This is a genomic window from Fructobacillus sp. ESL1117 (genome assembly GCF_058508565.1).
This window is the reverse complement of sequence record NZ_CP196385.1, coordinates 884,065-997,508: the sequence shown is the minus strand read 5'-3', so window position 1 is coordinate 997,508 and position 113,444 is coordinate 884,065. Positions and strand designations below refer to the sequence as shown.

Sequence of the window (113,444 nt, the reverse complement as noted above, 5' to 3'; positions counted from 1 at the left end):
CGCAGGGGATTGGGGTACTAATTTAACGAGTATTGGTATTGAACATGCTAATGTTAATCTAGCACCTAACTATGACATTGCCCAGGCAACTGTTGAAGCCAGCGCTAAGTTGGTGGCGGACATTGCCAAGCGGTATGGTTTTGGCCAAGTCGTGCCATACAAGAACCTGTTCCCGCATTCGCAATTTGCTAGTACAGCTTGTCCAGGCCAGTTGAAGGGTAAGTTGCAGGAAATTGCTGATCGGGCTAACGCAATTAATAACGGTGGCGGATATGTAGCAACTCAAACGGCGACTTCCGCTCCACAGCCAGCGCAAACGAGTGGACAAACGGCCATTCAAAAGTTCCAAGCAGGCGGTAATCGGTTCGTCTTGCAGGGGTCATTCATCAACGATAATTGCCAGTTGCAATATGGTATCTATCAGGTACGAGCGCAGGAGCTGACAGCCGACCCATTTGCATGGAGAGACAATGGTATCCCGACTAATTTGTTGGACGACTTAGACGACCCCCAAGGCCGTTCGTTCAATGATGGTGGCCGTGTAGCGTTTAAGAAGGAGTATCAACGGGGTACGATTGATAAGTACTCTGAGAACGCCAACGCAGTAGGGATCGACTTCTTAGACGGCAATGGAATTATTTGGTTCGATGCCGACAAATTCTGGAATCATGCTTAAAAAATACCTAATATTTAAAAATAGCAATACCAAGTAATGCTTCTATTTTCAAAAAATAGGTGATTATTAAAAATAGGGCTTTGGCCCTGTACATAAAAAAGTGGGCCAAACAAATTGATAATTAACATTTTTTGGTCAATTTTTAGAGTGAAATGCATTTATATCAATGTTTATAGTAGTGGACCAAGTTAGCACCTTGTAATCAAAGTGCTAACTTTAATTAATAGTATTATAGTGTTTTATAGAGACGTTATTATACAAATATTTGATAATATAGTGTACACTATTGATTGACACTATTTAATAAAAATGTATAATTAATGTCAGTAGAGAGCGACAGTTAATTTAACAGTTATTGTTGAAACTGCCGTGGAAATTGTCTCCTGATATTATTTCAGGGGGCTTTTTTTGTCTAATAAAGACTTTAAAACTATTGATCAACAAGTTTTAATTTTAGAAAGTAGAGGAATGATATTTAATGATGTCGATAAAGCCAAACGATATTTATTGACGAATAATTATTACAATATAATTAATGGGTATAGTAAATACTTTAAAGATAGTGGTACAGACGACCGCTATTTAAATGGAACAAACTTTGATGAAGTTTGTAGGCTATATTTGTTTGATAAAGAAGTAAAAAAAATATTTATGGATTTTTTGTTGATGGCCGAACATCACTTAAAATCAATTGTTTCGTATGAGTTTTCAAAAAAATATCCTGAAGGAAAATACAATTATTTAAACATTAATTGTTATGCACCCGGAAATGAAGTAAGTGTTGTTAAAACAATTAGTAAATTATCTGGAATTATAAATTATCAAAAGAACGAAAAAGATGGTAATGCCATAAGATATTATTATCATGAGTATCATAATGTTCCAATATGGGTATTAATTGATTTTGTTGATTTTGGTACACTCTATCATCTAATTAATCAATTTGAAAATGGCCTACAAGAATCAATTGCTAATGATTTGAATAGTTTTTTACAAGAGAATATTGGAACAAATGATAAACTAAATGTTAATGTAATGTTATCGTTTATAAAAAATATGTCAGAAATAAGAAATATATGCGCACATGGCAAGCGATTATTAGAATTTGAATGTAACTCAAGTACAAAATTATTCAGACCAATTTATGATAGATACACTCTGAATCCAACAACAGAAAGAAAAGATGTTTATTCAACAATGGTTATTATGCAAACATTTTTAAGCCATGAAGAATATAGTCAGCTTCATAATTCTATTAGGAAACGTTTTAGAACACTTAATAATAATTTAAGTACAATTGATATTAACAAGATAATATTGAGCCTAGGATTTAGTGAAAATTGGCATAATGTTGATAAGTTAACTCAGAATAGTAATGAATGAACACAACAGCTTAATTGCAGGTTTTTTGCGTATAATGCTATAATCTAATAGAAAGCGACTCGGGCTGTACGCAGTGGGTCGCGGAAATTGACGGGGAAAACGCAGACGTTTGCCCGTCTTTTTTTGTGCAAAAATAGCCTAAAACAGTTGACAAACATATATAATAATGATATTATATAAGTATAGAGAAAGGAGGAAAAAGATGAGCGAAAAAAAGCATAAAAAGAAAAAGCCAACCATGCTTGAGATAATTCTTGCAGTAAGTGCGCTACTACAAGCTATTGCTCAACTGATTAGCTCTTTAAAAAAATAAGAAGTAAGGCCCGCAAGGGTCTTCTTCGTGTACGCTCATTTTAACATTTTTATGAAAAATAATAAACCTTCATGGGTAGGATGGACGGCTTTAGTGCTGTCGGTAGTTTCGTTACTAATCGCAATTTATGGTGCAATCAAATGACAGATAAAAAAAAGGGACGACCTAAAATTTATGAAAGTTCAACGACGGCACAAAACGAGGCCAATAAGCGTTGGGCTGAAAAGAACAAGGAACATAAAAAGTATTTAAATTATCGCTCAACATCACGATCGTTCATTCGCAAGTTAGCAACAGAAGACGACCTAAATGAGTTAGAACAACTTATTCATGAAAGGCGAGCCAACACAAGCGTTGATTAACGAATTGTGATTAAGCGTGGGGATAATAATGAGTGAAGAGAGCAATCAAATAGCTAGAGATATTTTCAAGGTGGTGCAACCACTATGGAAGAAACAGCCGAATACACTGTATGAACTGCGTGTAGTAATGCCTAGATTCCAGCATGGTATTAATATATTTTTCGAATGGAATAAGATTGGTATGTCCACCACATCAAGAGCAGTTAAATCATACAAGCCAATTCAAGAGGAAGACGTTCTAGCAGCGCTTGAAATTTTAAAAAAAGAACACAATTTAAATGTAAAATTGTATAACTAGTTTTTATTTAGTGCTACAAAAGTGCTACATATTATTCACAAATGCCTTTACGTCAATATGGTATCATGCACTTCTTCTCCATGAGTACCATCAGGGGACGTCAAGAGGCGTCACAAATCCCAGTCTTAAGCGATTTTGATTTTTTGAGTAATCAAGAGAAGTCAAGAGTAAATTACAAAAATGGTACTTTTTTGGCACAAGAAAAGTACGGCTAAAGGACAAAAAAGCTTACGATTTTAAATCGTAAGCTTTTTATTGAATCTTTATTACGGTTGAAATCCAACATTGTCTTTAACAATCTCGATAATTAAAGCTTTTTCGTCATGTTATACCAAGTCTCACCAGCATGTTGAGAACTAGAAATGCCGTCGACTTGATAACCGTTTCTTTCATAAAATGGAACCAATTTTTCTAAACATGTTAGGGTTATTAACTGTCGTCCTTGTTGCTCAGCAACTATGGCCAACTGTTGCAATAATTGACTTGCAATGCCCATTTTTTGTTTGTCTGGTGATACTACCAAACTAAGAATTGTTTGATAAGGTGCATGCACTGAATTTGGAACTGAAGTTTCAAATAGGTTGTCTGTAATATAACGTTCCGTCGAAGCCGGACCGACAATATAACCTGCAGGATCTTCCTGTTCATCATAGGCAACAATAAAAGTATCTGGGATAACTTTTATTCGTTCTAACATGCTGTTTGCAGTAGCCGCTTCAGCTTCAGAAAACCCTGAATGTTCAATATTCATAATTTTATCTAGATCATTTTTATTTGGTTTACCAAAAGTAATTGCCATACGTAGTCTCCTGTACTGGGCCGTGACATGGATTGTCACTGATTAAGTAGTTTGGTTAAAAAATGTTCGTAAAGGGCCACAACCCGAATTAGAGTAGTGGGCATTTAATATCATCGATTCAATCTTTTTATTGCTGACTGGCAAACCAGTCTTCTTGAAAAATAACGTAGTGGTCGAAGTCGACCCAATTACCAGCATAAAAGACTTCATTTTTTGAAGTGCCTTCTTTAACAAAACCAGCCTTAGTATAGGCCCTTACAGCCCCCGTGTTGAAAGGGAAAACTGACAATTTTATTTTATGCATGTTTAAGTTATTGAAACCATAGTCTAATATCAAGGACAGTGTTTCTTGACCGTATCCTTTAGACCGATCTTCTTCCTTTGGAAAACCAATACCTAGTTCACAAGAATGGTTACGAATACTGATGTTTGATAGACTAACAAACCCAATTAAGCTATCATCATCGACCGTGCGAACAGTAAACTCAACAGTTTCGTTACTTCTAGAAGAATTACGAAAAATCTTTTCCCAATCCTCTGCCGTAAAAGGGTGAATGACGTCATCAGACAGTGGATTAATAAAGTTTTCATCCCATTGCCAGCTGGCGAAGTTATCGCCATCACCCTCATGATAATGTGATAATTTTACATTTTTTCCTATAAACATAATTTTTCCTTTTCAATCTCGTATTGTCGCTATGATAGACAAAAATCGACTCGATGGTTGCCTTTTTTAAATCAGTAAAACCTGACTTTTAAAGTTGCTTTGCTTAATATTACAAACAGTATAACTTAAAACGGATTAGTTTATGTGGGTGGTTGGCATTCAATTTACTGATAGCAAAAAGACGAAAAACAAAATCTATTGTTTTTCGTCTTTTTTTGCTGACAGCCAGTCAACAAAATGTTCATATAAATTCTGGTCACGGTCACGCAGTTGGCCGGTATACATGTCGATCTTATGGTTCAGCAAGTCGAGGTTTTCTTGGTATCGTTGTAATTTGTCTGCTACTTGTTTTCGATGACGTACTAAAATATGTAAAATTTCTTCTTCATAATCGCTACCATACCGCCGCAATTTGACAAAGTGTTTCAAATCCTCGATTGACATATCGGTAGAACGCATGTGTTCAATAAAAAGTAACCAATTGACATCGTCTTCGCTATAAATTCGAATATTAGAAGGGGTCCGATCAGGAACAATCAGTCTCTCTTTTTCATAGTAGCGGAGTGTGTACTCAGTTAAACCGGTTTTTTCCGCAACGGCTTTGATTTTAAAAGTTTGTTTTTTGTTAGCCATGCAAAAATTATAGCACAACCATTGACCTAGAGTTAACTCTAGGGATTAAAATAACCATATCAATAGGAGGACTACTATGAAAGATAAAGTAACAGCAGGTCGTGATCAACTGGGCCAGGTTGCTCCTGATTTTGCCAGATATAATGATGATATTTTATTTGGTGAAGTCTGGGCCGATGATACCTTGAATCCAAAGACGAGAAGTATAGCAACCAATTCGGCTTTGATTTCGATGGGAGCTTTTGAGCAATTACCGTTTCACATGGCGAAAGCCAAAGAAAATGGTGTTAGTGAAGAAGAGATGGCTGCGTTGATTACGCAATTAGCCTTTTATACAGGTTGGCCAAAAGGGTGGTCGGCCTTTAGTATTCTGAAAAATGTATACGGGGGAGAACAATGACAAAATTTAATGAATTGGAAAATGGTGGTATTTTTGGCAAAGGAATCCTAAACCCATATGGGCAATTCTTTATTGGTGATACGTTTTTAAATGGTTTAACCACTAGTCCCGATGAAAAAATTTCAGTTGGGACGGTTACCTTTGAACCTGGGTCACGAAATAACTGGCATATTCACCATGATGGGTATCAAATTTTGCTCGTTACTGACGGAAAAGGCTGGTATCAAGAAGAAGGTCAACCTGCTCAATCTTTGAAACAGGGGGATGTGATTGTGACTAAAGATGGTATTAAACATTGGCATGGAGCGCAGGCGGACTCTTGGTTTGAACACATTGCGATTACGGCTGGAACACCTGAATGGTTGGAGCCTGTTGATGATAAAACATACCAAAATTTATAGGAGAAATTCAGTTGTTAGAAGAAACATATCAATTATCAAATCAAGTAAAGATTCCTAAGATTGCCTTTGGTACTTGGCTACTTGATAATCAAGAAGTTGTTGGAGCAGTTGAGAATGCTATCAAGGTTGGTTATCGCCACATTGATACGGCCTCTGCTTATGGTAATGAAGAGGGCGTTGGTCAGGGGATTCGAAATGCTGGTATCAAGCGTTCAGAAGTATTTGTGACAACGAAATTAGCTGCTGAGGTCAAGGATTATAAAACAGCGAAAGCCGAAATCGATAATGCTTTAAGCAGGCTCAAGGTTGACTATATTGACCTCTTGTTAATTCATTCGCCAAAGCCTTGGGCTGATTATAAGGGGACTGATCATTATTTTGAGGGGAATTTAGCGACATGGCAAGCTATGGAAGAGGCATACGCTGAGGGTAAGGTCAAAGCAATTGGTGTGGCAAACTTTGAACAGGTGGACCTGCAAAATTTAATTAAGAACGGTCACATTACGCCGATGGTGAATCAAGTCTTGGCACATATTGGGCACATGCCACTTGAATTAATCAATTATGCTCAGCAGCATGACATCTTAGTTGAGGCACATTCACCATTCGGTCATGGTGATTTGATGAATAATGTCGAAATTAAGCAACTGGCTAGCAAACTAAATGTTACGGTTCCTCAATTAGCAGTCCGATACCTGTTGGAATTGGGCTTGTTGCCTTTGCCAAAGGCATCGACTGTGGAACATATGAAGATGAACGCTGCCACTGATTTTGTGATTCCAACTGAAATGATGCAGAAATTAACGGAGTTTTCTGGATTGAAATATTCAGACAGCACTTCTGTTTTCCCTGTTTATCAATGATTTTTATGGAGTTGTTGGATAAAGAGTTTCCAAGGGATTAATTAATTTTTGGTATGAACCGGCTGAATGGTTAACATTCAGCTTTTTTCATTCACACATCTTAGCCAATAGCCATTCGCTATCTTGAGTTCCATCTGCCAGAATCTGGTTATCATTCTTGTTTAAGAAAACAAAGTACTCATTTGGCTGGTCATCATTAATGGTGAATTTTAAAGTATCCAGATAAAAGAGTCTTGATTGGTTAAGGTTTCAGATGGATAACTCGGGGCTGGTTTTATTGAATTTCGTTGTTTGTTGTTTTAATCGAATAATTCCAAAGTAAAGATTGCTTGCAAATTTTGTCATGATTTTGTCAATATAAAATTACGTTCGATTACGGCTCCTTTGCACTTTTATACATCAATTTACATTAGAAAAAGATATTGTAGAATAGAAAAAGGTATAAATTAATATCTAAATGTCTAACGTTTGGATGGGTGATGGTAGAAATACTAGAGAGAATTTTTAGCAAAGTCTTTAATTGCTAAAAAAATGTAATCAGCAGATTTAGTATTTTCTTCCATAACTTGAACAACGTGCGCAAAAACACGCTAAGAGCGAGGGAGAAACTATGAATGGATTTTTTGCCATGCTATTTTTCGTGTCCCTGATTTGGCTAATGGTCGAATGGGTGAAAAATAAGCGAGCAGGGTTAAAGTTGCAAAAGCGTGGTAAGCGGCTGCTGGTCGTAACGCTGGCTTTTTTTGTAATTGTTTTGGGAACGGCACCTACCAATCAATCACAGGCTGATGACAAGCAAAAGGTTAAAAAATCAGCTACAACGACATCGCAGTCAAAGAAGAAGTCTTCTATTTCAGGTAGTGCTGTAAGTACTCAAAGTTCGAGTGCCAATGTTGACCACAAACAGCAAACGGCTAGTGGCCTCTTAGCCTTTACCGGTAAGCGGCAAATGGTCATGGGTAACTTAGATCAATTGGGTCGAGCAACTTATTCTCATATTCAATTGCAGGATAAGGATGAACCAAAAGTAAAGCGGGCAGCAAAATTAAAGTACAATCCTGTTGGATGGCATAATTTTAAGTTTTATTATGGTGATGGGACCAAGCAGGCTTGGGTCATGAATCGTGGTCATTTGGTTGGCTACCAATTTAGTGGCTTGAATGATGAGCCTAAGAACTTAGTACCAGAAACGGCTTGGATGAATGCTGGTGATTACCAGGGAATGAACGATAGCAATCAGGATTCGATGCTTTTTTATGAAAAGCGTCTTGATTCTTGGTTGGCTAACCATCCCAATTATTGGCTAGATTATCAAGTAACGCCAATTTACCAGGGGGATGAACTGATTCCCCGTCAGGTCAAGTTGGATTATGTTGGTTTAGACAGCTCGGGTAAGATGCTTGCGATTAAGTTGGGGTCTGATAAAGAATCAACTGATCATAATGGTGTTACCCATGTCGTTTTGGATAATAGCACACCAAATGGGACGATTGATTACGCTAGTGGACGAGCAACAAATACAGTTGCTAAGGCCGGTACGAGTTCTCTAACACAGAAAAGTGAGTCAGATTCCTCAACGACCAAAAAGCAGGAACAGAGTACGGCGGAACCTGCTGTGCAATCCACCCAGCCTGATCAAGGTAATAGTGGTGAATCTGATAGAACAGTTTATGTCACCGGTGGTGGCAAGTCAGACGTATACTGGTATAGTACCGCGTCAATGCCAGCACGCACTAATAAAAACAATATTATTACGATGACCGAAGCTCAGGCGAAAGCACAGGGGAAGCGTGCCTCGTTAAAGTAGTAAGAAAAAATCGGCCAAAATCAAATCCTTTCTTCAACCCTATTCCACCTTGCATGCCTCTCCTTGCTTGCGTACAATGGAGGCTAACAGGAATAGAGAAGGAGAACAACGTAAATGACTATGGGCGCTGCTTTCAAAAGCTTTTGGAAAAACTATTTTAATTTTACTGGAACTGCAACTAGAGCAGAATATTGGTGGATGGTTTTACTTGGATCTATTTTGACAATCCTTTGGATAGTTGCCACCATTTTTTTTGCGGTTGTGGCCGGGCTGTCACCAATTCAGGAAAATCTCAATATCTGGCATTGGTTAATGACTTTATCAGGGGGACTCATCGCCTGGTTAGTTATCTCAGCGTTGATTTTTTTGGCGGTTTTGATTCCTGCTTTATCGTTAGAGGTCCGTCGTATAAGAGATACGGGGTTGAATGCAGTCCTGGTTTGGATTGTTTTTGCCATCGATATCTTGTCTGATGGTTTTGGCTCAAACGGAGCGTTAAACGATATTGTGTCCTTGTTAATCTTGTTGATCATGGTCTTTCCAACCGATAAGTTAGCGAATGTTCGAATGATTGGTAAAAATCAGCGATAAAACAGGCCAACATCAATAAAGACAATTTTGCGAAAGCAATTCAGACTCTGAATTGCTTTTTTAATTGCTAATAAGGTAGAAATGTTAACAAATTTAGACAAATGTCAGGTTTTCTGTTATGGTTGAAATATAAGTACTTTGACATTTCCTGCCGTTGAATCAGCTAGAGTTGCCATCGCGGCGCCCTGGCTGATTTTTTGTTGGAAAAATATAATCGATGAAAGGAAACTGATTAGATGAAATCGTTATCCAAATTTTTACATAAGCTTTTGCACCACCCCAATACTCTTGCTTGGGTTTTTCCAATCGTGATGGTTGCCATCATGTCCACATATAATACTGTTATTCGTTTTGGTTTTTCCGAAAAAAAGTTGGAGCGCGTTTGGCTCATGTACCCTGTTATTGTGGTCTTTATTTATTGCCTGCGCACGTTTGTGACCTTGCCAATTACCATGCGGCTTCATCAGCATTATCCGAAATTTATTAAAAATCATTTATCCGAAAGTTACACGGTGCCATTAACCGTGATGATGCTTAATGTTTCCATCATGATGCTCTGGTTGACTGAAATGTACCATCGTTTGTATCCACAATTCTTGCCTGGTTACTTGATGAATTGGGTGAAAACGTTCTTTGTTGCTGTACCAATCTTCTTCTTGATTGTCCGACCAATCATCTTAGCAATTTTTGATTACCTCAGAAAGCGCTTCCCGGTCGAACCATTAATTGAAAAATTGGAAGATACATTGGAAACGGGTCACCAGGCCTAACAACCAGTGGCAGAACGGGTAAATCATTTTAGAGTAAAAGCAGAACGTTTGTCTTCTTTTGCTCTTTTTGTTTGTTTTTAGGTGGCTAATATAAGAAAAGGCTTAAATTTTTTTCATTATTTTGTTATGTTAGCTAACAAAGTTTGTCAGATTTTAGGACGTTGACCCGTAAGATGGAAATAAGCTTGGTCTACTTATGGTCGACTAGAATAAATGTTGTAAGGAGAAAAACGATGTCAATGATCGAATTCAAAAATGTACAAAAGTACTATGGTGACTTTCATGCCCTTCATGACGTCAATTTAAAAATTGATGCGGGTGAGACTGTTGTCTTAATTGGCCCTTCTGGGTCAGGAAAGTCGACTTTGATTCGAACCGTCAACGGTTTAGAAGAAATCGAAGACGGGCAGTTGATTGTGGATGGTCAAGACCTTCACGACCCCAAAACTGACATTAATAAAATCCGTCGAGATGTCGGAATGGTCTTCCAACACTTTAATTTGTATAACAATAAAACAGCGTTAGAGAACATCATGTTGGCACCGCGTTTAGTTTTGGGTCGGGAAGAAGCCGAAAACAAGCGAATTGCAATGGAGCTGCTCGAAAAAGTTGGTTTGGCTGACAAAGCAAACAACATGCCATCTGCCTTGTCAGGTGGTCAAAAGCAACGGATTGCCATTGCTCGGTCTTTGGCAATGAAGCCAAAGGCGCTCTTGTTCGATGAACCAACCTCTGCATTGGATCCCGAAATGATTGGGGATGTTTTGGATGTTATGCGTGATATCGCTAAAGACTCATCCATGACTTTGTTGGTGGTGACTCACGAAATGGGCTTTGCCAAGGCGGTAGCCGATCGGGTCATCTTTATGGCCGACGGTCGCATTCTGGAAGATAATTCGACAGCTAGTTTCTTTGAAAACCCTCAAGAACCGCGGGCGAAGAAGTTCTTAAGCCAGGTGGAACACCACTAAGAAGACGGGAAAGGGGAATTGCTTTATGGAAAAAGCAAAGAAGCGCCGCTTTGGGTTAATCGCGACCATTATTTTAGCCCTGGCGATTGTTTTCGGTCTATTCTGGGCGCAACAAACAGTGGCTCAGAATGCCAAGCACCAGGATACCCTCACTCGGGTAAAGAAGAGTGGCAAGATTGTCTGGGGAATCAAAGCTGATACTAAGTTGTTTGGTTTGATGGACACAAAGACTGGTCAATCTGAAGGATTCGATGTCGATATGGCCAAGGCCGTCACCAAGCAAATTAGTAAGCAATTGGGCGAAAAGTTGACACCATCCTTTGTGACGGTTTCAACCGCTTCCAAGATTCAATTACTAAAGAATACCAACATCGATGGTGTCTTTGGTGTCATGACGATTACCCCAGAACGGGCAAAAATTGTTGACTTCAGTCAACCATATTTCCCTGCGGGTCAGTCACTTTTGGTTAAGAAAGATTCGGGTATCAAGTCAGTGAATGATTTGAACGATCCAAGTAAGACTGTTTTGGTGGTTGTCGGAACAACCGCTGCACAAAACATTAAGAAGTTTGCACCGAAGGCCAAGACAATTGCCTTGCAGGACTATGCCTCAGCCATGCAGGCATTGAAGGCCGGTCAAGGACAAGCTATATCAACCGATAATGCTATCTTGTACGGTTTGGCTACAGAAAATCCAGACTACCAGGTTGTGGGTGGTACGTTGACTAACGGTCCTTATGGGGCGGCCTTTGATCATGATCAAAAGCCAATGGTTGACCAAGTGAATCAGGCAATCAACACCATGAAGAAAAACGGTGTTTACAATCAATTAATCAAGAAGTGGTTTGGCCAAGTACCCGGTTTGGATTGGCATGATTTGGAGGTGCACGAATGAGCTTGTTTGAACAGAATTTCTCAGTCTTCCTCCAAGGATTTGGTTACACTCTGTTGGCTAGTATCTTTGCCTTGGTGGGATCACTAATTTTGGGAACAATTTTTGCGATTATGCAGGTCATGAATTCAAAAGTTGCCCGTTCAATTGGTAATATCTATGTTCAAGTTTTCCGGAATATTCCCCTGTTGATTATCACGCTCTTCTTTTACTTAGCGGTAGCCAAGGTGATCAAGATGACAGGTTTTACGGCTGGAACAATTGCTTTGACACTGTATACTTCAGCCTTCATTGCTGAATCTGTTCGAGCAGGCATTCTTTCTATTGAAGCCGGTCAAATGGAAGGCGCACGAGCAAATGGGTTAACGTTTGGTCAGGCCATGCGAGTGATTATCTTGCCTCAGGCATTTAAGGTGGCGATTCCTTCATTGGGCAATCAGTTTATTAACCTGGTTAAGAACTCATCGATTCTGGCCTTTGTTGGTGGTTTGGACTTGATGTATCAAGGAAACATCGTGGCAGCAAACTCCTTTGACACTTTTACGACTTACATTATCATTGGACTCTTCTACTTGTTGATTACCTTGCCATTAAGTTACTACATCCAACACCTTGAACATAAATTGAAGAAGAACGCATAAGGAGGCCGCAGAATGTCAGGATTTTTTAGTGCCTTTACAGAGGCAAACCTCGGCTACTTGATGGGCGGTCTAGGAATTACCGTTGGGGTTTCAATCATCTCGGTTATTTTGAGTCTGATTTTTGGTTCCATTATTGGAATTGTTTTCTTTGAAAAGATTCCTTACTTTTCAAGCTTCGTTGGAACAATCAATAATATCGTCCGTAACTTGCCGTTGCTGTTAATCATTTTCTTTACCTACTTTGCCTTGCCACAGTTAGGTCTGCACTTGCCAATTTTTTGGGCAACGGTTGTGGCTATGACTGTTTTCCAGTCAGCCATGCTGGCTGAAATTGTCCGCGGCGGATTGGAAGCTGTTGATATCGGCCAATTTGAGGGGGCACGCGCCAATGGTTTGTCTAACATGCAGACGATGTGGCACATTGTTTTGCCACAAGCCTACAAGAAAATGATTCCACCGATTATCTCGCAACTGATTTCCTTAGTAAAGGATACGAGTTTGGCGTCTGGAATTGTTCTTGCGGAATTGACTTATCGTGGTCAAATTATCTATGCACAAAACACGAATTTCATCGTGCCTGTCTTGGTTGTGATGACCTTGGTTTATTTTTTGTTAAACTACGGTCTGTCATTGATTGCCAAGTGGTTTGATCATAAGTTGGCATAACTGTTTACTTAATACAAATATAGATGAAGAAAAACCGTTCACTTTGCTGAATGGTTTTTTCTTTCGAACAAATTAGGAATCATTAGTTCGGCTACCTGGCAATAAGCTAATAGAAGTTGGTGACTTTCAAGATTTTTAGTCAAAATGCCTAACGTAGAGGGGCTATAAATGGTAAAATGTACGTATTAACCTTAACGCCTTTTCCTGCAGTTAGGAAAGGGCGACTTTTTTGTCGAGGAGAAAAGCGATGTCAATGATTGAATTCAAAGATGTACAAAAGTACTATGGGGATTTTCATGCCTTACATGATGTGAACTTGAAAATTGACGCGGGTGAAACGGTAGTCCTGATTGGCCCATCTGGTTCCGGAAAGTCAACTTTGATTCGCACAATCAACGGTTTGGAAGAAATCGAAGAGGGACAATTGTTGGTTGATGGTTTTGACCTGCATGATCCCAAGACAGATATTAATAAGATTCGTAAGAACGTTGGGATGGTTTTCCAGCACTTTAACCTTTACAATAATCAGACGGTTTTGGAAAATATTATGCTGGCACCGCGCTTGGTTTTGCATCGCGATGAGGCTGAAAATAAGCGAATTGCCATGGAATTGTTGGAACAGGTTGGTTTAGCCGATAAGGCCAATAGCATGCCGGCTGCGTTATCAGGCGGACAGAAGCAACGAGTGGCCATTGCCCGTTCACTAGCAATGAAGCCAAAGGCCTTGCTGTTTGATGAGCCAACTTCTGCTTTGGACCCCGAAATGATTGGGGGTGTACTTGATGTTATGCGCGATATTGCGCGTGATTCGGAGATGACCTTGCTGGTGGTGACTCATGAAATGAATTTTGCCAAGGCAGTTGCTGATCGGGTAATCTTTATGGCTGATGGCCGAATCTTAGAAGATAGTTCAACCGAAGCATTCTTTGAGAACCCGACAGAACCACGGGCCAAGAAGTTCTTGAACCAGGTAGAACATCACTAAAATGGAAGGAAGGGTCTGGCTAAATTGACGTTAGTTAGACAAAGCGTATGGAAAAGATTAGACGACGCCGTTTTGGAATCATTGCCTCGCTGGTTTTGGCTACCCTGATTTTGCTGGGAGCCTTGTGGGCCAGCGTGACGATTGAGAAAAACAAAGCGCACCAAGATACCTTGGCCCGGGTTGAAAAGAAGGGGCAAATAACATGGGGTGTCAAAGCCGATACGAAACTCTTTGGCTTGATGGATACTAAGACTGCCCAACCAGCTGGTTTTGAAATTGACTTGGCCAAGGCGATGACCGCCCAAATTGCTAAACAAACAAATACGAAACTTTCAGCAGCTTTTGTGCCGGTTACTTCTGCTTCACGAATTCAATTGCTGAAAAATACGAATATCGATGGACTGATTTCCACGTTGACGATTACACCGGAAAGAGCAAAAATTGTAGACTTTACGAACGTCTACTTTAACGCCGGTCAATCATTACTGGTTAAAAAAGACTCAGGTATTCAATCTGTTAAGGATATGAACGATCCGAAGTACACCGTTTTAGTTGTCGTCGGAACGACTGCCGCCCAAGAGACGAAAAAGTACGCTCCAAAGGCTAAAATTATTGCCTTGCAGGATTATGCTTCTGCCATGCAGGCCTTGAAATCGGGTCAGGGACAGGCACTTTCAACGGATAATGCCATCCTTTATGGCCTAGCAACCGAAAATCCAGACTACCACCTTGTTGGTGGAATCTTTACGCAGGCACCATATGGAATGGCCTTTGATCATAACCAAAAACCAATGACAAAGCAGGCTAACCGAGCGTTAAAGGTCTTGCAGGAAAATGGTACCTACAACCGTTTGGTTGAAAAGTGGTTCCGTAATGTTCCTGGCTTGGATTGGCATGATTTGGAGGTAAACAAATGAGCCTTTTAAATCAATATTTTTCAGTTTTTGTCCAAGGGTTTGGCCACACACTGTTGGCCAGTATCATTGCCTTAATCGGTTCGCTCATTTTGGGAACCCTCTTTGCCATTATGCAGGTCTCCTCTTCGAAGATTAACCGCGCCATTGGGAATATCTATGTTCAAGTTTTCCGGAATATTCCGCTCTTGATTGTTACGCTCTTCTTGTACTTGGCGGTCGCAAAGGTCATTAAGATGACGGGTTTTGTCGCTGGAACGGTCGGGTTGACGTTGTACACATCCGCTTTTATTGCCGAATCGGTTCGTGCCGGCATTCTGTCCATTGAAGCCGGCCAAATGGAAGGAGCTCGCGCTAACGGGTTGACCTTTAACCAAGCTATGCGGGTGATCATTTTACCCCAGGCCTTTAAGGTGGCGATTCCTTCATTGGGAAATCAGTTGATCAACCTGGTCAAAAATTCTTCCATTTTAGCCTTTGTTGGTGGTTTGGACTTAATGTACCAGGGAAATTTGGTAGCGGCAGCGTCCTTTGATACCTTTATGACCTATATCATTATTGGTGTTTTCTATTTGGTGATTACGATGCCTTTGAGTTACTACGTCCAGCACTTGGAAACCAAGTTGAAGAAGAATGCTTAAGGAGGAAAAGTCCATGTCTGAATTTTTTAACGCTTTTACCTCAGCAAACATGGACTATCTGCTCGGTGGCCTAGCTATTACTGTTGGCGTTTCAGCTCTTTCGGTTGTCTTGAGTCTTCTGTTTGGTTCCATTGTGGGGATTATTCAATTTGAAAAGATTCCATTTTTTTCATTCTTTGTTGGCACGTTGAACAACATTGTCCGCAACTTACCACTGCTGTTAATTATCTTTTTTACTTACTTTGCCTTGCCGCAATTAGGCCTGCACTTGCCAATTTTTTGGGCGACTGTGGCAGCGATGACGTTCTTTGAGTCGGCCATGTTGGCTGAAATTGTGCGTGGTGGCCTGGAAGCAGTTGATCGAGGACAATTTGAGGGTGCTCGAGCAAACGGCTTGTCCAACATGCAGACGCTGGGACATGTTGTTTTGCCGCAGGCCTATAAGAAGATGATTCCACCAATTATTTCGCAGCTGATTTCCTTAGTGAAGGATACGAGTTTGGCATCTGGAATTGTCCTGGCTGAAATGACGTACCGGGGCCAGATCGTTTATGCTCAGAATACAAACTACATTATTCCTGTTCTTGTGGTCTTGACGGTGGTATACTTTTTGCTAAACTATGGTTTGTCATTAATCGCTAAGTACTTTGACAAAAAATTAGCTTAAAACACGACAAGAGGACAATTCTGTATGTTTGATCCAAATAAAAAATCAAAAATTATTGCGATTGTGGCCTCGGCTTTTTTTGCTATGTTGATCACCTTTTCTGTGGTTAATCATATTAAGTCGCCGGCCGTCTTTGCATCGGATGTGAGCTTGGCTGTCCAGAAAAGTATCGCGGGGGACCAGCGAGGCCTAAACAATATGGTTGATGAAGTATGGGCGCAAGCTGCTCGTGATAACTTCGATAATGACTAAAAGCGCTGGTTGTTAGTATCCAAAAAAAGACAGCACCTAATCCATGTGCTACTATCTGATTTGAAAGGTAGTGCTAATCATGATGCCGGTGATGTCTTTTATTTTTGACTAGGATTGTAGTAGTTGTTAATTAGCTATTTTTTATGTTGACAAGCAGGTGAGCTTGTTAGCAATTCAGCCTGCATGGAAGTCCGAAGATACCCAGCCAAGCCTTATGATGCTGATATTTTTGCAATGAATTTAATATAGTTCTTTACTGGTTGGGACTTGATTGGTACCAGTCAATGCTGCTAGATGACCACTGAATTAGCGTTTGTTGAAATAAAAGTAAAATAGTGGTAAAAATGAACTAATGAAAAGCATGATTTTTCCTTGTATATTCCTGCTAAGCGAGTTAAACTCTCCTTTGATTGGTAGAAAAAAAGTTGCGCGACAAAAGTGCTCTTGATGTTGGAAAAACGATTTGAAAACCAAGAAAATAGATTGAAAAATACTTTTATCTAAATTAGATTAGTTCTTTGAGGCACTCAACAGTCATGAAGAAAGTGACCATCAATAGCTGATTTTATAGGAGAGAAGAAATGACTGATTCAGCAAAGAAGCGGTTAAAGTATGGTGGTTTCTTAATCGCCTTAGGCATTGTCTACGGTGATATTGGAACGTCCCCACTATATACCATGAATGCGATTATTGCCGGTAATGCACATACCGATAATATGAAGGACTTGGTAATTGGGTCAATTTCCCTTGTTTTTTGGACTTTGATGTTAATTACGACGATTAAGTATGTCTTAATTGCCTTGCAGGCCGATAACCACGGTGAAGGTGGTATCTTCTCCCTGTATAGTAAAGTCCGCAATCGAAACATGAAGTGGCTCATCATCCCGGCAATGGTCGGTGGGGCGGCTCTTTTGGCCGATGGCGCTTTGACACCAGCGGTGACGGTTACGTCTGCTGTGGAAGGGTTAGAGGGGCAAAAGTTTGGTTCCTTGATCTTTCCAACGGGAATTGATTTCGTTGTGCCGGTGGTGTTGACGATTTTGTTGGTCGTCTTTACCCTCCAACGCAAGGGAACGACCAAGATTGGTCGAATGTTTGGTCCAATGATGCTAATTTGGTTTACCTTTATTGGTTTCTTTGGCCTGTTACAAGTCTTTCAATATCCAGAAATTTTAAAGGCTCTTTCGCCTGTTTATGCTGTACAGACGCTGTTTAGTCCAGATAACCGTCTAGGTATTTTTATTTTAGGAAATATCTTCTTGGCGACGACTGGTGCTGAAGCGCTGTATTCAGATATGGGACATGTAGGGAAGCGCAATATTTATTTAAGTTGGCCATTTGTTTATGTCACACTGGTTTTGAATTATATGGGGCAAGGTGCATGGGTGATTATGCACAATGCAAGTGGTTCAAACTTGAACCTTTTCTTTGATATTCTACCGAACCAGTGGCGGTTGGTCGGCGTTGTCTTGAGTACACTTGCAGCCGTCATTGCTTCGCAGGCTTTGATTACAGGGGCCTTTACTTTGGTATCAGAGGCCATTTCGCTGAAAATTATGCCCCGGTTGCGGATTACTTATCCAAACGACTTCCGCGGTCAAATGTATATCTCAATTGTCAACTGGATGCTCTTTGTTGCCGGCGTAATCGTTGTGGTGCTTTTCCGGACTTCTCATAATATGGAATCAGCCTATGGTTTGGCAATCACGGTTACGATGCTGATGACGACGACGTTGTTGTTCGAGTTTATTCGCTTTAAGACTCGTACAAGCCTGGCTATTTTGTTTGCCGTTCCCTTTGGCTTGCTGGAAACCCTCTTCCTGATTGCCAGTCTGGGTAAGTTCATTCATGGTGGATACTTCACAGTGATTTTGATGCTGCTAATTTTGTCGGTCATGGTTTTCTGGTTCTATGGAAACAAGCGTCGTGAAGCACTGTCTTATAACAATGATTATTTGTCCTTGAAAGACTACCGCCGCCAGTTGATGCAGCTCTCCAACGATTCAGAAGAGCCTTTGATGGCGAAAAACTTAGTTTATATCGTGAACGTTCATGATGATTATCAAATTAAGAAGTCAGTCATCTACTCGCTATTGGGGGCAAGGCCAAAGCGGGCCAAGGTTTACTGGTTTGTCACGATTCGAGAATCCATTAACCCATACGAAAAGAGTTATTCAGTTGATTTGATGGGAAGCCAAAATATGGTTCGAGTTGTTTTAAACCTTGGTTTCAAGGTTGACCCACAAGTTGAATATTACATTCACCAAATTGCCAAGGTTTTGGTGAAGCAGGGTGTTCTTGAGCCACAAAAGATTCGCTATGGGCTCGATAAAAACCGCAGTATTGGTGACTTTAAGTATGTGATTACTAATAACTACTATACTGATTTGAAGGCTGTCTCCAAGATTTCATCATGGGATCGATTCTTAATTGGTGGTCGAATTTGGTTGCAGTCACATTCTGTCCACCTCCGTTATTTTTACCGCTTGCGCTTGAGTGATACGGTTGAAGAGGTTGTTCCGCTCTTTATTGAGCATAAAACCGTTTCGAAACTGCGGCAGTTGGAAGTTAAAAATCAGATGCCCAAGATGGATCGCTGGAACCGCCGAATCGATGATCCAGTGAACCCAGTCGATAGGAAGCGCCGCCAAGATGGGGATGATCACCATCTTGATCGTGGTTCTCACCATCAATAAATGAATTTTAGTAAAAACGCCTAAGCGGCTTCTTCAGAAGTCTACCTTAGGCGTTTTTTGTATGTCGGTAATGAATGTCTGCATTAGATGCTTAATTTCTGTTGCGGTTTTTTGGAAAAAATCAGTGATTTCTTCATCGGAGCCAGTTACCCTGGCAGGGTCTGCTAATGGAAAATGAATTGTTTGGACGGAGTCGGTTGTGATTGGGCAATTATCTCGAGCATCACCGCAAAGGGTCACAATGTAGTCAGATGAATTGAAAAAGTTATCATCGATCGAATCAGAGGTTAGATGAGTGGTATCAAAGCCTTCCTGGTTTAATACCATAATTGTTTGCGGATGGACGCCACGGGGGTTGGTGCCAGCACTTTTGATTGACCAATCTGTTGGTGCATAGTAACGGACGTAAACATCGGCAAACTGGCTTCGTGACGAGTTACCAGTGCATAAAAAGTAAAGCTGAATTGTTTTTCTCCAAATTATAGTATCTAATATTATACAAGATTGGCAATTAAAAAATCCCGTTCAATTAAGCGGGATTTTTCAAAAGTAATCACTTTTCAAAGAGGACGGAGCGAACTCTTTTTAACTCTGTAGGAATCATCTCACAACAGCCACTATCAGGACGGCGGCTGTCGTCCATTTTTGCCATTGTTTCATGAATTACTGTCCACCGATCCCCAAATTTTTTCGGCCGTATCGACAACTAATTTAATCTTGGCCCATTGTTCATCTTCTGTTAGGTGATTTCCTTCTTCAGTGGAAGCAAAACCGCATTGCGTACTCAAAGCCAAATTTTCCAAAGGAACGAATTGGCTAGCTTCCCTGACCCGGTCAATCAAAACTTGAGGGTCTTCTAGTTCAGGTTTTTTGGAGGTTACCAAGCCCAAAACAACTTGCTTGCCGGCAGGAACCTTCGCCAATGGTGCAAAGTCACCAGAACGGTCGTCATCAAATTCCAAGTAGAAGGATTCAACGTTTTCCTTTGTGAAAAGAGTATTGGCAACGGTTGCGTAACCGCCTTTTGCTGCCCATGTAGAAGCATAGTTTCCACGGCAAACGTGTGTGCTGATACGAAGATCTTCAGGCAAGTTTTCCAATGATTGATTATTAATCTTCAAGTATTCTGCTTGGAGTTCATCAACGCCCTTTTGATCGATATTTTGTTCTGCCCAGAAATCAGTATCGGCGAGCATACCCCAAGTACAGTCATCCAACTTAATGTCGCGACAACCAGCTGCATAAAGAGCTAAGTAGAGGTCGTGGTAGGCAGTGGTCAAATCATGGATAAGGTCTTCGTGCTTTGGGTAAAACTTCTTCAAAATAGCAATGTTTTCCTCGCCACGAACTAATTCAGCATAGGCTTGTGCAGGAGATGGGATGCTTTGACGGGGGATAACATCCAAATCTTTGGTAATTTCTTTCAAGTACAAGAAGGCTTTCAAATCAGGATGGTCGTCGGTGAAGCGAATCTTGCCATCAACTTGGGCTGACTCAGCCCGTGTTTCAACATCGTGGAAAAGGTATCCGTGGTCGACATTTGTCTTTTTAATGCCTTCAAAACCCCAGAAGGTATCCAAGTGCCACCAGTGGCGACGGAATTCACCATCTGAAACGTAGTGAAGGCCAGCCTTGACTTCCTTTTCGACTAAATCCTTGATTTCTTCATCTTGAATTTTGGTCAGGTCTGCTTGGCTGATTTTGCCGTCATTTAAGTCTCCTTGAGCCTGCTTCAAGCGCTCTGGGCGGAGGAATGAACCCACGATATCAAAATGAACGGGGGCTTTTGTCAATGTTGCTACTGCTGTTTCTGCCATGTCTGTTCTCCTTTTTCTAGACACTAAAAAGCGCCCCCAGGTTTAGATTTTTAAATCTTAACCTAGAGGCGCATGTGAACGCTGTACCACTCTACTTTGCCGGTCTTATCACCAGCCTTAGTCGATACACCAATGGGGGCTATATCGCAACATGATAACGGTTGTTAACCGTAGCCAGCTTATCACAGAGGACTCACCAAACTATGAACTGCTCCTGGACCATTTTCATCCGTAGCCAAGCCACCGTGTCTCATCAAATCACGGTTTTCTGTAGAATTGCTTGCGAATTACTCATCCAATCACTGCAGTTGTTATCTTGCTTATGAGTATAACATTAAAAAAGTATGAGTCAACAGTGAGTTTAAAATTTATTGTTTTGTGCAAGTTCAAAAGTTTATAATAGGCACCAAGACAAAAAGCCGCGAGAGCTCTTTTGTAATTGACTTTGTTGATCTCGTAAATGGATCTTTTGATTTTTAAGAAGGTCCTCTAATTACTGGAGAAAAAATGAAAAAAATTGCTGTAATTGTCGGAAGTAATCGAACAAAAAGTGTGAGCCGGCGCTTAGCTTACTGGTTGGCTCCCTTGCTAAGTGGTCAAGAGGTGCAGGCTGACGTAATCGACTTAACGACCGTCGCTTTGCCATTTTTGGATGAGCCTGAACTACCATCTGCAGGCCATTATCAAAATCAGTCAACAATTGATTGGTCGAAGCAAATTCAAAGTTATGATGGAGTTGTATTCGTAGCGCCTCAGTATAATTGGGGCTATCCCGCCGTTTTGAAGAATGCCATTGATACGCTCTATGCTGAGTGGCGTGGGTTGCCGGTTGCGACTGTTTTCTTCGGTGGCCATGGTGGCTTCCAGGCTGATTTGGCCTTTTCACTAGTCTTACAGGGCGTGAAGGTTAATCGCTTACCTGTCAACCTTCGATTGAACTTGGCGGTTGGCCAGGTAACGGAAGAAATGACAGCAGCGGAACTAGCAGAGCTCTTGTTACCGTATCAAAGTCAGGTTGCCTTGATGCAGCAGGCCTTCCAAGATTTATGGCAGCACCATGAATAAGCGCTTCTTTGGTTTCAAAGGAGTGGCCATGGTCGGTGTTGATATTGGGACTGTTGGTACCTGCGCTCATTATCACTCAGATGTTGATGTTGCCGGCCTTCTTTGTGCTCGATGCGAGGAATACTTTGCTTGCTACCAGTGCCATGATGCCTTACGAGACCATCCCTTTGCACCGGTGGCAAAGATTTCAGCTGGGCCTGCAGTTCTTTGCGGTCGCTGCGGTCAAGAATTGACCTATCAAGAATATAAGACGGGTGCTTGTCCGAACTGTTTTGCCCTCTTTAACCCACGTTGCGAAATCCACGAAAAGCGGTATTTCTGCTGAGTGGGTTTTTATATTGTTTAGTCTGGACAACGAGTAGGAGCATCGCTATAATCATTGTCAAGTGAAAACGTGAAAAGGGGGGCGTGGGATGGAAGATACATTAACCGCTCAGGCAGGTTGGCGAGATGCCTTGCCAACCGTTTTTGGTTATATCGGCATTAGTATGGCCTTTGGCATCGTGGCCAAGGCGGCGGGGCTGAGCACTTGGCTGATTGTGCTGATTTCAGCACTTGATTACGGTGGCTCGGCTCAGTTCGTTTTAGTCACGATGGTCGGGTCTCACAGTTCGATAGCAGCGATTGTCTTTGCTGTTTTTTTGGTTAATGCGCGGATGATTTTAATGAGCATGACGCTAGCACCCTATTTCAACCGGTATTCGCTTTGGCGTAATATTTGGCTGGGCACCTTTGTCACGGATGAGAGTTTCGCTTTGGGGATGAGTAAGGTTAATGTTAGCCAAAATCGACTTAGCTTTCCTTGGTTGAACACGGTTAACTTAGTTTCGTATGCGAGTTGGCTATTGGGTACTTTTTTGGGTGCTGTTTTGGGCGGCTTGGTAACGGATCCTGGTCGATTTGGCTTAGAATTCGCCATTACAGCAATGTTTATTGGTCTATTAACGGCGCAAATTAGTACGGATAAGACGATTAAATTCGCCTTACAAGTAGTCGTGCTTCTCTTTGTGTTGGTCCTGCTTTACCTGCTTTTGATTTTTGTACCAAAAAACTTGGTTGTCTTGCTAGTAACAATTGGCGGATGCTTATTTGGGATGGTGGTGAAACGTGTCTTTGTCTAACTATATTCTAGTAACGATTATTGCTTGTGGACTGGTGACCTGGGTATCGCGGATATTTCCCTTTATCATGCTGAAAAAGTTTGATTTACCGGAAGGGGTGCTCGCATTTTTGAGTTTTGTCCCAATCACTATTATGGCTGGTCTTTGGTTTGAAAGCCTTTTTGTGCAACACATAGGGCACCTTCCCAGTATTAATTGGCCGAATTTTTGGGCCTCTTTACCAACGCTAGTTACGGCTGTGGCCACGAAGAACCTCTTGATCACGGTAGTGGTTGGTGTAATTTCCTTCGCAGTCATCAACTCTATTGGACTTTAAATTAAAATTTCCTCATAAAACCCTTGACGGCCGTGTTTTGAATGATTATTATTGGCACAACAACAGAAAAGGGGAAATGTCGATGCGAAAAATTGGAATTATTGGAATGGGCCACGTTGGTTCTACGGTGGCCCATGGTTTGATTGCCGAAGGCGTAGCAGATGAGTATGTTTTCATTGATAAAAATGAAAAGAAGGTCCAAGCCGATGCCTTGGATTTTGAAGATGCGAAAACAAACTTGAACAACAGTTTTTCTGTGACTGTCAATGACTATCAAGCATTGGGTGATGCGGATGTCATTATTTCAGCCATTGGTAAGATTGAATTGCAATACGATAACGTCGAACATGATCGCTTTATTGAATTGCCTCACAATGTTGAGCAGGTAAAAGAAGTTTCGGCCAAGTTGAAGGAAACTGATTTTGCCGGGGTTTTGGTAGTAATCACCAATCCTTGTGATGCGATTGCTGCTGTTTATCAGTCAGAGACCGGTTATCCTCAGGAAAAGGTACTTGGAACTGGAACACTTTTGGACACAGCGCGGATGCATCGGGCAGTTGGTTCGGCCTTCAATGTTGATCCACGATCAGTTGCGGGCTATAACCTCGGTGAACATGGAAATTCACAATTTACGGCCTGGTCAACGGTGTCTTTGAGGGGACAACCAATTACCGAATTAGCGGCTGAACAGGGAATCGATTTGGCTGCTATCGAGGAAGACTCTGTGGTTGGTGGTTATACGGTGTTTGATGGCAAGGGCTATACCTCTTACGGGATTGCGACGGCTGCCATTCGCTTGGCTAAGACCGTCATCCAAGATGCAAAAACCGAGATGCCGGTTTCTCACAAGCGTCCAGAATTTGCTTCTTATCTTTCTTATCCTGCAATTGTCGGTCGTCAGGGAGTTGTTTCTTATTCACAATTGGACTTGACGGAAGAAGAATTAGCAAAGTTGCAAAAGTCAGCAGACTCGATTCAAACGCAATTTGAGAAGGTTGTAACACAATAAAAGCGCTTTTATACCAATAATGATTCTAAAAATTAAATAATTTTAATAAAAGGCTTGACTAATTATTAGACGTTACGTATTATAAACGTATGGTAATTAATTGCTCCGTAGTTCAGTTGGTAGAACGCCGCACTGTTAATGCGAGGGTCGCTGGTTCGAGTCCAGCTGGGGCAGTCCTAGCCAAATAAGTGTTGGTTGTCAGTTGACAACCAACACTTTTTTATTTTATAACTTAGAATAGAAGGGGTTGATGAAATTTTTGTTGTGAACTTTTCTTGAAAAGATGATGAACGATAAATTAAAAATGTCTCATAAAACACTTGACTAATGTTTAGACGTTATGTATTATCAATGTATGGTAGTTAATTGCTCCGTAGTTCAGTTGGTAGAACGCCGCACTGTTAATGCGAGGGTCGCTGGTTCGAGTCCAGCTGGGGCAGTAGTGGGTAAAGTAAAAGACGGTGGTTGCTTTCTAGCAACCACCGTCTTTTGGCGTGATTTTGAAAACTGATTTTATAAAGAAGGCCTGCCAGGTTGGGCTTTCCGATACCAATACCAGGTACCATAGAGGGCATTTAATAAGATGATGACTTGCAAAACAAACATGGAGCTTGCATAAGCGTCGTGAATTAAAAAGATGTTGCGGTACCAGACAACGACTTGAATAATGTCAGAGACCAACCAGGCAATCCACTGCGATCGGAACCCGTAAGTCATAAGGATCTGACCAACAATGTTTAATGGGAGGACGGCAGAATCCAGGTAAACTTGCAGGCCATTAAAATGCTTGGAAAAAGTAACGACCGTGATATAGGAAGCAAGTGTGATTAAAGTTGTGATCAGGGCGGTATGCAATGTTAATTGACGGGAAGGAAGTTCCTTTTCGGCACCGCCGCGATAACGAGCCCAGGCCGCAATACCGATGAACTGCATGATAAATGCGAATCCCTGAGAGGTAAAATCACCATAAGTTCTTGAAAAAAGGGCGACAATCATCCATGTTGCTGTACCGATTAATCCCCAGAAGTAATTGCTTTGTTTTCCTTGATCGACTAAGGCCAGGTTGATTAGTGAACTAACTCCGGTTGAGACAGTCAACCAGGCCATTTTATTAAAACTTCCACCAATTAAAAAGGTGGTAACTTGAGCAACAACCATTAATAATAAGAGCACTTTTGTCATCTTACTGAGGTTGAGCAAATCTTGTGTGATTCGTCTGGGTGACATTGTTTCCTTAAAAATGCGCCAGAAGCTCACGTTGTTCTCTACATTCTCCATCATTGTTTTCTCCTTGTTGTTTTTTAGGTGCCGTGACGGAAGCAACGCACCGATTTGTAACCACTCCAGTATACTCCTGAAAAAAGCGAACGTACCAACTGATTTAGTGAAAACGTTCGGTTTAAATGAAGATTAAACCGCTATAGGACGGGGCGGAGATGTGTTTTGCGTGCTATAATTGGTATGTTTGAAGAAACCGTGATTTTTAAATTTAAGGGAGTATCACATCATGTATTTGTTCATCAACATCATCGGTCTTTTGGTGTTTATCGCCTTGGCCGTCTTGTTATCAAAAAACCGGTCCGCTATTAATTGGAAGTCGGTTTCAATCATGGTTGTCACCAACTTGGTGTTAGCTTGGCTTTTGACAGGTTTTCCATTGGGCCGGACCATCGTCAAGGGAGCTGCTTCTGGCTTTGACAGTTTGATTTCTGCTGCCAGTGCCGGAATTGACTTCGCTTTGAAACCAACTGGAATGGCATTGCCAGCAAACTTCGTTGTTTCGGCGTTGTTGCCAATTCTCTTGGTTGTGCCATTGTTCGACATTTTGACCTATGTCGGGGTTTTGCCATTTATTATCAAATGGGTTGGCCGCGGTTTGTCAAAGCTTTCTGGCCAGCCTAAGTTCGAATCATTTTTCTCAGTTGAAATGATGTTCTTGGGAAACACGGAAGCGCTCGCGGTTTCTGGTATCCAATTGAACCAGATGAAGGCTTCTCGTAACTTAACGCTGGCCATGATGTCCATGTCTTGTGTGACGGCTTCAATCCTTGGTTCTTATATGCAAATGATGCCTGCACAGTATATTTTGACTGCTGTGCCAATCAATGTCTTAAACGCTTTGATTGTAACGTCGATTTTGAATCCTGTTGAAGTAACAGAAGCAGAAGATACGATTGCAACGATTGAAGCAGCGGCCCCTGCAGCTGAAACCGCTGAATCTGGTTCACAAGAATTAGCACAAGAAGAAATTGAAAAGGCTGAAAAGCCGGCACGCGAACCGTTCTTCTCATTCTTGGGTGATTCAATTTTGGGCGCCGGTAAGTTGATCTTGATTATCGCTGCTAACGTTATTGCCTTTGTTGCCTTGGCGGCCCTTGTTGACAAGATTTTGGCTTGGGTAAACCCATGGTTGTCGCTGGAGCACATCTTGGGAATTGTCATGTTCCCATTTGCTTGGTTAATGGGCTTTGGCAACCAAACAGCCTTCGATTTGGCACAATTCATGGGAACGAAATTGGTTACCAATGAATTCGTCGTCATGGGTAAGGTAACTGGTGAGATTGCTCATTATGCACCGCACTATAAGGCAGTGTTGACGGTTTTCTTAACGTCATTTGCCAACTTGTCAACTATCGGTATGATTATCGGGGCCTTCAAGGGCTTGGTTAACAAAGAAAAGAACGAAGTGATTGCTAAAAATGTTCTTTACCTGTTGTTGTCTGGAATTTTAGTTTCACTCTTCTCAGCGGCAATGGTTGGACTCTTTGTTTGGTAAAATTTTGTTTCAAGAGCACCCGGAAGGGTGCTTTTTCTTTTGCTGAAAATTGGCTCTTTTCACCAAAGCCTGCTAGAATAAGAATGTGAAGCTAGTTTAGCTAGCCAGAAATTTTCAGACAAATGGCAGACATTTGTTTGATGCTTTAGAAGCAATGTCAAGTACAGAATAACCAAGGACAGGTGAATCATTTCAGCTGTTATATTTCGATTTAATCCAAAAGTGTTTAGATAAAAAAAGCGGATTTTACGAAAAATGGTTACTGGCAAAGGAAGGTTTTATTTATGTTATCTCGTTCTCAACGGCGGAAGACGGATGGTCGTAAGCGTCGATTTTATAAGCAATGGTGGTTTTGGTTAATTCTCGTTTTGATTGTTGGTGGGGTGGCTTTTTACATGATTGGCTCAGCCTCATCTAAGAAATCAAGCGACACACCAACACCAGATATTTCATATTCATCGTCTAAGAAGAAAACTTATGATTTTGATGATTCGTCATCATCAGATTCTGACGATACGGCAACATCTTCAAGCTCAAGTAATAACATTGCAGCCTCGAATGCAGCTGCACAATCCGCTGCTGCTGCAGCACAGTCTTCTTCAGCAGCAAAGGCTGCTCAAGAAGCTGCAGCTGCCCAATCTGCTGCGGATTCATCATCTCGGGCGGCAATGTCCCAATCAATTCTTGATAAACAGCAACAAGCAGCAATACAAAATAGCCAAAATAATCAAAGTACACAAACAAATCAAAACACCAGTACTGACACTAACCAAAATACGACACAAACAAGTCATTAAAATTTTGAACCTGGACGTTCGCCCAGGTTTTTTAGTATAAAATTAGCTTGACTATTTTCATGGTCCTTTGTACACTTAGAAAAGCTAATGAGGAGTACACAAGCGCAGCTATGAGAGACCTAGTGGGTGGTGAAAACTGGGACTGTTAATGTGGAAGGTTGCTTTGGCCTTAAAAATGTTAATGAATGAGTGGCTATCAAATTGTGGATAGCAATTTAGGTGGTACCACGTGTAAGCGTCCTAATCGAAAGATTAGGGCGTTTTTTATTTTCGGACCACAGGCCACATGACTATTAAAGGAGATTTGCTATGCGTGAAGTTGAAATGTCAACCAAGTACGATCCAACAGCCGTTGAGGCTGGGCGTTACCAAGACTGGCTGGATAATGATTTGTTTGCACCGGAAGCAAATCAAGCCATTCAGAGCCAAGAGCCAGAACCATATTCAGTGGTGATTCCACCACCAAACGTCACTGGTAAGTTGCACCTTGGTCATGCCTGGGATACAACTTTGCAGGATATGTTAATCCGGCAAAAGCGGATGCAAGGCTTTGATACTTTGTGGCTACCAGGAATGGATCACGCTGGTATCGCTACCCAAGCTAAGGTTGAACAACGTTTGCGCGAACAAGGTGTGTCACGCTATGATTTGGGTCGGGAAAAATTTGTCGAACAAGTGTGGGACTGGAAAAATGAATATGCTTCAACCATTAAACAGCAATGGGGCAAGATGGGCTTGTCATTGGATTACAGCCGCGAACGGTTTACATTAGATGAAGGGTTAAACCAGGCGGTTAACAAGGTCTTTATCGATTTGTATAATAAGGGCCTGATTTATCGTGGCGAATACATTATTAACTGGGATCCACAGGCCCGAACGGCTTTGTCTGATATTGAAGTCATTTATCAAGATGATGAAGGGGCCTTCTACCATGTGAAGTATCCATTTACAGATGGTACGACCTTGAATGGTAAGGACTACATTGAAATTGCGACAACTCGTCCAGAAACAATGTTTGGTGATGTTGCGGTTGCGGTTCATCCTTCTGATGAACGTTATCAGGACTTGATTGGTAAGACGGTTAAGGTTCCTCTTGTCAATCGCGAAATTCCAATCATCGCCGATGAATATGTTGAAAAAGACTTTGGAACTGGAATGGTTAAGATTACGCCAGCCCATGATCCAAACGATTTTCAAGTCGGCAACCGGCATGATTTGGAACGAATCAATACCATGACAGAAGATGCCCATTTGAACGAAAATGCTGGCAAGTACGTTGGTCTTGATCGTTTCGAAGGTCGCAAGGCCATGGTTGCCGATTTGCAAGAACAAGGGTTCATGCTTGAAGTAGAGCCCCTGGTTCACTCAGTTGGACATTCTGAACGGACAGGTGTTCAAATTGAATCACGACTTTCAACACAGTGGTTCGTTAAAATGGAGCCATTGGCTCAGCAAATTTTGGCCATGCAAGAAAATGCTGATGAAAAGGTGAACTTTGTTCCTGGACGCTTTGAAGACACCTTTACCCGTTGGATGGAAAATATTCGCGACTGGGTGATTTCTCGGCAACTCTGGTGGGGACACCAGATTCCGGCCTGGTACAAGAACAAAGGAACAGACCAGGAAGAAATTTACGTTGGAACAGAGGCACCTGATGATGACTGGGAGCGTGACCCAGATGTCTTGGATACTTGGTTCTCTTCAGCCCTTTGGCCATTTTCAACGATGGGCTGGCCAAACGACTTAGATGGCGATTATGCTAAGTATTACCCAACAAATACCTTGGTAACCGGTTATGATATTATCTTCTTCTGGGTTGCCCGAATGATGTTCCAAGGAAAAGAATTTACTGGAGAACGCCCATTTAAGAACGTCTTGATTCACGGCTTGATTCGTGATGGGGAAGGCCGCAAGATGTCAAAGTCATTGGGGAACGGTGTTGATCCAATGGACGTGATTGAAAAGTATGGTGCCGATGCCCTACGGTGGTTCTTGGCAACTGGTTCAACACCTGGCCAAGATGTCCGCTTTACTTATGAAAAGATGGATGCGGCTTGGAACTTCATTAACAAAATCTGGAACGTTGCCCGCTATGTCATCATGAACCTGGATGATGATACGAAGGCTGAAGTGCCAGCAAAAGATCAACAAACGTTGGCCGACCAGTGGATTTTGGATCGCTTGAACAAAACAATTAAAGAGGTTTCAGAAAACTTTGAAAAGTTTGAGTTTGGTGAAGCTGGCCGCGATTTGTACAACTTCATCTGGTCTGATTTGGCTGATTGGTACGTTGAAATGACCAAGGAATCATTGAATGGTGACGGGGATAAAACGGCCGTTCAACAAACCTTGGCTTACGTCTTGGATCAAACGTTGCGCTTGCTCCAACCAATTATGCCCTTTGTTGCTGAAGCTATTTGGCAAGAAATGCCACAGCAAAAGGGCAAGGATGAACACCTCGGTATTCAAGCCTACCCTGTTTATCAAGAATCTTTGGCAAATCCTGCAGCAGCGGCTTCTTTCAAATCCTTGCAAGATCTAATCGTGGCCGTCCGAAACATTCGTGCCGAAGCAAAGGCGCCAATGTCAAAGCCAATCACCGTGATGATCAAGGTGACCGATCCGGCATTGAAGTCAATTTTTAATGAAAATGCTGACTATATCGATCGCTTTGTGAAGCCAGAATCATTGACGATTGATACCGATGTGACCGTACCACAATTGGCAATGTCACAGGTTATCACTGGTGCAGAAGTTTATGTTCCATTGGCCGGCTTGATCGATATTGAAGCGGAAATCAGCCGCCTAAAAGGTGAAGCTGATAAGTTTCAAAAGGAAGTTACTCGAGCCAATGGTAAGCTTTCAAACGAAAAGTTTGTCAACTCGGCACCCGAAAAGGTTGTTGCGGCTGAACGTGAGAAGCTTGCTGATTGGCAAGAAAAGCTTGCTTCGACTCAAAAGCGCATTGCTGACTTACAAGCACAAGGGTAAAATAACCGAATAGTAATAAAAATCCTCACCTTTGGTGGGGTTTTTATGTTAGGTTAATATGAGCCGTGTAAATTAGTAAGACAATTTACACATTATTGACAAAGTTCTAAGATGGATTGGTTTTATTTATATAGGTAATAATATGTTTGGAAGTAAAATAATTGCCAGTGGTCACTACGTGCCAAAAGATGTTGTGACAAACGACGACTTGGCGAAAGTGATTGATACTTCGGACGAATGGATTGTCAGTCACACCGGAATACAGAAACGCCATGTCTCTTTGCAAGGTGAGAACACATCCGATTTAGCAACGCAGGCAGCTCAACGGGCCTTGGATGAGGCTGGCGTTTCAGCAGAAGAAGTTGATTTTATCATTGTGACCACTTTTACCCCGGATGGTCTGGCACCTTCAACGGCTGCTTTGGTGCAACGCAATTTAGGAGCAAAAAAAGCCTTTGGTTTTGATTTGTCTACTGCTTGTGCCGGCTTTGTGTTTGGCTTGACGACGGCCGATAACTTTATGAAGGCCGGACAGTATCGATATGGCTTGGTGATTGCTGCCGAAGTTAATTCGAAGATGATGGATTTTCGTGATCGAACGAGTACTGTTTTTTTTGGTGATGGTGCTGGAGCTGTTTTGTTAGCTCCGAGCGAACAGGGTGAAGTTTTGGCCACTGATTTGCACACGATAGGGGATGCAGATGTGGTTCATTCCGGTCGGATTGAACCATTAACATCTTTGAGTGCCGATAATTATCCAAAGATTGATGCCTTTTTCCAGGAAGGACGGATGGTTTATCAAGAAGTAACGACTTTGATCCCCAACCATATTGAAAAGTTTTTAGCTAATCAAGGATTAACGATAGATGATGTTGACTACGTGATTTTGCACCAAGCCAACCTACGAATGATTGAAAAAGTGGCTGAAACTTTGGGCCAACCAATGGCAAAGTTTATTACGAACGTTCAACAGTATGGTAATTCGTCTTCGGCAGGGATTGCGATGGCCTTTGACCAATTACGAGAAAGTACGGATTTAGAAAAGAAAAAGGTTTTGCTGACTGGCTTTGGAGCAGGTTTTACCTACGGATCGTTGCTCTACCAAGGTTCTTTGTAATTTAAAAGAGTTAAATGTAATACCTGTGTAACATTATAGAAAGAGACTGGCAATAACCAGTGTCTAAAATGAATATATAGATTAAGCATAAGTTAAGCACTTACTAATCAAACATAAGCAGAAAAAAATGGAGATGTCTCTCATGAAGAATACTATTACCAAAACTATTTTAGCGACGGTGGCTGGTGCAGCTGCGTTTGCAGGTGCCGGAGCAGTTGCTTCAGCCAACGATATTACTGTTAAGGCAGGGGATACCTTGTCACAAATCGCTGCCAACAACAACACGACTGTTGATGACTTGGCTGCTAAGAACAACATTCAAAACGTTAACTTGATTTTTGTTGGTGACGTTATCAAGACTGATGGAACAGCCGCAGCCGCAGCTGACAACACAACTGCTGCAACAACTGCTGCTGCTACTGCTACTGCTTCTGTAGCAACTACTCAGACACAAGCTACTACAACTACAAACACTCAGGCACAAGCTGCTACCACTACTTCATCAACTGATTACAGCACTTACTCAGCTGGTGCCAATGGTTCAGTTCAGACAATCATCAACGCTATGAACGCTAAGCGTGCAGCTGCTGGTTTGGCACCTGTATCATACGATGCTTCATTGGCTGCTCGTGCACAATCACGTGCTGAAAATGCCGTTGCAAATGGTGGTTTGCCAACTGGTCACATGCAACAAGTTGCAGGACCTGAAGTTGTTGCTATCGACTGGGCTCCAAGCCAAGTTGTTGATGCATGGTACAACGAAACTGGTATGATTGCTGCACCAGCTCACCGTAACTGGTTGATGAACGCCAGCTTCACAAAGGTTGGATTTGGCATCGTTGACGGTACTATCGTTGGTATCGCTGGCTAATCTTAATCGATTAATCTTAATTTAAACTAAAACACTTACATTAGTATGTAGGTGTTTTTTTGTTTAAGAAAAAGTTAAATATGGTTAGTAAGTAGACAAATAGCTCCATATTTTATTGATTCAACTACATTTGTGGTAAGATAAGAAAACATGAGGGCGCAGTCAGGAAGCGCGCAAATACGGCGAAAAAATGGAGTGTCGAAGTTCTTATGGCAGATCAAAATAATAATGAATTTTCACGGCAAAGACGGTTTGATGAAGTCCGTCAAACAAAGAAAAAGAAGAGTCGTGTGAAACGTTGGATTTTATATATCCTGCTTGCCATTGTGGTTGGTGTAATCGGTTGGGGTGCTTACCTCTATAGCGAATATAAAGGTTCCATTGATTCAATACAAAAATCGGCTAAAATTTCAAAGACCCGCAATGTCTCAAGTTTGATTGCCCAAGGTAAGTCATTCTCAATTTTGATTTTGGGAACTGATACTGGCGAACTTGATCGTGATCGGACTGGTTTAAGTGATTCAATGATGGTTGCTACCGTTAATCCAACGCAAAATAAGGTCACAATGGTCTCAATTCCACGTGATATTATGACGGCTATTCCTGGTGATGAGGATACCTTCCCACAGAAGTTAAATGCCGCCTATAGTTTGGATGGGGTTGGTGCTTCCATGAAGGCTGTGCAAAATTACTTGAATGTGCCAATTGATACTTATGCGCTAGTTAATATGAAGGGCTTAGAAACCTTAGTTAAGAAGGTTGGCGGTGTTTCAGTTAAATCACCACTCTCCTTCCAATATAGTCAAGCAACGGCTCATGATTATGGCCCAGATTTGTATCGCTTCCACAAAGGTTCGACTTCTTATGAAAAGTCAACGGATAACGGTGTGACTTGGTCAGCAAGTAAGACAGTAATGGATGGTGATGCTGCATTGGCCTTTTCACGGATGCGCTATGATGACCCACAAGGTGATTATGGTCGTCAACAACGCCAGCGCTTAGTATTGGAAGCAATGCTTAAGAAGGCAGTTAACATTAAGACGTTGATTGATCCAAGTTTCGTCAAGGCAATTTCAAAGAATGCTCAGACGGATTTGTCCTTTAACGACATTGTTAAAATTGCCCAGAAGTATCGTGGTGCTGTCGAAAACCAAGTTTCTGATCATTTGCAAGGTCAGGGCGTGATGTACGAAGGTGTTTCTTACCAGATGGTGCCAACCTCCGAGAAACAACGGATAACAAACCTCTTAAGGTCTCAGCTTGGTTTGAAAGCTAAGGAAACTGGTTCTCAGTTTGCTAGTGATGTGCCATCTGATCAGTTGCGTTCGGCGGCCTATGCTTTAGCACAAATTAATGAGAAATTAGTTCAATAAATCTTTGAATCAAACAGTCAGCTCGTGGCGATAAAAACGCCTCGGCTGGCTTTTTTCTTGACGATTATTCGTGTTATACTGAGTAATAATCAAACGATTGGGGTCTGATATGCAAGATAGAAAAATTGCCATTATCGACTTGGGCAGTAATTCGACGCGGTTAGTGATTGAACAATTACATTCAAATGAAAGCTACACGGAGATTTTGCGCGTAAAGGAAGATACAAGACTTTCGCAAAACATGGGGCGGAATCTGATTTTGCAAGAAGAACCAATGGCTCGGACCATTAAGGTTTTGCAGAAGTATCGGCAAAAAATTGAAGATTATCAAGTTAGTGAGGTTTACGCCATCACAACGGCGGCCGTCCGTTCTGCTAAGAATCAAGCAGAATTTTTGGAGCGGGTCAGAGACGAAGCAGAAATTAGCTTCCGAGTCTTGACTGGTCAAGAAGAGGCTCACTACGATTTTCTCGGTGTTCGAGAGGCGTTGCCGGATGTGCTCAATGGTGTCATTTTAGACACTGGTGGTGCATCTGTCGAATTAATCCCCTTTAAAAATGGCCAGGCGTTAGCTGAGGTATCGGTTCCCTTTGGCGCGGTTAACCTTTCGGAGCGCTATCATTTGGCTGACAGGATTGATGAAGCTAATATTGAACAGGCGAACACGGATATTCAGGCCGCTTATCGCCAGTTGGATTTTCTCGATGATTGTCAAAACCTACCGGTTATTCTTTTAGGTGGAGCAAATCGATCCTTAGCAAAAATGGCCGAACAAAAAGAATTGGTGTATCATCCAAAGGCCCTCCACGGTTTTATGATGCCAGCCAACCAGGTTGGCAAAATTTTTCATCAGATTGCTCAGATGTCTCGAGCTGATCGGGAACATCTTGCCGGATTAGAGAAAAATCGGGCCGATATCATCATATCGGGCCTGTTGCCGGTATTGAACTTAATTAGTGTTTTAAATGCACCCCAGGTAATCTTTTCAGAATCTGGTGTTCGCGAAGGACTAATTGAAAGCCTGTTTGAGGAAAAAGAAGAAATCGATGACTAAAAAATTTTACGAATTAACGCCAGAAGAACGACTCGACTTATTGAACTTGCCAGAAGAAATGATGGCGCGGTTCGTAAAAGACCAAGAAGTTGCACACCAGGATTTAGTTGAGAATTATTTGACTGATTTTTCCTTGCCAGAGGGAATGGTCAGGCATTTAGTTTTGGATAACCAGTTTTATCAAGTACCAATGGTCACTGAAGAGCCCTCTGTCATTGCAGCGGCGAATAACGGTGCCCGCCTGTTTAAAATGGGCGGTGGCTTTAAAAGTGCTGGTACCAGCCAGGCAATCCTGGGCGGGCAAATTCTCTTTGAAAACATTGATTTTGAGCAGCTGCAGTCTTTTGTAACGGCTAACAAATACGAAATTTTTCAAGCGGCTGAAGAGGCAAAACCAAGCCTTTATCGTCGTGGTGGTGGTTTAAGGAGCATTAACCTCCGTCATGTTAGTGGTCACCGGGCAAGTCTGGATATTCTAGTTGATACTAGCCAGTCAATGGGGGCAAATGCCGTTAATACCATCTTGGAGAGTATTCGGGCAATTTTTGCGCCCTTTGATGAACAAATTTTAGGAGCAATTTTGACCAATGCGGGTCACCAAAGCGTGGTCAGTGTTACTGGCCGTGTGCCAGTCACAGCCTTGGGAGGCATTGCTGCTGCCCAGCGAATTGTTGACTTAGCTGATTTTGCCAAGGTTGACCCGGACAGGGCTGTAACTGAAAATAAGGGCATTTTTAACGGTCTATCTGCCGTTGTTTTGGCATTGGGAAACGATTGGCGCGCGGTTGAAGCCGCAGGACATGCCTATGCTAGCCGGACAGGACAGTATCAGGCGCTCACTAACTGGCGAGTGAGCGCTGACCACGAATTTTTAGAGGGGGAGTTTTCTCTGCCATTGAATCTTGGTCTTGTTGGTGGCGCCATTGCCGGTCTGACCAAAGCACAGGATAATTTGGCCTTGTTGGGCAACCCAACATTAGATGAAATGAAAAAAATCGTTTTGTCTGTTGGCCTTAGCTCGAACCTGGCTGCCTTAAAGGCAATTGCAGGCGAAGGCATTCAAGCCGGGCACATGCGCATGCAAGCCCGTTTACTGGCCATTTCAGTTGGGGCAACGAAAGAAGAAATTGTGCCATTGGCTAAAAAATTAGCCAAGGCATCAGTAATTAACGAAGAAAATGCAAAAAAATTATTAGGAGAACTGCGTCACCATGAATCCGAAGTTAAATGAGCTCTTAGAGCAGGCCAATCAGATCTATCCTGGTACCGTGATGACCCGAGTTGGGCAGAAACAGGATGGGATGCTTCGTATTGACCGTGCCGAACAGTCTGCTTTGGCAGACCGCCTGTTGATTGAAGTACCCGACCAAACGGAAGCTGATTTTGTCCTAGGTAATGAACTTTTGCAGTTAGTTTTGACTTTGAATGGGATTACGCCACAAATTTATTTTGCTTTGACCTTTAACGATGAGGACCTTGACCAACAGTTAATCACGATTGCAACCCGTTTGCATCGGACTGTTCTGCATGCCATCACTTATCAAGAGTTAGCAAAGCAAGGCTTCTTGACCGCTGACACTGTCGGCGCTTTCCTGGCCGGTGTTCAAGATGAATTGTCGGTCGAAACAGCTAAGGTCGATGGTGAGGACCTTTTCCGCTTGCTAACAGTTTTGGACGCACAAATCTTTTTGGCGGCAGCTGATAGGGTCGGCTTGTCTCCATTGGTAGCGGACGCGCTGGCGACATTAAAAGAGGACTATCCGCGGGCGACTGTACAGGCTGAAAAATTAGCTGCGCCAATTTTGGCGGCTAATTTGAAGGATGCTCGACAAATCCGTAAGCAGATGTTGCGCTTGTTTGCGGGATTAGATGAAAGCTTGACCGAATTCGAGTTACCAACGGTTAACGCCAACCAATACGTAACTTTGACACCAGTTTTGTCGCAACGGCAGTTGGATGGACCGGTTGCCAACCTCTATGAAGTTTTCCATTCTGAAATGACTGATTTCCAAACGAAGGAAACCGCTTTTGTTGGCGTTGGTAAGCAAGACCATCAAAATACTTTTGTGGTGACACCCCCAAAGAATGAGGCTGATCGGCCGAAATTTTTTACTGAACTATACCAAACGTCTGTTAAGGAGTTGTTAACAAAATTGGCCTTGCCATATATTTTGCGTCAGTAACATTGTGATTGAAAGAGGGGAAGACAATGCTTGTTAGCCCAGCAGTTCAAGAAAACTTTGATCAAGCAAAATCGATTGTTTTTATGACCGGAGCAGGTGTTTCGACTCTTTCTGGTATTCCGGATTATCGATCAAAAAATGGTGTTTATCAAGGACTTGACCTTGCGCCGGAATATCTTTTGTCCGACCAAGCTTTTGCTGAAATTCCAGAAATTCAGTACCAGTTTATGCAGGAAAATCTTTATTTTCCAGCTGCCAAGCCAAATGTCATTCATGAAAAGATGGCAGCCTTTACTCAAGCGGGCCGTGGCCGAATTATCACTCAAAATATTGATGATTTGGATGTTGCTGCCGGCGTCAAGCAAGACCGTCTGATTCGATTTCATGGCTCACTCTACAACTTGTATGTTCCCAAAGATGGCGCCAAGGTGACATTAGCCGAATATCAAAAGAGTTTGTATCGGCTATCTGATCATGCAAAAATTAGACCGGATATTACTTTTTATGGAGAGCAACCAAAGTACATTCAAGAAGCGATTTCTTGGGTACAGCAGGCTGATTTGGTTGTGGTTGTTGGGACGTCCTTTCGCGTTTATCCCTTCGCGGGGCTTTTGGCCTACGCTAAGCCAACCGCAAAATTAATGGCGGTTAATCTAACCGCCATCCCGGTACCGGGTCAAGTTGAACAAATTGCGGGGGATGCAGGTCAGTTTTTTGAGGAACTGGTCGTCAAGACCACATCCAAATGAAAGTAAATCAGTTATTTTAAACCTTTGTCTACAAGACGGAGGTTTTTTGTTTGTAATTTATATGAAAAAAGATTAATATGTTTTTCAGGAGGAAGTTTTATGACGAATGATCAAGGCGACAACCGGCAGAATGCCGCTGTTCATGCACCAAGAACACCGAGTCAACAGAAAATACAGGCACATAATCATGGGCATGCCACACCGCAACAGCTATCGCAAAAGCCTTATATTATCGGGATTACCGTTAATCTAGTTTTTGTTTTAAGTGAATTAGTCTTTGCCAAAGTTGCTCATTCAACAGCCTTGTTTGCAGACGCTTTTCATAATCTGTCTGATGTGTTGGCACTTGTCATTGCTTGGTTAGCCGTTCTCGTGTTTGCGATCAAGGCGACTAGAAAGAAGACTTATGGTTGGCATAACGTATCGATTTTAGCTTCAATTTTTAATATGATTTTGTTGCTCTTTGCGCTTGGAACGATTTTTATCGAAGGGGTTCGTGACTTAATTGCGCCAGGACAAGTTCACACAAACGGGACAATTATCACCATTGTGGCAGCAATCGGAATTGTGGTCAATCTAGCAACAGCTCTTTTGTTTAAGGTTTCGAATACACCTGATGAACATGGTCACCAGCATGGTCAGGATTTAAATGCGAAAACGGCCTATCTACACTTGCTTTCGGATGCCGGGGTTTCGCTTGGCGTCATTGTAGCAGGTTGGTTGATTGATTTGACTGGTTGGCAGATGATTGACCCAATTGTATCGCTGATGATTGGCGTGATTATCTTGGCTTCTGCTTGGCCAGTGATGCACGAAACTGTCAATCTAGCGATTAATGCCGTACCGGAGGCGGTTGATGAGTTTGCCATCAGTCAGTATTTGGTCAGCCAAGCGGGAGTGTTGGCGATGCATGACTTGCATATCTGGCCACTTTCGACTACTGAAACGGCGTTAACAGTGCATTTATCCGTCGCTGATAATGTTTTTGATCAGGACCACGGTCAGGAATTTTTAACTCAAGTTGAGGATGATTTGAAAACAGATTTTGCTATCCAACATGTCACGATTCAGTTAGAAGCAGCCGAACATCAAGAAAATTGTAATACGATTTAAAGTCTTGCCAGTAAAAATGGCCAGCAAAAGTTAATTTCAAGGTGAAATTTAATAAAAGAGATAAAGCGCTAAGATGACTGTTGTCATGGCGTTTTTCTTTTGCAGTTTTCATGACTACTGGGCATAAAAATTAGTTTGTCCTTGACCTGAGCCCTCACCAGTGTATGATGAACGAGAACTCAGGAAGACCAATCGGGTTAACTAGCTTTCATAAGACTTCAAGCTTGTACTTGGCGGACGTTATGAAAATTATTTAGCACTTGCATCCTTTTCGGCCACAAAATTGCTGGTCTTTTTTGGCATTTTTAGTGGTACTGAAAAAATGATGATTTTCAAGACAATTTAATTCGTTTGATGACTTCCTGAGGAATCTAATTTTCCAAAGGAGAATCATGATCATGATGGTACAACAAACCACTGATAATCAGCCACATGGCGCATTGCTCACGCAAGGCGGCACTCAGAATAAAAGCCTGGCACAGGTCAACGGGACAATCGTCGTCCCGAAGTCTGGTTCATTCTGGCGCCGCCTCCTTGCATTTTCAGGGCCGGGCGCATTAATCGCTGTCGGCTATATGGACCCTGGCAATTGGGTGACATCCGTTCAGGGAGGGGCATCCTACCACTATCTCTTGATGTCGGTTGTGATGCTATCGGCTGCTATTGGTATGCTGTTACAGTATTTGGCTGGTAAACTAGGGATCGTAACCCAAGAAGACTTAGCCCAGGCAACGGCTAAAAGAACGAAGAAAGCGACACGGTATTTTCTCTGGTTGATCACGGAACTGGCCTTGATTGCAACTGATATTGCCGAAGTGGTCGGTGGGGCAATCGCCCTTAACCTGCTCTTTGGCTGGCCGCTCTTGCTGACCGTTGTCATGACGGCTTTTGATGTCATCTTATTGCTAGGGCTGATGAAGTTCGGCTTTCGTAAAATTGAAGCGATCGTCATGACCCTGATTTTAACAATTTTATTTGTTTGCCTATACTTGGTTTTCTTAGCAAAACCTGATTTGGCAGGTGTATTTGGCGGATTATTACCACAAAAAGAAGTGGTTTCAACCCGGTCAATTCATGGATTATCGAGTCCGCTGTTTTTAGCGGCCGGCATTATTGGTGCCACGGTCACACCGCACAACCTTTACTTGCATTCATCGATTGTTCAAACCCGCCAAGTTGATCAGGAAAAGCCTGCCGAAATCAAAGAGGCTATCAAGTGGATGGCTTGGGATTCAAACGTCCAGCTGACCATAGCCTTGATTGTCAATGCCTTACTCTTAATTGTTGGTGCGGCCCTTTTTTATGGCCACGCCAACCAATTGGCATCATTTAAGGGCATGTACTTGGCCTTAGAAAATCAGCAAATGGCTGGTGCGATTGCCTCACCAGTGCTCTCAACGTTGTTCGCAGTGGCGCTATTGGCATCCGGGCAAAACTCGACTATTACTGGGACTTTGGCCGGTGAAATTATTATGGAGGGTTTCTTACACTTTCAGATTCCGATGTGGTTGCGGCGCGTGATTACCCGTGGCGTCGCTTTAATACCAGTGATTGTCATTGCTGTTTTGTATGGCGGCAATGAACGTGATTTGGATGCTTTGATTACTGGTACGCAAGTTTTCCTTTCTGTTGTTCTACCATTTTCGATGGCACCGTTGCTTTATTTTACTTCCTCCAAGGAAATCATGGGACAGTTTGTGAACAAAAGAAGTGTGACCATCGTTGGCTGGATTTGCTTTATGGTTCTAACAGTGCTCAATATTTGGCTTGTTTTTGAACAAGTAGGTCAGTTTTTTGCTTAAGGAAAATGACAATGATTTCAATTTAATTTAGAATAATTCCTTTTTTTATTGTGAAAAACCAGGGAAAATCAGAAAAAGATTAAGTGAAATTTAAATCATTTATGATTCTTTAAGATTGGTATAGCGGTCTTTTGACTGAAAATGTTACAATTTGTTTGCAACATTACAAAAATATCACTTGACCTTAGAATTGTCAGGTGTAATACTTACTATAGACTTAGGAAGAAGTCATTGAGTTAAGTAGCTTTCATAAGCTTTCAACAACCAAGTTGAATGAAATCCTTTATGAAAATTATTTAGCACTTGAAAAAAATACATGGTGGATTGACCGGTCTGCCTAAATTTCAATGAGATCAGGGTGGAAGACTGCTTTTTTACTTTGGTCGTTTTTTCGAGTGAGAATTTAATTGCTTTGTCCCTAAGGAGAATTCCGAAGGAGAGATATTATGGATAATCCCGTAAAGAAGAGCCATTCCCTTATCGAACACACGGGCGATAAGAGTTTGCAAGAAGTAAACGGCACGATTGAAGTGCCAAAGGGCGCCCCTTTTTGGCGGCGCTTGCTGGCATTCTCAGGGCCTGGTGCCCTGGTTGCCGTGGGTTACATGGATCCAGGTAATTGGGTAACGTCAGTAGCCGGTGGTGCTTCTTACCACTACCTGTTGCTGTCAATTGTTTTGATTTCTTCACTGATTGCGATGCTTTTGCAATACATGGCTGGTAAGTTAGGTATTGTGAAACAAGAAGATTTGGCTCAGGCTACTGGTAACCGAACGAACAAGTTTGGCCGTTACTCACTTTGGGTGATGACGGAGTTAGCCTTGATTGCAACGGACATCGCCGAAGTTGTCGGTGGTGCCATTGCCTTGAACTTGCTCTTTGGCTGGCCACTTCTGATCACGGTGTTCTTGACGGCTCTTGATGTTATCTTGCTGTTGTTGCTGATGAAGTTCGGTTTCCGTAAGATAGAAGCGATTGTGATGACTTTGATTATGACCATCCTGGTTGTTTTCATTTATCTGACAATCTTGTCAAAGCCTGACTGGGCATCATTGTTCTATGGCTATGTGCCACAACCAAAGGTGATTTCACCTGAATCACTGAAGGGACTGCAGAGTCCTTTGATCTTGACCGCTGGTATCATTGGTGCCACGGTCATGCCACACAACTTGTACTTGCACTCATCAATTTCACAAACTCGTAAGGTTGATCATGAAAACCCTGAAGAAGTTCATGATGCTGTCAGGTTGATGACTTGGGATTCAAACATCCAATTGACGTTAGCCTTTGTGGTGAACACTTTGCTTTTGGTTGTTGGTGCCGCCTTGTTCTTCGGACATGCTCAAGAATTGGACTCATTTAAGTCCATGTATAATGCCTTGGGTGACACAAAGATTGCCGGTGCGATTGCCTCACCAATCTTGTCAACGTTGTTTGCCCTGGCCTTGTTGGCTTCCGGACAAAACTCAACAATTACTGGTACTTTGACCGGTGAAATTATCATGGAAGGTTTCTTGCACTTACGTGTGCCAATGTGGCTCCGTCGTGTCATTACCCGTGGAATCGCCTTGGTTCCGGTTTTGGCGATTACCATTATTTACGGTGGTAACGAAGCTCAGTTGGATAACCTGATTACTGCCACACAGGTCTTCTTGTCAATTGCCTTGCCATTCTCAATGGCACCATTAATCTACTTTACTTCTTCAAAGAAGATTATGGGCGAATATGCTAACCGTAAGTGGATTACTTGGACTGGTTGGATTTGTTTTGCTGTCTTGACTGCCATTAATGTTTGGTTGGTTCTTGACCAATTCTTCCCACAATATTTCGGATAAATCAGTAAAGATACCGAAGTTGTAACGATGTTCTAACATTCACTGGAGGCAAATAATGGCTGAATTAAAATTAGATGTAGAACCAAAGCAATTTAAGACAATTCTTGTTGGTGTTGATGAATCAGAGCAAGGCTACCACGCCTTGTCAAACGCAATTCACCAAGCTCGTGAAGATAATTCGCAATTAATTATTGCGACAATTTTGGAAATGGGGGACTTGTCAACGATTTCCGCTTTACACTTAGACTTCATCAAAGAAAAGCGTCAAGAATTGGAAAACAATCTGGTTAAGTACCGTGATTATGCACTTTCACAAGGATTGAAAAACGTGAAAGTTGTCTTTGACGACGGTATCAAGGCTGGTGAAATTTTAAACGATGAAATCGCACCACAGGTTGGGGCTGATTTAATCGTTGTTGGGGCTCACTCACATGAAGGCTTCTTTGAATCAATCGGTTCACAGGCTGCTTACATCGCCCGTAACGCTAAAATTTCTGTTTTGATCGTTAAGGATTAATTTTATCCAAAAACTGGTAGCCAATGGTTATCAGTTTTTTTATGTTCTATACATGAATAAAATTTCATGTTATACTGAATGGGTTAAAAATGAAAACTTATTCATATAAAAGGAGCAGTTGATGATAGCAACGTTAATGACAGGATTTTTTTCATATTTAGGAACAACATCAGATTATTTCGTGATTTTAGTTTTACTATTTGCCACTTTTCGTCAGAAGTCGCAGGTCCGGCCAATTGTTTTGGGTGCCTATCTTGGGAACGCTCTGTTAGTGGGAGTCGCTTTGTTAATTGGTGGTGTACTCAAGCAAATACCGGCCGAATGGCTTTTAGGATTTTTAGGCCTGGTGCCGATTGCGATTGGCTTGAAAAATTATTTCTCAGATGAGGAAGAAGAGGAGGGCGAGGCTTTTGTTACTAAGGTTCAAGAAACACCGCATCAACGAATTATCTTGACAGTGGTTTGGATGACGATTGCTGGCTGTGGTGCTGATAACCTTGCGCTCTATATTCCTTATTTCTTATTAGCTAATTGGTTAGTCTTACCGATTATCTTTTTAATGTTTACAGTCATTTTGACAAGTTGCATTTTCCTGGCTTACCGATTAGCAAAGGTGCAAAAAGTTCAAAATTTCTTCGAATGTTATGGTGATTTTATGCAATTACTGGTCTATGTAGTTTTGGGGATTTACATTTTATTTGATGCTGGAACGGTGACACACTTACTTTCCTTGTTATAATAGGGATATGAAAAAAGATGTCCAACATGAATTAAGTATAATTTTCAAATTGCTGGGGTCGGAAAGGCGCTTAGCAATTCTAGCCCTATTGCGCGAGAAACCTTGTTCGGTTTCTGAAATTGTGGATCAGCTCTCGATGGAGCAGTCTGCCGTTTCCCATCAGCTACAAATGCTTCGAGAGGCACAGGTTGTCACGGTGGAAAAAGTGGGACGTTCTGTCTACTATCAGCTGAATGATTCCCATATTTTAACCTTGCTCAATAATGCCGAGCATCATGTGGACCACGTTTTGCGGGAAATGAGCCACGCTGAAGCGGTGGCTGAAGAGCAAGCCGCAGCCAAGAAAAACCACAAATAAAAATGATAAAAATATATTTTTTTGTTGACAGTTTTATCTGCCGTTGATATACTAATATAGTTGTGAAATACAGCAATGCCCTTGTGGCGGAATTGGCAGACGCGCTGGACTCAAAATCCAGTGGTGGCAACACCGTGTGGGTTCGACTCCCACCGAGGGCATTCATGAGAGCAAACAGCTAACTTTGTTAGCTGTTTTTTCTTATCTAAATAGTCAAAGAAAAAGACCGCGACCATGTCATCATGGTGAGCGGTCTTTTTGTTGTGATTCGATGATAGGTCAATTAACCTGGGCATCACCAGTTTGGTAATTAATGGTAACGCCGGGTTCGACGTTAAAAATCCAGTAGTTCAGATTTAGGGTTTGACCGTTATCTTCTACTGATTTTGCCATGTAATGGACACCCTGTGGTAGGCGGTCAGTGCCGTTATAAAGTGGTGTGACCTGGCCACGAATGCTAATATTAGGGGTTGTTTTCAGGGCATTGCGAATATCATCTTCGGGGACTAACTGTCCGGGATAGGCATTTTCTACCCGGGTTCCCGTTGTCATATTCTCGGTCACCATGGTGGCCATCCCGAAGAATTGGTAGCCAACAATATGGGACTTGTTCCAAAGAGCTTGTTTGCTGCCACCAAGGTTTACCTGTGGATTTTTATGGTAGCCGCCAACCCAGGAACTTCCGGTAAAATGATCGTTGATATACCAACCAGAAGGGCGAACACTTTCGGGAATGCGGGCGGGCCGCTTAGTGACTGCATCCATGCTGGCTTTAGTAGCCACAAAGTTTGCTTGTCCGGAGCGACCGAGAGAATCAAGGGCGGATAAGGCTAAACCATTGGTTGGTCGTAATTTGTTGCCGCTTTGAGCTGGGAAAGTCTGCTGTAATTCCTGGCTGGTAAAGGTGGCTTGATTTTGGTTAATGTAGACGATGTCACCGTCGAGCGTGCCGTCCCATTTAATCTTTAAGAGGTCTTGGTCGGAATTGGTTGTGGCTGCCGGCCGCGGGGCAGTTTTTGAGCGATTGAGGCTTTGGCTCGCAGTCGTTGTGTTTGTTTTTTGGTAACCTTGGTTATGGCCGTTTTTACCTGGTAAGAACGACAAAGCCGCCACAACCAAAATTAAGGCTGTGACGGCCGAACCAAAGTGCTTGGGCCGGTTGGGCCGCTGCCTATAAGCACGTTTTTTTGTCATTAGAAAGTCATTGCTCCTAAGAATTGTTTGATCCGTGGATCGTTTGAATTGAAGAAGTCTTCAGTCTTGCCGTCATAGCCAACATGACCGTTGTCGATAAAGACAATTTTGTCGGCTACTTGCTGTGCAAAGGCCATGTTGTGGGTGACGATAATCATGGAGGTTTCTTTTTGAGCCAATTTGCGTAGAACACGAAGGACTTGGGCTTCTAACTCGGGATCCAAAGCAGAAGTGGGTTCATCTAAGAGAAGATATTGGGGTTCCATAGCTAGCGCTCTTAAAATGGCTACCCGCTGTTGTTGGCCGCCGGATAGCTGATAGGGGTAGCGATTAGCTAGCTCTTCCATATTAAACTGCTTGAGCAGGTCGTGGGCTTTTTTTAAGGCTTTTTCTTGACTGATTTTTTTAACCTTAATGGGTCCTTCAGTTAAATTTTTGAGAACAGTTAAATGAGTAAAGAGGGCTTTTTCTTGAAAGACCATCCCGAAGTGCTTTCGAACATCAAGCACCTGCACCTGGGTGAGCGTTTTGTTGAGATCCAGGTCAAGCTCATCGACAATCAACCGTCCGCTCGTTGGTCGTTCAAGCAAATTGAGCGAGTGCAAGAGAGTTGACTTTCCTGAGCCAGAAGGTCCTACAATGGCGGTCGTTTCCTCAGCCGGGAAGGTGACGGAAATGTTATCCAGGGCATTTTTATCGGGGTACTTTTTGCTTAAATTTTCAACTTTAATCATTGGGCAAACCTCGATGTGTACTTTTCTAAGTAGTGTTGGCCGATCGAAAGCAGCGACGTAAAGAGGGCATAGACCATGGCTACGAGGATATACATCGAAAGGACCTTATAGTTTGTGGCGGCAATTTGTTGAGAAAGGTAAAACATCTCGACAATCGTAATGACGGAAGCCAGTGACGTGTCTTTTAACAGGGAAATTAGCGAGTTCGACAAAGGTGGAATTGAAATGCGGGCCGCTTGTGGTAGAACAACGTAGAGATAAACCTGTGTGGTTGTCATCCCAAGAGACTCTGCTGCCTGTTTTTGAACTTCTGAGACAGATGAGATGGCTGCCCGAATCGATTCGGAAGCATAGGCCCCAGTATTCAGAGAAAAGACGGTGATGGCTGAAACCCAAGCTGATTGGAACAGAGCAATGTGTGCGTTAGGCAAACCGTAGAAAACAATGAACAATTGTACCAACATTGGCGTTGACCGGAAAAACCAGACATAGGTAGCGGCAACACCCTTTAAAATTTTCAAAGCGGCATCAGCCCACTCGTTTTGCGGTGCTTTCGCAACGCGAATCAAAGCGGTGGTGATGGCAAAGATTATTCCAAAGAAGAAGGACATGGCCGTCAACGGCAGAGTGTATTGAAAAGCCGCCACTAACAGTCTTGGCAAGTATTTAATTGCCAAATCGATAAAATCTGTCATGAAAGAGTTCCTCTTTACTTTTATTAATTAGTCGTGGCTCAAGTCCATGCCAAAGTATTTCTTAGAAAGCTTTGTCAAGGTACCGTCCTTCTTTAACTCAGAAATGGCTTTGTTCATGTCCTTTTGCAAAGCGGCATTCTTCTTGTTCATCAAAACACCGGTTGGTACCGATTGAATATCCTTTGAGATATCAACTGTGGTCAAATCAGCATCTGGATTAGCTTTCTTCCAAGCGGCAAAGGCACCTTGGTCATTCAAGGAGCCATCGGCACGGTTGGTAGTAATCAAGTTCATGGCTTCAACGATACCGGCAACGGCCTTGATGTTGGCACCTTTTTGTTGGGCAACTTGACCATAGTTTGATGTCAATGACTGGGCCATCGTCTTACCCTTGATGTCAGCCAATGAATTCAAATCAGTTTCACCAGTACGCTTGATCAAGACTGACTTTGAGTAAAGGTAAGGCTCTGACATTCGATAATTCTTTTCGCGGTCGGGACGAATGCCGATGTTGTTAATCACGGCATCATAGCGGTCTGAACCAAGACCGGCGATGAGAGAATCCCACTTTGTTTGAACAAAAGTGACCTTCATGTTTAACTTTTTACCAATGGCTTTGGCCATGTCAACTTCGTAGCCAACTAGTTTACCAGAATCATCATGGTAAGAAAATGGTGCGTAGGTTCCTTCGAGACCAACGGTTAAGGTTCCTTGTTTGATGGTCTCATCTTTTTTTGGTTGATTTAGCTGGGCAAAACCAAAGATGCCGCCGATGACCACGATCAGACCGGCCAGTAAAATCAAAACTTTCTTATTCATCTTACTTCTTCTCCTCAAAATAGGTAAAACAGTGCAAAATAAAACCGCCCCTAGTGTACACCAAGGGCGGTTTTTACGTCTGTAAATCAGATAAACCCACCCTAAAAAAGCGGTAAATAACACTTTACCACAGTCATGTTTGGGTTGTTAGTTAAGCTTTTAGCTAACATTAATCTTCTCCGATTTCTTTTTATCAGTGTAACGGGACAAGAAAAGTTTGTCAACAGAATTGAACCGATTTCACCAAAAAAGACAAAATTGGTTTACTGTAAAAAAAATCGGTTAAAAGCGATTGTTCGGCTTTTATGACTAATTTTTCCAAAATGGTTTACTGGAAAAGTCTGCTCACATGCTGGTTCTTCCACCTAGTTTGGCTAGCCGGCTTTTGCTATAATGAAAGCATGGTATCGGTCATCATTTGACCAGAAAGGACTCATATGTCAGACAAGAAAACATTTTATATCACAACCCCAATTTACTATCCATCAGGAAAGTTACAACTGGGAAATACTTATACGACAGTTTTGGCGGATGCCGCTGCTCGTTACCATCGTCTTTTGGATGAAGACGTCTTCTTTTTGACTGGGACCGATGAACACGGTGAAAAGATTCAAAAGAAGGCGAACGAAGCCGGTACAAGCGAAATTGAATACTTGGACAAGATGATTAAGGATATCAAGGACCTGTGGTCATTGATGGGCATTTCATATGATAAGTTTATTCGAACGACTGATGAAGGACACGAAAAAGCAGTTCAGAAGATTTTCCAGCAATTATTGGACCAAGGTGACATCTACAAGGGGCAATATGAAGGTTGGTATTCTGTTTCCGATGAAGAGTATTTCACGGAATCACAATTGGCTGAGGTGTACCGTGACGAAAACGGTAAGATGATTGGTGGTAAGGCGCCTTCTGGTCATGAAGTTGAAAAGATCCAAGAAGAATCATACTTCTTCAAAATGTCTAAGTATGCTGACTGGTTGGTTGATTACTATCAGTCACATCCTGATTTCGTCCAACCACATGCACGAATGAATGAAATGTTGCAAAACTTCATTTTGCCGGGCTTGGAAGACTTGGCCGTGACGCGGACTTCTTCTAACTGGGGTGTGCCTGTCCCAGGCGATGAACGTCACGTCATTTATGTTTGGATTGATGCCTTAGCTAACTATATTACTGCTTTGGGTTACGATTCAGCTGATGATTCACTTTTGCAGAAGTTTTGGCCAGCTAATGTGCAATTAGTCGGAAAGGAAATTGTTCGTTTCCATATTATTTACTGGCCAATCATGTTGCATGCCCTTGGTTTGGAGTTACCAAAGGAAATCATTGGTCACGGTTGGCTCGTGATGAAGGATGGCAAGATGTCTAAGTCCAAGGGAAATGTGATTTACCCTGAAGATTTAACGGCCCGTTATGGCTTGGATGCTGTTCGTTACTATTTGTTGCGCTCAATGCCATTTGGCAATGACGGTGTCTTTTCACCGGAGGACTTTGTGTCACGCGTGAACTTTGATTTGGCCAACGATTTGGGAAATCTCTTGAATCGAACAGTCGCCATGATTAATAAGTATGAAGATGGCGTCATTCCAGCATTTACAACCGGCAAGACTGATTTTGATGAAGACTTGGATTTGGTTGTTGAAAAGCAGATTACAGAATATAACCAGCACTTGGCCTCTGTTCATACAGCGGACGCCTTAGAAGCTGTTTGGGGTGTTGTTCGTCGAGCCAACAAGTATATCGATGAAACGGAACCTTGGGTTTTGGCCAAGAAGGCTGGGGAAGATGAAGCTGCGAAAGCAACTTTGCAATCTGTTTTGGCTCACTTGGCTGGAGCACTCCGTGCTGTTGCAGCGATGCTGCAACCGGTCATGACAGATGCGCCACGACAAATGTTCGCCCAACTTGGATTAGACTACCCCGAAAAGGGCGTTTCATTAGTTGGTCTTGCAATCGATCAAGTACCTGCAGGTACGCGGGTAGTTGCCAAGGGTGAGCCAATCTTCCCTCGTTTGGATGTGGAAGAAGAGGTGGCCTACATTGCCTCATTGGTTTCAAAAGATACTAAGGGTAAAGGCCGGGCCGTCAAGGAAGCAGCTAAGCAGGGCGCAAGGGAGCAAGAAGTGAGCGAAGAAATAAAACATAAGGATTTGATTGAGTACGACGACTTTGATAAAGTCGAAATTTTAGCAGCTAAGATTACTGCTGCTGAATTTGTGGAAAAGTCAAAGAAGCTGATTAAGTTCACTTTAGATGATGGTTCTGACAAGCCTCGGCAAATCTTGTCGGGAATTCGTCAATGGTATCCGGAACCTGAAGTTTTGTTAGGCAAGACGGTAGCAATCGTGGCCAATATGGCACCACGAAAGATGGCTGGTGAACTATCAGAAGGAATGATCCTTTCTGCTGAAAAAAACGGTATTGTAACCGTTACGATTTTGCCAGAAGTCATTGAACCTGGTTCAGGCATTGAATAAAAATCAGTAAAAAAGGCGGTTGCGCAAGCAACCGCCTTTTTTCATGTGGCTGAAGAAAGACTTGTTTGGGGAAATGTTAGTGGTAATGAAATCTTAGCCACCGCGCAATCAAAACCTTACTTTAACGGCCAAGCCCAGGGGTCCTGGTGCCACTTGGCTAGGCGGGCATGGTCTTCGCCATTAATAACTTGTTGGTCGGCTAGCAATTGAATGAGACCGGTATAAGTTAAGAGTGGGGCGAAATCAAAGCCAGCCTCTTGGAAGTTCTTGTCAGCATCTGGGAAACCATATGAAAAAATTGACACGACACCGGCTACGTTGAAGCCTGCATTTTTGACGGCATTTGCAGCCCCAAGAACAGACCCACCGGTTGAAATTAGGTCATCAATCAAGACAACTTGGTCATTTGCTTGGATGACACCCTCGACCTGACGGCCAGTGCCATGGTCTTTTGGCTTGGAACGAACGTAAACCATCGGTAAATTCAACTCGGCGGCAACTAAGGCTGCTTGGGGGATGCCGGCGGTGGCAACACCAGCAATCACCGATACTTCTGGGTACTGTTCCTGAATTAATTCAGCTAATGCCCTGGTAATGGCGTGCCGTGTTTTGGGATAAGAAATTGTTTGGCGCAGGTCGGTGTAGATGGGCGACTGGATGCCAGAGGCGAAGGTAAAGGTGTCGTCAACCTTTAATTGGACGATCTTGTGATCAATTAAGTCTTGGAGGATTGTTTCTGTTAAAACTGTCATGGATAAAACCTTTCATGTTACTTTTAATGTGTTTATTGGTCGAAGTCAGCCTTGCCAAGCACTCTGGTAGCGCTGCCAGGCGGCAACTGGGTCACTTGCCTTGGTAATTGGCCGACCAACAACGATTGCCTTGGCACCATCTGCAGCAGCCTGGTCGGGACTGGCGACCCGAACTTGGTCACCGGTTTGGTCTGCTTGCATGCGAATGCCAGGTACAACAAAGAGAAAATCGGGTCGTAAGTGGGCGTTTAGAGTCGTTAACTCTAAGGCGGAACAGATAACACCATCACATCCGGCCTGCTCGGCCATTTGGGCTAAGGCCAAGACCTGGTCTTGCATTGATAGAGCTGCGTGCTGTTCGTTTTTGAGAACTTCGTCGGAAATAGAAGTTAGCTCTGTTACCGCCAGGAGGGCGGGCGTGTTGACGTTAGTTTTTGCTGCCCCGATTTCCAGACCTTCCTTGGCAGCTTGCAACATTAAAGATCCGCCTAGCGAGTGGACGGTGACGTAGTCAACACCGAGACGACCGATTTGGGCCATAGCTTGGCGGACGGTATTGGGAATATCAAAAAGCTTCAAGTCTAAGAAAATTTGGCAACCGCGCTTTTTTAAATCAGTAATAATGGCAGGTCCAGCTTGGTAGAAGAGCTCCATCCCGACTTTGACGGTTAATTGGCTGGGATCCGGAAAGTGATCTAAAAAGGCTGTGACGGCGGCTAAGTCGTCAAAGTCCAAGGCAATCATTAGTGGCTTTTCCATGGTTACTCTCCTTCATGAGCAAGAAAAAAGACTATTCCCTAAAAAAGTTCAGAGAATAGTCTTATTGTGTTAAAAATTAAATGTAAGTTAATCATCTGGCTTCTCTGAACCAATTAATGACTAATGAAAGTATAAACTATCTGTTGACTTTCGACAAATTTATTTTAAAAAAAGCCCCAAGGAGTGTTTCCTTAGGGCTTGAAAAGCAGTTCTAATTTAAAGGAGGTCGCCGATGGCAGAGTAACCAATCGTTGGGAAAATTGTAACCAAGCGACTCAGTTGTTCTGGCGTATAGGCAAATTCAATGGCAGGCAAGAGAGCGTTGATAATGTCTTCTGCGTGTTCTGAAATTTCGATTGCACCCACTAAGTGCTTTTCCTTGTCATAAATCAATGAAAGGTGGCCTTCCTTTTCATAGTCGACCATTCGGTACCAATCATCCATGACGTCCTTTTCAACGACATCATATTGGTCAGGGTGAGCGGCAGCTTCATCGAGTGTTACGCCAGTCTGGGCTAAACGGGGTGTTGTAAAGACCGTTGTACCAACAGCTGGATAATTAATGGCTTGGTCGTCTTGACCTAAGAGATGCTTGGCAACATATTGGGATTCAAAAGTTGCTGTTGGTGTCAACTTTGGCTGATTCTTTTTTACCACGTCACCAGTAGCGTAAATATTTGGAACGGCTGTTTGGAGGTATTCGTTGACTACAATACCGGCCTTGTCGAATTCAATTCCTAAGTCTTCCAAGCCCAGGTCAGCTGTGTTTGGAATTCGACCGGTAGCATCCATGACGTAATCGGCTTCATAGGTACCGGTTGATGTCTTGACTGCAAAGCCAGAAGTCACTTGTTCGACACTTTCGGTCTGACTATTCTTAACGAATGTAATCCCTTGTTTTTCAAGTGCTTTAACTAAAGCATCGCTATAGCGCTGGTTGAATGCCGGCAAAGCGCGGTCGGAACGCAGAATAACCGTTACATCAACACCGGCGGCATTCATCATTGCGGCTGTTTCCAGTCCAATATAACCAGCCCCAATGATGACCATCTTGTCGGGGGCTTGGTCTAATGACAAGAAGTCCTTTGAATCGTGTAGGTACTCGGCGCCAGGGATGCTCAGGCGGTTAGAGTGCATACCAGTGGCAATCACGATATTTTCGGCCGTAACGGTTTGGTCACCGACCTTGACGGTGTGAGCATCCGCTAAGTGACCGGCACCAAAGTAGAACTTGATGCCAAGTCCTTCCATGCCACTTTGGATAGCGTTTGGGAAGATGGCGATAATTTCCTTTTTACGGGCCATGTTCTTGGCCCAATCAATATCACCGCTACCTGAGACAATGCCGTTTGAAGCGCGAAGTTCACGTTGTAAGGAAGCTGCATTTTCTAGGATAACCTTGGCGTTACAACCCCAGTTTGGGCAGGTGCCGCCGACCTTTTCTTTTTCGACAAAGGCGACTTTCTTACCGGCTTGGGCCAAAAGCGGTGCGCCATCAAAGGCCCCATGGCCGGCTCCAAGGTATAAAACGTCATAATCATATGCTGTCATTTTCTAGATTCCTCCTAATTTGAAAGCTTAATATGATTATCGCACAGTTTCTTTTAGAAGTGAAATTTAAACTATACCAAATTGTCATTTTATTTACATTTTTTGCTTATTATCTAAACAAATAAAAAGCCCCTGTAAAGATGATTATAAAGAAAAAGCCACAACCAACACTGGCAGATGACCCCAAAGTTTTATTATCCTAATCTTTGGCTTATGCCTATGTTGGTCAAGGCTTTTTATATTGTTACTCCGTGATTTTGGTTTAGTTAGTTTAAGGCCACCCGCTTTGACAAAGCGGGACGAACCACGAGGGCGATGACTAGACCAAAGGCACATTGAGCAATGTTACCAATAATTGAAGCAAAGCCGGTCGCCCAGCTGTGAGAAAGAAAGGCGGTGGCAAAGAAGTAGCCCACAACCATCACAAGTGAAGCCACAAGTACAGCAATTGTTTGGCTCATGACTGATTTTTTAGCGCCAATTAATCCGGCTAAGTAACCTTCCAAACCGTGAATAATCAAAGAGAAGGGAGCCCAAGCAGCATAACCGGCCAAAAGATCTAAGAGTAAACCGGATAAACCACCGACAATCATCCCAGAGCGTGCACTACCCAACAGTGCGACTAAGAAAATTCCAGCTTCTACTAAGTTGACGTAGCCACCTGGCGTTGGAATGCGGACCACGTAAGAAAGGGCGAGGTTCAAAGCAGTGATCACGGCCAAAGTCGTGATGGTCTTGGTAGTAAAGTATTTATTCATCATTATCTCTCCATATCTTCAAATAATAGGAATATTATAGCAAGGATTATAATGAATAAAATAAAAGTTTCTTTTCAGTTATCCAACAAAGTCAGAAAATGGTATGGTTAATTTTCCAAACAATTTCTAGTGAAGACTTGCACTGGTTTCTGGCCTTTGTGTTATAATGTCCTTGTTGACATAAGTCAAAAAATTAATTGGAGGTCTACACACATGACTGTGAAGATTGGTATTAATGGATTTGGTCGGATTGGTCGTTTGGCATTCCGTCGTATTTTGGAACTTGGCGACTCAGCAGCTGATGTTGAAGTTGCAGCCATCAACGATTTGACTAGCCCATCAATGTTGGCATACTTGTTGAAGTATGACTCAACTCATGGAACTTTGGATGCTGAAGTTTCTGCTGATGAAACTGGTATCGTGGTTAACGGTAAGCACTACACTGTCTACGCAGAACGCGATGCAAAGAACATTCCTTGGGTTAAGAATGATGGCGTTGAATATGTATTGGAAGCTACTGGTTTCTACACTTCAGCCGAAAAGTCACAAGCCCACTTGGATGCAGGTGCTAAGAAGGTTTTGATCTCAGCTCCAGCTGGTGACGTGCCAACTGTTGTTTATGGTGTAAACCAAGACATCTTGAAGACTGACGACAAGATTGTTTCAGCTGGTTCATGTACTACACAGTCATTGGCTCCAATGGCTCGTGTATTGCAAGACCAATTTGGTGTTGAAGTGGCAACGATGACTACTATCCACGCCTTTACTTCAACTCAAATGATTTTGGATGGTCCTAAGTCAAAGAAGTTCCGTTCAAACCGTACTGCTTCAGTAAACACAATCCCTCACTCAACTGGTGCTGCTAAGGCGATTGGCCTTGTTGTTCCTGAATTGAAGGGTAAGGTTGATGGTCACGCACAACGTGTTGCCGTTGTTGATGGTTCTGTTACTGAATTGACTTCTGTTTTGTCAAAGAAGGTTTCAGCAGACGAAATCAATGCAGCGATGAAGGCAGCTTCATCTGACTCATTTGGCTACAACGAAGATGAAATCGTTTCATCAGACATCATTGGTGACACTCATGGTGCTACTTTTGATGCTACTCAAACGCAAATCGTCGAAGCCGGTGACAAGCAATTGGTTAAGACTGTTTCATGGTACGACAACGAATATGGTTTCACTTCAAACATGATCCGTACTTTGTTGCACTTTGCAAACGTATAATCATTTATATAAAGGAAGAACGCTGCGGCGTTCTTTTTTTGTGTTCTTTTTGACTGATTACCACAAAATCGGTTTCTGGTAATCGAACTTGTTTGTTCTCTCGTGGTAGACTGGTTTATACGAAGAAAAAGAACACGAGGACAAAGATGCAAGTTGCTATTTCGTCAGATAATCATTTGGATTTAAATAAGGTTGAAACAGAGTGGGCGCTTGAACAGCAAACCGTCTACCTGCAAAAACATCAAATTGCTGTTTATATTATTGCTGGCGACCTGTTTAATCGTTTTGATAAGACATTAGACTTTGCCCACGACCTGCAAAAGCGGTTAGGGTCGGCGACTGCGGTCCGTTTTTTGGCTGGTAATCACGAAATGGGGGCGGGGGTCAGTTACCAGGAACTAGAAAGTTCGGTGGATGACCTTTATTTCCATCATAAAACGCTGGATATTGGTTCGGCCCGCTTGATTGGCAATAATGGTTGGTATGATTATAGTTTTGATCAAAATCAGCATAGTATTGAAGAAATCACTCGTTTTAAGCGTGAATTTTGGTATGACCGGCGAATTGAACAACCAATGACCGATCCAGAACGGTTGGCCATTAACCTAACTCAGATGGACCAAGATATCAAAGACGCAAAAAAAATGGGGAAAAAGCCAATCTTAATTAATCATTTTGCTCAAGAACAAGCCTTTATTGATCAAATACCGTTTCGGATGAAACGGCTTGATGTATTGAGATCTTTTTTAGGTAGTCAGGCTGTCGGTGATTTAGCGGTGGCCAATCGAGTTCAGGTTGCCATTTCTGGTCATTTGCACCTGCATGTTCAGGCATTGCCGATTCAGCAGACTACCTTTTATAATGCCTCGGTTGGTTATCGGACTCGTCGAGTCAAGGAATGGTTTAGTCACGACTTTATGACGGAGTGGCGCAACCGCTTAGTTATTCTCGATGTTTGAACTTGTGAAAGGATTTATTTTTTCTAATTTTGTCTATATCAATCTAAGCCATTAAATAGCAGCCAGGCGGAAGGTAGATTTTTAATTATTAACATAAGAAGAAAGTGTTAAAATTAGTTGAACAAATGTTAATAGTTTGACTATCGAAGTATTAACTGTTAGACTGTTTTTATTGTGAATTGAAGTTAACTAGGGCCATTCTCGGCCATTAAGAAAGGAAACCTGATGCCAGTACTGACTACGACTGAAATTATGGACCTCATTCCAAACCGTTACCCAATCATCTATATGGACTACGTTGAAGAAATGGTTCCTGATGAATCAATCGTTGCTGTGAAAAACGTGACGATTAACGAGCAATTCTTCCAAGGCCATTTTCCCGGTAACCCAGTAATGCCCGGCGTGCTAATTATTGAATCATTGGCGCAAGCAGCGTCAATTTTGATTTTGTCATCACCCCAATTTAAGGGCAAGACAGCCTATATGACGGGTATCAATGATGCCAAGTTCAAGAAGATGGTTGTTCCTGGTGATGTTTTGAAGCTACATGCTACATTTGGCAAGGTTCGAGAGAACATGGGGACCGTTACGGTCACGGCTAAGGTTAATGATAAGGTCGCAACCAGCGCGGAATTAATGTTCGTGGTGGCACCTGATGAGCAAAACTGAGCTGGCTAACCAGCAGGTCAACGTCAAGCAAATCAATCATGATTTGATGGAGATGTTTGCCAACGTTGTTTGGGTCGAAGAGTACGAACTCAAGCAAAGCCCTTTTTCGGCCTTGACGGTCAAAGAAGTGCACACGATTTATGCTATCTCCATGTATGAGGAAAAAACTGCCTCGCAGGTGGCCAAGGCTGTTCACCTTAGTCCAAGTGCGATGACTACGGCCATCGATCGTTTAGTTGATAAAGGATATGTTGAACGTCGTCGATCAAAGGAAGATAAGCGAGTGGTAAAATTAGGTTTGACCCATCAAGGGCGTATCTTATACCGGGCGCACCAAGCGTTTCATTTTAAAGTCACTAAGGCTTTGTTGGATGATATGTCTAATGAAGAGGCCCTGGCGATGGAACGCGCGGTACATAACTTACAAGCTTATTTGAAGGCCTTAATTGATAGTTAGGCGAACGGGATTGTGAAAAAATATGGAAAACATTAAGATTGTTACCACGGCGATGCAAGTGCCAGAACGAGTGGTGACAAATGATGAATTAACGGAATTGATGGATACCAGTGATGAATGGATTTACCCACGAACTGGTATTCACCAACGCCATGTTGTGACAACTGAAAATACATCAGACTTGGCAACTAGTGTTGCCAAAAAGTTATTAAAACAATCAGGCTGGGATGCTGCTGATTTGGACTTCATTATCGTGGGGACAATGTCACCCGATGCCCTTTCTCCTCATACTGCTGCGATTGTTCAAGGAAATATTGAAGCTCCAAATGCTTTTGCTTTTGATTTAAATGCGGCATGTTCAGGCTTTGTTTACGGAATGTCTGTTGCCTCTTCTTTTCTGTCTTCTGGTCGCTACCAGAAGGGGATGTTTATTGGAGCGGAAGTGCTGTCAAAGCTGGTTGACTGGAAGGACCGGACGGTTTCTGTCTTATTTGGCGATGGTGCTGGTGGCGTTTTGCTTGAGAAAACCGACGAACCTGTTGGTTTGATTGCAGAAGAATTGCAATCATTTGGTGACCGTGGCCAGGCCATCTTGACTGGTCGCTTTGCCAACAAGAATGCCTTTGCTGGTGAAATTTCACCGCTTGATCCTTACTTCCACCAGGATGGTCGAAGTGTTTATGGATTTGCCACACGGGAAGTACCCAAGGTGATGCAAAAAGCTTTGGAGAAGGCCGGAATTGAAGCCGATGATGTCGACTTTTACTTGGCCCATCAAGCAAACAAGCGGATTGTCGAATCCATGGCGAAGAATTTTGGCCAACCAATGGACAAGTTCCCAACGAACATGGAAGAATATGGCAACACATCCGCCGGTTCAACGGCTATCTTGCTCGATGAATTGCGTCGCAGTGGCCAGCTAAAGCCAGGGATGAAGGTTGCTTTTGTCGGCTTTGGCGGTGGTCTGGCGATTGGCGTCCAAATTTGGCAACTTTAATTAACAAATAAAAATCAGGGTTGCGGTGTAGTAGGCTGCACCGTAAAAATCCAACGTATTGCAATACGAACATCTATATAGGAGAGCGTGCTCATGACTAACGAAGAGATTTTTGACAAGGTTAAGGAAATTTTGATCGACCAATTCGATTTGGAAGATTCAGAAGTTTCATTGACGACTAACATGACTGATGACATCGATGCTGATTCATTGGACTTGTTCGAAGTTTTGAACCGTGTCGAAGACGACTTTGACATCAAGTTGGAAGAAACTGAAGAAGTTAAGACTGTTCAAGACTTGGTTAACAAGATCAAGGACCAACTTGACAAGAAGTAAGCATCAAGCGGTTTTTAACCGCATACATACAATAGATAAAATAAAGAGGCAGAGATTATGACATTTAAAATTGACAACCCCATTTTTGATAAATTAGGGATGAAGTACCCGATCGTTGAAGGTGGGATGACTTGGGCTGGAACAGGTGCTTTAGCTGCCGCTGTATCTGAAGCTGGTGGGCTTGGTTTCATCGGAACTGGTTACTGGCATGGTGATGAGGTTCGCCGTGAAGTTCGTCGCGCCAAGGAATTGACGGACAAGCCTTTTGGAGTCAACGTGATGTTGATGTCTCGTCACATTCGTGAGGTCTTTGATGTGATTTTGGAAGAAGGTGTTAAGGTTGTTGCAACCGGTGCCGGTGATCCATCGCCATTTTTAGAAGAACTGCATGCCGCGGGCGTAACGGTTATCCCTGTTGTACCATCCGTTTCAATGGCCAAGATGATGCAACGTAAGGGTGTTGATGCCGTGGTTGCTGAAGGAATGGAATCGGGTGGTCACATCGGCCAAATGACAACGATGGCTTTGGTGCCACAAGTTGTTGATGCTGTTGATATCCCCGTTATCGCCGCTGGTGGAATTGGTGATGGCCGCGGTGTTGCCGCTGCCTTTGCCTTGGGGGCTTCAGGCGTTCAAATGGGAACTCGTTTCTTGACAGCTACTGAATCTGAAGTTCATCCAAACTATAAGGCGAAGGTCTTGAAGGCCCGTGATATTGACACAATTATCACTGGTAACATTGTTGGTTCACGAGTCCGTGTCTTGAAGAACAAGATGGCCAAGGAATACGTGAAGCGTGAAGTGGAAGAAATTGGGAAGCCAGAACCTGATTATGAAACGGTTGAAAAGCTAGAATCAGGAACCTTGCGTGCCGCGGTTGTCGATGGTGATAAGAACGGTGGTGCCTTCATGGCCGGTCAAATTTCAGGAATGGTTAATGATGAAAAGCCTGTTGCTGAAATTTTGGCTGAAATTTGGGCACAAGCAACGGACATCATGGGCATTGAAAACAAGGCAAAATAAGCGAGGTTGCAAATGAAAGTAGGACTGCTATTCAACGGTCAGGGATCACAGCAAGCGGGCATGGGGACAGACCTCTATGAAAACTTGCCTGGTTACAAGGCTTATATCGATAAGGCTTCTGCCATCTTGGGGTATGACTTAAATGAGTTAGACCAAGATGAGGAAAAGATTCGGCAAACGCAGTACGCCCAACCAGCTATCGTTGCCATGGATGCGGCTTTAGCCGCTTCTTTAAAGGATGCCGGATTGACGGATGTAGTTGCTGGTTTGGGTCTTTCGTTAGGTGAATATCCTGCCTTGGTGGCCAATGGCATTTTGACCTTTGAGCAAGCAATTGCCCTGGTTAGAGACCGTGGTCAATACATGCAAGAGGTCGGCGACAAGAACCCTGGCAAGATGGTTGCGGTTTTGGATGATAACCAAGACATGATTGTTGCAGTTGTTGAAGGCTTGCAAAAAAAAGGCCTAAAAGTTTACCCAGCTAATTTTAATACCTTTTCACAATTGGTTATCGGCGGTGTTAAAGCCGATGTTGACCAGGCCGTTGAGGCATTGACAGAAGCCGGTGTGAAAAAGCAAGTCGAATTACCAGTTGTTGGTGCTTTCCACACGCCATTGCTGAACGAAGCTTCTGAAAAGATGGCGACGCGCTTTTCAGAAGAAAAATTTGGTGCCGGGACTTATCCTGTGTATTCCAACACGACGAAGCAAGCCTTTACGCCTGAGACAGTCAAGGATACCTTGACCAAGCAGATTATTTCACCAACCTACTTTGCACAGTGCTTGCAGGAAATGGTAGACGCTGGGGTTGATACCTTGGTTGAAATTGGTCCTGCTGCTACTCTCGTAAAATTTGCAAAGAAAATCGCGCCAAAGGACGTTACCAAATATACGGTGACGGACTTTGCTTCCTACCAAAAAGTCGTTGATGCTATTAACGCAGAGAAAGGATAAAATCCATGGACTTTACTAATCAAACCGTGTTGGTAACTGGGTCATCACGAGGAATCGGCTTAGCCGTTGCCCACGCCTTTGACAATGCGGGTGCTCGTGTTATCTTGCATGGCCGTTCTGCTATTAAAGAAGAGGTGATTAACTCTTTCAAGCAAAAACCGATGACTTTGCAATTCGACGTTGCTGATGCCAAAACAGTTGAAGAAACTTTCAAAGACTTGTACAAGCAGGAAGGTTTTGAAGGCATTGATATCTTGGTAAACAACGCCGGGATTACCAAGGATCAGTTAGTAATGGGCATGAGCCCAGCTGATTTTGCCCAAGTTGTGAATACAAACTTGAATGGAACGTTCAACGTCACGCAGCCAGTTTTCAAGAAGATGATTCGACAAAAGCATGGTGTGATTTTGAACATGGCTTCTGTTGTTGGTCAGATGGGGAATGTTGGTCAGGCCAATTATGCCGCCTCAAAGGCTGGAATTATTGGCTTGACAAAGTCTCTGGCTAAGGAAGGGGCGAAGCGCAATATCCGCGTAAACGCCATTGCCCCTGGGATGATCGTTTCAGATATGACGGATGCCTTGTCAGACAAGGCACGTGAAGCCATCTTGAATGAGATTCCTTTGTCGCGGTTTGGTTCAATTGATGATGTGGCTGATGTTGCGCTATTCTTAGCCGGCAACGACTACATGACAGGACAAACAATTACCGTTGACGGTGGCCTGTATATTTAATAATCATCGTTCATTTTAGTTACTTAGATTAGAAAGGAAGCGGCAATGACACGAGTCGTAATTACTGGAATTGGGGCCGTTACCCCATTAGGAAATGATACAAAGACCTTCTTGGATGGCCTATTTGATGAAAAATTAGGAATTAAACCAATCACGAAGTTTGATGCAACTGAAACTGGCATTTCAGTTGCTGGACAAGTTGACGGCTTTGATCCAGCTTTGCGCGTAGGAAAACGTGATGCACGTAAGTTGGATTTGTTCTCACAATATGCGATTGATGCTTCCTACCAGGCATTGGACCAAGCTGGCTTGTTACCTGATGAAGGTTCAGAAGCAAAGTCAAAGGTTGCTAATTCCGAACGTTTTGGGGTTATCTTGGGAAACGGAATTGGTGGTTTGACGACTATCCAAGAACAAGTGATTAAGATGCACGAAAAGGGACCACAACGTGTTTCACCATTGTTTGTCCCTGAATCAATTCCCAACATGGTTTCGGGAAACGTTTCATTGCGCTTTGGTGCTCGTGGTGTGAACTTCACAGTCGTAACTGCTTGTGCTTCAGCTACGAACGCGATTGGTGAAGCCTTCTGGCGCATCCAATCTGGTCGTGAAGACGTGATGTTGACTGGTGGCTCAGAAGCAACTGTTAACGAAATTGGAATTGCTGGTTTCGCTGCCTTGACTGCTTTGTCAAAGGAAGAAGATCCAACACAAGCTTCAAAGCCATTTGACAAGAACCGTCATGGTTTTGTCTTGGGTGAAGGTTCAGGAATTCTTGTAATGGAATCATTGGAACATGCTGAGGCTCGTGGGGCTAACATTTTGGCCGAAGTGGTTGGTTACGGTGCATCATCAGATGCTTATCACATGACTTCTCCTGCCCCTGATGGTGAAGGAGCCGCTCGGGCAATGAAGGCAGCCTTGAAGGACGCCGATATCAAGCCAGAAGACATCACTTATTTGAATGCCCACGGTACTGCTACCGGTGCGAACGACTCAGGTGAAGCCGAGGCTGTTGCTTCTGTTTTTGGTCCAAATTCTGTCTTGGTTTCATCAACCAAGGGAATGACCGGTCACCTTTTGGGTGCCGCTGGTGCTATTGAAGCTGTTGCCTCTGTTGGTGCCATCGACCGCGGTCAATTGCCAGTTAACGTTGGATTTGATGAGCCAGATGAGCACACAAAGTTGGTTAACTTGGTGAACGAATCGAACAAGAATACGGCTCCTGAATATGTTTTGTCTGCTAACTACGGTTTTGGTGGCCATAACGCAGCTGTTGTCTTTAAGAAGTGGTAAGAGGGAAGTTCAATAATGAATTTAAATGTCAAAGAAATTCGTGAATTGATGGCGGACTTGGAAAAGTCTACTCTGCGCGATGTTTATATCCAAGATGGTGAATTTTCATTGCACTTGTCTAAGAACGAGCAGGTTCAAGGCGGCAACGTTCCAGCTCCAGTAGCACCGAGTGCACCAGCAGCACAGTCTGATGTGAACCAGACACCAACAGCTCCAGTTACTGCACCTGAAGTAGCTGCACCCGCAGCTGCTGGAAAAGAAATCAAGGCACCAATGGTCGGAACGGTTTATCTCCAACCAAAGCCAGGTGAACCAAACTTTAAGAGTGTTGGCGACCACGTCGAAAAGGGCGAAACAGTTGCCATTATTGAAGCCATGAAGTTGATGACTGAAATCAAGTCAGATGTTTCTGGTACTATTGCTGAAGTTTTGGTTGATAACGAAGAAGTGGTTGACTTTGATAAGCCACTTTATCGTGTCACAACTGATTAAGAGATTAGACGGCAATTTCGGCCGATCGTCTTGTCCAAGCGTTGCTTGGATATACATAGACAGCTAAAAGGAGAAGAGCTATGACTCAATTGAACACAAAGGAAATTCAAGAAATTCTTCCACATCGTTACCCAATGTTGATGTTGGATACGGTTGAGGAATTAGTACCTGGTGAGCGTTGCGTGGCCATCAAGAATATTTCAATTAACGAAGAAATTTTCCAAGGACACTTCCCTGGTAACCCAACTTTCCCAGGGGCTTTGACAGTTGAAGCATTGGCCCAAGCTGGTGCTGTTGCCTTGCTTTCAATGCCTGAGTTCAAGGGTAAGACAGCTTATTTTGGTGGGATTAAGAAGGCTCGTTACCGTCAAATGGTTCGTCCTGGTGACCAATTGCGCTTAGAAGTCATTTTGGATCGTTTGCGTGGCCCGGTTGGTTCAGGAAAAGGAATTGCCTGGGTGAACGGTAAGAAGGCAACAACTGCTGAATTGACCTTTATTGTTGGAGAATAAGATGTTTAAAAAAGTATTGGTAGCCAATCGTGGCGAAATCGCCGTGCGGATTATCCGGACGTTGAAGGAAATGGGCATCCAAACGGTTGCGATTTATTCAACGGCTGATAAGGGTTCTTTGCACGTTCAAGTAGCAGACGAGGCCATCTGTGTTGGTGGCCCAAAGCCTGCTGATTCTTACCTAAACATGAAAAATGTTGTGACGGCCGCCTTGTTAACGGGTGCTGAAGCAATCCACCCAGGTTATGGGTTTTTATCAGAAAACGCCCTATTTGCCGAAATGGTCGGTGATGTCAACATTAAGTGGATTGGTCCTCGCCCTGAAACAATCGATTTGATGGGAAATAAAGAACATGCCCGCGCAGAAATGACCAAGGCAGGTGTTCCGGTAATTCCTGGATCAGATGGCTATATCCATAATGTCGATGAAGCCATTGCGGTTTCGAAAAAGACGGGATTCCCATTGTTGCTGAAGGCTGCTGCTGGTGGTGGTGGTAAAGGAATGCGCTTTGTTTACTCAGAAGGTGAACTGGCAGAAAACTTTGTTAATGCCCAAAGTGAAGCTCAGTTGTCCTATGGCGATGACCATATGTACATCGAAAAGGTGATGACGGATGTCCGCCATATCGAAATGCAAGTGATTCGCGACCAATTTGGCAACGTGATTTGCTTGCCAGAACGAAACTGTTCTTTGCAACGTCGTAACCAAAAGGTGATGGAAGAATCACCAGCCGCTTCTGTAACACCAACAATGCGTGAAGAGTTGATGGATATTGTTACAAAGGCCGTGAACGCGATTGACTATGAAAATACTGGAACGATTGAATTCTTGCAAGACCAAGAAGGTAAGTTCTACTTCATGGAAATGAATACTCGCATTCAGGTTGAGCATCCAGTAACTGAAATGGTGACGGGCTTGGATCTGGTTCGCTTGCAGGTCGAAGTTGCTGCTGGTGACGAATTGAAGTTAAAGCAAGCTGACATTCAAATTAGCGGCCATGCCGTTGAAATGCGTTTGACGGCTGAAAAGCCAGAAGCTAATTTTGCCCCTAGTGCTGGGAAGGTTGACTTTGTCTTCTTACCAACCGGTGGACCAGGGGTTCGAATCGATTCAGCCCTTTATAATGGTGATACAATCCAGCCTTTCTATGATTCGATGATTGCAAAACTGATTGCTCATGATGAAACTCGAGGGGAAGCATTAGCTAAATTAGAACGAATGGTTGATGAAACTTCCTTAGTGGGCGTTTCAACATCACAGTCTTTCCAAAAGGCATTGTTGTTGGATGAAAACGTTTTGACAGATAACTTTGGAACGAAGTACCTTGAAGATACATTTATGCCAAAGTGGGAAGAAAAACAGGCTGAACAGGCTGGTAAATAAAATTTCTTGATGAAAGCCGCCTTTGAGCGGCTTTCACTTGCTTAAGAAACTTTAGACCCAAACAGTGATGAGGGGAGAGGGCAGAGCCCAAAAGATTATGGATTTATTTAATTCAAAAAAACCTGAACAAAATAAGATTAAGGTGACGGATGCCATTAAGGATCGGATTCCTGATGGTCTCTTTCTGGCTTGCCCATACTGTGGCGAACAGATTTATAACAAGGAGTTGGGACCATACCGTGTTTGTCCAAAGTGCGACTATGGCTTCCGTTTGCAGGCACACGAACGGGTTGCTTTATTGACGGAAGACTTTGTCGAAATCAACGCTGATTTGACGATTGATCATTCTGATTTTCCTGGCTATGAGGAAAAATTAGCGCGGGCTAAGAAGCAGACTGAGATGAACGAGTCTGTTTTGACTGGTACAGCCACTATTGAAGGCGAAAAGGTTGCCTTGGGTATCATGGATGCTTACTTTATGATGGCGTCACTGGGCTCAATGACTGGTGAAAAGATTACGCGCCTCTTCGAATACGCCACAGAGAATCGTTTGCCAGTTGTGATGTTTACCGCCTCTGGTGGAGCGCGAATGCAAGAAGGAATCAATTCCTTGATGCAGATGGCCAAGGTATCAGCTGCAGTTGCCGCACACCAAGAAGCGGGCTTGTTGTATTTAGTTGTGCTGACAGACCCAACAACCGGTGGGGTGACTGCTTCCTTTGCAATGCAGGGTGACGTTACGTTGGCTGAACCACACGCATTGGTTGGTTTCGCTGGCGCTCGCGTTATCGAATCAACGATTCATGAAAAGTTACCAAAGGATTTCCAGCGAGTGGAAACCCTTTTGGAGAACGGTTTTGTTGATAAGATTGTTCCTCGCCAAGAGATGGCTGACATGATTGCTAATATTGTGTCATTACACCAACAGGAGGCTGAATAATGTTCGAATTTATTAAGACATTGTTTAAAAAAGAAATCGACCCAGCTGAAGTGGTGAAAAAGTCTCGCGAGGACCGCTTTATGGCGCGCGAATTGATTAACGGTATCTTTGATGATTTCATTGAATTACATGGCGACCGTTTTTATGGCGATGACAAATCAGTTATCGGTGGTTTGGCACGATTAAACGGTCAACCTGTCACTGTGATTGCGATCGATAAGGGTACGGACATTAATGATAAGTTGTCTAAACGCAATGGATCACCACAGCCCTGGGGTTACCGAAAAGCCCAACGCTTGATGGAACAAGCAGCAAAGTTTCACCGGCCAATTGTGACCTTTGTGAATACACCTGGTGCCTTTCCCGGTAAGGATGCTGAAGCCTTGGGCCAAGGCGAAGCCATTGCTCAGTCAATTCTGAAGTCAATGAAGTTGCCAGTTCCGATCATTTCCATTATTTATGGTGAAGGTGGTTCAGGTGGTGCCTTGGCATTGGCCACAGCTGATCAGGTGTGGATGTTTGAAAATGCAACATACTCAATTTTGTCACCTGAAGGCTTTGCTTCAATTTTGTGGAAGGACGCCAAGCGAGCCAACGAAGCTGCTAACATTATGGGCTTAACTGCCGCTGATTTGCTGAAGAAAAACGTGATTAACCTGGTTATTCCCGAAGGACATAATCATAGTAAAATTTTTAATGGCATGAAGGAAAAGCTGTCGAGTGAAATTCAAGAATTACAGACACTGTCTGATGATGAGCTGATTCAACAACGACGGCAGCGTTTTCGGTCCTTTTAAAGCAAAAATAAAATGTGGATGTGGATCATGAAAAAATGATCTCGCCAAGGAAGTCGACGTCCAATTTGAGGACAGAGTCCAACGTTTTTATAATTATCAGCCTGATACTTTATAGTATTGGGCTTTTTTTATTAATGTCTGGTAGATTTGTTGATTAAAGGTGATGGCGGTCAGAAACAAAGTTTATTTTTCACTGGAAATTGAATAAAATTATTTTTATTAAAGTAATCAAAAAGAAATATAATTGAAATCAATAGATAGAAATGTTATTATTTTTTCATAGAGGAGAATGGACTATGAACAACAAACAAACATACAAATTATATAAGGCTAAAAAATTATGGGTAACAGCTTTAGCAGGTGCTAGCATGTTTGCCATCGCAGGTGTTCACCAGCAGGCTCAAGCCGATGATGTTTCTAGTTCGCAAACAGCAACGAAATCTGTCGATACAGAGAATACAAGTGACTCAACTGCTCAACAGAGTAAGACTGCCAGTTCACAGGTGGAGAGTACTGCTAGTGCAGACAGCCAAAGTGCGGTTGCTCAGGGATTGAATCCACAGAGCACAACGAGTCAAAATACTGTTTCACAAAGTGCCAGTACACAAGAAAATACAAACAATAATGACACTTCGGCAACGGGCAGTGGTCAGGGGCAGGGCACTAGTAGCGCTACTAGTGAAAGTACCACTCAGTCACAAACTCAACAGGAAGGCAGTACCGCTGCTTCAAATAGCGCTAGTCAGAGTAGCCAGGCCCAAGACCAGGAACAAACACTCGATTTGCGTACAGCGACTGATGCTGCGACGGATAATTCCGTCATGTTAAGAAGCGCCTTGTCTCAGCAGTCTACGCAACCAGTAATTGATAATAATTTATCGGTTACGGTTACTAAGGATAATTTTTTACAGTGGTTCCAACTAGGTGGAGTTGCTGTCTATGATCCTAGCACCAATACGACAACATTGACGCCAGATCAAGATTCGAAAAAGGGTAATATTACCTTGAAAACGCGAATTAATGCTAATGATGCGTTTGAATTGCATGGAACGATTAACCTCGGTAGCAAATTACAGGATGGTCAGGGAGCCGATGGTATCGGTATTGCTTTCCACCATGGAGTTGTTGGAGAAATTGGTGCGATAGCTGGTGGAATTAGCGTATTAGGTCTGCCATCGTCGTCTGGTTATGTGTTTGATACTTGGCCAATTGATACCGGTGATCACAGGGATAACAATATTGATTCTTATGTTTCTGGCTTCCATAGTGATGTGGACCAAGCGGGGCAGGATGGTAATTTCCGTTACGATGGTGGCTTTTTGGACTTAGATCCAAGCAAATATAATGTAGCCAATCAGTCGGTGCCCTTTACGGTAACCTATGATGGGAATGGCCATATGGGTTTGGAATACTTGGGTCATACCTTTTCGATTCCTGTCACTGATTTTAAAGATTCATTAGCTTTATCAATTGGGGCATCAACTGGGGCGTTTAGCAACTTGCAAACCGTTTCAGTTGATTCGTTCACTTTTGTGCCCGCCCAAAATAACACGGTTTCGCGGACCATTAACTATGTTGACCAAAATGGTAATAAGATTGCCGCGTCAACCGTTCAGTCGGCCATTTATCAGCGGCAGGGAACTCTGGTCAATAACCAACCGACTTACACTGATTGGCAGCTGGCCAGCGGATTAAATAGTAATAACTTTGCTGCAGTCACGGCGCCAACGATTGCTGGCTATACGGTTGAAAGCAATCAATCGACTTATTTTGCGCCATTAATGGCTAACAATGATTCGGGTCAGCTGGTTTACAATGTTGTTTATGATAAGAATAGTGGACAAACGACGTTGAATGTCCAAGACAGTACGATTGTTGCCGGTCCTAGCGCTCAATGGTCTCCTAGTCAAAACTTTCTAAGTGCCGTGGACCAAAATGGCTCGGGCGTTGATTTAAGTAAGGTCCAAGTCAGTGGTTCTGTGCCCACACAAACCCCGGGATCTTATCCAATTACTTATACTTATACCGATACTGCTGGCAAAACGATTACCAAGACGGTTACCGTCACTGTGGTCCCAAGTAAGAGTAGCTTGCAAGCTAAAGATAGTACGTTAGTCGTCAACTCAAAGTGGAATACGAGTGATAATGTTGTCAGTGCTACCGATGAAAATGGCAATGTTCTTGATTTAAGTCAGGTTCAGGTTTCCGGTAATGTTGATACCAGCACCCCAGGGACATATCCTGTTACTTATAGCTATACGGATGCAAGCGGTAACCAGCATACACAGCAAGTAAATGTCACTGTCATTAATAGTCAAAGCGCTTTGGCTGTAAAGGATAGCACAATTTTTGTTAATGATAGCTGGAAACCGGCGGACAATTTAACGGCTGCCACTGATGAATATGGTCATCCAGTTGATATCAGTAAAATCAATGTTTCTGGTAATGTAGATACCAGTAAAGCTGGTACCTATCCTGTCACTTATAGTTATACGGATGGCCAAGGAAAGTCCTTCAAGGTTGTCGCGAACGTGACCGTTAAGGATAATCAAACACAGCTTCAGGGACAAAACAGTACCTTGATTGCAGGGCCAAAGACAACTTGGAAGCCAAGTGATAATTTACAAACGGCGACAGATGCTAATGGTAATCCACTAGCAATTAACCAAGTACAGGTTTCGGGCAGTGTTAATCCACAACAACCAGGTAACTACCAAGTCACCTATAGCTATGTTGACCAGCAAGGATACTATCACAGTACCCCAGCTACTGTGACTGTTGTCGCCAGTCAGGGTAGTGTTAATGCGCAGGATAGTACGATTGTTGCTGGTCCGAACGTACAATGGTCGGCAAAAGATAACTTCTTGACAGCCACGGGCGACAATGGCCAGCAGATTGATTTTTCCCAAGTTCAAACGACAGGCAATGTCGACACTCAGACGCCAGGAGTTTATCCAATCACTTATACTTACACGGATAGTCAGGGAAATTCCTATGCGAAAACAATTAATGTAACGGTTGTTTCTAGTAAAAATGGTGTAGTCGCCAAGGATAGTACTTTGGTTGCTGGACCAAATACGCAATGGCATTCCAAGGATAATTTTGTTTCAGCAACAGATGAAAGTGGTAATACCATTGATTTGAGTCAGCTAGCCGTTTCTGGCAATGTGGATACGAATCAAGCTGGCAAGTACCCAGTTACTTATACTTATACTGACCACTCAGGAAATACTGCAACTGCAACAGCAACAGTGACAGTAGTTAGCAGCAAGGCTAATGTTGTTCCAGAAAATAGCACGCTAATTGCCGGTCCAAACACACAATGGTCTTCTAAGGATAATATTGCTGATTTACATGATGAGTACGGCAATAGTATTGATACTAGCAAGGCAACGGTTTCTGGAAATGTAAATACTCAAGTGCCGGGAACATACACGGTGACCTACTCTTACACCGATGGTCAGGGAAATACTGTTTCAAAAGCAGCAACAATTACGGTGGTGGCTAGTCAAGGAAGCTTAACGACTCAAACGGTTAAGTTAGTGGCGGGTCCTCAAACCCAGTGGTACAAGCAAGAAAATTTGCAAAGCGCTACCGATGAATATGGTCATCCAATTAATATTAATCAGATAACCGTGACTGGAACGGTAAACCCTAATCAGGTGGGGACGTACCCACTGACCTACTCTTATACTGATGGTCGTGGTAATACTTATACCAAGACCACGGAGGTTGATGTTGTTCCTAGTCAAGCAACAATTGTCACCAAAGATGAAACGATTATTGCTGGGCCACAGAGCCACTGGTCAACGCAGGACAATTTGACCAAGGCGACGGATGAAAACGGCCAGCCAATCAGTGCTAGCCAGGTTTCAGTGGCTGGTCAGGTTCAACCGTCGACGGTCGGTACCTATACGATTACGTATTCCTATACGGACGGGCAAGGAAATGTTGTTACCCAACCGGCAACTGTAACAGTTGTTGCCAGCCAAGCTAAAATTCAGTCACAGGACAGCACATTGGTTGCTGGACCAAAGACCAAGTGGAGTCCGGAGGATAACTTCGTCGCTGCTCAAGATGAAAATGGACAATCGATTAGCTATGGCAACTATATCGGCGTTCATGGTGGCGTTAATACTGGAAAACCAAACACCTATTCGGTAACTTATAGTTATCAAGATTCAGCCGGTAACATTGTCTCGAGTACAGCGAACGTGACGGTCATTGCTAGCCAAGGTGAGATAACAGCCAAGAATAGTACAGTGGTTGCTGGACCAAATACCAAGTGGACGCCAGGAGATAACTTCACAGGTGCCACTGATGAAAATGGTCAACCAGTGGACTTGAGTAAGGTCAAGGTTAGCGGCCATGTTGATACGCAGACACCGGGATCATATCCAGTCACTTATACCTATACGGATGGCAGTGGAAATGTCTTTACCAAGACAGTCACGATTACAGTGGCTGCTAATGTTGCCCCTGCTTCAAATGCTAACCAGGATTCAAGCACTGGAATGACGACAAATAGTGCCAGTCAGTTAGTGAATCAAGATTTGAGACGAAACTTGATTGGTGGAACATCCAACCAGGGTTACGCAGTTGGCGGTCCTGCAAATGCCACAGCACAAACGACTAGCGTATTACCACAAACTGGTCATCATCAAGCCAAGTCAACAAGCCAAAAAGCACTCGAAATTGGCTTGATTTCAGCTACCTTTGGACTGATTTTATTGATGAAGCGCAATAAGAAAAACGGAATTGACTGATACGCAATGAAGTTTTTGTTATAATGGAAGCTGAGGAGTTTTCCTCGGCTTTTTGTTTTGGGCTCGTCTTGGAATTCGACAGGCTGTTACGAGCATTAGCTGCATTCCGCCATCCGGGCGTAAAGCGGGCAGACATTTAACTGCAAAAAACAATAACTCTTACGCTGTCGCTGCCTAAAAACCAGTGATTCGTAGCCAAGATTGTTAGGCTGACATGGTGGTCTTGGTTTAATAAATGGTCAGATCGGCTTAATGGTGATGCCTGCACGATTAAGTTTAAATCAATTAGGTTCCCAGTCAGAGTCAAGTTCTGGACAATGACTGCTTTGGCTGTGGTAACAACCATTGCCCTATGAATGTAGACGCTAGTGTGGCGTGCGGTTTGGACAGGGGTTCGACTCCCCTCGAGTCCATTGGTAACATCAGGAGACGTCAAGAGACGTCAAAAATCCCAGTCTTAAGCTATTTTGTTTTTTTTGACCGTCACTGAACGTCACTGACAATCAATAAAGGTAGTGGAAAAAGTAGCGGATAAATTAGAGAATAAAAAATATTGCACCGCAGCAATGTGACGGCTTTTATAGCCGTTTTTATTTGGTCTAAAATATGCAAGAATTGGCAAAGGGTAGCGGATATTATTTGTTGTCGACTATTGGGCAACAAACAACCTTTTTGGCATGTGCGCAGATTATTAACAACCGCACTTGTAAGTTGACACGTATAACAGGCATGCTTAGAAGCAAACTCATTATGTTGGCCATTTAGTGGCATTGATTCATCTAAAGAACTCTCTTCGTACCCGCAAACTCGGCGAGGAACACCGCAAGTCTTTAAGCGTGTATGACGACAACAGAGAGTAGCTCCGATTGATGAAATACAAAAGATAAATATCGAAGTAAATAGGGGTGCAAAATCAATTTAGTTCTCACAAAAGAACGAAAAGTGCAAAATTGATTATGATAATAATTTGGATGTTGAAAAAAACATAGGCAGAAAGGTTAGTCTAATCAAGAAACCTTTCTGCCTAGTAAAAACAAATATTATTAATTCTACTAACTTTTCAATAGATATTAATCAGCTGTTTTAATCATCACAGCTGTAAAGATAGTTAAGATGCCAACCATGCTTAAAATGATGAATTCATGATGATATTGTGCCATAGGGGTCTTTAAGCTAGTTGAAAGAGCGATGACCATCGATAAAATGATGGATGCTCCTAGTTGGTGAAATACATTTATAGCACTTGAAGCGGCCCCAGCAATTTCATCATCCGCATGCGCCACCCCAGCAGAGGTTAAGGGGCCAAAGGCCAGTCCTTGACCGATACCAAATATTATCATTGGCAGCGCCACTCCTAGAAGGTAACCGTGATTTAAACCAATGAATAACTGGATCGAAACACCAATAACCGTAATAGTAATTCCTGTCAAAAGAAGCGTATTATTCTTAATCTTTTCGGATAATTTAGATTGAACCAGTCCAAAAATAAATTGCGGAATTGTTTCTGGCATAAATGCTAACGCTGACATCAATGGGGTATAGCCATAGATTTCTTGAAGTGTTTGCGGCACTAAAAAAAAGTATGATAGAACCATTCCAGCAAACAAGAATCGAGTAATATATGCAAAAACCCGTTCCTTATCTTGGAAAAGTTTAAAAGGCATTAAAGGAACAGCCTTCTGATTTTCAATTAGGACAAAGGCGATCATGATAATGATAGCAGTAATAAATGCTAGTAACTTGTACTCGGATCCATTAATACTATAAACCAGTAAAAAGAGTCCGATTACTGACAGAAATGAACCTAAGTAATCTAATTGAGCATCTGAAGAATCTGTTTTTGGAATAAAAATAACCGATAAGCAAATCAAGATAACGCCAATTGGAACGTTAATTAAAAAGCCCCAGCGCCAAGAAACGTAAGTGGTAATTACCCCACCAATAATAATTCCGATACTAGCACCAATTCCGGCAGTTACTCCATAGTATGAAATTGCTTTTTCACGAATTTTACCCTCATAGTTATCTAGTAACAAGGCTAAAGTAGTTGGTGCTAAAATAGCAGAACCTGAACCTTGGAAGGCCCGCATTACGATAATCATTGTGCTTGAAGTTGATAATCCGACGAACAAAGAACTGAGAGTAAAAATGGTAATCCCAACAATGAGAATTTTTTTGCGGCCATACAGATCACCCAATCTGCCACCTAATAACAATAAACTACCAAACATTAAGGCGTAAATGTTAGTAATCCAACTAACCCCTGCCTTCGACATATTTAAACTTTCAGCAATTTTTACAGTACTGGTAAAAACAACTGAATTATCTAATAGAATTAAAAAATAGCTGACTAAAATGATTGGTAAAATCATTCCAAAACGTTTTTTAGTTGCCACATCCTTACCTCCAACAATTTAAGTATGCTGTAAATGTTAAACTATCAAGTTCACTTTAAGGCAAGTATTAATTTAATAAAAAATTTGCATTCGAGTCGGCTTTAAAGATTAAAATAGGTATTATTAAAAAAACCGGAGTATGCCGATGAATATCAATCAAATTAGTAAAAAATACAATGTTAATAAAGCAACTATTCGCTTCTGGGAACAAGAGGGGGTGATGCCACCCGTTAACCGCGATAAAAATGGTTATCGGGATTTCTCAGAATATAATGAACAATGGATCTACTTTATTATGGCGTTGCGAAAGGCAGGCATTCCCATTGCGACGTTGAAGCAATACACCAAATTACTGATGGAGGGTGATGCTACAATCAGTGAGAGAAAAGCAATTTTGGAAGCTCAAGAACAAAAAATTAACGAGGAAATCAATACGTTAATTCAAACTCGTGACTATTTACACCGTAAAATTAATCGCTATACAAATCGATTGCTTCAGTATGAAAAGAAAAATCTTTATGAAGTGCAGAATCATCCAAATCAAAATAAAAATTAAAGTAGTTGCATTCAAGTGCACTTTAGGGTTTAGAATGGCAATAATCTTAAGGTAAAGGAGCTTCGAAATGTGTACTTTATTTATCAATGCTAGTAAAAATCGACATGGATTGACCGAAAGACTAGTCAAACAAAAATTAAAGATTAATCGTTATGACACAGTCAACCTAGTTGACTACCTGGTCTACCCATTAGGTCAGGAAGATAGACCAGATGATCAATTTGACTTAATTTGTGAAAAAGTGGCTAAGTCAAAAATTATCGTTGTGGGAACTCCAGTCTACTGGTCGTCTATGTCTGCTTACATGAAAATATTAATTGACCGAATGACTGAAGTAATGGGCATTGGCAATCCATTTGCTAAAAAAGATTTATATTTAGTGATTGATGGGTCGGAACCATCAGATACCATCGATCATATTAAACATGTTTGGGAACACGTTGCTAGACGTTTTGATCTGAACTTAGTAAAAGTTGTTCACAATTAGCATTGATATCAAGGGAGAAAAAATCATGGATGTATCACAAACTGATTTGCAAACGGCTATGCCAAGATTAGGATTTGGTGTTTTCCAAGTTCGTGATCAAGCGGACGCAACCGAAGCTGTTATTAACGCTATTAAGGTTGGTTACCGTTTAATTGATACAGCTGCTAGTTACGGCAATGAAACGGCAGTTGGAGCAGGCATTAAATACGCGATTCAAAATGGCTTCGTTACTCGTGAAGAGCTCTTCATCACCACTAAGCTCTGGGTATCGGATGTTGCTGTTGATCGTGCTGCTACAGCGATTGACGAATCAATTAATAGGCTTAATCTCGATTACTTAGACTTGCTATTAATCCATCAACCTTATAACGATGTATTTGCTGCCTGGCGTGCAATGGAGGCGGCGCAAAAAGCTGGCAAAGTAAGGCATATTGGGGTTTCTAACTTTGACGTTGCTCAAATCACTAATTTAATTGAATTTAATGATGTTAAGCCTGCTGTCAATCAGATTGAAGTTAACCCATTTTATCAGAATAAAGAACTAGTATCCTTCTTACAAGCAGAAGGAATTCAAGTTGAGGCTTGGGCACCGTTTGCGGAAGGACGTCATCATTTATTTGAAAATGCCATTTTAAAAGGAATTGCTGATAACCACAATAAGTCGATTGGACAAGTTGTTTTAAGATGGTTAGTTCAACAGGATATTATTCCGTTAGCCAAATCGGTACGTCCAACAAGAATGGCAGAAAATTTAAATGTTCTTGACTTTGAATTAACCGCTCAAGAAATGGCAAAAATTCAAACACTTGATACAAATGTTAGTCAATTTTTTGACCATGCTGATCCAAATCAAATTAGGCGAATTGCTGCTTACCAACCTGTGAAATAAATCCTTCTTTTCTTAAAGTGATTTTTTTCAAGAAAGCACGAGTGATATCTGCATAGTTTGCCAAGGTTTTCCCAGCTTTTTGGTAGTGGGTGGTAGCTAATCCGTATTAATAACTGGAAATATCTTTTAAGAATTTTATTCAGCTAATTAATGCCGTCACGCTAGTTTGTTTTTAATCATTAGCGACGAGAGAAGATTAGTATTAATTTGACAATCATGGTGCTATTTTATCAAGTTGTGCAGAACTCGAAAAAACACTCATAAGCGTTGATATAAGGACGCTTGTGAGTTTTTTTAGTAGATTAGATTAGGTGCAATAAAAATGCAGGTATATCTTATATTAAAGGTCAACACAATGATTTTGAATAGAAATAGTATGGGCTTCAAATTCGTGTTTTAAAAACTGAATCATTTGGCGTGGCCTTTGCAATGCTCGCTTACCCCATCAAATGTTTATTTGGCTTTGCAGTAAATTGAAAGTGCATAATTTTAATTATCGTGACAGCTGGATGGATAATTGAACTCCATGTGATGAGGTTTGAGGATTGTTAACCAAGAAAAATACTCAATACTAGGTTAAGTTAAAAGAAAATTTTGGTTGATGGGAATGGTTAGTTGAAAAAAATTAATGTTGATTCCGTTAATGATTAAGCGAAATTTGTTCGAAAATAACGTTTATTTGCGTATTTTTAAAATCACAGCGACAATATTCTGTCGGGAAATCCATTTTTTATTCATATTTATCATAAATTGTAATCGAATAGTGAAACAAAGAAATAAAATGGATCAATTCTAATTTTTAGAGAGGGTTGAATATTTGGTTAATCTACGTAATAATAGCCGTGTTGCGTGCCAGTTATTTAAATTTTTTAATTTATTTACTAAATCGTAAAAGTTAACAGGCGAAAAGGGGGACTTTTTACTCAGTTGTAGCAGAAAAACAGCATTAACTCGTTTATTTATTGTCAGCAGCACGTAGAATTGTTAGCGGAACAAATAGGAGAGAGAAATATATCATGAAAAAGATCATAACAGCCCTTGTGGTATTGTTGGTCGTTGTCGGTGGGTTCTTCGCTTTTACCTCGGGTAAGCATTCGGATTCGACAGGAAAGTCGACAAGTAGTGATTCAAAGATGTCGTTGAAGGAACTGAATGTTCAGTTCGTACCTTCAACAAATGCTGAAACAATGTTGGCCAAGGCTAAGCCATTGGAAAATCTATTAAGTAAAAAATTGGGAATTCCCGTCCACGTTTCGGTTGCCACAAGTTATAACACGGCAGTCGAGGCGATGGGGTCAAAGAAAGTTGACATGGGCTTCCTACCTCCTGATTCATATGTCACTGCTGAAAAGCAGTATGGCGTGAAGGCCATTCTTCAGTCAACTAAGTTGGCTATGAAGGATAACAACACAGGTGAAACAACTGATAAAGTCGTTAACACATACAAATCAATGATTATCGTCAAGTCTAATTCACCAATCAAGTCAATTAATGATTTGAAGGGCAAGAAGATTGCGACGCAAAGTGCTATCTCAACGTCAGGTTACCTTTTCCCAGTTGTTGAGTTGTACAAAAAGGGTATTAACGTAGTCAAGGACTCAACACTTGTTCAAGTCAAGGGCCATGACCAAGGTGTGATGTCTGTTCTGAATGGCGATACTGATGCCGCCTTTGTCTATGACGATGTTCGGACAAATGTTCAAAAGGATCAGCCGGATGTCTTTCAGGATACCCGTGTTATTTATTATTCCAATCCAATCCCAAATGATACGATTTCATTGCGTAAGGGAGTTACGTCATCAGATGCCAAGAAGATTCAAAAGGCAATGATGGAAATCGCTAAGACTGACGAGGGTAAGAAGGCTTTAGCCGATGGTTACTCATGGCAAGGCGTGACAGAGGCGAAGGAATCAAGCTTCGATAACGTTCGTCAGTACGAAGAAACGATTAAGAAGATTCAGTAAGGTTATTTTTGAGCAAGAAATCGCCACCATCAAGGATGGCGGCGGTTTTTTTGATAAAAAACTACGTTTTTCAAATCAGTTAGAAAAAGGGATTGCAGATGTCAAATCAGGGTACAATCAAGGTTAATGGCGTTTCAAAAATTTACGATAATGGCGTTGTCGGTTTAGACAACATTAATTTAGATATTGCCGCTGGCGAGTTTGTGGTAATTGTTGGTCTATCCGGAGCAGGAAAATCAACTTTGCTCCGATCATTGAATCGTTTGCACGATGTGACCGAGGGCAGCATCGAAATTGATGGTCAAGATATTACCAAGGCTTCCGGGAAGGCGTTGCGCAACATGCGCCGCAATGTGGCTATGATTTTCCAAAATTATAATTTGGTCAAGCGGGCAAGTGTTTCTCGGAATGTCCTTTCTGGTCGGGTGGGTTACTATGGCACTTTTCAGTCGGCCTTGGGTATCTTTACGAAGGGAGACCAGGAGCGGGCGGTGCAAAGTTTAACTAGAGTTAATTTGTTGGATAAATACTATACAAAAGCTCGTGATTTATCCGGTGGTCAGCAACAACGAGTCGGGATTGCCCGAGCGTTGATGCAAGAACCGGCGGTCTTCTTGGCGGACGAACCGGTTTCTGGTTTGGATCCCAAGACCACCAAGATGGTGATGGATGATTTAAAGCGCTTGAACGAGGAGGATGGCCTGACGATCATTGCCAATTTACATTCGGTTGATTTGGCCTTGGCCTATGCCACACGGATTGTGGGCTTGCGCGGAGGAAAATTAGTTTACGACCAGTCAATTGAGGCCGTGAAGGAAACAGATTTTGCAGAAATTTACCGCGAAGCGGAGGTAAGTCGATGAATGCGAGCTTGCCTAAGCGGACCTTTCACCAGGAATGGCACATCATCGGTTTTAGCATTTTCTTACTGATGGTAGTCTTGTTGATGGTTTCAGCCAATGTAACCGGTGTCGGACAAAGTTTTTCCTGGGATCAGTTCTTTGATTTGTGGATTAAGATGTCAAAGCCCGATTGGTCCTACTTACCGGCGGTGATGATGCCCTTAATCCAGACCATTCAAATGGCTCTGGTTGGAACATTCCTGGGAGGGGTAGCGGCGATTCCGGTGGCACTTCTTTCAGCTGAAAATATTGTTAAAAATAAGTTTATCCGTGGTTTGGTGCGTTTGCTGATGAACCTTATTCGTTCATTGCCAGAAATGCTTTTAGCAGCACTCTTTGTGGCCGTAGTCGGTATTGGCGCTTTTTCAGGGGTTCTTGCCTTGGCGGTCTTCTCTTTTGGGATGGTCTTTAAGTTGCTCTATGAAGCCATCGAAACCATTGATGAAGGGCCAATTGAAGCCTTGCGGGCGGCTGGCGCCAATAACATGCAAATGATTTGCTTTGCAGTTGTGCCCCAGGTGTTTAATCAGTATTTGAGTTTTTTCTTGTACACGTTAGAAATCAATGTTCGCGCCTCGACGGTTTTGGGTTATTTAGGCGCTGGGGGAATCGGTCTGTACTTGAATACAACCCTGGAGATGTTCCGCTACGACCGGACGGCAGTGGTCATCATAGCCATTTTGTTAGTGGTGGTCCTCGTCGACTTTGTTTCCAACCAACTTCGGGAGGTGCTTAAATGATGGTGCAACAAAAGACTTTATGGCAAAAAGCAAAACCATGGTTGGTGGCTCTGGTAGTGGCCGTCATTTTTATTTGGGGCTTTACTGGTGTGCCGTTGACGGGAATCAAGTCGACGGCTGGGCAGGTTTTCGGTTCAATTATTGATGGCTTGCTGCATCCGGATTGGTCCTATCTATATAGTGGGGACGGTGAAGATTTGGTGTCCGCTCTCTTGCAAACGTTAGCTATTGCCTTTTTAGGGACCTTTATGTCGGCGGTTTTAGCAGTACCGTTTGGTTTTTGGGCGGCAAAGACGAACCGTAAGTTCTTCTCATCAAAATCGGCTTCGGGCAAGTTTTTCTTGACAGTTGTTCGCGTCTTCCCTGAACTGGTATTAGCCATTATGTTTATTAAAGCCGTTGGTCCGGGTGCTTTTGCCGGGGTCTTGGCCCTTGGTTTTCATTCGGTGGGGATGATGGGAAAGTTGTTCTCAGAAGCAGTTGAGAATATCGACCGTGGGCCAAATGAAGCCATTGCGGCGGCTGGTGGTTCGAGCCTTAATGGCCTAACCATGGCCACTTTCCCAGCGGTTTTACCGGAGTTCATGAATTATACGCTCTACCGGTTTGAAATTGCCGTTCGCTCCGCCTCGGTTTTGGGGATTGTCGGTGCTGGTGGGGTAGGGGCACCACTGATTTTTGCTCTCTCGACTAGATCCTGGTCACGGGTAGGGATGATTTTGATTGGAATTGTGGTTACGGTCACAGTCATTGATTTTCTTTCAGGGCAAATTCGAAAGCGTCTTGTTTAATTTTTGAATTTGAATCAAGAGCGTTGTGTTCGGCACAACGCTTTTTTTGCATCATGTGCTTACAAGAAACGTAAAAATGATTTTATTTTCATGAATATTCGGATTTTTCAGACAATAGTTGTCTTTGTAATTAAAATAACAAGAAAAAACAAAAAATATTCTTGTTTTTTAGGTAAATTTACTTGAATATTCATTTAATCTACGTGATAATTTAAGTGTTGCGGACAAGCAGATTTGAGTTTTTGCTCAGTTACTTAATCGTCAACACACAATCAAGCAGTTGCACAGTTTATCAGCACCTATGGGAATAGAGGAGTGAGAATCGCATCATGCAGAATAGCGCTACGAAGAAGATCATTGCAGCAATTGCTGTCTTAGTGGTCGTCATTGGAGGATTCTTTGCCTTTACGGGTTCAAAGCATTCGGATTCATCGACTGACTCATCAAGCAGTAGCAAAAAGATGTCTTTGAAGGAATTAAACATTCAGTTTGTTCCTTCATCACAGGCGGATACCATTTTGGCTAAGGCTAAGCCATTGGAAACCTTGCTTAGCAAGCAGTTGGGTATTCCGGTTCACGTTTCAATCTCGACGGATTACAACACCGTGATTGAAGCAATGGGTTCAAAGAAGGTGGACATGGGCTTCTTGCCACCTGATGGTTATGTTACAGCTCACAAGCAGTATGGTGCAAAAGTTATCTTGCAATCAACACGCTTGGGCATGAAGGATGACAACACTGGTGCAACAACTGATAAGTTAGTTAATAGTTACAAGTCAATGGTTCTGGTTAAGGCAGATTCACCAATCAAGTCAATCAATGATTTGAAGGGGAAGAAGATTGCTGTCCAGGGTGCTACCTCATCAGCTGGGTACATTTACCCAACAGTTGAGCTTTATAAGAAGGGTGTTAACGTTGTCAAAGATTCAACACTTGTTCAAGTCAAGGGACATGATCAAGGTGTAATGTCTGTATTGAACGGGGACACTGACGCTGCCTTTATCTTCGATGACGCACGAAATGTGGTCAAGAAGGATCAGCCAGACGTCTTTAAGAACACACGTGTTCTTTACTACACAAAGGGTATTCCAAACGATACCATTACTTTGCGTAAGGATATTTCAAGCTCTGATTCAGACAAGATTAAGGCTGCGATTATTGCGGTTTCAAAGACGGACGAAGGAAAGAAAGTCTTTAACGATGTTTATTCATGGGCCGGTGTGACCGACTCAAAGGATTCAAACTTTGATGACATCCGCAGTTATGATCAGACGATGAACAAAATTAAGTAAAATGATTTTGTGAAGAAAGGTCGCCGCCATCTTGGATGGTGGCGACCTTTTTATATACGAATTAGAACTTGTTGCAAGACAGAAAAAGGAAGTTTACATGTCAAAAAAGGGCACGATTAAAGTAGAAGGCGTTTCCAAGGTGTACCCTAATGGAGTTGTTGGCCTAGATAATATTAATCTTGATATTGAAGCGGGCGAGTTTGTGGTCATTGTTGGTCTGTCAGGAGCCGGCAAATCAACGCTATTACGGGCGATCAATCGCTTACATGACGTGACAGATGGCCATATCTTGATTGATGGTGAAGAAATTACTAAGGCATCCGGTAAAGAATTGCGGACTCTAAGGCGCAATATTGCCATGATTTTTCAAAACTATAACTTAGTCAAGCGGTCAACGGTTGCTCGCAATGTCCTTTCTGGACGGGTTGGTTACTATCGAACTTGGCAATCGACTTTGGGGCTCTTTACTAGGGAAGACCAGGATCGAGCCGTCAAAAGTTTAAAACGAGTTAACTTGCTCGATAAGTATTATACAAAGGCACGTGACTTATCTGGTGGTCAGCAGCAGCGAGTGGGCATTGCGCGTGCTTTGATGCAGGAACCGGCTGTATTCTTAGCTGATGAACCAGTATCTGGTTTGGATCCTAAGACCACAAAAGTCGTGATGGATGACTTGAAGCGGTTAAACGAAGAGGATGGTTTGACGATTGTGGCTAACTTGCACTCGATGGAGTTAGCCATGGATTATGCCACTCGGATTGTTGGTTTAAAGGCTGGAAAATTAGTCTATGATAAGCCAATCGCCGAAGTTCAGGCTTCTGATTTTCAAAAGATTTATGCAGAAGTGGGTGACCGATGATGGAGAACTTACCAAAACGCAGTTTTGCAAAGGAATGGCACCTTGTTGGTTTTAGTTTGTTCATCCTTTTTATCCTGTTGACCTTGCTATCGGGGATGATGACGGGGGCAGGACAAAATTTTTCCTGGGATCAGTTCTTTGATTTGTGGGTCAAGATGTCGAAGCCGGATTGGTCTTACTTGCCGGCTATTTTATCACCGATTGCGCAAACGATTCAGATGGCGCTAGTTGGAACCTTGATTGGTGGTGTGGCTGCCATTCCAGTCTCACTATTAGCAGCAGGTAATATTGTTAAAAATCCCTATGTTCGTGGTCTGGTACGTTTTTTGATGAATCTGACCCGGTCACTGCCAGAAATGCTGTTAGCCGCCTTGTTTGTTGCGGTTGTTGGTATTGGGGCTTTTTCCGGGGTCTGTGCTTTAGCGGTCTTCTCTTTTGGAATGGTCTTTAAGCTATTATACGAAGCAATTGAAACAATCGATGAAGGACCACTGGATGCAATGAAGGCGGCCGGTGCCAATAGTGTTCAAATCATTGTCTTTGCAGTTGTTCCACAGGTCTTTAATCAGTTTTTGAGTTTCTTCCTCTATACGCTTGAAATTAATGTTCGCGCCTCAACGGTTCTGGGGTATTTGGGTGCCGGGGGAATTGGACTTTATTTGAATACTACCTTGGAGATGTTCCGTTATGATCGGACTGCTGTGGTGATTTTATCGATTTTAGTGGTGGTGGTCATTGTTGATACCATTTCAAATCAGTTGCGGGAGGCGTTGGCTTAATGATTGAAAAAAGAAGTAGCTGGCAAAAGATTCAACCGTGGGTGATTGGTGCCGTGGTAATCGCCATTTTTGCTTGGGGCTTTTCAGGTGTTCCAATTAATGGCATTAAAAGTACTGCCGGTCAGGTTTTAGGGTCAATTGTTAATGGACTCATTCACCCTGATTGGTCCTATGTTTATTCAGGCGACGGGGAGGATCTGCTGACAGCCTTACTCGAAACCTTGGCCATTGCCTTTTTGGGGACCTTTATTTCGGCTGTTTTGGCGGTTCCTCTGGCTTTTTGGGCTGCAAAAACGAAGAAAAATTTTTTCTCAGCCAAATCAGCTTCCGGAAAATTGTTGTTAACGGTGATTCGTGTTTTTCCAGAACTTGTGTTGGCAATTATGTTCACGAAGGCCGTTGGTCCTGGGGCCTATGCCGGGGTTTTGGCCCTTGGTTTCCATTCCGTTGGCATGATGGGGAAGCTATTTGCTGAAGCGATTGAAAATATCGACCGTGGCCCAAATGAGGCCATTGCAGCAGCTGGTGGATCTTCTTTAGATGGCTTGTCAATGGCCACCTTCCCAGCAGTTTTACCAGAGTTTATGAATTATACGCTCTACCGTTTTGAAATTTCTGTTCGATCGGCTTCTATTTTGGGAATTGTTGGTGCTGGTGGTGTTGGGGCACCATTGATTTTTGCCTTATCAACACGATCATGGCCACGCGTGGGTATTATTTTGATTGGCATTGTGGTCATGGTGACGGTCATTGACTTTATTTCCGGCCAGATCCGGAAGCGCTTGGTATAAAAAAATAACATTTTATAAGGGGATATGCTGGTCATATCTCCCTTTCTTTGGTCAAAAGGGGTAATAATGGTGCAGGTTAAAATTTTATCGACTTCCGATGTGCACGGGTATTTTACGGGTGACGACTTCCGTCGGCCATTGCAAAATACTGGCTTTGGCTTAGCTCGAGCAGCGACGGTTATCGAACAAGAAAAGCAAGCAGCGACCGAGGACCTGGTGATTACCATCGAAAACGGTGACTTTATCCAAGGTTCCCCGCTAACCGACTATGTTGAAAAACAGGCGAGTGCAGAGGGAAGCCTGTACCGGAATTTAGTGGCAACGGTTGGTTACGAAGTTCGCATTTTGGGTAATCATGAATTTAACTATGGTCGGACCTACTTAGAAGAAGTTTTGCATGATGATCAGACGCTCTTAAATGCGAATATCTTGGATAAAGATACGAAGAATCCTTTTATTGGGCGTCCATACCAAATCTTTGAAAAAGGTGGCTTGAAGGTGGCAGTCATTGGAGTCACCACCCAGTACATTCCCCATTGGGAAAAACCTGAAAACATCAAGGGCTTGCTTTTTCAAGATCCGGTCAAAATTGTTTCAAACCTGGTTGCTGATCTCCGCTTCCAAGTGGACAAAATCGTGGTTGCTTATCATGGCGGTTTTAATCGTGATTTAAAAACAGGGCAAGCTCTGGAACCGCTCACTCAGGAAAATCAGGGAACTGATTTATTGACGATTGAAGGGGTTGATGCACTGGTGACGGGGCACCAGCACCGCACACTAGCAGAAGTTGTTAATGGTAAGCCAATCACACAGCCTGGCTATCGTGGCGACCATGTTGGGGTAATCACCTTGTCCGATCAACAGGTTGCAGCAAAAACGATTGCAACGGCAACGGCTGGTGAAAACTTGGCGATTATGGCGCTAGCAGAGCCATTGTTGAACCGGGTCAATCAGTGGTTGGACGAACCCGTTGGCCATGTTGGGGATAACATGCGGATCACGGATCATTTTTCCGCTCGTCTCCATGGCCATCCCTTTACGGAGTTGATTAACCGGGTTCAGATGGCTGCAACTGGAGCAAAAATTTCTGCTAATGCCATTTTTAATGATGAAATGCGGGGCTTTGATAATACGGTCACGATTCGAGATGTGATGACTAATTATATCTACCCAAATACTCTGGCGGTTGTTGCGCTAACGGGAGCAGAACTTGTGTTGGCTTTGGAACAGAACGCTAATTATTTTGATTGGCAGGATGGTCAGCCAATGGTTAGCTTAGACTATCTTTATCCAAAGCCAGCTCATTTTAATGAGGATATTTGGAGTGGGGTCGCGTATACGTTGGATGTAAAAAAGCCACGTGGCCAGCGAATTAGCGCTGTGATGGTCGGCGGGCAAGCCATCCAACCAGAAGCAAAATACGAGGTCGTGGTGAACAATTATCGCGCTGGTGGAGCTGGAAATAGTATTTTTAACCGTAATCAAGTTGTCCGTGAGGGGCAAACGGACGTTGCTCAGCTGATTGTTGATTATCTACGACAACATCCAAAAATCAGGATTGATCAGCCAACGAATATCCACGTTGTTAACTAAAAAAGCAGGTTTCAGATCCCAATTTGGGTATGAAACCTGCTTTTTTATCGATGATGAAGTTTTAGTCTGTTTGACTGTTTGATTGCTTACAGGCTTGTTAGCCCTGACTCTGGCACCCTTGATTTCTTAATGCAGGCTTTTGCAGCCTTGTCGTGGTAGAGCGTTACTAATTTCATTAGTCGCTCATCAAGGACGTTCAAAAATTAAAATCAATTGGCATGAGATTCTCCAAAAAACAAAAAAGAATGCCACTAACAATGGAGTTAGCAGCATCCTTTTGAGGGGGCTATTTATTGATTAATCCCAGTCAAGGTTAACTAATCGCTTAGCGACTAATCACTTGGTGGACAACCTGGTAATCAGTTTCATAGTTTTCAGTTTCTTCTGATTGTGGCATTGGACTGACTTTTGTCAGTTTTTCTTCTGCCACCGGGTAGCCATCCTCACGCTCAATCTGGAAAAGTGGCCGGTGCTTGACCTCGGTAAAGATTTTACCAATATAGGTACCGACAACACCCAAAGCAATTAGGTTCAAACCACCGAGCAACCAGATGGAAATCATTAATGATGACCAGCCAGCCGTTGGATTGCCGACGACTTTTTCAAAAACCGTATAAGCAATTTCGATGCCAGCAATTCCGAGGACGAGAATTCCTAGGTGCAGCAGTAAGCGAATTGGTTGGATACTAAAACTTGTGATCCCATCAATGGCAAAGGAGAACATCTTTTTTAGTGGATATTTAGACTTACCGGCTTGACGCTCACCACGCTCGTAGTAGACCTTAGCAGACTGGAACCCAACCAAGGGAACCATTGCCCTGAGAAAGACGTTGCGTTCTGGCATTTTGAGGAGGGCCTTCACGGCAACTTTACTCATTAAGCGGAAATCAGCATGGTTGGGGACCATTTTGACCCCTAACCAACCAGCCAGCTTGTAGAAAGCTAGAGCTGAATTACGTTTGAACCAAGTATCAGTTTCGCGGCTGGAGCGTACAGCATAGACGACTTCATTGCCTTCTAAATACTTTTCGACCATTTGTTTAATGACGTCCGGATTGTCCTGCATGTCGGCATCAAGGGTAATCATGATATCTGCCAGCTTGCTACTTTCCGTCATACCGGCCAACAGGGCTGGTTGGTGACCAAAGTTTTTAGACAACTTGACACCGATAATATCGGAATTTTGTCGTTCTTGCTGTTGAATAATTGACCAGGTCTTATCCGCTGAACCATCATCAACAATCATAATGAAGCTATCTTCGCTGACAAGCATCTGATTAACCAAGCTTGCTTTAATCCCTTGGAGGACGTTCAACGTGGTAGGAAGAACTTCTTCTTCATTATAAGCTGGTAGGATTAACCCTAATCGTGGGATTTTTGAACGTGTCAACATAATTGGACTCCTTTCGTCTTAATAAATTGAGGACAAATCGTACAAGGTAGAGCTTGAGGAGCCACCCATTCCTGTTGGACCACCGGCTGTCATGCGGGCTGTAGGTGAACCGCCAGCAGTTGTCGTTGTTGTAGTGGTTGCTGTTGTTGCTTGGTTAGTAGTTGTCGTTTTAGACTTTGAACTTGAGTCATAGTTGACAACTGTACCCTTTGCTTTTACCCAGGCCAGAATTTTCTTAATTTGGCCATCAGAACTCTTACTACGGGAACCAAGGACGAAGTACTTCAACTTGCCGTCCTTGACAAGCTGCTTAAATTGCTTAAAGGTCATCGTTGGATCAGTACCATTGTAACCTCCAAGGGCCATGACAGCCTTCCCTGATTTGATAATGTAACCGGAAGCGGAGTTTGAATCAGTTGTGGCAAAAAGGTACTTAGCAGAACCTTGGTGCTTTTCAGTGTAGGCTAAGAGCTTTTTGTTGACAGTACCACCCATATCGGTACCGCCACGACTGAAGAGTGATGGACCAGCAGCTGGAATGGCTGCTGAAGTATGGGTGATAGTTGGTGTGGAAGCCCAGAAGGCACCCATCGCCAAGACTGAAACAGCTGTGGCAATCACTTTTGCTTTGATTGCTGTTTTTTGTGGGAAGAGCCACCAGACACCAAGGCCAATGGCCAAGACAATCAGGATTCCAGTAATCACTGGATAATAAGAAGAAACGTAATAAGCTTGTAGGAGGAGCGTGGCAATCACGGCTACACTAAGCATGATGCGAGCAACAAATGGTTGCGTCTTGTCAACGGTTTCATCTTCAGTGTTGACATTGACCTTCATCATTTTGGTAACGGCAGCGACACCGATGGCCGTTAAGGCAGCAATGGCTGGTGCCAACATGATGGTGTAGTATGGGTGGAAGAATGAAGCAACTGAGAAGAAGCCGTAAACAGGGACGAACCAGCCGGCCCACAGGAGAACTTCTTCTTGTTGACTTGTAACGTGGTACCACTTGCTGCCGCGCTTGCGGAAGCCAAGCCAACCAGCAATGAGGCCAAGGAAGGCTAATGGGAGATACCAACCAATTTGAGAACCAAGATCGGATTGGAAGAGACGGAATGGCCCGATAGAACCGATGGCGAAGGCACTTCCAGCACCGCCCATGCCGCCACGCTTGCCAGTTTTACCACCAGGTTGACCGGTCATCTTGCCCATCTTACCGGTTGGCTTTTGGCCGTTCATACCAGTAGGAGCTTGACCAGCTTGGCCTGTTGGTGCTTGACCAGTTGGTGTATTGCCATTAGTGGTCTGACCGGTTTGTGTGCCGGTCTGATTTTGACCATTGGTTCCTGTTGTGGGAGCCTGGCCCATTTGATTAGCACCAGTGGTTGATTTTGAAGACTTTGAAGTCTTCTTTGTTCCCATACCAGAGAATGTCCCACCAGTACCAGTTGATTGCCCAAGTAAACGTTGTGTCCCGTTGTAGCCAAAGGCTAATTCCATCAAGGAATTAGTTTGAGAACTACCAATATAAGGACGTGAACTCTTGCTTGCTGAATCAACTGCCATTGGGTAAGCCAAGGTAAAGACGGAAAGGGAAACGACTGCAAGTCCTAACCAGCCAACCTTCTTTTTCCAAGGGACCTTGATGGCGATGATGTAGTAGACGAACATGGCTGGTAAAATCATGAAGGCTTGGAGCATCTTGATGTTAAAGGAAACACCAATCAGAGCAAAGCTCAACATGACTAACCAGACATTCTTCTTATTAACAGCTTTTTGCAAAGTGAAAACTGCTAACAGAAGGAAAAGTACTAAGATGGCATCCATGTTGTTTGTCCGACTATTGGCAACAACAGTGGGCGTCAACGTCATGAATAGCGCTGCTGTTCGTCCTGCCCAGACACCAAATTTTGGCTCTAAGAGACGGTACATTAGGTAAACAGAGGCGATTCCTGCTAAGACACTTGGGAGGACAACGGACCAGCCGTGAACACCGAAAATCTTAGCGGAGATGGCCATGAACCAAAGCGCAACAGGTGGCTTATCCACCGTAATGAAGCCGGCGGGGTCAAAAGCCCCATACCAGAAGTTTGACCATGACTTGGTCATGGAAGTGATGGCTGCAGTGTAGAAACTGTTAGCACTGCCTGCATCCCAGATACCCCAACCATATAAAATGGCGCTAAGAATCAGAATGCCGACTAGGTACCAATCAAGTTTGTGTATCCTTTTTAATCGCAAAAGCGAGGACCTCCTTCGTTCGAATAAAGTTAGTGTAGGCCTAAAGCGCTATATCAAGATTAAGTGAGTATCAAGTGAAGATTAAAATAGCCAACGAACTATAATCCGTTACTAGATAAATGAAAAAATAAAAAACCATCAAAAAAATTGACAGTCTCTAACACCGATAAAAAAGCTCACAATTGAGCCTTGATTAAGCTGCATAACAGGAAATAAGAATAGGGCAACAGCTACCATTAAAAGACTTTTTGTAGTTGAAATAGCAAAAACATGGAAAGCAGATGGCTGTTTTCCATCGGCCATCAAACGGCCACTAACAAGGGTGGTCAAGTTGGTGAAAAACCATGTTTGAGTCATTTTTACGCCTCCGGTATTCTTATAAAGAAGTATGGGCTTTCGAATAAAAATTGTCAAGATAAGCCCGTGTAGTCCAAATTTTTTTAAAATCAGTCTGAAAGAGACTGTGATGGTTGTCTTTAATAAAACATTGTTTGCTGATAAAGGTGCTATAATGTAAAAAAAATATGGTGCAATAACGAATATCCGAGTGGGTATTCGAACCGAAAAGGAAAAATAACATGAAAATGCTTGTTATTCAGGGGCACCCTGATCAAGAATCATTTACCCACGCTAATGCGATGAATTTCGCAGCGGTGGCAAAAGAAAAGGGCCATGACGTTCAAGTTGTTGACCTAGCAACTGCTAATTTTGATTGTGTCCTACGCTATGGTTATCGCCAGCATATGGACGATGAAAGTTTTCCGATGCTCGTTCAAGAAAAGATTGCTTGGGCAGATCGGATTTCATTCTTCTTCCCCATTTGGTGGTCAGCAGAACCGTCTGTTTTGAAGGGGATGATTGACCGTGTCTTCACACCTGGCTTTGCTTATAACCGTCGTAACGGGAAAATCGTTAAGCACCTAACGGGCAAGCAGGCGGACGTCTTTACAAGTTCTAATTTTGGCGGCTGGTATTACAAGCTGTTTGGTAACATTGTGAGCCGTTATAAGTTAGGAATTTTTTCTTACACAGGAATTAAGCTGAACAAAGCTTATGTTTTGGGTCACATGGATTCAGGAGTGACACAAAAAGACCGGCAAGCATATATTGAAAAGTGTGCGGCGACAATTGATTAAATGAAAAGAAGGACTGGCGTTAATGAACGCCAGTCCTTTTCTGTTCTGGATTTTGCTGTTTGAAATAATGGCCTTATAGGTGAAAGAGAGGGCAACGCCACCAAAGAGTCACATGTTAGTGGACTTTTTGGTGACCAACCAGAGAGAACAGATTTGAAAATAACCCGACTAGCAAATCTCTTTTTAGGTTCGGATTAACTAGTTTTTTTCACAAAGTTTCTTCAAATATAGTTCTATCAGTTCAGTACTAGCATTCAGCTTCCAAGGTTCTTTTTTTGTGGTTTCTTGTGGATAAAAGACGTAAAAAAGAAGCCGAAACTCTTAGTAAGTTGGCCTCTATTAAAAAGTATCGGTTCATTCTTTTACGGGCTGTTAGTTGTCGAAAAAACTATCCGGCATCGTATTGACCAAAAAATCAGCCATTTCTTCGGGGCTTTCCTTGGCTCCATTTTGTAACCAGGCCATCATTACGTGGAAGGAAGCACCGAAAACAAAGATGTGCTGATAATTAAAACTATCCTTTTTTTCAGGGTGTTTAGCTTTGATGATTTCACCAAAGTTCACAAAAAATTCATAAATATGGCTAGAAAGGCCCCGGTCGATTAACAGCATAAAGCGCTCTTCCTGACTCTTAAAAGCCACAAAAGAATCAGTAAAGTGAATTTTCATTGTTTCCCGGCTGCGATTATGAGAGGGTGCACTTTGTTTTTCTTGCTGATGATGTTGAACAACCAAACAGGTTAAATAAAAGGTCAGAATATCTTCAATACTATAGAAGTTGCGGTAGTAGCTCACCCGTGCAACCCCAGCTGACTTAATCAACTTGGCAACACGGATTTCTGAAAGGGGTTGTTCTTTTAATTGTTCAAAAAAACCGTCAACAATTTGTTGCTTAACTCGGATATTTTCTTGTTGGCCAAATTTCATCTGGTTTCCTCCACGACAGGTGTCGTTTTGTGATTAAATTCCTTTATTTCTAAGAATATTATAGCAAATAAAAGAATTTAGTGAAACAGGTTGACTCAGTTAATTCTAGCTGTTACACTATGTTCCATGAAATAACTGGTACACATTGTACCACGAAAGGAAATAACGATGGAAGTAGTTCAAACAAACAAGCGAACTTACAATCGAACACTCGTCGTCGTAGTCATGATGATTGCCATGACAGCCGGTGCGTTGATGCAGACATCATTGGGGACGGCCATTCCTTCTCTAATGAAAGCTTTCGACATTAACTTGTCAACAGCACAACAAGCAACGACATGGTTCCTTCTCTTTAATGGGATGATGGTGCCACTGTCAGCTTACTTAGCTAACCGAATTCCGACTAAAGTTTTACACATGATTGCCTACGGATTACTCTTTATTGGGGTCCTGGTAACCATGTCGACACCAGAAAATAGTGGGTCTTGGTGGATTTTCATTATTGGTCGAATTATTTCAGCCATGGCCTTTGGAATTATGATGCCAATGATGCAAATCGTCATCTTGAACATGTATGCCCCCGAAGAGCGAGGCGCAGCCATGGGTGCGATGGGATTAGTCATCGGAATGGCTCCAGCCATTGGGCCAACCTTGTCAGGGTGGATTTTGAAGCAAGATCATACAATTTTAGGCTTCACCTTGTCTGATAGTTGGCGCTCAACTTTCTTAATTCCTTTGATTATCACTGGGATTGCGCTGATTATGACACCATTTTTGATGAAAAATGTTGTGCCAACTAAGAAGGTTAAGCTTGATTTCTTATCATTAATTCTTTCAACAATTGGTTTTGGTCTCTTCTTGTGGGGCTTCACCAATGTTGGCTCACACGGTTGGGGTAATGTGCCAAACGTCCTTGTCCCAGTTTTTGCCGGTGTTTTGCTTATCGTAATCTTTGTTTGGCGTCAGTTGAAATTGTCGAATCCATTTTTGGACGTGAAGGTTTTCTTGACTAAGGACTTCACGATTCCAACTGTTGTTGGAATTTTGGCGATGATGGCCATGTTCGGTGTTGAAATGATGTTGCCAACGTACTTGCAAAACGTGCGTGGCTTGTCAGCCTTTGACTCTGGATTAACTTTGCTTTGGGGAGCCTTGTTAATGGGGGTCTTCAGTGCCGTCTCGGGCGCCTTGTATAACAAGGTTGGTGCAAGGGTCTTGGGAATGGTCGGTTTTGCTATTCTTGGTTTGGGAACTTTCCCATTCTTGTTCTTAACTCCTGAAACACCAACGATTATTATTACTGTCTTGTATGGTGTTCGAATGGCCGGAATTGCCATGGCGATGATGCCAATGACAACCAATGCGATGGCCGCTTTGCCTGATGCAAAAGCATCTCATGGAACTGCTGCTAATAACACCTTGCGTCAGGTGGCCAACTCTGTGGTGGTTGCTTTATTGACATCAGTTGTCCAAAACGTAATCAACAACAATACACCAAGTACCCATCTGAAGGTTACAGAACCATTGCGTTACGCAAGCAAGATGTTGGATGCTTCTTTGGATGGTTTCAAGATTGCCTTTATGATTAGTCTTGGTTTCGCCGTGTTGGGCTTCATCTTGGCATTCTTTGTTAAGCAAGATAAGAAGGAGGAAGCTTAATCATGATTTTGGTAATTATTCCGCTTTTTGTTATCTTGACTGCTGCTAGCTGGTTTTTGATTCCATCAAAAGTCTTGAAGGCTATTTTTGGAACAATTTTCTCATTGGCAATGATTGCTTCAATTGGTCTGTTGGCTGCTAATATGGACGCTCATTACGGGATGAAGAAGGAAACAACAGTCGCAACAAAGGAAGTTTACTCTGCTGCACCGGCTCAAATGCCTGTTGGCATGGTTGCTGCTAAGAAGATTGGTACTGATGACTATGTCTTGGTTTATAAAGACCAAGCAGCGGACAAGGAAGCATCTGCTCACTTTGTTCCTGATACGAGTGACATTGTGAAAGCAGTTAAGCAGTCAGCTACTTATAAGAAAGTTGATATTCAAACTGCTCAAGTCAAGACAACGACGACAAAATGGGTTTACAAGAATGACACTTATAAGTGGTTGTTCAAGCAAAATAAAGAAGATAACTTGGTCAAGGAAGTACACACTTTAGAAGTGCCTACTAGCTGGCAAGTTGTTCTGAAGTAACTAACGCTTAAAGTTAACTTATGCTTAAAATACATTTCTGCTTAATTTATTCTTCTCTCCAAGCACCCGGATTCTGCTTTCCGGGTGCTTTTTCTATTTTGGCATTGATTTCTGTTATAATTGAAATAAAAGTGTAAAGAGGGTGGCTGAAATGCTGACACCATTAATTTATTTATTATTAGCGCTTATCGTCATTGCAATCGTTGCTGTTGCCATTGATAAGCGAAACTTCATTTTTGGGAGTTTATTAATTTTTTCCTTGCTGCTGACTGTCATGGCTTTGTACCTGAAACTGGCTGGCTATGTTTTAGACCAGCAGGTACCAGTGATGAACGTTCTAGTCATTTTATTACCAATTTTGGTTATTGCCTTCCTCATTTTTTGGTTGGTGCGTAATACTAATATTATTTCCCATAAGGAAGGTCAAAGCTTCACTGCTAAATTAGCGCTCTTTTTGGCTGTAACGATGGGCATTGACTTTTATTTACTTTTTGTAGTTGGAGAAGTCCATGGCCGCTTGCTTTTCTTTGCTTATGTTCTGGGATTGTTAATTTACAATACTTTCTTCCTGCTTTTTCTTAGTTATCTGGGTTATTCACTTTTATATCAAGTTTTGCCTGCCACGAAAAAGGCCGATTACATGATTGTTCTTGGCAGTTATATCCATAATGGCCGAGTAACGCCGTTGCTCCAAAGTCGGGTAGATCAAGCTTTGCACTATTATCGCCAGGCCGATGAAGGGCAGAAGCCTAAGTTTGTGGTTTCCGGCGGAAAGGGATCTGACGAAAGTACTTCTGAAGCGGATGCCATGCGCAAGTATTTACTTGAAGTTGGTGTACCGACAGAAAAGATTATCTTAGAGGATCAGTCCCGCAATACCTTTGAGAATTTTATGTTTTCTAAGGAGAAAATTTTAGCGGACTGGGAAAAATCAGGCCACACCGGTCAACCGCAGATTCTCTTTGCGACCAGTAATTACCATGTTATGCGGGCCAGCCTTTATTCCAAGCGAATTGGTTTTTCAGCCCAGGGAATCGGCGCACCAACTTCTCTGTACTTTTTGCCGACGGCCTTGATCCGAGAGTACATCGGAATTCTTTCTTATTACCGTCTGATTACCTTTTTGCTTTTGGTCGTTGAAGCCTTTCTTGCCTATTTTCTTGCCTTTTAAAAAAACGATGGTCACTGATGTTTGGTCAGTGGTCATCGTTTTTGATAGTATTACTGCTAATCGGGGCTAGTTCGAATTTGATTTTCTTGCCTGGCATTAATGAAGGGTCATCAGGTTATACATAATAAAGGCAAGCCCGATTAGAAAAAGAAAGGCGGCAATTCCAAGCAGTGGGAGCATGCTAACGTCTCCCTTGCGGAAAAGCTTCCAGCCATGAGCAGCCGCAAATAAGATAATTAATAAAGCAAAGGCAACGACGAGTAATCCAACAATGGCCATGATTTTGGCTCCTTTCAACTCCTCAATAAGGAATATTATACCGATTAATAGTTGATTGAAAAAGAGACAATCTGGTCAACCTGTTGTTTTTGACTAGTATTAAAAGTTAGATCGGGCGTTAGTAGTTAGCGAATGTGATTCTTTGACCGCGGCGATTGATGAGGGTTTGCTTTTGCTATTTAAAGACTGGTAATTCGCCCAAAAGTTGCACAATGATAATCCAGAGTGGCAAGACTATGGTGGCTGAAATTGTCGAAATCAGTGAGGTATTGGCCGCCAGTAAGCTTTGATGGTTGAAGGCCATGGCGTAGTTGACTGCCACCGTTGCAACGGGGGTCGCCATCATGATGACCATTGTTGCCATTGCCACTTGGTCAACGGGCAAAAGATGGGTGACGTTTGCTAAGATGGCGATGGTCGCCATGATGATTGGGACAATGATGACTTTATTAAAGGAATAGTACCAAGCGGTGTGGTTTTTAATGGCATCTGTGAAGGACATCTGAGCCAAGTTTGCCCCAATGGCTAACCAAGCCAGTGGCGATGCTAGACCGGCTAATAGTTTCATCCAGGAAAAAAGCCAAGGGACGGTTACATCGAGGCGGTAGAAGGCCACGTGGCTGGGATTACTTTCACTGTAGCTACTAATTTGAGGCATCCAGTTTTGACTAACCCAGAGGATTAGGCCAAGAAAAGTGGCAATGACAATTGGATTAACCAGCATTTTTTTGATGTGCTCGCCGCGTAGCTGTTCGCCAGACATTTTGATGTAGGCGTAGGAGTATAAGAAGACACGATAGCCGATATTAAAAACGGAGGCGTACATAATTCCTTTGGCACCGTAAACAGCGCCCGCGATTGGCATCCCGAAAAAGGTCGTTGATCCAAAAGCAGTTAACACACCTAAAACTTCGCGTTGGTCTTTGCCGTAGCGACCGTATAAAAAGGGCATCGTGACAATCAAGATAACATAAATAATCAAGCCCCAAATCAGAACATCGATACTTTGAACGAGGGTTTGATGGTTCAATGGCGTAAGAAAGGCTGTAAAGGCTAAGAGGGGGAGGGCAACACTCATGGTAATGCTCGTCAAGGTTTTGACGGCGTCTTGGCTAAGAGTTTGCCGGTTGCGGAGAAAAAAACCTAATAGGATAGTTCCTAGGGTTTCCACAATTGCAGCGATAATCGAATTGTTGGTAAGCGTTTTTTCAAGAGCAGAACTAATCGACATGTATACCTCCCGTTGCCAATTTTTGGCGCCTAATGGTTTATTTATTAGTCTATCATTAAAATTAAATTAGAACAATTCTCTTGTTAGAAAAATTAACTTACAAAGCTGTAACGAAATGAAATAAAAGAAATGGCTAAAAAGATTGTTCGATTATCGAAGTTCTTGTATAATAGTATTATTCTTTATGTGAGACAAAAATAGCCCCAACCAGTAATGGTTGGGGCTTTCTGCTGTCTTCTGCAAAATTAGTTACCGAAGTTAACAGTTGGATTTTCTTGGGCAGAACTGTCTGCGGTGAAGTAGTTGAACTTATGGTGATTGGTTAGAGAAGCCACCAAAGAACTTGGAAATGCTACAACTTTATTATTGTAGTCTTGAACAGCCTTGTTATAAACCTTACGTTCGTAAGTGACACGGTTGTTGACACCTTCTAGTTGAACCATCAAAGTTTGGATTTGGTCAGAGGACTTCAAATCCGGATAGTTTTCGTTAATTGTGGAAACCATCAAATTGAAAGCCTTATCTTGATTTTGCATGGCTGTTGTCTTTTGGTCTTGATCATTGGCATTTGCATAGCTTTGCTTTGCTTGATTGTATTGAGTTCTGGCATCGGCAATCTTACCGTAAATGGCAGATTCCTGTCCCTGGGCTCCCTTAACAGCATTGACCAAATTTGGAATCAAATCGGCGCGGTTTTGCAGCGCGGTTTGAATCCCACCCGTGGCAGCATCAACGTCCTGTTCCTTGCGGGATAAGCCGTTGGCAGAAGAAATAAAGCCACCAATGAGAATGATGAAGACAAGGGCAATGACTGCCGTAATTTGCCAACCACGTTTCTTGTAAAAGGGTGCCTTTTCATTAATAATCGTCATGATTCGTATCCTTTATCGTTGTTTAGCGATGAGTTATTAGAAATATTGTAGCGAGGAATGGGCTTTGAAACAAGAGTGGCTAGTCTTTAAAAATCGGACCCGCCACCACCAAAGTCACCACCACCGCCGGAATCAGAGCCACCACCGAAGTCTGAACCATCGAAGTCTGAACCACCAAAGTCAGAACCATCAAAATTAGATTCGCCACCAAAGCCATCGTAATGGTCATCGTAATAATGCCGCCTTGGACCCGAGAAAAGGTTTGATAGTAGCAATCCACCTAAGAACCAATCCAGACCAGAATGATGGCCGCGTTGGGGCCTATTTGAGGCCTGATTAAAGCGGTTGATATTATTACTATTATCAGTACCATAATAAGATCCTTTGCTGCCATTAAGACGCCGCATCTTGGACCAAACTAAGAAAATAATAAGGAGAAGGATTGTAACTAGACCAAGGGCAATCACTGAACTGGTTGTTGAAGCACTTTGTTTGCCACTTGTTTGGGTGGTTGGGAGTGTCTTTTCAACTTGTAAAAAGAGGTTGCGGATTCCCCGATCAATAGCGTTTGGATCTGAAGACTTTAACTCTTGTTGGTTGGCTTGCAGGAGCTGATAAATTTTGCCATCAGGTAGAACGGATTCAACACCTGTTCCGGTCACCACCCGCACGTTATTTTGACCGTTATTCTTAGCAAAGACAATAATGACACCATTGTCTTGCCCTTTTTTACCAGCGTGCCAGACTGAGCGCATAGTTAAACTGTTAGTGAAGTCGCGAATTGATTGGCCATCGGTATTGTTGATAGTTAAAACCGCTACTTGCGGCTGTTCTTTGGTTTTTTTAAAGGTTTGCTCCTGCTTTAAGATAGCCTGCTTGGTTTGGTCTGAAAGCACATTGGCATGATCAGTCACCACAAAGTTCGAGCTGGGCTCAATTGTGTTTGGGTCTTCTGCTTGAGCCGTTTGAAAGTGGCAACTCAGGAAGAAGAGGGCGAATGCGCTAATGGTGGCTAGCCCGATTTTATTTTTTAGCAAAGCCATCATAAGACCTCCAATTAATGAAACAAAATAGTTGACAAGCGATTAGCGGCTAAAGCCGCCACTGATGTTTTTGGCGCTTTTTGGTGTTAGCTTAGACCCGTCATTTGGATTTTGTAAAACCAGTTCGCGAATCAGGTTAATGACTTCAGGGTTTTCCGGTAGCTTTGAATGGCCAGCGTTATCGCCTGAAACCGTTGTTTGAGTATACTTAGCAACCTGTTTTTGGAAAATATACTTACCAGAAAGCACCGATTGAACAGGAACTGTACCGTCGTCTGTGTAATCTTCTGAACCGGCAACCGAGTAGACGACCAAATCGCTCGGGAGGCTGCTTGCACCAGCAATCATATCTGAAAGCATGGTTGTTTGTCGTGTTGTGGATGTTTCAGAGAAGTTGAAAGGTGTTCCTAAAGTCATCAGCGTCCGAATGTGCAAGTTTGCTGCACTATAGTAATTTTCCAAGTAATCCGTCCAAATCAGCCCACCGTTGGAGTGACCAACAGCTGAGAAATTCCGGAAATGATAGCGGGATTGGAGGTCGGTCATCACCTTAGAGAGCGCCTCAGAATCAGCTTGAATGGTTGGATAATTATCCTGGTTGCGTTCGAAGCCAACAACGATAAATGGTCGACGGTTGGAACCATCAACGTGACCGGAATAAGTCAAACTACCATTATAATTGACCTGAACCTTCAAGACAGAGTGAGTTCCTTTATCACGGTCTTCTGAGTTAATGGTAGCAAAGAGATCATCGAACCGTCTGACAGTGGCACTAGATCCGGGAACAAAGATAACGGGTTCCATCCGCGATTTTTGAATTGCTCGGTCATTTTGGTGCTCAGAAAGCATCCAGACACGACCAAAGAGCGCAATGATAACGGTCAATAGGACTGTTAAGAAGAGCATGAATTTTGTACTTTTAGCCATGCTTAACCTCCTTTTTAACCATGTCCTTGACGAATGGCCAGTAAATCAAAATTGAACCAAGCAAAACAAAGATCGCTAGGACTAATGATCGCCAAGGGGTTTGGCTGGCCATAAAGCCAAGCAGTAAGTGGGGTGTCCCACTGGGAGCGCTAAAGACGGTTGGCCGAACAAAATCGAGCTTAATGGCGACACTAGCTGACAGTGACCCAAAGAGGGAACTCAAAATCATCGGTACCAATGTCAGTGGCCGCAAGAAAAGCGGAATTCCGTAAGCTAAAATGCGATTGTTGTCAAATAGAGCTGGGAGTAGTGACCAGAGGCCAAGTCGCCGGTTCTGTTTACTTTTAGCAAATATAAGAATTAGTGCTAATCCTAGGGTTGCCCCAACACCACCAATCATAGCTGAAGCGGTTAAAACAGAGTAGGGATTTTGTGGTTGTGGCAATGTGGCCATCACTGATTGGTAAACGGCGTTCAGGTTTGTGTTCACCTGGGCTAAATCTGTGGCGCCGGTGGACAGGTCTAAGGGAATGCTAATACCCAAAACGAACAAGATGGGTGCCAAAATAGCAACCAATGCCAATGAATAATAATGGGCAAAAAAGTCAGATGAAAAGAAGGTAGTATACGTTCCTTGGGTGACAATGTTTGGTATAAATGATGTGCCCACTACGACGAGGATTGAGACAATGGCTGCCCAACTTAGATAGGTAAAGCCCATGTCCTGCAACCGGTCTTTCGTGATTTTGGTTAACCCCAAGTAAGTGAGGTTGATCAGATAGGCGATGAGTAAACACAGGCCGAGATGAATGGTTAGCTGTCCCTGGCTGAAACCAGACGAGAAAGTTTGGACTAAGACTAGGCCAAAGTTAACGGTCACCGGCAGGATGGGGTCGCGTTTTTCGGAAAGTTTTTCCGTCAAATACTTTTTTGTCCAAAGCGCAACTGTAAAGGCCACCACGAGGTAGTCCAAAACGTTACTGATTCCTTGGGAAATCAGTGGATTGTTAAAAAAGTGAATTTTATAATGGAAAATTGTGGCGAACAGGGCGCCAGGGTCTAAGAATAATCGAGTAATCAAACGCCAATAAACATCAATAATCACCAAAGGAATTACTAGTTTAAATGAAGAAAAAAGATTTTTGATAGGTGAAAGACCTACCCAAGCCCGATCCCATCTTTGAACCCTTGCTAGGATCTTTGCAAACATGTAACAGTGCCTCCAAACTAACCCCAAAATTTGGGGTGGTATTACAAGAAAAAGTATTGTGCTATAATAGTAAAAGTGTTTTACTAGGTACCACTGGTAATATGCCAATAATTATAACACTAACCGAACAATTTTGGGGGCGTCACGCGATGTTCAAGCGTTTTCTGAGCAAGCCCTGGGTGACATTTGTTGTCAAAACCCTGGCTTATTTTTTAATCATTTTAGCCTTGATTTATCTATATGGCTATTCCGGCGTTACCGGGGGCCACTTCATTTATAACGAATTCTAAAATAAAGAGGAAGCGACAAATGATTGATAACATTTACAAAAATATCGATGCCTATGCAGTGGAAAATCCTGATGCGATTGCCTACGACGGGTTGGGCCATACCTATACTTATGGCGATTTGAAGTCCTACTCTGACTCATTGGCGGCCTACTTAGATGAGCAAAACTTGCCTGAGAAGTCACCAATTATGGTTTTTGGTGGACATCAGTTCGAAATGGTAGCTGCCTTCTTAGCTGCTGTAAAATCAGGCCACGCCTATGCACCGGTTGACAAGGATTCTGCCAAGGACCGGATTGAAAATATCTTGGAAATTGGTCAACCTTCAGCAGTGATTGCTTTGGATGAATTGCCATTGCCAATCGAATCTGTCCCTGTTTTCCAGGGTGAAAAATTGCAAGCGGCTTTCACTGCTAAGAAGTCATATGAGTTAACTCACCCAGTTTTGGGCGATGATAATTACTACATTATCTTTACTTCAGGTACGACTGGTAAGCCAAAGGGTGTTCAGATTTCACATAAGAACGCCTTATCTTATTTGAACTGGCTCTTCTCTGATGAATTTGATTTACACCATGGCGACAATGTCTTGACTCAGACACCGTTCTCATTTGACGTTTCTGTTATGTCATGGGGAGGCTCACTGTTGATGGGTGGCGTTATGAAGCCATTGTCAAAGGAAATTGCCGATGACTTTAAGCAACTCTTTACTGTTTTGCCAGAAATGGACTTGGATTTGTGGGTTTCAACACCTTCATTTGCCAACGTTGCCTTGTTGAGTCCTGATTTTAAGCAAGAAAATTACCCCCGCTTGAAGAAATTCTTGTTCTGTGGTGAAGTTTTGACAGCAACAACTTCCAAGAAATTGCGCGAACGTTTCCCGGATGCCCGAATTTTTAATACTTATGGTCCAACGGAAGCAACCGTTGCCGTATCAGCAATTGAAATCACGGACGAAGTTTTGGCCAAGTATGACAAGTTGCCAATCGGGTACATGCAACCTGAAATGAAGGCAACCATCATGGATCAGGATGGAACGGTCTTGCCAGTTAATGAATCGGGTGAAATCGTTTTGTCTGGTACAGCTGTTTCAAAGGGTTACTTGAATAACCCCGAAAAGACCAAGGCCGCTTTCTTAACGGTCGACGGTCAACCGGGTTATAAGACTGGTGACTTGGGTTACATGGACAAAGACGGCCTCTTGCATTACAAGGGTCGTGTGGACTTCCAAATCAAGTTGCATGGCTTCCGAATCGAATTGGAAGAAGTTGCCCAGCACTTTTTGAAGTCTCAGTGGGTTGAACAGGCGGCTGCCGTTCCTCGCTACGACGCAGATGGTGAAGTTAAGCAGTTGTTGGCCATTGTTGTCCCAAAGAAGAACGATTTTGAAAAGCCAATGGATTTGACTAACGCTATTAAGGCAGACCTAAAGGACATCATCATGCCATACATGATGCCATCGCGGTTTATCTACCGCGATGCCATGCCTTTGACACCAAATGGTAAGGTAAACTTGAAGGGCTTGATTGCTGAGGTGAATGGCAATGCCTAATCTACAACCCTATGCCGATCCGACCTACTTCTTTTACCTCTTAGTGGCTTTGGTGCCACTGGCAATTGGACTTTACTTTGGTAAACGCATTGTCTGGTATGAGATTTTGGTCTCTTTGGCTTTTATCTTTTTAATTTTCGATACTGGTCACTATGTCAACCAGGGAATTGCGATACTGGTATATAGTATCTGGCAGTTCTGTCTTGTATCTTTTTATTCGGCTTATCGCAAGACGAAGAATGCTAACTGGGTTTTCTACCTAATGGTGGCATTGTCAATCTTGCCGATTACATTAGTGCGCTTCGGCGCCATTGGTGTTTTCAAGCCTGAATTCACTCTGCTTGGTTTCTTAGGAATTTCTTATTTGACTTTCCGCTCAACAGGGATGATTATTGAGACGCGGGATGGTGCCATTAAAGAGTTTAAGCCAATTATGTTTTTGCGTTTTATGCTCTTTATGCCAACCCTGTCATCAGGTCCAATTGATCGCTACACGCGCTTTGCCGGCGATGCTGGATCAGTACCTGAAAGAACGGACTATATTGACATGTTGGGCTATGCAGTTAAGTCTTATTTCTTAGGCTTCGTCTACAAGTTCATCTTGTCTTATTACTTTGGTCAAATTGTTTATCCATTCTTTCAAGGTTTGGCAATGGGCGATAATCATCATGGCTTTTCCTGGTGGTTAATTGGTGTGGCCTATTCTTATGGTATGTATTTGTTCTTTGACTTTGCGGGTTATTCTCGCTTTGCCATCGCTACATCATATGTCATGGGGATTAAATCACCAATAAACTTTAACCAACCTTACCGGTCTCATAACATCAAGGACTTTTGGAATCGTTGGCATATGTCGTTGTCATTTTGGTTCCGAGACTTCGTCTTCATGCGCTTCTCCTTCATGGTGATGCGTAAGAAGTGGATTAAAAACCGGACTACTGTTTCAAACGTTGGCTATTTGGTCAACATGATGGTCATGGGCCTTTGGCACGGATTGACATGGTATTATATCGTTTATGCTTTGTTGCATGGAACAGGAATGATTGTCAACGATGCCTGGTTGCGCTTTAAAAAGAAGCACCGTGATCAAATCCCACATAACAAATTCACGGAAGTGTTTGCCATCTTCTTGACCTTCAACTTCGTGATGTTAACATTCTTGGTATTTTGTGGATTCTTAGATAAGTTCTGGTTCCACCACTAATAGAGGAGAAATATAATGGACGTAAAAGCAGGCGTATTAGAAGTTTTGAACAATATCATCGGTGAAGACTTGTCTTCACAAATGGACGAAAACTTATTTGATTCAGGGTTGTTGGATTCAATGGCTACTGTTGAATTGTTGTTGGACTTGGAAAACAAGTTTGGTATTCAAGCACCTGTTTCAGAATTTAATCGCGAAGACTGGGACACAGCAAACAAGATTATTGCTAAAGTAGAATCATTGTTGGGATAAAACCTCATGACTAACAAGAAAAAATTGTGGCAGATCTTTGGCCCGGTGCTTGCAGCACTGGCACTTATCGGCCTGGTCTTTTTTCTGCCATTCCCGCTGAATCATTATAGTCAGCAGTACTTGAGGGAAGCTTCTGTGTCTTTCTCAAGCCAAATCGTTAAAGGGGAAGCGGTTAAAGACGCTGCCTTTAGTGACAAAAAAGTAAATTATATTCCTTTCTTTGGTTCATCAGAATTATCTCGCTTCGATTCTTTACATCCATCTGTTTTGGCTGAAAAGTATAACCGCTCTTACCGACCATTTATGCTTGGTAAGGCGGGATCTGAATCAATGGTTCAGTTTTTGAATATGCAAGAGATGCCAAAGGCGTTGGACCACAAGAAGGCAGTTTTTGTGATTTCGCCACAGTGGTTTACCAAGACGGGCTCAACGGATGCGTTTTCAATTTTCTATTCACCACTACAAGTGGTGGATTGGTTGCTGAACATGGATCAGCCGAGCCAAACCGACCAGTTTATGGCCCAGGCTTTGTTGAAGCAGTCTTTGGTGCGTGATAAGCCGATGTTTAATCGGATGCTGCATAACGTGGAAGATGGTCAGGGACCAAGTTCAGCCGATAAATCAGCTTTGCGCTTCCAGCACAAGATTTTGTCACGACAGGATGCCTTGTTCTCAAACTTTGAAACAAGCCGTAACTACAAGAATGAAGTGATGAAGTATGCTAAGGACTTGCCGAGCCAGTATCAAGAGCAGGCCTTGAACCAAATTGGTTTCGAACAGGGTGAAAAGAACACTGGTTCGAACCGCTTTAGGATTAAGAACTCGTTCTATCGTACTCGTGTTTGGGCTGACCAGAAGATGCTTAAGGATGCTCAGGTTCACTATGACTATCGTCAATCAGTTGAATATGCATACTTGCAAGCTGTTTTGGAAAACTTTGCCAAGAACCATACGGATGTCGAATTTGTCATTACACCAGTTAACCAACGTTGGGTTGCTTACACAGGTTTGTCTGATAAGATGTACTACCAGGCGGTTGATAAGATTAAGTATCAGTTGCAAAGCCAAGGCTTTAACAACATTGCTGATCTGTCACACCGTGGTGGGGAAGACTTCTTCATGCAGGATACGATTCACATTGGTTGGCGTGGTTGGCTGGCATTGGACCAGTACTTGAATCCATTCTTGTCTGGTAAGTACCAGGATAATGATTACAAGATCAACAACAACTTCTTGTCAAAGGAATGGCAGAACTTTAAGCCACAAGATCAAGAGCTACAAACCTTTTCATAAAAAGTTAGAGGATTGACACATTCTGTGTTGATTCTCTTTTTTTTTTGATAAAATGAAGGTATGATTATCGGAATCGGAAACGACATGGAGTCCATTAGCCGAATTGAAGGCGTATTGTCTAGACGACCAAACTTCTTGTCGACAATCTTAACGCCGGCCGAACAGGAGGCAGTTCAAAAACGGACGGGCAAGCACTACTTAGAGTTTGTTGCGGGCCGCTTTTCAGCCAAGGAAGCTTATGCTAAGGCATTAGGGACTGGAATTGGTCGCGATGTGTCTTGGCAGGATATTTCAATCCTGAATGCCAAATCAGGTCGACCAGTTATGAAGGTTGTGGGACAAAAAAATCGGATTGAGGTCGCCATTACCCATAGTGGTGATTATGTCAATACGGTTGTTACGATTGAAAGAGCTAGCTGGTTACAACGCTTCGCGGCTCGTTTTATTGGTAGAAAAGAGAATTAGACATGAATGATGATCCATTTTCTAGGCGAGGAGCGGCACTCTTCGTTTCAGCAGCAGCGCTGGTTCATAATGCTAAAACAATTATGACCCATGCAAAAGCCAAGCGCTTAATTGCTGTTATTAAGGCAAATGCCTATGGCCACGGTGCCAAATGGGCAGCAACAGTTTTGGCGGGGCAAGCAGACGTTCATGACTTTGCTGTAGCAACGGTTGATGAAGGGTTAGATGTCCGCCAGGTTTTGCCGGAAAAAAGGGACCAAATTGTCCTACTTGGCGTCCAAAACGTAAATTTGGCAACGGTGATGGCTGAAAACTATCTGGCGCCAGCAGTTGGCAACCTGGATTGGTTATTAGCTGCAAGAGATCTCTTACAAGCTAGTGATAGTCCACTACCACCTTTACGAGTCCACCTGGCTATCGATACTGGTATGGGGCGAATGGGTGCTAAGACGAAGGCAGAGTTGTCATCGATGTATCAGTTTGTTATTGGGGAGGACGCCTTTGAATTGGCTGGGGTTTTCACGCACTTTGCAACGGCAGATGATCAAAATCAGGCTTACTATGACCAGCAGAAAGCTGACTTTTTAGCTCAGGTCACAGCCCTAGATATCGATCCCAAGTACTGGCACGTTGCTAACACAGGTTCAGCACTCTTCCATTTTGATGAAATTCCAACCGAAACGATTCGCGTTGGTTCGGCCCTGTATGGCTATAATCCGGCCTATCCATCCAAAAAAACCGACCTACCATTGCAACCAGTGGCGACTTTTAAAGCTAGAATTTGGGGTGTCCATCAGCTTTTGGCTGGTGAGGCGGTTTCCTATGGTGCAACCTATGTAGCACACGAGGATCAATGGGTTGGCACAGTGCCGCTTGGTTATGCCGATGGCTATCATCGAACTTTTGCGGGTATGACCGTTTTGATCAACGGCCGAAAAGAACGAGTCCTTGGCCGGGTCACGATGGATCAAATGATTGTTTCATTGAGCAAGCCTGTTCCAATTAATACGGATGTCATTTTATTTGGCCAAGATGGCCAAGAAAAAATCAGTATCGAAGAACTGGCCGAATATGGTCAAAGTATCCCACATGAAGTACTAACTGGAATTGGGTCACGAATTCCACGTATCATCGAAGATAAATAAGCGTGACCAAGCATATAGGCAGTGACAAAATAGGGCAAAGCGCCCATACATAAGAGGATAGACATGACAGCAGATTATGAAAACGTTCGCCGTGGCGATGTTTTTTATGCCGATTTAAAGCAGGGAATCGGCTCCGAACAGTCCGGCTTGCGCCCAGTTTTAGTGGTGCAAAATGATATGGGCAATATGAACGCCCCAACGACCATTGTAGTGGCGATTACTTCCAAGATAGCCAAGCCCAAGTTGCCGACACATATTTCATTGCCGGCGGCGATTAGCGGTATTAAACGGGATTCCATTATTTTGGCCGAGCAAATCAGAACCATCGATAAGCATCGTTTGCGCGACCGCATTGCACATATTGACCAGCAAGATGGCTTAATGAAGGCAGTGGCAAAGGCATTGAAAATTAGTATTGGCTTGGCCTAAAATTTAGGTTGCGGCCCTTCAGCGGGTGAGCCATTGTTAACGGTGATGATTGCTGGGCTAGATTAGTTAGGGCTAGTCTGTTGATCTAGGAAACCCTCATTGCCAAGCATGGTAAGGCTTTTTTAATATGACCTTAATCTGTTGTTGTTAAAGTAACATTACTGATAAGACATTTTAACGGGCACACTGCCCCAAAGGAGAAGGACTGATGGCCAAAGCAATTAAAATCCTGTTAATTGAAGATGATAAAAATCTGGCCGATAATATTGTCGGCTTTTTGGAAGACTTTGCCGATGTCACGGCGGTGACGGATGGCCAAGATGGTGAATATGAGGGGAAAGAAGTCCCTTACGATCTGATTATATCTGATTTGATGTTACCAGGTGAAAATGGTCTGGAGATTATCAAGAATCTTCGGGATGACAAAGTGGATACGCCTGTTCTAATTTTAACGGCGAAAGCATCCCTGGACGATAAAATTGAAGGTTTCAACGTAGGTGCCGATGACTATTTGACTAAGCCCTTCCACCGCGAAGAATTATTGGTTCGAGTAAAGGCACTCCTACGCCGAACGGGTGTCTATTCCGAAGATAACATGATTACAGTCGGAGAACTAACGATTAACTTAGAAAATCGTGGCGTTCAGGTTCACGGTCAAAGTGTCAAATTAGTCGGCAAGGAATTTGATATTTTGACCTATTTGGGTCAAAACAAGAATATCATCGTGACCCGGGACCAAATTTTTGATCGCGTTTGGGGCATCGATTCTGATACCACGATTAACGTGGTCAATATTTACTTGAATAACCTGCGCCGAAAACTTGAGGCAGTTGGCCAGGGCGGGCTAATTAAGACGCTCCGAAACATTGGTTTTATTCTCGAGGTGCCGGATGCCAAGACTGATTAATCGCAAACAGCAAATTGATAATTTTTCAACGTTGGCCCTGGGTCTGATGGTCATTTTTGGCTTTTTGGCCGGGGTCATTTTTTGGGTTTATACCTTCACGATTTATGATAGCTCTGACAAGGTTATTAACCAATATGTGGAGTACTATCAACGCAATAACTGGTTGGATGAAGGAGCCTCAGCGAAGCAAAAGATGCTGACAGCTGATTCTATGCGTCATATGCCAGAAGATTTTCGTGGAAATTTTCTGTACTATGATGAAAAGGGGAAGGAAATTGAAAATCAGACAAATAATAATGGTTCCAAAAATGTCTTAACAAGACGTTTTGGTCTGAAGTTTGATACTAGTGATTTAAATTTGGCCCCCAGAACAGTTCACGTTAATAAGACTTATTTGAGAATTCAGGCTGTTAAATTTAAACCGAATATGGTCTTAGTGCCAGATGGCCAGGGACTGAAATCCGCGACCTATGGCTATGTCTTTGTTGATGTCACGGATACTGTTTTGAATTTGAAAAAATTCCAGGACGTGATGGTTTGGTCATTTGTTTCGGCCTTTATCTTTGCGTTGTTCTTTGCCTTCTTTATTGCCCGGCAAAGTATGAAGCCAATCTTAAAGGCTTGGGATCAGCAACAAGACTTCGTTAATAATGCTGCCCATGAATTGCGGACACCGATGTCAGTCATTCAAGGAAAGCTAGAAACGATGCTAACCAAGCCGGATAACACGATTCGTCAGCAGTCCGAAGCCATTATTCTTTCGCTATCGGAAGTCAGGCGGTTGAATTCCTTGACCAATAACATGTTAACCTTGGCTAAAACTGGGTCAAACATGACCAAAATTGAAAAGGAAAAAACCGATGTCGGTCAGTTCTTGCAGCAAATTTTGTCGCCTTATATTGAAATGGGGGAAATCTCAGACAAAAAGGTGGTTATCCACAATGCTGTTCGTCAGGAAGTCGATATTGATCAAAAACGGATTCACCAATTATTGGTACTGCTAATGGATAACGCACTAAAGTATTCGGATGAAGGAGCAACCGTGACGGTTTCGGCTGCGATTGAGAAAAAACGTTTAACACTTTCGGTTGCCGACACTGGCCGCGGCATTTCAGCTGACGCGAAAAAGCATATCTTTGACCGTTTTTACCGTGAGGATAAAACTGGTAATCGTGAAACTGGTGGCACTGGTTTAGGCCTATCCATTGCAGAATGGATAGTCGCTGCCCATAATGGTAAGATAACTGTGAGCGACAATCAACCAAAGGGAACAATTTTTAAGGTGACTCTCTCACTTTAAGTGTGGTCTAAAGATAAGAAAATTTTGAAAGGAAAGCTGCCGGATGATTCGTAAAAGAGTACATGCTTTTACCACTATGATAGTGGCTGCCTTTGTAATCGGTGGATTGCTGGTGTTGTTTAGTTCCTCACCAGGATCTTGGTATCAAAGTCAGTTGGCACAAGCCACCCATACGAATGCCGCTGGGACGGCCACAGTGGCAAAGACTGCCTATAAGAGCAAAGATCAGGCAACTAGTGCCTACAATAAGGTTAAAGATGCCGTTGTTACGGTGCAGAATTTACAAAAATCAGCTTCGCTAGGCGATGGTGTATCAGCCTTTGATGATCAAACAAAGGATAAGCAGCAGACCGATTATGAGACGGCTGCCCAGGGATCAGGTGTTGTTGTGAAGATTGGAAAAGATACTGCCGATATCGTGACGAATAACCATGTGATTGAAGGTTCAGCGGCCATCCAGGTCGTGGATGCCAACGGTCAAAAGGCCGAAGCAACTGTTATTAAAAGAGATACGTCCAAGGATTTAGCCTTGATTCGCGTGAAATCGACCGCCTTTAAGCAAGTTGCCAAGCTAGCGGATAGCTCATCTTTGAAGTCTGGTCAACAGGTGCTGGCGCTTGGTTCGCCATTGGGAGCGGCCTATGCCTCCACGATGACCAAGGGCATTATTTCCTCACCAAACCGGACGCTAGCAATTTCACAGACTAATAATCAAAACGTTCAAGTTATCCAAACGGATGCAGCCATTAACCCTGGTAATTCAGGTGGGGCCTTGATTAATTTGGCTGGGGAGGTCGTTGGCATTAGTTCAGCTAAGATTTCGGCTGGCGCTGCTGATACCAATATTGAAGGAATGGGCTTTGCTATTCCGTCTAATACGGTGGCCGCTTTTATTAAATAAAAACTGCCTCATACAGTTTGCATGGGACAGTAGTGAAAAGTAATTAAAAAGAAAAACCAAGCCAAGCGGCTTGGTTTTTTGTTAGAATGAAGTTGACTTATTGAAGGGTTCCTTCATACCAGTCAGTTACTTGCTTTGGTGTTAGGCGTTCTCCATGACCGATTTGGTCAACTTTCTTGCCATCAATAAAGAGGACAAAAGAAGGAATGCCACGCAAACCATAGCTTGTTGCTAGGTCTAAATTGTCATCGCGATCGGCGTCAATCCAACCAGCTGTTTTAGAAACTTCATCCTTAATTCCTTGAACGAAAGGTTTGATGACCTTGCAGTCCCCACACCAGTCGGCCGATAAGAACATGAGCTGCCGACCGGGTTGATCGATAAAAGTTTGAATTTCTTCGTTTGTGTGTTTTTCAGGTTGGTACATGGGATTGACCTCCGTTACTTTTTATCCATTATACCATGAAAATCAGAATTTATAAAATTGGCCTAGTTGTAATTAGGTTGTTATTTGAAAGTAGAATAAGGAAAACAAATGCAGTCCATAACTGATTTCTACCAAGACCAGCGAGAACCGGTTATTTCACAGGAATTAACCATTAAAAATGTACTGAGAAGTGCCTGCGCTCGCGATCGGGCGCAGTATTTTAGCCTAGCCAACCAAGGCCAAACAGGCCATGATTGGCAGACCCTGTTGAAGACAGCAGCGAAAATTCAACTGACAACGAAAAAACCGGTGATGGTTCATGTTCGGGCTAAAGATATTCAGCCCAGTCAAGTGGAATCAACCTTTAATCTTCTTCAAGACCGTGGGTTAGACAATTTTTTGCTGGTGACTGGGGATAAAAGGACGGATAGCAACGGATTTTCATCAGCTCAAGATTTGCTCTTGGCGGTTCATCAAAACAATTTAGCAGGGCTCAGTTTGGCGACGACCCTCGATGTCAACCAAGTCAATACCCATGGCGTTGCCTGGGTGGTTAACCAGGCCTTGACTAAGGAAAGGAATGGGGCGAAAATTTTGATTAGTCAGATTTTCTTTAACGTTGATAACTTTTTGGCAGTTCAAGAGGGCTTGAAGATGGCCGGAGCGAATTTGATTTTGGTGGCGGGTGTCCTTCATTACCCTAGTCAAAATCAGCTTGATTGGGTTCAACGGGTCTTACGTCTGACTGTCCCTAATGATTGGCGAAAAAATCCTGATTTGGCCAGTGCACGTTTAGTTGCGGATTTAACAGACGGCCAAGCAGCGGGTATCCACTATTTTGCTAACTTTTAAGGGATGACAATGGCTTTTTGGCGACGAAAAATTCGAATATCCGAAAAAAGACGTTGATTGGCTATTTTTCTTCCGCATTACAAGGTACAATGGTTTGATTACAATGATTTGGAGACAACCATGTTTAGAAACGTGAAGCGGTTTGTAATTGGCAAACCGTTGAAAACATTAGAAGCGTCCGACCAGGCTTTATCAAAGTCAAAGGCCTTGGCCCTTTTATCATCTGATGCCCTTTCATCCGTTGCCTATGGGACGGAATCGATTACGGCTGTCTTACTGGCGGGTGGAGCAGTGGCTCTTTGGTTACAATTACCGATTGCACTCTTAATTTTGCTACTCTTAGCAGCCATCGTTTTGTCTTACCGACAAATTATTCATGCTTATCCAAACGGAGGTGGCGCGTATACGGTTGCCAGTAAGAATTGGGGTCCCAAGGTTGGTCTAGTGGCCGGGGGCTCATTGTTAGTTGACTATATGTTAACGGTTGCGGTATCTGCATCGGCAGCGGCTGATGCGATGACGGCTGCTATTCCAGGCCTGTTGCCCTTTGCCGTTCCACTTTCATTGGTGATTATCCTGATTTTAACGGCTTTAAACCTGCGTGGTTTGCGTGAATCGGCTAATTTTTTGCTGCTGCCGGTTTACTTCTTTATCGTGATTATGGCCGTGACAGTGGCTTATGGCCTCTTTCAGGCCGCAACCGGAGCGATTGCCTACCATGCTGCCGCCAAAATCGGTACGGATTTTTCGGCTTTATCGCTTATCTTCTTTTTGCGTGCCTTTTCATCTGGTTCCTCTTCGTTAACAGGGGTGGAAGCCATCTCGAATGCGGTGCCAAACTTTAAGGCCCCCAAGGAAAAGCATGCCGCTACCACCTTGACGATGATGGCTTTAATTTTGGCCAGTTTCTTTTTGGGTATTACTTTTTTGTCTTACTGGTATGGTATTGTGCCAAACAGTCACTCGACGGTTTTGTCGCAAATTGCTGCCATTACCTATGGGGGGCATGGTCTGGGCTTTTATTTGGTCCAATTAGCAACAACGCTGATTTTAGCGGTGGCCGCTAATACGGGCTTTTCGGCCTTTCCTGTTCTGGCCGTGAACTTGGCCAAGGATAAGTATCTCCCGCATCTCTTTATGGATCAGGGTGATCGATTGGGCTATTCCAATGGTATTTTGTCACTATCGTTTGGCGCCATGATTTTGACCGTGATTTTCCATGGATCGACGGACGCCTTGATTCCACTATATGCGGTTGGCGTTTTTGTTCCGTTTACGCTGTCTCAGTCGGGCATGATTATCCATTGGTGGCGGTTGAAACCCAAGTTCTGGTGGGGGAAGGCGGCCATTAATTTCCTTGGCGCCTTTATGTCGGCTGCCTTGGTCCTTGTCTTGTTTGCTACCCGACTAACACATGTTTGGCCGTACTTGATTATCATGCCGGCGGTCTTGACCGTGTTCTTCAAAATTAAGAAGCACTACGATGCCGTTTCAAAACAATTGCGCTTGCAATACCTGGATCAAAACGAGCAAAAGCACCCAGAATATTCCGGTTCGACAGCGATTGTCCTGGTCTCGAACTTAACCCAGGTAACG

General features: G+C 42.9%; 113 protein-coding genes, 3 tRNA genes and 1 other RNA gene (2 of these 117 only partly in view). 91 read left to right on the top strand and 26 right to left on the bottom strand.

What is annotated here, in order from left to right:
* The 4 genes from ACSYSH_RS04455 to ACSYSH_RS04440 all read left to right on the top strand — a co-directional run.
* A protein-coding gene (locus tag ACSYSH_RS04455) for a peptidoglycan recognition protein family protein (protein ID WP_491702302.1) crosses the window boundary here: on the top strand, positions 1 to 676 show its 3' portion. The gene continues 227 nt to the left of window position 1, outside the view; 676 of the gene's 903 nt are visible here — the last part of the coding sequence; its start codon lies off the left edge, out of view; it ends in the stop codon at positions 674 to 676.
* Positions 677 to 1,084: 408 nt separating this feature from the next.
* Complete coding sequence (locus ACSYSH_RS04450) at positions 1,085 to 2,059, top strand: Abi family protein (RefSeq protein ID WP_491702303.1); 975 nt, start codon at positions 1,085 to 1,087, stop codon at positions 2,057 to 2,059.
* Positions 2,060 to 2,512: 453 nt separating this feature from the next.
* Positions 2,513 to 2,734: a hypothetical protein gene (locus ACSYSH_RS04445; RefSeq protein ID WP_491702304.1), complete on the top strand. Its 222-nt coding sequence runs from the start codon at positions 2,513 to 2,515 to the stop codon at positions 2,732 to 2,734.
* 28 nt (positions 2,735 to 2,762) lie between these two features.
* Positions 2,763 to 3,032, top strand: coding sequence for a hypothetical protein (locus ACSYSH_RS04440; protein ID WP_491702305.1), 270 nt, complete (start codon positions 2,763 to 2,765; stop codon positions 3,030 to 3,032).
* A gap of 307 nt (positions 3,033 to 3,339) precedes the next feature.
* Here ACSYSH_RS04440 and ACSYSH_RS04435 read toward each other — a convergent pair whose 3' ends face one another.
* The 3 genes from ACSYSH_RS04435 to ACSYSH_RS04425 all read right to left on the bottom strand — a co-directional run bounded on the left by ACSYSH_RS04435 (position 3,340) and on the right by ACSYSH_RS04425 (position 5,131).
* Positions 3,340 to 3,831, bottom strand: a complete 492-nt coding sequence (locus ACSYSH_RS04435; protein ID WP_491702306.1) for a GNAT family N-acetyltransferase — start codon at positions 3,829 to 3,831, stop codon at positions 3,340 to 3,342.
* A gap of 127 nt (positions 3,832 to 3,958) precedes the next feature.
* A complete protein-coding gene (locus ACSYSH_RS04430) occupies positions 3,959 to 4,498 on the bottom strand; it encodes a GNAT family N-acetyltransferase (RefSeq protein WP_489816115.1) in 540 nt (179 codons plus the stop codon).
* A gap of 195 nt (positions 4,499 to 4,693) precedes the next feature.
* Positions 4,694 to 5,131 (bottom strand): MerR family transcriptional regulator, encoded by a 438-nt coding sequence (locus tag ACSYSH_RS04425; RefSeq protein WP_491702307.1) that lies wholly within the window; start codon positions 5,129 to 5,131, stop codon positions 4,694 to 4,696.
* A gap of 76 nt (positions 5,132 to 5,207) precedes the next feature.
* On the opposite strand from ACSYSH_RS04425, the gene ACSYSH_RS04420 reads away from it, so the two are divergent.
* From ACSYSH_RS04420 to ACSYSH_RS04345, 16 genes are all read left to right on the top strand, one after another.
* Positions 5,208 to 5,531, top strand: a complete 324-nt coding sequence (locus ACSYSH_RS04420; RefSeq protein WP_252773389.1) for a carboxymuconolactone decarboxylase family protein — start codon at positions 5,208 to 5,210, stop codon at positions 5,529 to 5,531.
* A complete protein-coding gene (locus ACSYSH_RS04415; RefSeq protein ID WP_489816113.1) occupies positions 5,528 to 5,932 on the top strand; it encodes a cupin domain-containing protein in 405 nt (134 codons plus the stop codon). The genes ACSYSH_RS04420 and ACSYSH_RS04415 overlap by 4 nt, the downstream gene beginning before the upstream one ends.
* An 11-nt stretch (positions 5,933 to 5,943) precedes the next feature.
* Positions 5,944 to 6,795 (top strand): aldo/keto reductase, encoded by an 852-nt coding sequence (locus ACSYSH_RS04410; protein ID WP_491702308.1) that lies wholly within the window; start codon positions 5,944 to 5,946, stop codon positions 6,793 to 6,795.
* A gap of 610 nt (positions 6,796 to 7,405) precedes the next feature.
* Complete coding sequence (locus ACSYSH_RS04405; protein ID WP_491702309.1) at positions 7,406 to 8,602, top strand: DNA/RNA non-specific endonuclease; 1,197 nt, start codon at positions 7,406 to 7,408, stop codon at positions 8,600 to 8,602.
* Positions 8,603 to 8,716: 114 nt separating this feature from the next.
* The gene (locus ACSYSH_RS04400; protein ID WP_252773392.1) at positions 8,717 to 9,193 is read left to right on the top strand and encodes a DUF805 domain-containing protein; all 477 of its coding nucleotides are present in this window, start codon (positions 8,717 to 8,719) and stop codon (positions 9,191 to 9,193) included.
* Between the two features lie 236 nt (positions 9,194 to 9,429).
* Positions 9,430 to 9,963: a hypothetical protein gene (locus ACSYSH_RS04395; protein WP_252773393.1), complete on the top strand. Its 534-nt coding sequence runs from the start codon at positions 9,430 to 9,432 to the stop codon at positions 9,961 to 9,963.
* Between the two features lie 233 nt (positions 9,964 to 10,196).
* Positions 10,197 to 10,934 (top strand): amino acid ABC transporter ATP-binding protein, encoded by a 738-nt coding sequence (locus ACSYSH_RS04390; protein ID WP_274705167.1) that lies wholly within the window; start codon positions 10,197 to 10,199, stop codon positions 10,932 to 10,934.
* Between the two features lie 25 nt (positions 10,935 to 10,959).
* Positions 10,960 to 11,829 carry a transporter substrate-binding domain-containing protein gene (locus ACSYSH_RS04385; RefSeq protein ID WP_252773394.1) on the top strand — a complete coding sequence of 290 codons (870 nt, stop codon included), beginning with the start codon at positions 10,960 to 10,962 and terminating at the stop codon, positions 11,827 to 11,829.
* Positions 11,826 to 12,467: an amino acid ABC transporter permease gene (locus ACSYSH_RS04380; RefSeq protein ID WP_489816110.1), complete on the top strand. Its 642-nt coding sequence runs from the start codon at positions 11,826 to 11,828 to the stop codon at positions 12,465 to 12,467. The genes ACSYSH_RS04385 and ACSYSH_RS04380 overlap by 4 nt, the downstream gene beginning before the upstream one ends.
* Positions 12,468 to 12,479: 12 nt before the next feature.
* Entirely contained in the window at positions 12,480 to 13,133 is a 654-nt protein-coding gene (locus ACSYSH_RS04375) for an amino acid ABC transporter permease (protein ID WP_252773396.1), read from the top strand.
* Between the two features lie 247 nt (positions 13,134 to 13,380).
* A complete protein-coding gene (locus tag ACSYSH_RS04370) occupies positions 13,381 to 14,118 on the top strand; it encodes an amino acid ABC transporter ATP-binding protein (RefSeq protein WP_274705168.1) in 738 nt (245 codons plus the stop codon).
* Positions 14,119 to 14,165: 47 nt separating this feature from the next.
* Positions 14,166 to 15,035, top strand: coding sequence for a transporter substrate-binding domain-containing protein (locus ACSYSH_RS04365; protein ID WP_491702311.1), 870 nt, complete (start codon positions 14,166 to 14,168; stop codon positions 15,033 to 15,035).
* Complete coding sequence (locus ACSYSH_RS04360) at positions 15,032 to 15,673, top strand: amino acid ABC transporter permease (protein WP_491702312.1); 642 nt, start codon at positions 15,032 to 15,034, stop codon at positions 15,671 to 15,673. The genes ACSYSH_RS04365 and ACSYSH_RS04360 overlap by 4 nt, the downstream gene beginning before the upstream one ends.
* A 13-nt stretch (positions 15,674 to 15,686) precedes the next feature.
* Positions 15,687 to 16,340, top strand: a complete 654-nt coding sequence (locus ACSYSH_RS04355; protein WP_491702313.1) for an amino acid ABC transporter permease — start codon at positions 15,687 to 15,689, stop codon at positions 16,338 to 16,340.
* 24 nt (positions 16,341 to 16,364) lie between these two features.
* On the top strand, positions 16,365 to 16,592 hold the full coding sequence (locus ACSYSH_RS04350; RefSeq protein ID WP_252773400.1) for a hypothetical protein: 228 nt from the start codon (positions 16,365 to 16,367) through the stop codon (positions 16,590 to 16,592).
* A 581-nt stretch (positions 16,593 to 17,173) separates the two neighbouring features.
* A complete protein-coding gene (locus ACSYSH_RS04345; RefSeq protein ID WP_489816105.1) occupies positions 17,174 to 19,288 on the top strand; it encodes a KUP/HAK/KT family potassium transporter in 2,115 nt (704 codons plus the stop codon).
* Between the two features lie 33 nt (positions 19,289 to 19,321).
* Here ACSYSH_RS04345 and ACSYSH_RS04340 read toward each other — a convergent pair whose 3' ends face one another.
* Both ACSYSH_RS04340 and ACSYSH_RS04335 read right to left on the bottom strand, forming a co-directional pair.
* The gene (locus ACSYSH_RS04340) at positions 19,322 to 19,753 is read right to left on the bottom strand and encodes an arsenate reductase ArsC (protein ID WP_491706155.1); all 432 of its coding nucleotides are present in this window, start codon (positions 19,751 to 19,753) and stop codon (positions 19,322 to 19,324) included.
* Between the two features lie 191 nt (positions 19,754 to 19,944).
* The gene (locus tag ACSYSH_RS04335; RefSeq protein WP_491702314.1) at positions 19,945 to 21,105 is read right to left on the bottom strand and encodes a 5-methyltetrahydropteroyltriglutamate--homocysteine S-methyltransferase; all 1,161 of its coding nucleotides are present in this window, start codon (positions 21,103 to 21,105) and stop codon (positions 19,945 to 19,947) included.
* A gap of 507 nt (positions 21,106 to 21,612) precedes the next feature.
* Here ACSYSH_RS04335 and ACSYSH_RS04330 point away from each other — a divergent pair.
* The 7 genes from ACSYSH_RS04330 to ACSYSH_RS04300 all read left to right on the top strand — a co-directional run bounded on the left by ACSYSH_RS04330 (position 21,613) and on the right by ACSYSH_RS04300 (position 25,056).
* Positions 21,613 to 22,170, top strand: a complete 558-nt coding sequence (locus tag ACSYSH_RS04330; RefSeq protein WP_491702315.1) for an NADPH-dependent FMN reductase — start codon at positions 21,613 to 21,615, stop codon at positions 22,168 to 22,170.
* Positions 22,163 to 22,495, top strand: a complete 333-nt coding sequence (locus ACSYSH_RS04325; protein ID WP_491702316.1) for a CHY zinc finger protein — start codon at positions 22,163 to 22,165, stop codon at positions 22,493 to 22,495. The genes ACSYSH_RS04330 and ACSYSH_RS04325 overlap by 8 nt, the downstream gene beginning before the upstream one ends.
* Positions 22,496 to 22,583: 88 nt before the next feature.
* Positions 22,584 to 23,291, top strand: a complete 708-nt coding sequence (locus tag ACSYSH_RS04320) for an AzlC family ABC transporter permease (RefSeq protein WP_252773406.1) — start codon at positions 22,584 to 22,586, stop codon at positions 23,289 to 23,291.
* Positions 23,278 to 23,607, top strand: a complete 330-nt coding sequence (locus tag ACSYSH_RS04315) for an AzlD domain-containing protein (protein WP_491702317.1) — start codon at positions 23,278 to 23,280, stop codon at positions 23,605 to 23,607. The genes ACSYSH_RS04320 and ACSYSH_RS04315 overlap by 14 nt, the downstream gene beginning before the upstream one ends.
* An 82-nt stretch (positions 23,608 to 23,689) precedes the next feature.
* The gene (locus ACSYSH_RS04310; protein WP_491702318.1) at positions 23,690 to 24,616 is read left to right on the top strand and encodes an L-lactate dehydrogenase; all 927 of its coding nucleotides are present in this window, start codon (positions 23,690 to 23,692) and stop codon (positions 24,614 to 24,616) included.
* 101 nt (positions 24,617 to 24,717) lie between these two features.
* A tRNA-Asn gene (locus tag ACSYSH_RS04305) sits at positions 24,718 to 24,790 on the top strand.
* Between the two features lie 193 nt (positions 24,791 to 24,983).
* Positions 24,984 to 25,056 (top strand) — tRNA-Asn (locus ACSYSH_RS04300).
* Positions 25,057 to 25,129: 73 nt separating this feature from the next.
* Here ACSYSH_RS04300 and pnuC read toward each other — a convergent pair.
* Positions 25,130 to 25,897: a nicotinamide riboside transporter PnuC gene (pnuC, locus tag ACSYSH_RS04295; protein WP_252773409.1), complete on the bottom strand. Its 768-nt coding sequence runs from the start codon at positions 25,895 to 25,897 to the stop codon at positions 25,130 to 25,132.
* A gap of 226 nt (positions 25,898 to 26,123) precedes the next feature.
* On the opposite strand from pnuC, the gene ACSYSH_RS04290 reads away from it, so the two are divergent.
* From ACSYSH_RS04290 to ACSYSH_RS04210, 17 genes are all read left to right on the top strand, one after another.
* A complete protein-coding gene (locus ACSYSH_RS04290; RefSeq protein WP_491702319.1) occupies positions 26,124 to 27,392 on the top strand; it encodes a NupC/NupG family nucleoside CNT transporter in 1,269 nt (422 codons plus the stop codon).
* 284 nt (positions 27,393 to 27,676) lie between these two features.
* The gene (locus tag ACSYSH_RS04285; RefSeq protein ID WP_491702320.1) at positions 27,677 to 28,189 is read left to right on the top strand and encodes a hypothetical protein; all 513 of its coding nucleotides are present in this window, start codon (positions 27,677 to 27,679) and stop codon (positions 28,187 to 28,189) included.
* A gap of 309 nt (positions 28,190 to 28,498) precedes the next feature.
* On the top strand, positions 28,499 to 31,180 hold the full coding sequence (locus ACSYSH_RS04280) for a valine--tRNA ligase (protein WP_252773412.1): 2,682 nt from the start codon (positions 28,499 to 28,501) through the stop codon (positions 31,178 to 31,180).
* A gap of 142 nt (positions 31,181 to 31,322) precedes the next feature.
* Positions 31,323 to 32,297 (top strand): beta-ketoacyl-ACP synthase III, encoded by a 975-nt coding sequence (locus tag ACSYSH_RS04275; RefSeq protein ID WP_252773413.1) that lies wholly within the window; start codon positions 31,323 to 31,325, stop codon positions 32,295 to 32,297.
* Between the two features lie 142 nt (positions 32,298 to 32,439).
* Entirely contained in the window at positions 32,440 to 33,168 is a 729-nt protein-coding gene (locus ACSYSH_RS04270; protein ID WP_491702321.1) for a CAP domain-containing protein, read from the top strand.
* A gap of 209 nt (positions 33,169 to 33,377) precedes the next feature.
* Complete coding sequence (locus ACSYSH_RS04265) at positions 33,378 to 34,541, top strand: LCP family glycopolymer transferase (protein ID WP_489816094.1); 1,164 nt, start codon at positions 33,378 to 33,380, stop codon at positions 34,539 to 34,541.
* A gap of 109 nt (positions 34,542 to 34,650) precedes the next feature.
* The gene (locus ACSYSH_RS04260) at positions 34,651 to 35,595 is read left to right on the top strand and encodes a Ppx/GppA phosphatase family protein (RefSeq protein WP_252773416.1); all 945 of its coding nucleotides are present in this window, start codon (positions 34,651 to 34,653) and stop codon (positions 35,593 to 35,595) included.
* Positions 35,588 to 36,826 carry a hydroxymethylglutaryl-CoA reductase gene (locus tag ACSYSH_RS04255; RefSeq protein WP_491702322.1) on the top strand — a complete coding sequence of 413 codons (1,239 nt, stop codon included), beginning with the start codon at positions 35,588 to 35,590 and terminating at the stop codon, positions 36,824 to 36,826. Before ACSYSH_RS04260 ends, ACSYSH_RS04255 begins: the two co-directional genes overlap by 8 nt.
* The gene (locus tag ACSYSH_RS04250) at positions 36,807 to 37,778 is read left to right on the top strand and encodes a nitrate ABC transporter ATPase (protein WP_491702323.1); all 972 of its coding nucleotides are present in this window, start codon (positions 36,807 to 36,809) and stop codon (positions 37,776 to 37,778) included. Before ACSYSH_RS04255 ends, ACSYSH_RS04250 begins: the two co-directional genes overlap by 20 nt.
* 26 nt (positions 37,779 to 37,804) lie before the next feature.
* Positions 37,805 to 38,527 (top strand): NAD-dependent protein deacylase, encoded by a 723-nt coding sequence (locus ACSYSH_RS04245; protein ID WP_489816091.1) that lies wholly within the window; start codon positions 37,805 to 37,807, stop codon positions 38,525 to 38,527.
* A gap of 99 nt (positions 38,528 to 38,626) precedes the next feature.
* Complete coding sequence (locus tag ACSYSH_RS04240; RefSeq protein WP_491702324.1) at positions 38,627 to 39,640, top strand: cation diffusion facilitator family transporter; 1,014 nt, start codon at positions 38,627 to 38,629, stop codon at positions 39,638 to 39,640.
* A 401-nt stretch (positions 39,641 to 40,041) separates the two neighbouring features.
* Entirely contained in the window at positions 40,042 to 41,442 is a 1,401-nt protein-coding gene (locus tag ACSYSH_RS04235; protein ID WP_491702648.1) for an Nramp family divalent metal transporter, read from the top strand.
* A 446-nt stretch (positions 41,443 to 41,888) separates the two neighbouring features.
* A complete protein-coding gene (locus ACSYSH_RS04230) occupies positions 41,889 to 43,277 on the top strand; it encodes an Nramp family divalent metal transporter (protein WP_252773422.1) in 1,389 nt (462 codons plus the stop codon).
* 55 nt (positions 43,278 to 43,332) lie between these two features.
* Complete coding sequence (locus ACSYSH_RS04225; RefSeq protein WP_252773423.1) at positions 43,333 to 43,794, top strand: universal stress protein; 462 nt, start codon at positions 43,333 to 43,335, stop codon at positions 43,792 to 43,794.
* A 121-nt stretch (positions 43,795 to 43,915) separates the two neighbouring features.
* On the top strand, positions 43,916 to 44,533 hold the full coding sequence (locus tag ACSYSH_RS04220; protein WP_491702325.1) for a cadmium resistance transporter: 618 nt from the start codon (positions 43,916 to 43,918) through the stop codon (positions 44,531 to 44,533).
* A gap of 7 nt (positions 44,534 to 44,540) precedes the next feature.
* The gene (locus ACSYSH_RS04215; protein WP_252773425.1) at positions 44,541 to 44,891 is read left to right on the top strand and encodes an ArsR/SmtB family transcription factor; all 351 of its coding nucleotides are present in this window, start codon (positions 44,541 to 44,543) and stop codon (positions 44,889 to 44,891) included.
* A gap of 77 nt (positions 44,892 to 44,968) precedes the next feature.
* A tRNA-Leu gene (locus tag ACSYSH_RS04210) sits at positions 44,969 to 45,052 on the top strand.
* Positions 45,053 to 45,170: 118 nt separating this feature from the next.
* On the opposite strand, the gene ACSYSH_RS04205 is transcribed toward ACSYSH_RS04210, so the two are convergent.
* The 4 genes from ACSYSH_RS04205 to ACSYSH_RS04190 are packed head-to-tail and all read right to left on the bottom strand — an operon-like array spanning position 45,171 to position 48,333.
* On the bottom strand, positions 45,171 to 46,085 hold the full coding sequence (locus ACSYSH_RS04205) for a DNA/RNA non-specific endonuclease (protein ID WP_491702326.1): 915 nt from the start codon (positions 46,083 to 46,085) through the stop codon (positions 45,171 to 45,173).
* Positions 46,085 to 46,819 (bottom strand): amino acid ABC transporter ATP-binding protein, encoded by a 735-nt coding sequence (locus ACSYSH_RS04200; RefSeq protein ID WP_491702327.1) that lies wholly within the window; start codon positions 46,817 to 46,819, stop codon positions 46,085 to 46,087. The genes ACSYSH_RS04205 and ACSYSH_RS04200 overlap by 1 nt, the downstream gene beginning before the upstream one ends.
* Positions 46,816 to 47,514 carry an amino acid ABC transporter permease gene (locus ACSYSH_RS04195; RefSeq protein ID WP_252773428.1) on the bottom strand — a complete coding sequence of 233 codons (699 nt, stop codon included), beginning with the start codon at positions 47,512 to 47,514 and terminating at the stop codon, positions 46,816 to 46,818. The genes ACSYSH_RS04200 and ACSYSH_RS04195 overlap by 4 nt, the downstream gene beginning before the upstream one ends.
* A gap of 27 nt (positions 47,515 to 47,541) precedes the next feature.
* A complete protein-coding gene (locus tag ACSYSH_RS04190; protein ID WP_489816089.1) occupies positions 47,542 to 48,333 on the bottom strand; it encodes a transporter substrate-binding domain-containing protein in 792 nt (263 codons plus the stop codon).
* Between the two features lie 437 nt (positions 48,334 to 48,770).
* Here ACSYSH_RS04190 and metG point away from each other — a divergent pair, with 437 nt between their 5' ends.
* On the top strand, positions 48,771 to 50,813 hold the full coding sequence (gene metG / locus ACSYSH_RS04185; protein ID WP_491702328.1) for a methionine--tRNA ligase: 2,043 nt from the start codon (positions 48,771 to 48,773) through the stop codon (positions 50,811 to 50,813).
* A gap of 116 nt (positions 50,814 to 50,929) precedes the next feature.
* Here the strand turns inward: metG and pyrE are convergent, their stop codons facing one another.
* The 4 genes from pyrE to ACSYSH_RS04165 all read right to left on the bottom strand — a co-directional run bounded on the left by pyrE (position 50,930) and on the right by ACSYSH_RS04165 (position 54,633).
* On the bottom strand, positions 50,930 to 51,565 hold the full coding sequence (gene pyrE, locus ACSYSH_RS04180; protein ID WP_491702329.1) for an orotate phosphoribosyltransferase: 636 nt from the start codon (positions 51,563 to 51,565) through the stop codon (positions 50,930 to 50,932).
* A gap of 45 nt (positions 51,566 to 51,610) precedes the next feature.
* Positions 51,611 to 52,324: an orotidine-5'-phosphate decarboxylase gene (pyrF, locus tag ACSYSH_RS04175; RefSeq protein ID WP_489816087.1), complete on the bottom strand. Its 714-nt coding sequence runs from the start codon at positions 52,322 to 52,324 to the stop codon at positions 51,611 to 51,613.
* A gap of 216 nt (positions 52,325 to 52,540) precedes the next feature.
* Positions 52,541 to 53,875, bottom strand: a complete 1,335-nt coding sequence (locus ACSYSH_RS04170) for a dihydrolipoyl dehydrogenase family protein (RefSeq protein ID WP_491702330.1) — start codon at positions 53,873 to 53,875, stop codon at positions 52,541 to 52,543.
* Positions 53,876 to 54,141: 266 nt separating this feature from the next.
* Positions 54,142 to 54,633: an ECF transporter S component gene (locus ACSYSH_RS04165; RefSeq protein WP_489816530.1), complete on the bottom strand. Its 492-nt coding sequence runs from the start codon at positions 54,631 to 54,633 to the stop codon at positions 54,142 to 54,144.
* A 213-nt stretch (positions 54,634 to 54,846) separates the two neighbouring features.
* On the opposite strand from ACSYSH_RS04165, the gene gap reads away from it, so the two are divergent.
* The 17 genes from gap to ssrA all read left to right on the top strand — a co-directional run bounded on the left by gap (position 54,847) and on the right by ssrA (position 72,589).
* Positions 54,847 to 55,857 (top strand): type I glyceraldehyde-3-phosphate dehydrogenase, encoded by a 1,011-nt coding sequence (gene gap, locus ACSYSH_RS04160; protein WP_252773434.1) that lies wholly within the window; start codon positions 54,847 to 54,849, stop codon positions 55,855 to 55,857.
* 146 nt (positions 55,858 to 56,003) lie between these two features.
* Positions 56,004 to 56,816, top strand: a complete 813-nt coding sequence (locus tag ACSYSH_RS04155; RefSeq protein ID WP_491702331.1) for a metallophosphoesterase — start codon at positions 56,004 to 56,006, stop codon at positions 56,814 to 56,816.
* Positions 56,817 to 57,041: 225 nt separating this feature from the next.
* On the top strand, positions 57,042 to 57,485 hold the full coding sequence (fabZ, locus tag ACSYSH_RS04150) for a 3-hydroxyacyl-ACP dehydratase FabZ (protein ID WP_252773436.1): 444 nt from the start codon (positions 57,042 to 57,044) through the stop codon (positions 57,483 to 57,485).
* Positions 57,472 to 57,942: a MarR family winged helix-turn-helix transcriptional regulator gene (locus tag ACSYSH_RS04145; protein WP_168778818.1), complete on the top strand. Its 471-nt coding sequence runs from the start codon at positions 57,472 to 57,474 to the stop codon at positions 57,940 to 57,942. The genes fabZ (ACSYSH_RS04150) and ACSYSH_RS04145 overlap by 14 nt, the downstream gene beginning before the upstream one ends.
* Before the next feature lie 22 nt (positions 57,943 to 57,964).
* Complete coding sequence (locus ACSYSH_RS04140) at positions 57,965 to 58,939, top strand: beta-ketoacyl-ACP synthase III (protein ID WP_491702332.1); 975 nt, start codon at positions 57,965 to 57,967, stop codon at positions 58,937 to 58,939.
* 93 nt (positions 58,940 to 59,032) lie between these two features.
* Positions 59,033 to 59,275, top strand: a complete 243-nt coding sequence (locus tag ACSYSH_RS04135) for an acyl carrier protein (RefSeq protein ID WP_047974605.1) — start codon at positions 59,033 to 59,035, stop codon at positions 59,273 to 59,275.
* Positions 59,276 to 59,332: 57 nt separating this feature from the next.
* Positions 59,333 to 60,298, top strand: coding sequence for a DUF561 domain-containing protein (locus ACSYSH_RS04130; protein WP_168778816.1), 966 nt, complete (start codon positions 59,333 to 59,335; stop codon positions 60,296 to 60,298).
* A gap of 12 nt (positions 60,299 to 60,310) precedes the next feature.
* Positions 60,311 to 61,252, top strand: a complete 942-nt coding sequence (locus ACSYSH_RS04125) for an ACP S-malonyltransferase (RefSeq protein ID WP_489816082.1) — start codon at positions 60,311 to 60,313, stop codon at positions 61,250 to 61,252.
* A 5-nt stretch (positions 61,253 to 61,257) separates the two neighbouring features.
* Complete coding sequence (locus tag ACSYSH_RS04120) at positions 61,258 to 61,986, top strand: beta-ketoacyl-ACP reductase (RefSeq protein WP_252773440.1); 729 nt, start codon at positions 61,258 to 61,260, stop codon at positions 61,984 to 61,986.
* A gap of 45 nt (positions 61,987 to 62,031) precedes the next feature.
* On the top strand, positions 62,032 to 63,282 hold the full coding sequence (fabF, locus tag ACSYSH_RS04115) for a beta-ketoacyl-ACP synthase II (protein ID WP_489816081.1): 1,251 nt from the start codon (positions 62,032 to 62,034) through the stop codon (positions 63,280 to 63,282).
* Positions 63,283 to 63,297: 15 nt separating this feature from the next.
* Complete coding sequence (gene accB / locus ACSYSH_RS04110; RefSeq protein ID WP_489816080.1) at positions 63,298 to 63,774, top strand: acetyl-CoA carboxylase biotin carboxyl carrier protein; 477 nt, start codon at positions 63,298 to 63,300, stop codon at positions 63,772 to 63,774.
* A gap of 80 nt (positions 63,775 to 63,854) precedes the next feature.
* Entirely contained in the window at positions 63,855 to 64,286 is a 432-nt protein-coding gene (gene fabZ, locus ACSYSH_RS04105; RefSeq protein ID WP_252773443.1) for a 3-hydroxyacyl-ACP dehydratase FabZ, read from the top strand.
* 1 nt (position 64,287) lies between these two features.
* Positions 64,288 to 65,670, top strand: a complete 1,383-nt coding sequence (locus tag ACSYSH_RS04100; RefSeq protein WP_489816079.1) for an acetyl-CoA carboxylase biotin carboxylase subunit — start codon at positions 64,288 to 64,290, stop codon at positions 65,668 to 65,670.
* A gap of 97 nt (positions 65,671 to 65,767) precedes the next feature.
* Positions 65,768 to 66,610, top strand: coding sequence for an acetyl-CoA carboxylase, carboxyltransferase subunit beta (accD, locus tag ACSYSH_RS04095; protein ID WP_489816078.1), 843 nt, complete (start codon positions 65,768 to 65,770; stop codon positions 66,608 to 66,610).
* The gene (gene accA / locus ACSYSH_RS04090; RefSeq protein WP_491702333.1) at positions 66,610 to 67,407 is read left to right on the top strand and encodes a carboxyltransferase subunit alpha; all 798 of its coding nucleotides are present in this window, start codon (positions 66,610 to 66,612) and stop codon (positions 67,405 to 67,407) included. Before accD ends, accA begins: the two co-directional genes overlap by 1 nt.
* Positions 67,408 to 67,703: 296 nt before the next feature.
* On the top strand, positions 67,704 to 72,173 hold the full coding sequence (locus ACSYSH_RS04085; RefSeq protein WP_491702334.1) for a bacterial Ig-like domain-containing protein: 4,470 nt from the start codon (positions 67,704 to 67,706) through the stop codon (positions 72,171 to 72,173).
* Between the two features lie 59 nt (positions 72,174 to 72,232).
* Positions 72,233 to 72,589, top strand: a transfer-messenger RNA (tmRNA) gene (gene ssrA, locus ACSYSH_RS04080).
* Between the two features lie 654 nt (positions 72,590 to 73,243).
* Here ssrA and ACSYSH_RS04075 read toward each other — a convergent pair.
* Positions 73,244 to 74,569, bottom strand: coding sequence for an MFS transporter (locus tag ACSYSH_RS04075; protein ID WP_489816075.1), 1,326 nt, complete (start codon positions 74,567 to 74,569; stop codon positions 73,244 to 73,246).
* Between the two features lie 145 nt (positions 74,570 to 74,714).
* On the opposite strand from ACSYSH_RS04075, the gene ACSYSH_RS04070 reads away from it, so the two are divergent.
* The 12 genes from ACSYSH_RS04070 to ACSYSH_RS04015 all read left to right on the top strand — a co-directional run bounded on the left by ACSYSH_RS04070 (position 74,715) and on the right by ACSYSH_RS04015 (position 86,212).
* The gene (locus ACSYSH_RS04070) at positions 74,715 to 75,125 is read left to right on the top strand and encodes a MerR family transcriptional regulator (protein ID WP_489816074.1); all 411 of its coding nucleotides are present in this window, start codon (positions 74,715 to 74,717) and stop codon (positions 75,123 to 75,125) included.
* 67 nt (positions 75,126 to 75,192) lie between these two features.
* Entirely contained in the window at positions 75,193 to 75,612 is a 420-nt protein-coding gene (locus tag ACSYSH_RS04065) for a flavodoxin family protein (protein WP_489816073.1), read from the top strand.
* A gap of 25 nt (positions 75,613 to 75,637) precedes the next feature.
* Entirely contained in the window at positions 75,638 to 76,501 is an 864-nt protein-coding gene (locus ACSYSH_RS04060; protein WP_489816072.1) for an aldo/keto reductase, read from the top strand.
* Between the two features lie 1,016 nt (positions 76,502 to 77,517).
* Complete coding sequence (locus tag ACSYSH_RS04055; protein WP_491702335.1) at positions 77,518 to 78,465, top strand: phosphate/phosphite/phosphonate ABC transporter substrate-binding protein; 948 nt, start codon at positions 77,518 to 77,520, stop codon at positions 78,463 to 78,465.
* Between the two features lie 98 nt (positions 78,466 to 78,563).
* On the top strand, positions 78,564 to 79,328 hold the full coding sequence (gene phnC, locus ACSYSH_RS04050) for a phosphonate ABC transporter ATP-binding protein (protein ID WP_491702336.1): 765 nt from the start codon (positions 78,564 to 78,566) through the stop codon (positions 79,326 to 79,328).
* Complete coding sequence (phnE, locus tag ACSYSH_RS04045; RefSeq protein ID WP_489816069.1) at positions 79,325 to 80,107, top strand: phosphonate ABC transporter, permease protein PhnE; 783 nt, start codon at positions 79,325 to 79,327, stop codon at positions 80,105 to 80,107. Before phnC (ACSYSH_RS04050) ends, phnE (ACSYSH_RS04045) begins: the two co-directional genes overlap by 4 nt.
* On the top strand, positions 80,104 to 80,898 hold the full coding sequence (gene phnE / locus ACSYSH_RS04040; RefSeq protein ID WP_491702337.1) for a phosphonate ABC transporter, permease protein PhnE: 795 nt from the start codon (positions 80,104 to 80,106) through the stop codon (positions 80,896 to 80,898). Before phnE (ACSYSH_RS04045) ends, phnE (ACSYSH_RS04040) begins: the two co-directional genes overlap by 4 nt.
* Before the next feature lie 329 nt (positions 80,899 to 81,227).
* Positions 81,228 to 82,190: a phosphate/phosphite/phosphonate ABC transporter substrate-binding protein gene (locus ACSYSH_RS04035; RefSeq protein WP_489816067.1), complete on the top strand. Its 963-nt coding sequence runs from the start codon at positions 81,228 to 81,230 to the stop codon at positions 82,188 to 82,190.
* A gap of 97 nt (positions 82,191 to 82,287) precedes the next feature.
* On the top strand, positions 82,288 to 83,049 hold the full coding sequence (gene phnC, locus ACSYSH_RS04030; RefSeq protein WP_489816066.1) for a phosphonate ABC transporter ATP-binding protein: 762 nt from the start codon (positions 82,288 to 82,290) through the stop codon (positions 83,047 to 83,049).
* Complete coding sequence (gene phnE / locus ACSYSH_RS04025) at positions 83,046 to 83,828, top strand: phosphonate ABC transporter, permease protein PhnE (protein WP_491702338.1); 783 nt, start codon at positions 83,046 to 83,048, stop codon at positions 83,826 to 83,828. Before phnC (ACSYSH_RS04030) ends, phnE (ACSYSH_RS04025) begins: the two co-directional genes overlap by 4 nt.
* Positions 83,828 to 84,619, top strand: coding sequence for a phosphonate ABC transporter, permease protein PhnE (gene phnE, locus ACSYSH_RS04020; protein WP_489816065.1), 792 nt, complete (start codon positions 83,828 to 83,830; stop codon positions 84,617 to 84,619). The genes phnE (ACSYSH_RS04025) and phnE (ACSYSH_RS04020) overlap by 1 nt, the downstream gene beginning before the upstream one ends.
* Positions 84,620 to 84,685: 66 nt before the next feature.
* A complete protein-coding gene (locus tag ACSYSH_RS04015; protein WP_489816064.1) occupies positions 84,686 to 86,212 on the top strand; it encodes a bifunctional metallophosphatase/5'-nucleotidase in 1,527 nt (508 codons plus the stop codon).
* Between the two features lie 325 nt (positions 86,213 to 86,537).
* On the opposite strand, the gene ACSYSH_RS04010 is transcribed toward ACSYSH_RS04015, so the two are convergent.
* From ACSYSH_RS04010 to ACSYSH_RS04000, 3 genes are all read right to left on the bottom strand, one after another.
* Positions 86,538 to 87,605 (bottom strand): glycosyltransferase family 2 protein, encoded by a 1,068-nt coding sequence (locus tag ACSYSH_RS04010; RefSeq protein WP_489816063.1) that lies wholly within the window; start codon positions 87,603 to 87,605, stop codon positions 86,538 to 86,540.
* A gap of 18 nt (positions 87,606 to 87,623) precedes the next feature.
* Entirely contained in the window at positions 87,624 to 89,846 is a 2,223-nt protein-coding gene (locus ACSYSH_RS04005) for a glycosyltransferase family 39 protein (protein ID WP_491702339.1), read from the bottom strand.
* Positions 89,847 to 89,984: 138 nt separating this feature from the next.
* Positions 89,985 to 90,203: a hypothetical protein gene (locus ACSYSH_RS04000; RefSeq protein WP_491702340.1), complete on the bottom strand. Its 219-nt coding sequence runs from the start codon at positions 90,201 to 90,203 to the stop codon at positions 89,985 to 89,987.
* A 221-nt stretch (positions 90,204 to 90,424) separates the two neighbouring features.
* Between ACSYSH_RS04000 and ACSYSH_RS03995 the strand changes: the two genes are divergently transcribed.
* On the top strand, positions 90,425 to 90,982 hold the full coding sequence (locus ACSYSH_RS03995; RefSeq protein ID WP_491702341.1) for an NAD(P)H-dependent oxidoreductase: 558 nt from the start codon (positions 90,425 to 90,427) through the stop codon (positions 90,980 to 90,982).
* Between the two features lie 372 nt (positions 90,983 to 91,354).
* On the opposite strand, the gene ACSYSH_RS03990 is transcribed toward ACSYSH_RS03995, so the two are convergent.
* Positions 91,355 to 91,909 (bottom strand): TetR-like C-terminal domain-containing protein, encoded by a 555-nt coding sequence (locus tag ACSYSH_RS03990; RefSeq protein ID WP_491702342.1) that lies wholly within the window; start codon positions 91,907 to 91,909, stop codon positions 91,355 to 91,357.
* 168 nt (positions 91,910 to 92,077) lie between these two features.
* On the opposite strand from ACSYSH_RS03990, the gene ACSYSH_RS03985 reads away from it, so the two are divergent.
* The 3 genes from ACSYSH_RS03985 to ACSYSH_RS03975 all read left to right on the top strand — a co-directional run bounded on the left by ACSYSH_RS03985 (position 92,078) and on the right by ACSYSH_RS03975 (position 95,272).
* A complete protein-coding gene (locus ACSYSH_RS03985) occupies positions 92,078 to 93,568 on the top strand; it encodes an MDR family MFS transporter (protein WP_491702343.1) in 1,491 nt (496 codons plus the stop codon).
* 2 nt (positions 93,569 to 93,570) lie between these two features.
* Positions 93,571 to 94,101, top strand: coding sequence for a DUF4811 domain-containing protein (locus ACSYSH_RS03980; protein ID WP_491702344.1), 531 nt, complete (start codon positions 93,571 to 93,573; stop codon positions 94,099 to 94,101).
* Positions 94,102 to 94,252: 151 nt separating this feature from the next.
* A complete protein-coding gene (locus tag ACSYSH_RS03975) occupies positions 94,253 to 95,272 on the top strand; it encodes a YdcF family protein (protein WP_491702345.1) in 1,020 nt (339 codons plus the stop codon).
* 96 nt (positions 95,273 to 95,368) lie between these two features.
* Here the strand turns inward: ACSYSH_RS03975 and ACSYSH_RS03970 are convergent, their stop codons facing one another.
* The 6 genes from ACSYSH_RS03970 to ACSYSH_RS03945 all read right to left on the bottom strand — a co-directional run bounded on the left by ACSYSH_RS03970 (position 95,369) and on the right by ACSYSH_RS03945 (position 100,834).
* Positions 95,369 to 95,551: a hypothetical protein gene (locus ACSYSH_RS03970; protein WP_491702346.1), complete on the bottom strand. Its 183-nt coding sequence runs from the start codon at positions 95,549 to 95,551 to the stop codon at positions 95,369 to 95,371.
* A gap of 175 nt (positions 95,552 to 95,726) precedes the next feature.
* Positions 95,727 to 96,782, bottom strand: coding sequence for an AEC family transporter (locus ACSYSH_RS03965; RefSeq protein ID WP_491702347.1), 1,056 nt, complete (start codon positions 96,780 to 96,782; stop codon positions 95,727 to 95,729).
* 245 nt (positions 96,783 to 97,027) lie between these two features.
* Positions 97,028 to 97,654 (bottom strand): LemA family protein, encoded by a 627-nt coding sequence (locus ACSYSH_RS03960; RefSeq protein ID WP_252773467.1) that lies wholly within the window; start codon positions 97,652 to 97,654, stop codon positions 97,028 to 97,030.
* Positions 97,655 to 97,740: 86 nt separating this feature from the next.
* Entirely contained in the window at positions 97,741 to 98,700 is a 960-nt protein-coding gene (locus tag ACSYSH_RS03955; protein WP_491702348.1) for a TPM domain-containing protein, read from the bottom strand.
* A 39-nt stretch (positions 98,701 to 98,739) separates the two neighbouring features.
* Complete coding sequence (locus ACSYSH_RS03950) at positions 98,740 to 99,624, bottom strand: alpha/beta hydrolase (RefSeq protein ID WP_252773469.1); 885 nt, start codon at positions 99,622 to 99,624, stop codon at positions 98,740 to 98,742.
* Positions 99,617 to 100,834, bottom strand: coding sequence for a PTS transporter subunit EIIC (locus ACSYSH_RS03945; protein ID WP_491702349.1), 1,218 nt, complete (start codon positions 100,832 to 100,834; stop codon positions 99,617 to 99,619). Before ACSYSH_RS03945 ends, ACSYSH_RS03950 begins: the two co-directional genes overlap by 8 nt.
* 101 nt (positions 100,835 to 100,935) lie before the next feature.
* Between ACSYSH_RS03945 and ACSYSH_RS03940 the strand changes: the two genes are divergently transcribed.
* From ACSYSH_RS03940 to ACSYSH_RS03890, 11 genes are all read left to right on the top strand, one after another.
* Positions 100,936 to 101,124: a teichoic acid D-Ala incorporation-associated protein DltX gene (locus ACSYSH_RS03940; RefSeq protein ID WP_489816529.1), complete on the top strand. Its 189-nt coding sequence runs from the start codon at positions 100,936 to 100,938 to the stop codon at positions 101,122 to 101,124.
* Between the two features lie 19 nt (positions 101,125 to 101,143).
* Positions 101,144 to 102,673, top strand: a complete 1,530-nt coding sequence (gene dltA / locus ACSYSH_RS03935) for a D-alanine--poly(phosphoribitol) ligase subunit DltA (RefSeq protein ID WP_491702350.1) — start codon at positions 101,144 to 101,146, stop codon at positions 102,671 to 102,673.
* The gene (dltB, locus tag ACSYSH_RS03930; protein ID WP_252773473.1) at positions 102,666 to 103,877 is read left to right on the top strand and encodes a D-alanyl-lipoteichoic acid biosynthesis protein DltB; all 1,212 of its coding nucleotides are present in this window, start codon (positions 102,666 to 102,668) and stop codon (positions 103,875 to 103,877) included. The genes dltA and dltB overlap by 8 nt, the downstream gene beginning before the upstream one ends.
* A 15-nt stretch (positions 103,878 to 103,892) precedes the next feature.
* On the top strand, positions 103,893 to 104,129 hold the full coding sequence (dltC, locus tag ACSYSH_RS03925) for a D-alanine--poly(phosphoribitol) ligase subunit DltC (protein ID WP_047974650.1): 237 nt from the start codon (positions 103,893 to 103,895) through the stop codon (positions 104,127 to 104,129).
* Between the two features lie 6 nt (positions 104,130 to 104,135).
* Entirely contained in the window at positions 104,136 to 105,422 is a 1,287-nt protein-coding gene (gene dltD / locus ACSYSH_RS03920; protein ID WP_489816051.1) for a D-alanyl-lipoteichoic acid biosynthesis protein DltD, read from the top strand.
* Positions 105,423 to 105,482: 60 nt separating this feature from the next.
* A complete protein-coding gene (acpS, locus tag ACSYSH_RS03915; protein WP_252773475.1) occupies positions 105,483 to 105,887 on the top strand; it encodes a holo-ACP synthase in 405 nt (134 codons plus the stop codon).
* A gap of 2 nt (positions 105,888 to 105,889) precedes the next feature.
* Positions 105,890 to 107,032, top strand: a complete 1,143-nt coding sequence (gene alr / locus ACSYSH_RS03910) for an alanine racemase (protein WP_491702351.1) — start codon at positions 105,890 to 105,892, stop codon at positions 107,030 to 107,032.
* Between the two features lie 63 nt (positions 107,033 to 107,095).
* A complete protein-coding gene (locus ACSYSH_RS03905) occupies positions 107,096 to 107,461 on the top strand; it encodes a type II toxin-antitoxin system PemK/MazF family toxin (protein ID WP_252773477.1) in 366 nt (121 codons plus the stop codon).
* Positions 107,462 to 107,669: 208 nt separating this feature from the next.
* A complete protein-coding gene (locus tag ACSYSH_RS03900; RefSeq protein WP_252773478.1) occupies positions 107,670 to 108,368 on the top strand; it encodes a response regulator transcription factor in 699 nt (232 codons plus the stop codon).
* Positions 108,352 to 109,668: a sensor histidine kinase gene (locus ACSYSH_RS03895; protein WP_489816049.1), complete on the top strand. Its 1,317-nt coding sequence runs from the start codon at positions 108,352 to 108,354 to the stop codon at positions 109,666 to 109,668. The genes ACSYSH_RS03900 and ACSYSH_RS03895 overlap by 17 nt, the downstream gene beginning before the upstream one ends.
* A gap of 43 nt (positions 109,669 to 109,711) precedes the next feature.
* Positions 109,712 to 110,569, top strand: coding sequence for a S1C family serine protease (locus tag ACSYSH_RS03890; protein WP_489816048.1), 858 nt, complete (start codon positions 109,712 to 109,714; stop codon positions 110,567 to 110,569).
* 97 nt (positions 110,570 to 110,666) lie between these two features.
* Here the strand turns inward: ACSYSH_RS03890 and ACSYSH_RS03885 are convergent, their stop codons facing one another.
* Positions 110,667 to 110,996: a thioredoxin family protein gene (locus ACSYSH_RS03885; RefSeq protein WP_252773481.1), complete on the bottom strand. Its 330-nt coding sequence runs from the start codon at positions 110,994 to 110,996 to the stop codon at positions 110,667 to 110,669.
* Positions 110,997 to 111,104: 108 nt separating this feature from the next.
* Between ACSYSH_RS03885 and ACSYSH_RS03880 the strand changes: the two genes are divergently transcribed.
* Both ACSYSH_RS03880 and ACSYSH_RS03875 read left to right on the top strand, forming a co-directional pair.
* The gene (locus ACSYSH_RS03880; protein ID WP_491702352.1) at positions 111,105 to 111,848 is read left to right on the top strand and encodes a methylenetetrahydrofolate reductase; all 744 of its coding nucleotides are present in this window, start codon (positions 111,105 to 111,107) and stop codon (positions 111,846 to 111,848) included.
* A gap of 120 nt (positions 111,849 to 111,968) precedes the next feature.
* A protein-coding gene (locus ACSYSH_RS03875) for an APC family permease (RefSeq protein ID WP_252773484.1) crosses the window boundary here: on the top strand, positions 111,969 to 113,444 show its 5' portion. It continues 369 nt past the right edge of the window; only the first 1,476 of its 1,845 coding nucleotides appear in the window; its start codon is at positions 111,969 to 111,971; its stop codon lies beyond the right edge, outside the window.

Excerpts from the sequence above, each read along its gene's own strand:
- ACSYSH_RS04230 (WP_252773422.1), top strand. The coding sequence starts at position 41,889 with ATGGATAATCCCGTAAAGAAGAGCCATTCCCTTATCGAACACACGGGC.
- ACSYSH_RS03885 (WP_252773481.1), bottom strand. The coding sequence starts at position 110,996 with ATGTACCAACCTGAAAAACACACAAACGAAGAAATTCAAACTTTTATC.
- fabF (WP_489816081.1), top strand. The coding sequence starts at position 62,032 with ATGACACGAGTCGTAATTACTGGAATTGGGGCCGTTACCCCATTAGGA.
- ACSYSH_RS04130 (WP_168778816.1), top strand. The coding sequence starts at position 59,333 with ATGACATTTAAAATTGACAACCCCATTTTTGATAAATTAGGGATGAAG.
- ACSYSH_RS04250 (WP_491702323.1), top strand. The coding sequence starts at position 36,807 with ATGAATCCGAAGTTAAATGAGCTCTTAGAGCAGGCCAATCAGATCTAT.
- ACSYSH_RS04320 (WP_252773406.1), top strand. The coding sequence starts at position 22,584 with ATGGAAGATACATTAACCGCTCAGGCAGGTTGGCGAGATGCCTTGCCA.
- ACSYSH_RS04385 (WP_252773394.1), top strand. The coding sequence starts at position 10,960 with ATGGAAAAAGCAAAGAAGCGCCGCTTTGGGTTAATCGCGACCATTATT.
- dltB (WP_252773473.1), top strand. The coding sequence starts at position 102,666 with ATGCCTAATCTACAACCCTATGCCGATCCGACCTACTTCTTTTACCTC.
- ACSYSH_RS04270 (WP_491702321.1), top strand. The coding sequence starts at position 32,440 with ATGAAGAATACTATTACCAAAACTATTTTAGCGACGGTGGCTGGTGCA.
- ACSYSH_RS04200 (WP_491702327.1), bottom strand. The coding sequence starts at position 46,819 with ATGATTAAAGTTGAAAATTTAAGCAAAAAGTACCCCGATAAAAATGCC.
- phnE (WP_489816069.1), top strand. The coding sequence starts at position 79,325 with ATGAATGCGAGCTTGCCTAAGCGGACCTTTCACCAGGAATGGCACATC.
- ACSYSH_RS04220 (WP_491702325.1), top strand. The coding sequence starts at position 43,916 with ATGATAGCAACGTTAATGACAGGATTTTTTTCATATTTAGGAACAACA.
- ACSYSH_RS03975 (WP_491702345.1), top strand. The coding sequence starts at position 94,253 with ATGCTGACACCATTAATTTATTTATTATTAGCGCTTATCGTCATTGCA.
- ACSYSH_RS04240 (WP_491702324.1), top strand. The coding sequence starts at position 38,627 with ATGACGAATGATCAAGGCGACAACCGGCAGAATGCCGCTGTTCATGCA.
- ACSYSH_RS04205 (WP_491702326.1), bottom strand. The coding sequence starts at position 46,085 with ATGACAAAAAAACGTGCTTATAGGCAGCGGCCCAACCGGCCCAAGCAC.
- fabZ (WP_252773436.1), top strand. The coding sequence starts at position 57,042 with ATGCCAGTACTGACTACGACTGAAATTATGGACCTCATTCCAAACCGT.
- dltC (WP_047974650.1), top strand. The coding sequence starts at position 103,893 with ATGGACGTAAAAGCAGGCGTATTAGAAGTTTTGAACAATATCATCGGT.
- phnE (WP_491702338.1), top strand. The coding sequence starts at position 83,046 with ATGATGGAGAACTTACCAAAACGCAGTTTTGCAAAGGAATGGCACCTT.
- ACSYSH_RS03905 (WP_252773477.1), top strand. The coding sequence starts at position 107,096 with ATGACAGCAGATTATGAAAACGTTCGCCGTGGCGATGTTTTTTATGCC.
- ACSYSH_RS04055 (WP_491702335.1), top strand. The coding sequence starts at position 77,518 with ATGAAAAAGATCATAACAGCCCTTGTGGTATTGTTGGTCGTTGTCGGT.
- ACSYSH_RS04155 (WP_491702331.1), top strand. The coding sequence starts at position 56,004 with ATGCAAGTTGCTATTTCGTCAGATAATCATTTGGATTTAAATAAGGTT.
- ACSYSH_RS03985 (WP_491702343.1), top strand. The coding sequence starts at position 92,078 with ATGGAAGTAGTTCAAACAAACAAGCGAACTTACAATCGAACACTCGTC.
- ACSYSH_RS03990 (WP_491702342.1), bottom strand. The coding sequence starts at position 91,909 with ATGAAATTTGGCCAACAAGAAAATATCCGAGTTAAGCAACAAATTGTT.
- dltA (WP_491702350.1), top strand. The coding sequence starts at position 101,144 with ATGATTGATAACATTTACAAAAATATCGATGCCTATGCAGTGGAAAAT.
- gap (WP_252773434.1), top strand. The coding sequence starts at position 54,847 with ATGACTGTGAAGATTGGTATTAATGGATTTGGTCGGATTGGTCGTTTG.
- accA (WP_491702333.1), top strand. The coding sequence starts at position 66,610 with ATGTTCGAATTTATTAAGACATTGTTTAAAAAAGAAATCGACCCAGCT.
- ACSYSH_RS04125 (WP_489816082.1), top strand. The coding sequence starts at position 60,311 with ATGAAAGTAGGACTGCTATTCAACGGTCAGGGATCACAGCAAGCGGGC.
- pyrF (WP_489816087.1), bottom strand. The coding sequence starts at position 52,324 with ATGGAAAAGCCACTAATGATTGCCTTGGACTTTGACGACTTAGCCGCC.
- ACSYSH_RS04255 (WP_491702322.1), top strand. The coding sequence starts at position 35,588 with ATGACTAAAAAATTTTACGAATTAACGCCAGAAGAACGACTCGACTTA.
- alr (WP_491702351.1), top strand. The coding sequence starts at position 105,890 with ATGAATGATGATCCATTTTCTAGGCGAGGAGCGGCACTCTTCGTTTCA.
- phnE (WP_489816065.1), top strand. The coding sequence starts at position 83,828 with ATGATTGAAAAAAGAAGTAGCTGGCAAAAGATTCAACCGTGGGTGATT.
- ACSYSH_RS04010 (WP_489816063.1), bottom strand. The coding sequence starts at position 87,605 with ATGTTGACACGTTCAAAAATCCCACGATTAGGGTTAATCCTACCAGCT.
- ACSYSH_RS04405 (WP_491702309.1), top strand. The coding sequence starts at position 7,406 with ATGAATGGATTTTTTGCCATGCTATTTTTCGTGTCCCTGATTTGGCTA.
- phnC (WP_489816066.1), top strand. The coding sequence starts at position 82,288 with ATGTCAAAAAAGGGCACGATTAAAGTAGAAGGCGTTTCCAAGGTGTAC.
- ACSYSH_RS04420 (WP_252773389.1), top strand. The coding sequence starts at position 5,208 with ATGAAAGATAAAGTAACAGCAGGTCGTGATCAACTGGGCCAGGTTGCT.
- acpS (WP_252773475.1), top strand. The coding sequence starts at position 105,483 with ATGATTATCGGAATCGGAAACGACATGGAGTCCATTAGCCGAATTGAA.
- ACSYSH_RS04190 (WP_489816089.1), bottom strand. The coding sequence starts at position 48,333 with ATGAATAAGAAAGTTTTGATTTTACTGGCCGGTCTGATCGTGGTCATC.
- ACSYSH_RS03970 (WP_491702346.1), bottom strand. The coding sequence starts at position 95,551 with ATGGCCATTGTTGGATTACTCGTCGTTGCCTTTGCTTTATTAATTATC.
- ACSYSH_RS04145 (WP_168778818.1), top strand. The coding sequence starts at position 57,472 with ATGAGCAAAACTGAGCTGGCTAACCAGCAGGTCAACGTCAAGCAAATC.
- ACSYSH_RS04195 (WP_252773428.1), bottom strand. The coding sequence starts at position 47,514 with ATGACAGATTTTATCGATTTGGCAATTAAATACTTGCCAAGACTGTTA.
- ACSYSH_RS04400 (WP_252773392.1), top strand. The coding sequence starts at position 8,717 with ATGACTATGGGCGCTGCTTTCAAAAGCTTTTGGAAAAACTATTTTAAT.
- ACSYSH_RS04035 (WP_489816067.1), top strand. The coding sequence starts at position 81,228 with ATGCAGAATAGCGCTACGAAGAAGATCATTGCAGCAATTGCTGTCTTA.
- phnE (WP_491702337.1), top strand. The coding sequence starts at position 80,104 with ATGATGGTGCAACAAAAGACTTTATGGCAAAAAGCAAAACCATGGTTG.
- ACSYSH_RS04245 (WP_489816091.1), top strand. The coding sequence starts at position 37,805 with ATGCTTGTTAGCCCAGCAGTTCAAGAAAACTTTGATCAAGCAAAATCG.
- ACSYSH_RS04350 (WP_252773400.1), top strand. The coding sequence starts at position 16,365 with ATGTTTGATCCAAATAAAAAATCAAAAATTATTGCGATTGTGGCCTCG.
- ACSYSH_RS04170 (WP_491702330.1), bottom strand. The coding sequence starts at position 53,875 with ATGACAGCATATGATTATGACGTTTTATACCTTGGAGCCGGCCATGGG.
- ACSYSH_RS04335 (WP_491702314.1), bottom strand. The coding sequence starts at position 21,105 with ATGGCAGAAACAGCAGTAGCAACATTGACAAAAGCCCCCGTTCATTTT.
- ACSYSH_RS04060 (WP_489816072.1), top strand. The coding sequence starts at position 75,638 with ATGGATGTATCACAAACTGATTTGCAAACGGCTATGCCAAGATTAGGA.
- ACSYSH_RS04345 (WP_489816105.1), top strand. The coding sequence starts at position 17,174 with ATGACTGATTCAGCAAAGAAGCGGTTAAAGTATGGTGGTTTCTTAATC.
- metG (WP_491702328.1), top strand. The coding sequence starts at position 48,771 with ATGTCAGACAAGAAAACATTTTATATCACAACCCCAATTTACTATCCA.
- ACSYSH_RS04000 (WP_491702340.1), bottom strand. The coding sequence starts at position 90,203 with ATGACTCAAACATGGTTTTTCACCAACTTGACCACCCTTGTTAGTGGC.
- ACSYSH_RS04285 (WP_491702320.1), top strand. The coding sequence starts at position 27,677 with ATGTTATCTCGTTCTCAACGGCGGAAGACGGATGGTCGTAAGCGTCGA.
- ACSYSH_RS03965 (WP_491702347.1), bottom strand. The coding sequence starts at position 96,782 with ATGTCGATTAGTTCTGCTCTTGAAAAAACGCTTACCAACAATTCGATT.
- ACSYSH_RS04070 (WP_489816074.1), top strand. The coding sequence starts at position 74,715 with ATGAATATCAATCAAATTAGTAAAAAATACAATGTTAATAAAGCAACT.
- ACSYSH_RS03980 (WP_491702344.1), top strand. The coding sequence starts at position 93,571 with ATGATTTTGGTAATTATTCCGCTTTTTGTTATCTTGACTGCTGCTAGC.
- ACSYSH_RS03995 (WP_491702341.1), top strand. The coding sequence starts at position 90,425 with ATGAAAATGCTTGTTATTCAGGGGCACCCTGATCAAGAATCATTTACC.
- ACSYSH_RS03890 (WP_489816048.1), top strand. The coding sequence starts at position 109,712 with ATGATTCGTAAAAGAGTACATGCTTTTACCACTATGATAGTGGCTGCC.
- ACSYSH_RS03950 (WP_252773469.1), bottom strand. The coding sequence starts at position 99,624 with ATGGCTAAAAGTACAAAATTCATGCTCTTCTTAACAGTCCTATTGACC.
- ACSYSH_RS04265 (WP_489816094.1), top strand. The coding sequence starts at position 33,378 with ATGGCAGATCAAAATAATAATGAATTTTCACGGCAAAGACGGTTTGAT.
- ACSYSH_RS04355 (WP_491702313.1), top strand. The coding sequence starts at position 15,687 with ATGTCTGAATTTTTTAACGCTTTTACCTCAGCAAACATGGACTATCTG.
- accD (WP_489816078.1), top strand. The coding sequence starts at position 65,768 with ATGGATTTATTTAATTCAAAAAAACCTGAACAAAATAAGATTAAGGTG.
- dltD (WP_489816051.1), top strand. The coding sequence starts at position 104,136 with ATGACTAACAAGAAAAAATTGTGGCAGATCTTTGGCCCGGTGCTTGCA.
- ACSYSH_RS03900 (WP_252773478.1), top strand. The coding sequence starts at position 107,670 with ATGGCCAAAGCAATTAAAATCCTGTTAATTGAAGATGATAAAAATCTG.
- ACSYSH_RS04275 (WP_252773413.1), top strand. The coding sequence starts at position 31,323 with ATGTTTGGAAGTAAAATAATTGCCAGTGGTCACTACGTGCCAAAAGAT.
- pnuC (WP_252773409.1), bottom strand. The coding sequence starts at position 25,897 with ATGATGGAGAATGTAGAGAACAACGTGAGCTTCTGGCGCATTTTTAAG.
- ACSYSH_RS04235 (WP_491702648.1), top strand. The coding sequence starts at position 40,042 with ATGGTACAACAAACCACTGATAATCAGCCACATGGCGCATTGCTCACG.
- ACSYSH_RS04140 (WP_491702332.1), top strand. The coding sequence starts at position 57,965 with ATGGAAAACATTAAGATTGTTACCACGGCGATGCAAGTGCCAGAACGA.
- ACSYSH_RS04065 (WP_489816073.1), top strand. The coding sequence starts at position 75,193 with ATGTGTACTTTATTTATCAATGCTAGTAAAAATCGACATGGATTGACC.
- ACSYSH_RS03960 (WP_252773467.1), bottom strand. The coding sequence starts at position 97,654 with ATGACGATTATTAATGAAAAGGCACCCTTTTACAAGAAACGTGGTTGG.
- ACSYSH_RS04395 (WP_252773393.1), top strand. The coding sequence starts at position 9,430 with ATGAAATCGTTATCCAAATTTTTACATAAGCTTTTGCACCACCCCAAT.
- ACSYSH_RS04100 (WP_489816079.1), top strand. The coding sequence starts at position 64,288 with ATGTTTAAAAAAGTATTGGTAGCCAATCGTGGCGAAATCGCCGTGCGG.
- accB (WP_489816080.1), top strand. The coding sequence starts at position 63,298 with ATGAATTTAAATGTCAAAGAAATTCGTGAATTGATGGCGGACTTGGAA.
- ACSYSH_RS03880 (WP_491702352.1), top strand. The coding sequence starts at position 111,105 with ATGCAGTCCATAACTGATTTCTACCAAGACCAGCGAGAACCGGTTATT.
- ACSYSH_RS04435 (WP_491702306.1), bottom strand. The coding sequence starts at position 3,831 with ATGGCAATTACTTTTGGTAAACCAAATAAAAATGATCTAGATAAAATT.
- ACSYSH_RS04365 (WP_491702311.1), top strand. The coding sequence starts at position 14,166 with ATGGAAAAGATTAGACGACGCCGTTTTGGAATCATTGCCTCGCTGGTT.
- ACSYSH_RS04135 (WP_047974605.1), top strand. The coding sequence starts at position 59,033 with ATGACTAACGAAGAGATTTTTGACAAGGTTAAGGAAATTTTGATCGAC.
- ACSYSH_RS04015 (WP_489816064.1), top strand. The coding sequence starts at position 84,686 with ATGGTGCAGGTTAAAATTTTATCGACTTCCGATGTGCACGGGTATTTT.
- phnC (WP_491702336.1), top strand. The coding sequence starts at position 78,564 with ATGTCAAATCAGGGTACAATCAAGGTTAATGGCGTTTCAAAAATTTAC.
- ACSYSH_RS04325 (WP_491702316.1), top strand. The coding sequence starts at position 22,163 with ATGAATAAGCGCTTCTTTGGTTTCAAAGGAGTGGCCATGGTCGGTGTT.
- ACSYSH_RS04085 (WP_491702334.1), top strand. The coding sequence starts at position 67,704 with ATGAACAACAAACAAACATACAAATTATATAAGGCTAAAAAATTATGG.
- fabZ (WP_252773443.1), top strand. The coding sequence starts at position 63,855 with ATGACTCAATTGAACACAAAGGAAATTCAAGAAATTCTTCCACATCGT.
- ACSYSH_RS04280 (WP_252773412.1), top strand. The coding sequence starts at position 28,499 with ATGCGTGAAGTTGAAATGTCAACCAAGTACGATCCAACAGCCGTTGAG.
- ACSYSH_RS04380 (WP_489816110.1), top strand. The coding sequence starts at position 11,826 with ATGAGCTTGTTTGAACAGAATTTCTCAGTCTTCCTCCAAGGATTTGGT.
- ACSYSH_RS04425 (WP_491702307.1), bottom strand. The coding sequence starts at position 5,131 with ATGGCTAACAAAAAACAAACTTTTAAAATCAAAGCCGTTGCGGAAAAA.
- ACSYSH_RS03895 (WP_489816049.1), top strand. The coding sequence starts at position 108,352 with ATGCCAAGACTGATTAATCGCAAACAGCAAATTGATAATTTTTCAACG.
- ACSYSH_RS04225 (WP_252773423.1), top strand. The coding sequence starts at position 43,333 with ATGGCTGAATTAAAATTAGATGTAGAACCAAAGCAATTTAAGACAATT.
- ACSYSH_RS04215 (WP_252773425.1), top strand. The coding sequence starts at position 44,541 with ATGAAAAAAGATGTCCAACATGAATTAAGTATAATTTTCAAATTGCTG.
- ACSYSH_RS04375 (WP_252773396.1), top strand. The coding sequence starts at position 12,480 with ATGTCAGGATTTTTTAGTGCCTTTACAGAGGCAAACCTCGGCTACTTG.
- ACSYSH_RS04440 (WP_491702305.1), top strand. The coding sequence starts at position 2,763 with ATGAGTGAAGAGAGCAATCAAATAGCTAGAGATATTTTCAAGGTGGTG.
- pyrE (WP_491702329.1), bottom strand. The coding sequence starts at position 51,565 with ATGACAGTTTTAACAGAAACAATCCTCCAAGACTTAATTGATCACAAG.
- ACSYSH_RS03940 (WP_489816529.1), top strand. The coding sequence starts at position 100,936 with ATGCCAATAATTATAACACTAACCGAACAATTTTGGGGGCGTCACGCG.
- ACSYSH_RS04260 (WP_252773416.1), top strand. The coding sequence starts at position 34,651 with ATGCAAGATAGAAAAATTGCCATTATCGACTTGGGCAGTAATTCGACG.
- ACSYSH_RS04445 (WP_491702304.1), top strand. The coding sequence starts at position 2,513 with ATGACAGATAAAAAAAAGGGACGACCTAAAATTTATGAAAGTTCAACG.
- ACSYSH_RS04370 (WP_274705168.1), top strand. The coding sequence starts at position 13,381 with ATGTCAATGATTGAATTCAAAGATGTACAAAAGTACTATGGGGATTTT.
- ACSYSH_RS04290 (WP_491702319.1), top strand. The coding sequence starts at position 26,124 with ATGTATTTGTTCATCAACATCATCGGTCTTTTGGTGTTTATCGCCTTG.
- ACSYSH_RS04390 (WP_274705167.1), top strand. The coding sequence starts at position 10,197 with ATGTCAATGATCGAATTCAAAAATGTACAAAAGTACTATGGTGACTTT.
- ACSYSH_RS04310 (WP_491702318.1), top strand. The coding sequence starts at position 23,690 with ATGCGAAAAATTGGAATTATTGGAATGGGCCACGTTGGTTCTACGGTG.
- ACSYSH_RS04120 (WP_252773440.1), top strand. The coding sequence starts at position 61,258 with ATGGACTTTACTAATCAAACCGTGTTGGTAACTGGGTCATCACGAGGA.
- ACSYSH_RS03955 (WP_491702348.1), bottom strand. The coding sequence starts at position 98,700 with ATGATGGCTTTGCTAAAAAATAAAATCGGGCTAGCCACCATTAGCGCA.
- ACSYSH_RS04360 (WP_491702312.1), top strand. The coding sequence starts at position 15,032 with ATGAGCCTTTTAAATCAATATTTTTCAGTTTTTGTCCAAGGGTTTGGC.
- ACSYSH_RS04430 (WP_489816115.1), bottom strand. The coding sequence starts at position 4,498 with ATGTTTATAGGAAAAAATGTAAAATTATCACATTATCATGAGGGTGAT.
- ACSYSH_RS03945 (WP_491702349.1), bottom strand. The coding sequence starts at position 100,834 with ATGTTTGCAAAGATCCTAGCAAGGGTTCAAAGATGGGATCGGGCTTGG.
- ACSYSH_RS04415 (WP_489816113.1), top strand. The coding sequence starts at position 5,528 with ATGACAAAATTTAATGAATTGGAAAATGGTGGTATTTTTGGCAAAGGA.
- ACSYSH_RS04330 (WP_491702315.1), top strand. The coding sequence starts at position 21,613 with ATGAAAAAAATTGCTGTAATTGTCGGAAGTAATCGAACAAAAAGTGTG.
- ACSYSH_RS04165 (WP_489816530.1), bottom strand. The coding sequence starts at position 54,633 with ATGAATAAATACTTTACTACCAAGACCATCACGACTTTGGCCGTGATC.